The organism is Streptomyces coeruleofuscus (genome assembly GCF_039532725.1).
GTDB classification, from domain to species: domain Bacteria; phylum Actinomycetota; class Actinomycetes; order Streptomycetales; family Streptomycetaceae; genus Streptomyces; species Streptomyces coeruleofuscus.
Genome location: NZ_BAAASE010000006.1, coordinates 395,551 through 505,392 on the forward strand (window position 1 = coordinate 395,551; position 109,842 = coordinate 505,392).

Genomic DNA, 109,842 nt, shown 5'->3' on the forward strand with positions numbered 1-109,842 from the left:
AGGCCGACCGGCCGGAGTCGGGGTGGACGACCTCGCTGGCGGCGGCGATGTCCGCGGGAACCTTCGGCTCGGCGGCCTGCGCGGCCGGCACGGCGAAGGCGGAAAGGGCCAGGGCACCGGTGACGGCGGCCACAGTGGCTCGGATACGCATGCGTTCTCCAGGTGGAGAGGGGCCCCGGCGCTCGTCGTCGGCTCCTGGGGCCCAAGTGATCGTGGAGTCTGTTGACTCACGTGATCAGATGCGCGAGCGATGGGCTTGGTTGTACGGCGAGTGAAAAATTTGTGCGGGAGTTTTCACCGAACAGCCAAACGCCATCGCACACTTCAGTCGAACCACCGATCCCGCGCCAGCTCCTCCGTCCGCGACGGATCCTCCAGCAGTGCCGCCACCTCGAACCGCCGCGGCCACTGCCCCGCCGCCCACGCGAGCCCCGCTGCCACGCCCTCCAGCGTGGCGGCGTGCAGGACACCGTCGTCGGTGAGCCGCCAGTCGATCTCCACGCCGTCCACGACGAGTTCCCCGTGCTCGATGTAGGAGGAGGGGGTGCGGGGGCCGAGCAGGACCCGGACCGAGTCAGGGACGTCGTGTTCGGTGCCCTCGGAGCCGACCCGCCCCGTGACCGACTCGCTCAGGCGCCGTACCTGGAAGAGTTCGGCGAGCTCGGCGGCCCGGGACGGGCGGACCGGGAGCAGCGGGACGCCTTCCGTGAACGGCAGCAGATCGGGTGAGTCGCACACCACGGCGTCGGCCGCGTCCACGACCTCCACCCGGCCGTCGATGACGGCACGCAGCTCGTCCGGCAGGGTCACCTGCTCCGGGTCCAGTTCGGCCAGGGCCCCGTACAGCGCGTGGAGTTGGGCGTCCGCCACCTCGCGCTCCGGGTCGGCGAGCCGGTCGAGCAGTTCGGCGGCACCGCCGGGCTCGTCCAGCAGCGCGGCGACGGACGTCCGTACCCCCAGCGCCCGCAGCACCTGCTCGTCCTCGAACCCGGTCGCGTCGGCCTCCTCGTAGAGACCGCGCAGCAGCGGGTCGCCGCCGGCGGCCCGCAGCCCGGCCGGGCGGCGCCCGTCGAGCACCGGGTTCCCGCGCAGCCACCACGCCGTGTACGGCCGTACGACCTCGTGCGTGCCGTCCGGCAGCAGGACGCGCACGGGCTGCACGATCGCGTCCCGCAGGGGCGGCTGCGACAGCAGGGACAGGGCCTGGGGCCACTTGTCCTCGTCGACCAGGTCCAGATCCCGTACGGCGACGATCTCGGTGGCGACCGGCGGCACCGGGCTGTCCGGGAAACGGTCGAGGACGTCCTCCGCCCACACGTCGACCGCGTCCAGCAGGCCGGGGTCGTCGGGCTCGGCGAAGTCGCCCTCGCGCGGCTCCAGTTCGTCGGGGTCGAGGACGACGTCGGTGGCGCGGACGAGCGCGAAGTTCAGCAGCACCCCGCAGGCCGCCAGCGGCTGCTCGCCCCACTTCGAGGCCAGCTCGGCGTCCACCGCGGCCAGTTCGCCCTCGCGCATGACCTGGGCGAACGGGCCACCCGGGAAGACGAGTTCGCAGGCCGGGGCCGGTTCGCCGTCCTCGTCGGGCAGGGCGAGCGCACCGAGCCAGGGCTCGTCACCGGGCTCCAGACCGGCGTCCCGCACCAACGCGAGCACGGTGTCGGCCAGTTCCTCCGCGTCGAGGGTGTCCTCCTCCCACAGCGCGCCGCCCTCGTCGTCGAGCGACGCGGCGACGGCGGCCCTGACCTGCGGGGTGGTGAGCACGGCCCGAGGGGTCGCGGGCAGGGCGCCCAGCTTCTCCAGGATGGGGTGCGCGGCCTCCGGATGGGCGACCTTCAGTCCGAGCCGGGCCAGGGTCTCCGGGTCGGTACCGGTGGCGTCGGGACTGGGCAGCAGGACCTGCCGGGGCCCGATCGTCGTACGGCCGTCCGCGAGCGGCACCGGCAGGCCCGACAGCCGGTCCGGGTCGACCCCGGCCAGGCTGTCGTAGAGCCGCCGCCACCAGCCGGGGTCCTTCTCCAGCCCGGCCAGCCGGTCGATCGCGTCGGTCAGCGGCACGCGGGCGACGCCCAGGGTGCGCAACTCCGCCCGGCGTTCCAGCCCGGCGGGCAGCAGGGTGGGCAGCACCTCGGCGAGCACCCGCACCGTGTCCGCGCCCGCGCCCTCGACGACCTCGGCGTCCCGGGGGCGCAGCGACTCGGGCGACTCCTCGTCGTCGTGCCCGCTGGGCTCGGCGGCGGGCGGCAGGAAGGAGGTGCGCGGCAGCCGCTCCAGGATCGCCCGGCGCAGGGCGCCGTCCAGCTCCCCCTTGCCGAGCGGCCCGGGCACGAGGTCGATCAGACCGGCCGTCACCGGCCGCCAGGCGCCGAGGAGTTCGGCGTAGGAGTCGGCCGCGCGCTCGATCAGGAAGTCGGTCAGCGGGCCGGGGGCGGCGTGCCGGCGGGTGGAGTCCAGCGGGAAGGAGGCGATGAGCAGGGCCGGGACGCCGAGCGGCTCGTCGCTGGGCGTGGGGGCGTGCACGACCGGGCTGGTGCGGGGCCGGGCCGGGCTGCCGTCGGAGTCCACGGGCACGGCCCAGGTGACCGACCAGTGCGGGCGCAGCCGCTCCTCGACGGGCCGGCCGGTGAGCAGCTCGGGGTTGAGGGGGCCGTGGGCGGCGCAGGTGCGCCAGTAGGTGACGCCGTCGCCGGAGTCGTCGATGACGGTGAAGGGGCCGTCGGTGCGGCGGGAGATCGTCCGGGGGCTCTCGCCGTTGATCTCGACGACGACCTCTTCGAGACCGGCGAGGGTGAGCAGCAGCGCGTCGTCGACCGCCCGCAGCAGCCGCTCGGCGAGATCGGCGGCGGCCGCGTCCCTCAGCGGCAGAATGACGGCGGTGTCGTACGGGTCCGGGGCGGTGCCCTCCGCGGCGAACGGCAGCCGCAGCAGCGGTACGTGACCGTCGCGCCGCCGGATCTCGTCCCCGAGGCCGGGGCTGTGCCGGGCGGTCTCGGCGGCCAGCTCCCGCGCCTCGGCCAGTGACCACCGAACGCCGCCGTGCCGGCCGACGACGGCGGGCTCGTCGGTGACGGCGAGGACGGCGGCGAATCCGACGCCGAACCGCCCGACGGCCTGCTCGTGAGTCTCCCGCTTCGCCGACGCGCGCAGGGTGGACAGCGACTCGACCCCGGCCGCGTCCAGCGGCGCGCCGGTGTTGGCGGCGACGAGCACGCCGTCACGGAGGGTGAGCCGCAGCCGCCCGGGCGCACCGGCCCGGGCCGCCGCGTCGGCGGCGTTCTGCGCGAGTTCGACGACGAGCCGGTCCCGGTAGCCACCGAGGACCAGGTCCTCCTCGGCGTTGGCGTCCTCCCGGAACCGGGCGGGGCTGGTGGCCCAGGCGTCGATGACGCCGCGCCGCAGGCGTGCCGTACCGAACGGGTCGGCACCCTCGGCGGCGGGCCGCACGAACTTGCTGCTCACGTTCCTTCTCCTCATCGACGAGAGGACGAAGGTACCGCCTGGGGAGCGGGGGTGTGCGCGCCGTCCGGCTCCGGCCGGCCCTCGGACGCGTACGTCACGAAATCCCCCCATGCGGCGGGAGCGACGGCGAGCGGCCGGGCGGGGACTCGGCTACGAGTGGCCCAGCTCCTCCGTGTCCTCGTCCGCCGCCACCGGCACCGAGCCCGAGTCCGGGGCCGGGCGCAGCGGGAACGGGTCCACCCGGGTCTCGTCGATGACCGGCGGGGCCGGCTGCGGCGGCTTCGGCATGACCGCGGCCTCGGAGTGGCCGCCGCAGCCGTAGGCCAGGGAGACGACGCGGCCGTCGGCCGGGGAGAACTCGTTGCCGCAGACGCCGAAGGCCTGGCCCAGGGAACCGCCGATACGGAGCAGGAAGCCGCAGCTCACGCAGGCGGCGGGGGCCGCCTGTGCCATCGGGGTCTTGGGGCCGAAGGCTTCCTCCCAGCGGTCGGCGGCGATGTGCAGGCCGTAGCGGGACAGCACCCGGGCACGGCGCACGCCGAGTTCCTCGGCCACCGCCGCGATCGATCCGCGGGCGGGGACGGCCAAGGGGCCCGCCGTGACCTCCGCGTCCTCGGCCTCGGCCAGGGCGGCCATGTCCTCGGAGACGACGGAGTTCGGCGGCGGCTCGTCCTCGCCGGTCCAGCCGGGCTCCAGGCGCAGGTCCTCCGCGTCCGTGGGCAGCAGATCGCCCGGACCCATGTCGCCGGGCCGCAGCCGCTCGCTCCACGGCACCCACTCCGGCGCGAGCACCGCGTCCGGGCCGGGCAGCAGCACCGCCTCGTCCACCGTGACGATCTTCGCCCGGGAGGCCCGGGCCACCGTCACGGCCCAGCGCCAGCCCCGGTACCCCAGCTCCTTGCACTCGAAGAAGTGCGTGACAACGCGATCTCCTTCGGAGACCAGCTCCACGTGCTCGCCGACGATTCCTGGTGCCGCGGCCTCCTCGGCTGCGGCGCGGGCGAGGTCGACGGCCTCGGCGCACAGACGGTCAGGGGTGCGGCTTCGCGTTGTCGCTGCGCTCACAGGTATCGCTTCTCTCCATACGCCGTCTCACGAGTGCGCCACTCCCAGCGCCGGGGGCGGACGGAGCGGACCAGGGGACCGCGTCGACGTCCTTCATCCATTTTGCGGGATGGCTGAGATACGCACGCTACCCTTCCGCCCCACTTCGCGTACACCGACGGTCCTGACCGACGGCTCCGGCCACCGTCTCACCCGGGCGCCGGCAACCCGGACAGTCACCCCACAGGCCCTATACGGGCGGTAATGGCACTACCCATAGCCATCTCGGGGCACTATGACGACGTGGCAGCCGCGAGGACGCCCCAGGGCGACACCGGGACCGGTGGGTCGAAAGGGGTCAAGGGAAGCAGCCGACTGAGCGGGCCGGGCCGCTTGCGCGGCTCCTTCCGCACGGTCGGCCGTGCTCTGCACCTGCCCTTCACCGGCACCGCACGCGGCATCCGCAAGGCCACCCACGCGCACGGCGCCGGCGAGTCCGGCCTCGGCAAGCTGATCGAGCTGCACGGCGTGAACGGCGCCGGAGACGTGATGATCACCGTCGCCCTCGCGTCGACCGTGTTCTTCTCCGTGCCGACCGACGAGGCCCGCGGCCGGGTCGCGCTGTACCTCGCCATCACCATGGCGCCCTTCACCCTCCTCGCGCCGGTGATCGGCCCGCTCCTCGACCGCATCCCGCACGGCCGCCGGGCCGCGATGGCCGGGGCGATGCTGGCCCGGGCGCTGCTCGCGCTCATCCTGTCCGGCGCGGTCGTCAGCGGCAGCATCCAGCTGTACCCGGCGGCGCTCGGCGTCCTCGTCGCCTCGAAGGCGTACGGGGTGGTCAGAAGCGCCGTCGTGCCCCGGCTGCTGCCGCCCGGCTTCTCCCTGGTCAAGGCCAACTCGCGCGTCACCCTCGGCGGGCTCCTGGCCACCGGCATCGCCGCGCCGATCGGCGCGGGACTCCAGCAGGTCGGGCCGCGCTGGCCCCTCTACGGCGCCTTCGTGATCTTCGTGGCAGGGACGTTCCTGTCGTTCACGCTGCCGCCGAAGGTCGACTCCGCCAAGGGCGAGGACACCGCCCTGCTGGCCGCGGACGAGGAGCACCTGCACGGGCCGCACCGCCGTCCCGTCAAGCGCCCCGGGCTGCGCACGGTCGGCCCGGCCGTCACCCACGCCCTGGCCGCCAACGCCTCCATCCGCTGCCTCACCGGCTTCCTGATCTTCTTCCTCGCCTTCCTGCTGCGCGAGCACCCGATCTCCGGCCAGAGCGCCGCCGTGTCCCTGGGGATAGTGGGCGTGTCGGCGGGCGCCGGCAACGCGCTCGGTACGGCCGTGGGGGCGTGGCTCCGGTCCCGGGCGCCGGAGATCATCATCGTGACGGTCGTGGCGTGTGTACTGGGCGCGGCGATCACGGCCGCGCTGTTCTTCAGCGCGGTCCTGGTGGCCGGCCTGGCCGCGATCGCCGGCTTCGCGCAGGCCCTGGCCAAGCTGTCGCTCGACGCGCTGATCCAGCGGGACGTGCCCGAACTGGTCCGTACGTCGGCCTTCGCCCGCTCCGAGACGCTGCTCCAGGTGTCCTGGGTGCTGGGCGGGGCGGTCGGCATCGTGATGCCGCTCAACGGCACGCTCGGGCTGGCGGTGGGCGCCGCGATCGTCGGCACGGGCTGGCTGACGACCGTACGGGGGCTGATCGGCTCGGCCCGGCGCGGTGGTGCGACGCGGCCGCGCGTGGCGTAGCCGTACGGGCACGCCGTACCCCGCGTGGGCGGTCCTACCCGTGCGCCCGATAGCCTTCGCCCATGACCACGTTGCAATCCGCTGTGCGACGCCGCCGCGCCGTCGCCGCCGCCGGCGTCGTATCCGCCGGACTGCTCGTCCTCTCCGCCTGTGACAAGCCGACGCCGATGGCCACGGTCACCGTGGGCAGCGACTCGGTGAACTCCGAGGCCACCTGTGGCGGCGAGGGCGACGCCCTGAAGTCGTCCGACCTCACGCAGTGCCTGAAGGACAAGGGCGTCAAGACCATCTCCGTCGACCCGGACGAGACCGTGCGGTTCGGTGTCGACCCGGAGATCGCCGACAAGGGCTGGACGATCCTGATGAACGGTCAGCCGCTGACCGACTCCAGCACCAAGACGTACCGCACCATTCCGGGCAGCGTGTTCTTCAACGCCCAGTACGGGGCGCAGGGCAACTCGACGCTGGTGTCCATCAAGGAGGGCGACAAGGACACGTCGGGGCTGTGGAACTTCAAGCTGGAGAAGGACGCGTAATCGCTGCCGCTGGGCTGGGCAGGGTGCTTGTTGCCACCGCGGTTTCTGTGGAGAGGGACGCGGTGGCTCGGGCCTTTGGGGCGCTGTCCCTGGAGTCCGATGAAACGGCACTCGGCGTTGTGGGCCGTGCCCACCCGTTCCGCCCCAGCGGAACGACTGCCCACGGCGGTAGCGGCGCGACTGCCCATGGCGGTAGCGGCGCGACTGCCCACGGCGGTATCGATGTGATTGCCGCCGGTGTGGGGCCCGCCCTCGCCGCTGCCTCCACCGCCTCCGCCCTCACCGCCGCCGTCCTCCAGGGCGACCCCTACGGTCTCGTCGTCTCCGCCGGGATCGGTGGGGGGTTTCAGCCGGAGGCGAGTGTGGGATCGCTCGTCGTCGCCGATGAGATCGTCGCGGCCGATCTGGGGGCCGAGACCGATGACGGGTTCGTGTCGGTCACGGAGCTCGGGTTCGGGACCGTGCGGCACCACCCGCCCGAGGACCTCGTACGGCTGGTAGGCAACGCCGTCGGGGCCCGCACCGGGGCCGTGCTCACCGTGTCCACCGTGACCGGGACCGCCGCGCGGGCCCGCGCGCTCCGCGAGCGCCACCCCACCGCCCTCGCCGAGGCCATGGAGGGCTTCGGCGTGGCCGAGGCCGCCGCCGCGCACGGGGTGCCCGTGCTGGAGGTCCGGGCGATCTCCAATCCCGTCGGGCCGCGCGACCGCGCCGCCTGGCGCATCCCCGACGCCCTGGCGGCCCTCACCGAGGGTTTCGGGAAGATCGTGCCCGTACTGGAGGGTTGGAACCGGCATGACCAGTGAGCAGCTGAAGATCGCCTACTCCCCCTGCCCGAACGACACCTTCGTCTTCGACGCCCTGGCCCACGGCCGCGTCCCCGGCGCCCCCGCCTTCGACGTGACCTTCGCCGACATCGACATCACCAACGGCATGGCCGAGCGCGGCGAGTTCGACGTGCTGAAGGTGTCGTACGCCGTGCTGCCGTACGTCCTCGACGAGTACGCCCTCCTGCCGTGCGGCGGTGCGCTGGGGCGGGGGTGCGGGCCGCTGGTGCTGACGCGGGAGGCGGACGTCGATCTCGCCGGTCGTACGGTCGCCGTGCCCAGTGAGAAGTCCACCGCCTATCTGCTGTTCCGGCTGTGGGCCGCGGACACGCTGGGCGACGGGGTCGGCGAGATCGTCGTCATGCCGTTCCACGAGATCATGCCGGCCGTGCGGGACGGCAAGGTCGACGCGGGGCTCGTCATCCACGAGGCGCGCTTCACGTACCGCGACTACGGCCTGCACAAGCTCGCCGACATGGGCGAGCACTGGGAGAACACCACCGGGCTGCCCATCCCGCTGGGCGCGATCATCGCCAAGCGGTCGCTGGGCGAGCAGAAGCTGCGGCTGCTCGCCGACTCCATCCGGACGTCCGTGCGCGCCGCCTGGGACGACCCCGAGGCGTCCCGCCCGTACGTCATGGAGCACGCCCAGGAGATGGACCCGGCCGTCGCCGACCAGCACATCGGGCTGTACGTCAACGAGTTCACCGCCGACCTCGGCGAGGACGGCTACGCCGCCGTACGAGGGCTGCTGACACGCGCGGCGGCCGAGGGGCTGGTGCCGCCCCTCGGCCCGAACGCGCTGCGTTTCCCGTAAGCGGTCTACACGTCCAACTGGTCGGCGACCGCGCGCAGCAGGCCCGCGATCTTCTTGCCGGCGGTCTTCTCGGGGTAGCGGCCCCGCTCCAGCATCGGCGTGATGTTCTCCAGGAGAGTCGTCAGGTCCTGGACGATCGAAGCCAGCTCGTCCGGCTTCTTGCGGGTCGCGGCGGCGACCGAGGGGGTCGGATCCAGAATCGTCAGGGACAGCGCCTGGTCGCCGCGCTGTCCGGCGACGACCCCGAACTCCACCCGCTGTCCCGGCTTGAGCGTCTCGACTCCGGCGGGGAGGACCGAGGAATGGACGAAGACGTCACCGCCGTCGTCGCGGGAGAGAAAGCCGAAGCCCTTCTCACTGTTGAACCACTTGACCTTGCCGGTAGGCACGTCTGTCCTCGTCCTCGTACTCGTCGGAAAACTGCTTCTGAAACGGCTCTGGATAGCACTCGGGCGGGTCGTACGACCCGCCGGTACCAAGGCTAATGCTCTTCAGGCCGGTGACAAGACGTCACCGGGTTGTTCCTTCGCGCTGGGAACTACCCTGGTCGGGTGCGTGACAAAACCCAAACGAATTCCGCCGCTCCCGGTGACCGTCTGGTCCGTGCCGGTGGCATCGTCTTCTTCATCGGCGCCGTGGCCACACTGGTCACGGTCGCCCCGCTGTTGCTGGGGACGACACCCTTTCCGACCTATATGTTCGGCCTGAGCATGCTCATGGCGGTCGGATTCCTGATGGCCGGTGCGGGAGTGCTGCGTTCCGTGGCGGCGGGCCGGCGTCAGGCGCGTGCGGGACGGTAGTCCGAAAGCCACCCGGGGAATTCCGTCAGGTCGGTGAGGACGATGTCCGCGCCCGCCGCGCGCAGTTCCTCCGGGGGGCAGGGGCCGGTGGCCACCGCGACCGACAGCGCGCCGGCCGTCCGGGCGCCGCGTACGTCCCCGACGTGGTCGCCGACGTAGACGCCCGCGTCGTACTCGCGCAGCGCCTCCGCCTTCTGTTCGGCCCACAGGTCGCCGATGACCGCGTCGGGCTCGATGCCGAGGTGGGCGAGGTGCAGTTTGGCGTTGGGCTCGTACTTGGCGGTGACGACTATCGCGCGTCCGCCGGTCTCCCGTACGGCCGCGATGGCCTCCCGGGCGCCGGGGAGCGCGGGCGTCTCGGCGATGGCGACGGTCGGGTAGATCTCCCGGTAGACGTCCGCCACGGTCTCGACCTCGCCGGCCGGGAACCAGTTGATCAGCTCCTCGGCCAGCGGCGGCCCGAGCCGCGTGACCGCCAGGTCGGCGTCGATGTACGTCCCCGTCCGCTCGGACAGTTCCTGGTAGCAGGCGCGGATGCCGGGGCGGGAGTCGATGAGGGTCATGTCGAGGTCGAAGCCGACGGTGATTGCCATATGGGCCATTGTGCCCAGGCGGTGTGAACGGCAGACGTCACGCTGTGACCGGCCATGTCCGACAGGGCCTAACGAGAGCGCTGTGAGCGCCAGACCAGGAACAGCGCCGACGCCACCGCCGCGCCCCTGACCACCCACGGCCAGGTCTCCGCCACCGCGTCGTTCATGTGGCCCTCGGTGATCGGGGTGCCCCAGCGGTCGTTCATCCTGCCCCACAGCCAGAGAATGCCGGCCGCGACGGAGAGGCTGGGGAGGATCACGACCGCCCACTTCGTCTCGGCCGGGCTCAGGCGGCGGGAGGCGTAGGCGATGAGCCAGCCGAGGACCAGCACGAACCAGTTGCCGAGTACGGCGCCCGCGACGAGGAGACCGGCGGCGATCAGGAGGAGCGGGTTGCTCCAGCCGCCCGCGGGCAGACCGGGGAGACGCCGGCGACTCGCCTTGCCGGCCGTCTCCTCCGGCACCCCGGCGTCCTCGACGACCGGCACCGGCTCCCCGTCGGCCGCCGCCTTCGCCGGCTCCGGCTTCCTCGGCTTCGGCGGCTTCAGCAGGTCCGGCAGTTCCACGCCGCCCACGAAGCCCGGCACGTCGTCGCCCGCCCCGAAGGGGCTGCTCTCCACCCGCCACCAGTCCGGCTGGACCGCGCTGTCCCCGAGCTCGTGCCCGGCGGCCAGGTGCGGCGGGGCCGCGCCCTCGACGGCGGGACGTGGCCCCTCGGCGGGCCGGGCCGGGCGGGGACGCGGTACGACGCGCCGCATGACCCCCTTCGGCCGCTCGTCCGGCTCGTCCCGCTCGCGGGCCTCGCGCTGTACGGGCACGGCGGCGGGGGCGCTGTCCGTCGTACCGCCGCCGCCCGTGCCGTCCGCGGCCGACGCCACGACCTCGTCGGGGCTGCCGAGGCGGGACAGGATGCGGCGGACGGCGGCGGGCGAGTCGACGGTGGCCTTCGCGCGGCGCCGGTCGATCTCGTTGCGCAGGTCCGCGACCAGACGCATGCGGGTGGCCGACGACAACTGCCGCTGCTGGGCCACGTCTCCGACGCGGCTCAGATACTCGTAAACGACCTGGTCGCTCTCAATCCCCACGAAGTCCCCTCCGGGGCGTGTGCGTTGGCTGACGCCGTCGCTCGACGGTACCGCGAGTACGAGCGGGTGACCCACATGCCCGTCCGGCACCGGCCCCGTCCGCCCGCGCACAGTCGGCCCGGCCTCCGGAGGCGACCCGCTACCGTGGACCGGATGAGCACCGAGGACAGGCCTGCGGCCCCCCGTTCCCTCGCGGAAGCACTCCGCGGGCGGGACGACGTCTCGCTGGGCGCGCTCCTGCGCAGCCGTCCGGATCTCATCACGCCCGTCCCCACCGATCTCACGCAGCTCGCGACCCGCGCCGGGACCCGGGCCTCGGTCGTGCGGGCCCTGGAGCGGCTGGACCGGTTCACGCTCCAGACGGCGGAGGCGCTGGCCGTGGCGGCGGATCCGGCGACGTACGACGCACTGCTCGGGCTCATGGCCGGGGACGACGCCGACCCGGCCGTCGTCCAGGCCCTGCCGCACGCCCTGGGCGTCCTGCGCGAGCAGGCCCTGGTCTGGGGCGGCGACGACCGGCTGCGGCTGGTCCGCACGGCCCGTGAGCTGCTGGCGCCCTCGCCGCAGCACCCCTCCCCGACGGGGCTCGGCCCGACGGTCCAGGAGGCCACCGCCGGGATGTCCCCGGGGCGCATCCAGGAGATCGTCACGGCAGCCGGGCTGCCCTCGACCCACGACTCGGTCTCCGCGGTGACCTCCCTGACCGGGCTGTTCACGAACCGGCGCCGGATGGCCGCGCTGCTCGCCGAGGCCCCGGCCGACTCCCTCGACGTGCTGGAGCGGCTGGTGTGGGGGCCGCCGTACGGGCAGGTCACGGCCGATCCGGCGCCCCGGCTGCGCTGGCTGCTGGACCGGGGGCTGCTGCTGCCGACGGCGCCCGGGACGGTCGTGCTGCCGCGCGAGGTCGCCCTGCACCTGCGGCGGGGGCTCGCGCACCAAACGCCCGAGCCGGTGCCGCCGGCGGTCGAGGCCGCCGCCGTGCACCATCCACAGGTTGTGGACAGCACCGCGGCCGGGCAGGCGTACACCGCCCTCGCGACCGTGGAGGAGCTGCTGAAGGACTGGGACGAGGGCGGGCCGGCGGTGCTGCGGGCCGGCGGGCTGAGCGTGCGGGACCTGAAGCGGACCGCCGTCGCCCTCGACGTGCCCGAGCCGGTCGCCGCGTTCTGGGTGGAACTGGCGTACGCGGCGGGCCTGATCGCCCCGGACGGCGAGGCCGACGAGCGGTACGCGGCCACCCCGGCGTACGACGAGTGGCTGGAGCTGCCCGCCCCCGAGCGCTGGTCCCGGCTGGTCACGGCGTGGCTCCCGGCGACCCGCACGCCCGGGCTGGTGGGCGGGCGGGACGCGAAGGACCGCACGTTGTCGGCGCTCGGGCCGGGTCTGGACCGCTCGGCGGCGCCGGAGGTACGGCACCGGGTGCTGGCGCTGCTGGCCGGGCTGCCCGAGGGCACCGCGCCGGCCGCCGAGTCGGTGCTGGCCCGGCTGCGCTGGGAGCGGCCGCTGCGCGGCGCCGTGGGGGTCCCCCCGCGCGAGCGAAGCCGAGCGTGGGGGAGGGAGGACGACCCGCGCAGCCGTCTCGCCGAGTGGGCCCTGTCCGAGGCGGAAATGCTGGGCGTGACGGGCAGGGGTGCGCTGTCGGCCCACGGCAGGGCCCTGCTGGGCGCGCCCGCGGCTCCCGCGAAGAGCCTGGAAGCGGAGTCCTCCGGGCCGGGCGACAAGCTCCCGGTCCACCACCGCCCCACGCAGGTCCCCACCCTCTCCCCCGCCGAACAGGACGTCGCCTCCGCCGCCGCGGCCCGGCTGCTCACCCCCCTCCTGCCCGAGCCGCTGGACCACGTGCTGCTCCAGGCCGACCTGACGGCGGTGGCGCCCGGCCCCTTGCGGCGCCCGCTCGCCGACATGCTGGGCGTGCTGGCGGACGTCGAGTCCAAGGGCGGGGCCACCGTCTACCGGTTCACGCCCGGCTCCGTGCGGCGCGCCCTCGACGCCGGGCAGAGCGCCTCGGACCTGCACGCCTTCCTCGCCGCGCACTCCCGCACACCGGTGCCGCAGCCGCTCACGTACCTGATCGACGACGTCGCCCGCAGGCACGGGCACCTGCGCGTCGGCGCGGCCTCGGCGTACGTCCGCTGCGACGACGACGCGGTGCTCAACGAGATCATCGCCGACAAGCGGGCCGCCGGGCTCGGGCTGCGCCGGCTCGCCCCGACCGTGCTGGCCGCGCAGACCGACCCGGCGGGGCTGCTGGAGGGCCTGCGGGCGATGGGCTTCGCGCCGGCCGCAGAGTCCGCCGAGGGCGACGTCCTGATCACTCGCGCGCACGCCCACCGCACCCCGCCCCGCACCGCGCCCGAGCCGGTGCCGGAGGGCCCGCCGGTCCCCGACGACACCCTCCTCGCGGCGGCCCTGCGCGCCATCCGGGCCGGCGACCTCGCCTCCACCACCCCGCGCAAGCCCGGCACGGCTCCGGAGGTCAGCGGCGAACTGCCCCGCACCGGTTCCGCCGAGACCCTCGCCACCGTGCAGGCCGCCGTCCTGACCGGCGAGGCCCTGTGGATCGGATACGTCAACGCCGAGGGCGCCGCCAGCCAGCGCGTCATCGCCCCGATCCGCGTCGAGGGCGGCTTCGTCACGGCGTACGACCACACGGCGGACGAGGTCCGTACGTACCCGCTGCACCGGATCACCGGGGTCGCGGAGCTCGCCGACGACGCGGGCTGACGGGCCGTTCCGCCTGGGCGTCGTCTCACCCGTTCGGGTGCACGCCGACGTTCATGCACGCCACGCCGGGGATGTCCCACCCTTGGGCGACTTCGCCGGGCGCGCCGCATTCCGCCGTTCGGCCGGGGGCAGCCACCGGGTGTCCGTGTGAGCCTTGTGGAAAGGAAGTCCCAGCATGCGCGCTGTCCGTCGAGTCGCCGCCGTTCTGGCCGCCGCCGCCCTGATGACGTTCGGTGGGCTGGCCACCCCGGCCGCCGCTGTGAGCATCGATGTGGCCGGCCTCGTCCTCGAGACACCGCAGATCTGATCCGCCTCCCGCGCACCCATCGGGCCGGTCCCGGCGTCCCCGGGCCGGCCCGCGGTGGGGTGTTCCTCGTCTCTCAGCAAGCGAAAGGCCCCGTCGTCCCCATGCGTGAAAAACTGCCCGCCGTCGCCCTCTCCACCGTCGCCCTGGTGGGCGTGCTCGCGCCCTCCGCCGCGGCGGCCCCGCCCGCCCCGCCGCTGCCCCTGCCCGCCGCGGGCACCGAGCCCCTGGTCAACGAGGCGATCGGCATCGAAGGACCGCTGATCCAGAACGTCAGTCTGCCCACGCTGAAGTAGCGCGGCGCGTCCGGTAGCTGTCGCCGTCCAGCCGCACGACGTCGGCGTGATGGGCGAGGCGGTCCACCAGCGCCGGGGCGGAGGCACCGAAGACCTCGTCCCAGCGGCCGGGCGGGCGGTCGCCGGTCACGATCAGCGAGGCACGCTCGTAACGGTGCGCGACCAGGCGGAAGAACAGTCCGGCGGTCGCCGCGTCGAGGGGCGTGTAGCCGACCTCGTCGACGATGAGCAGGGGGTACTCGTCGAGGGCGGCCAGCTCCGCGTCGAGCCGTCCGGCGGCCCGGGCGTCGGAGAGCCGGGCGGCCCACTCGGCGGCGGTCGCGAAGAGCACCCGGTGCCCGGCCTGGCAGGCGCGCATGCCGAGGCCGATGGCGAGGTGGGTCTTGCCGGTGCCGGGCGGGCCGACGAGGACCACGTTGCGCCGGGCGGCGACGAACTCCGCCTTGCCGAGCCGGGCCAAGGCCTCCCGGTCGAAGCCCCGGGGGTGCTGCTGGTCGAAGTCCTCCAGCAGCTTGCGGGCCGGGAAGCCGGCCGCGCGGACCCGGGCCTCGGCGTCCGCGTCCGGGCCCGGCTGCCGGGGAACCACAGGCGTGGCCGCCGGTCCCTCCTGTTCCGGCTCCCCGTGCCGCTGCTCCCCGTGATCGCGTTCCACCTGGGCCGGCGTCGCCCGCCCGGGCGCGGCCTGCGGGCGCTCGGCATGTGCGCGATCCCCGTGCGCGGCCATCGGGCCCGACATGTAGGCGAGGATCGCCGCCGAGAAGATGAACGCCATGTGGATCACCGTCCCCCACAGCAGGGCGTGCCGGGAGGTGTGGTGGACGTCCACGAACATCTGGAGCAGGTGGACGGAGGAGATGCCCACGATCGCCGTGGCGAGCTTGACCTTCAGTACGTTGGAGTTGACGTGCGAGAGCCATTCGGGCTGGTCACGGTGGCCCTGGAGGCCGATGCGCGAGACGAAGGTCTCGTAGCCGCCGACGATCACCATGATGAGCAGGTTGGCGATCATGACGACGTCGACCAGCTTGAGCACCGCGAGCATCACGTACGTCTCGGTGGCGTGCCCGCTCACGCACATCAGGATTAAGGTCCGGAGCTCCTTGAAGAATTTGTAGACGTAGACGCCCTGGGCGGCCACCAGCCCGAAGTAGAGCGGGGCCTGGAGCCAGCGGGTGGCGAACAGGGCGTATCCGAGCGTGGTGGTCGTGGGGTTCCGCACGGTTCGCCATTCTTCGGGGCCGCCGTGGAAAAACTGAATTCACACCACACGTTGGGATGAAAAGGCATTCAGTAGGACCGGAGACGGTCCGGTCCCGCGCAGATCACACCCTCGGGACGGCGACGATCAGGCACACTGGACGTTTGGCCGAGTCGTTCGAGCCGTCCGAGCCGTCCGGCCGTGGGAAAGGGTGCCACGCGTGAATGGTCCGCTGATCGTCCAGTCCGACAAGACCCTGCTCCTGGAAGTCGACCACGAGCAGGCCGACGACTGCCGTCGGGCCATCGCCCCGTTCGCGGAGCTGGAGCGGGCGCCGGAGCACATCCACACCTACCGCGTGACGCCGCTGGGCCTGTGGAACGCCCGGGCGGCGGGTCACGACGCCGAGCAGGTCGTGGACGCGCTGGTGCAGTACAGCCGCTATCCGGTGCCGCACGCGCTGCTGGTCGACATCGCCGAGACGATGGACCGCTACGGGCGGCTCACGCTGTCCAAGCACCCGGCGCACGGGCTGGTCCTGACCACCACCGACCGTCCGGTGCTGGAGGAGATCCTGCGGTCGAAGCGGGTCGCGCCGCTGGTCGGCGCCCGCATCGACCCGGACACGGTCGCCGTGCACCCCTCCGAGCGCGGGCAGATCAAGCAGACGCTGCTGAAGCTGGGCTGGCCGGCCGAGGACCTCGCCGGATACGTCGACGGCGAGGCGCACGCGATCGAGCTGGCCGAGGACGGCTGGGCGCTGCGGCCGTACCAGAAGCAGGCGGTGGAGAACTTCTGGCACGGCGGGTCGGGCGTGGTCGTGCTGCCCTGTGGTGCGGGCAAGACGCTGGTCGGCGCGGGGTCGATGGCGCAGGCGAAGTCCACGACCCTGATCCTCGTCACGAACACGGTCTCCGCCCGGCAGTGGAAGCACGAGCTGGTGCGGCGGACGTCGCTCACCGAGGACGAGATCGGCGAGTACAGCGGGACGAAGAAGGAGATCCGGCCCGTCACGATCGCCACGTACCAGGTGCTGACGACCAAGCGGAAGGGCGTCTATCCGCACCTGGAGCTGTTCGACTCCCGGGACTGGGGCCTGATCGTCTACGACGAGGTGCACCTGCTGCCGGCCCCGGTGTTCAAGTTCACGGCGGATCTCCAGGCGCGGCGGCGGCTGGGTCTCACGGCCACGCTGGTGCGTGAGGACGGGCGCGAGTCGGACGTCTTCTCCCTGATCGGGCCCAAGCGGTTCGACGCGCCGTGGAAGGAGATCGAGGCGCAGGGCTACATCGCGCCCGCCGACTGTGTGGAGGTCCGGGTCAATCTGACGGACGCGGAGCGGCTCGCGTACGCCACGGCCGAGGCGGAGGAGAAGTACCGCTTCTGTGCGACGACCGACACCAAGCGGAAGGTCACGGAGGCGATCGTCCGCCGCTTCGCCGGGCAGCAGATCCTCGTCATCGGCCAGTACATCGACCAGCTCGACGAACTGGGTGAGCACCTCGGGGCGCCCGTGATCAAGGGCGAGACGTCGAACGCGCAGCGGGAGAAGTTGTTCGACGCGTTCCGGGAGGGCGAGATCAGCGTGCTCGTCGTGTCGAAGGTCGCGAACTTCTCGATCGACCTGCCGGAGGCGACGGTCGCGATCCAGGTGTCCGGCACGTTCGGGTCGCGCCAGGAGGAGGCCCAGCGGCTGGGCCGGGTGCTCCGGCCGAAGTCCGACGGTCACCAGGCGCACTTCTACTCGGTGGTCGCGAGGGACACCATCGACCAGGACTTCGCCGCGCACCGCCAGCGCTTCCTGGCGGAGCAGGGGTACGCGTACCGGATCATGGACGCGGACGAGTTGCTCGCGGAGAGCTGAGGCCGGCGGGCCACGCCCCGGTCACTTCCGGCGGACCACGCCCACTTCCTCGCCGTACTGGCCGAGGATGACCACGTCGAAGGCGGCGCCGGCGAACACCCTGACGGCGCGCAGGGCATCGCCGAGGCGATGACGGTGGTGGCTGCCTGCCACGGCGGTGGCGCCGGGCGGGCGGCCCGGTGCCGAAGCGGGGGAGAAGGTTGCTGCGCTCATGTCTCCATGGTGCGTTTCCGGTCGTAAAGTCCGCGTCGGTCTGAGGGCCGAACCCGCGTACTCCGCTCGTACGCCTGCGGACCGACCCGTGCCCCTGAGGGAGGAGGCCCTCGTCCCCTAGGGGACGAGGAACAAGGGACGGGAGACAGGGGACGGGAAACAGGGGACGGGAAAACCATTGGCGGTCGGCTCCTCCGCTCCTTTAAGATCTCCGCTCTTGCCCGCCTCCCTCCCGGAGCGCCGCCGACCGGACGGAAACCGGCCGGCATCTCACCGCATCCCTTCAGCAGGTCCTCCGGAGGCACCCCCTTGTCCACGCCCGTCGACGACCCGCTCTCCCGTGAGCGCTCCCACCTCTCCGCGTCCCGTTCCGCCCTGCGTGCCATGCGCGAGGACGTAGAGGCCCTCGACATCACCGACGTCACCGCGAACTGGGTCAACGCGGAGGTGCTGGCCCGCCAGATCGAGGAGCGCATCAAGGCCCTGGCCGACCTCAGCGACACCCCGTTGTTCTTCGGGCGGCTCGACTACCTGCGCGCACCGGGCGCCGAGCAGGCCGAGGGCGCGGAAGGAGAGCGCTTCTATATCGGGCGGCGGCACGTGCACGACCACGACGGTGACCCGATGGTCATCGACTGGCGCGCCCCCGTATCCCAGCCGTTCTACCGGGCCTCCAAGAAGGACCCGATGGACATCGCGCTGCGCCGCCGCTTCGGCTACACGGGCGGCGACCTCACGGCGTACGAGGACGAGCACCTGTCGGACCCCGGCGAGGCGGCGCGCACCAGCAAACTGCTCCAGCAGGAGATCGAGCGGCCCCGCGTCGGCCCGATGCGGGACATCGTCGCGACGATCCAGCCCGAGCAGGACGAGATCGTCCGGTCGGGGCTCTCCGGCACGGTGTGCGTGCAGGGCGGCCCGGGCACCGGGAAGACCGCCGTCGGCCTGCACCGGGTCGCCTACCTCCTCTACGCCCACCGCGAGCGCCTCGCCCGCACCGGCACGCTCGTCATCGGACCGAACCGTTCCTTCCTGCACTACATCGAGCAGGTGCTGCCCGCTCTCGGCGAGTTGACGGTCCAGCAGGCCACCGTCGAGGACCTGGTGGCGCACGTGGGGATCAAGGGGACGGACGACGCGACGGCCGCGGTCGTCAAGGGCGACGCCCGCATGGCGCGGGTGCTGCGCAGGGCCCTCTACTCGCACGTCACGATGCCCACCGAGCCGGTCGTGGTCGTGCGCGGCTCCCGCCGGTGGCGTGTGGCGGCGTACGAACTGGAGGAGCTCGTCCGCGAGTTGCTCGACCGCGACATCCGCTACGGCGCCGCCCGCGAGGCCCTGCCGCAGCGCATCGCGCACGCCGTGCTGGTGCAGATGGAGCGGTCGGGGGAGGCGCCGGACGACCGGGTGCAGGACGCGGTGGCCCGCAACAGCGCGGTCAAGGCGGCCGTCAAGGCGGTCTGGCCGGCGGTCGACCCGGCGAAGCTGGTGCTGCGCCTGCTGTCGGACGCGGACTTCCTCGCCGAGCACGCGGCGGGGATCCTCGACGAGGAGGAGCAGAAGGCGGTGCTGTGGGCGAAACCGGCGCGCAGCGTCAAGTCCGCCCAGTGGTCGGCCGCCGACGCCGTTCTCATCGACGAGGCCACCGACCTGATCCAGCGCACGCACTCCCTCGGCCATGTCGTCCTCGACGAGGCGCAGGACCTCTCCCCCATGCAGTACCGGGCGGTCGGCCGCCGCTGCACGACCGGCAGCGCGACCGTCCTCGGCGACCTGGCGCAGGGCACGACGCCGTGGGCGACCCGGGCATGGGAGGAGGCGCTGACCCACCTGGGCAAGCCGGAGGCGGTGATCGAGGAGCTGACGGCCGGTTTCCGCGTGCCGACGGACGTCATCACGTACGCCTCCCGGCTGCTCCCGCACATCGCCCCGGGGCTCACCCCGGTCGTGTCGATCCGGGAGAACCCGGGCCACTTCGAGGTCCGGCCGGTCGCGGGGACGACGGACGTGGTCGACGCCTGCCGCGCATCCCTGCGCCACGAGGGTTCGACGGGCCTGATCGCGGCGGACGCCCGGGTCCCGGAGCTGGCGGCGGCCCTGACGAAGGCCGGGATCGCGTACCTCGGCCCCGGCGAGGAGACGACCCGGGAGACCCGCCTGACCCTGGTCCCGGCGTCGCTCGCGAAGGGTCTGGAGTACGACTACGTCGTCCTGGACGAGCCCCGTGCGGTGGTCGACGGCGAGCCGGACGAACGGACGGGCTTGCGACGCCTGTACGTGGCGCTGACGCGAGCGGTGTCGGGGCTGACGGTGACGCACGCGGCGCCGCTGCCGCCGCAACTGGCCTAGCTGCGGGCAGTCGTGCCAGAGCAGTTGCGGGGCACTCGTGCCGAGTAGCTCGGGCATTCGTGCCGACGTAGCTGCGGGCAATCGTGCTGCTAGGGGCGGCACGGGTGGGCGCAGCGGCACCTCGTAGCGCCGAGCCGCGCACCCACCCGCCCCCAGCCGCAACACCCTGTGCCTGTCAAGAAGCGTCCACCGCAGCCCGCCACTCGGCGACGGCCTCCGCCGACACCGGCTCCCCCCAGCCCCCCGGCCGCACCGCCCCACCGATGTGAAACGCGTCCACCCCCACCCCCCGCAACACCGGCACGTGCTCCAGCCGCAAGCCGCCCCCCACCAGCAACCGCTGCTCATACCCCGGCTCTCCGGACCGCCCCGCCTCGGCGAGCAGCACGGGAAGCCCGTCGTCAACCCCGTCCGCCGACCCGGCCGTCAGGTACGTGTCCAACCCCGGCATCCCGTCCAGCTGCTTGCGCAGGGCATCCCGGTCGGCGGCCCGGTCGATCGCCCGGTGGAAGGTCCAGGGGCAGCCGTCCAGCACCCCCACAACCCGCTCCACAGCCGCCAGATCCACCCCACCCCCCGCGTCGAGGAACCCCAGCACGAACTCCTCGGCCCCGGCCTCACGCAGCCCGGCGGTCACGCCGACCAGCCGGTCGACGTCCCCGGCCGCGAAGCCGTCGGCGAGCCGCAGCATCACCCGCAGCGAGATGTCGACGGCACGGCGGATCCCGGCGACGGTCGCGGCCGACGGGGTGAGCCCGTCGGCCGCCATGTCGGTGACCAGTTCGAGGCGGTCCGCGCCTCCGGCCTGGGCGGCGACCGCGTCCTCGACGCCGAGTGCGATCACCTCCAGGACTGCACGCTTGCTCATGGGGCCCCTTCGTCGGCATGGCGTCGGCGTTCGACAACAGGTCTAGTCCAATCAAGACTACGCTGCCCGCTCACGCCCGATTCCAAGCCCTTGGGGGCCATGGCTCACCCGAAGATGTTCAGGTCCTTCGCCTCCACCCCGACCAGCTCGAACGCGGGCGCCCCGTCGACCGGCCGTCCCGTGTACAGCCGCACCAGCGTCGGCCCGTCCCCGATGAAGCGCCCCGGGGGCCGCTCCCCGCCGCTCTCGCCCAGCCGCAGCGGTTCGTCCAGGTCGTCGAGGTCGGCGTGCAGCGGCACGTGCCCCCGCTCGCGGGTGAGCCGGGCGAGCAGCGCGAGCGCGTCCGGCAGCCCTGCCCCGCCGTACGCCCCGGGCTCGCCGAGGGCCTCGCGCACGTCCCCGGCGTGCACCCACTCCCCCAGCGCGAGACCGTCCAGCTGCCCGTCCGACCCTGCGATGACCGGCCCGGCCCCGGTCATCCCGCGCTCCAGCTCGTCGACCACCCGCGCGTTGCTCCAGCCGTCCCGCTCGGCGATGTCCCGGTCGTTCGACTCGGGCGAGAACACGCCCTCCTCGAACCGGTTCTCCACCACCCGCGTGAGCGCGGCCGAGCAGTGCGCCAGCACCGACCGCACCGACCAGCCCGGACACGCCCTCACGGGCAGCGCGAAGTCCTCCTCGGCCCTGTCCCGCAACAGCGGGATCAGCGCGTCACGCTCGATCGCGAGCAGCCGCCCGGGCTGCTCGGGGTCCCGTACGTCGTGCACATCAGCAGGAGTCGTCATGGGACCCACGCTAGGTGCCGCGCCCCGTCCAGCGGGAGAATGCCCTCATGGCCGATCTCGACGCCCTCCGCGCCCGCTTCGTCCGCACCCTGGAAGCGGCCCGGGGCCCGGCCGGCGGCCCGGACCCGGACCCGTACGCCGACGACCTGCTCGGCCGCTGGCAGGAGCCCCAGCGCCGCTACCACACGGTCGCGCACCTCACGGCGGTCCTGGACCGCATCGACGTGCTGGAGAAGTACGCGCACGACCCGGACGTGGTCCGGCTGGCCGCCTGGTTCCACGACGCCGTCTACCTCCCCGACCGCTCCGAGAACGAGGAACGCTCCGCCCGCCTGGCCGAGCGCGCCCTCCCCGAGGCCGGCGTGTCCGCCGCCAGGACCGCCGAGGTGGCCCGCCTGGTCCGCCTCACCGTCGGCCACGACCCCGCCGACGACGACCCCGACGGCCAGGTGCTGTGCGACGCCGACCTGGCGATCCTCGCCTCGCCCCCGTCGGCGTACGCCGCCTACACCGCGGCCGTCCGCGAGGAGTACCACTTCGTCCCGAACGACGCCTTCCGCACGGGCCGCGCGGCGATCCTGCGCCAACTCCTCGACCTGCCGAAGCTGTTCAGGACGCCGTACGGAGCGTCGGAGTGGGAGGCGACGGCCCGCTACAACCTCACCGCCGAGCTGGAAATGCTGTCGCTTCCACCCGAGGTCCCCTCGTAACCTGCCCGGCATGTGGACAACGGGTGCGGAACAGGTGGAACAGGCCGTCGCCGAGTGCGTGGGCCTGCTGGGGGCGGTCACCGACCGGGACTGGGAGGCGGTGCGCGCCGGGCGGCTGGAGTGGAGCTGCCGGGAGACGGCGGCGCACATCGCCGGGGACCTCATCGCGTACGCGGGGCAGCTGGCGGGGCGCGAGCAGGAGGCGTACACGCCGTTCGAGATCTCGCTGGAGGAGGGGACGGACAACGCGGGCGCGCTGCGCGTGATCCGCACGATGGGCACCCTGTTCGCCGCCGCGATCCGCACCACCCCGCGCGAGGTGCGGGCCTTCCATCCGTATCCGTTCCGCAGCGCGAACCGTGAGGGGTTCGCCGCGATGGGCACGGCCGAGGTGCTGCTGCACACCCACGACATGGCCGAGGGGCTGGGCGTGTCGTACGAACCGGCCCCCGAGCTGTGCGACTTCGTCCTCACCCGGATCTTCCCGCACGTGCAGCCCGGCCCCACCCCGTGGCGGACCCTGCTGTGGGCCACGGGCCGGGGTGACCTGCCCGGCCGCGAGCCGGTCACCGAGTGGCGCTGGTCCAACAACCTGGTGCTGCCGACCGAGCGGCTGACCCTTCAGGGCGTCACCCCGGCGGCGGCCGGCGATCTGGGCACGGTCGGCGACGGCGGCTTCGAGTGGCTCGGAGGCGAACCGGCCGAGGGCACCCGGGTGGGCGCCGGGCTGGTGTTCAAGCAGTACGAGGACGGCGTCCACCGGCCCGAGTGGGGCATGTACGTCCTGGTCCGGCGCGAGGACGGCCGCGCGCTCGGCGCCATGGGCTTCCACGGCGTCCCGGACGAGTCGGGGCGGGTGGAGATCGGCTACGACCTGGTCGAGGCGGCCCGTGGCCACGGCTACGCCACCGAGGCGCTGCGCGCGCTGTCGGCGTACGCGCTGTCCCGGGACGAGGTACGGACCGTCGTCGCGAACGTCGAGCGGGACAACACGCCCTCGCACAACGTCCTCGCCCGCGCCGGGTTCAAGGCCGTCGCGGAGGACGCCGAGCAGGTCTCCTACGAACTGCGCGAACCCGGCGACTGAGCCCGCCCCTTGGGCCGCCGCAGCCCCGCCCCGTGCAGCAGCCGCACCACCTCGCGGCTGCTGACCTCCACGGCCCCGGCGGCCACGGCGTCCTCGTACGACTGGGCGGGGATGTCGTAGTGGTCGCGCTCGAAGGCGCGCCGGGGCACGCCGAGGCGTTCGGCGAAGGTGTGCAGCTCCTCGTAGGAGACGTCGCTGATCAGGTGGGACCACATGCGGCCGTGACCGGGCCAGGTCGGCGGGTCGATGTAGACGGTCACGAGGGCGCCGCTCCGCCGAGGGCATCGCCCAGCGATCCCAGCGCCGCGACCTTGACGCCCGCCTCGCTGCACACCCAGTGCGGGTCGGGCCCCAACTCCGGTTGCACCTCCAGCGCATGCGGGTCGCCGGTGCCGCACACCGGGCACAGCGGCCAGCGGCCGTAGCGCTCCAGCAGGGCGTCCTGCACGTCCTGCGCGACCAGACCGGCGACGTACTGCGCGCCCTCCGGCCACTGTTCGACCCACCACCGCCGCTGCACGACGGACTCCTCGACCAGCGACACGACGTCCGCCTCCGCGACGCGTCCCGCGACGAGGTCGGCCAGCACGAGGGCGCGCGCGGCGTGCAGCGCCTGCTCCAGGGGGCTGATGGGGTCCATGCCCCCATTGTGCGCACTCTTGACCGTGGCGCCGAGCCGAAAATATCTTTCAGAGGTGACCTCAAGAGTGAAGGAAAGTTTCGGCACCCCGCCGGCCCCCGCCGCCCTCGCGGCCAAGGTCCGCACGCTGGGCCCGTCGATGACGCGTTCCATGCAGCGCGTCGCCGAGGCCGTCGCGGGCGACCCGGCCGGCTGCGCGGCCCTCACGGTCACCGGCCTCGCCGAACTCACCGGCACCAGCGAGGCCACCGTCGTACGCACCGCCCGGCTGCTGGGCTATCCGGGTTACCGGGACCTGCGCCTGGCCCTCGCCGGCCTCGCCGCACAGCAGCAGTCCGGCCGCGCCCCGGCCATAACGACGGACATCGCGGTCGACGACCCGATCGCCGACGTCGTCGCGAAGCTCGCCTACGACGAGCAGCAGACCCTCGCCGACACCGCCGCCGGCCTCGACACCGTCCAGCTGGGCGCGGCCGTCACCGCGCTGACCGGTGCCCGCCGCACGGACGTGTACGGCGTCGGGGCGTCCGGGCTGGTCGCCCAGGACCTCACGCAGAAGCTGCTGCGCATAGGGCTGGTGGCGCATGCGCACAGCGATCCGCACCTGGCCGTCACCAACGCCGTGCAACTGCGCGCGGGCGACGTCGCGATCGCCATCACGCACTCCGGGTCGACGGGGGACGTCATCGAGCCGCTGCGGGTCGCCTTCGAGCGCGGGGCGACGACGGTGGCGATCACCGGCCGTCCCGACGGCCCGGTCTCCCAGTACGCCGACCACGTCCTCACCACGTCCACCGCGCGAGAGAGCGAGCTGCGTCCCGCGGCGATGTCGTCCCGGACCGGTCAGCTTCTTGTGGTGGACTGCCTGTTCGTGGGGGTGGCGCAGCGGACGTACGAGACGGCGGCGCCGGCGCTCTCGGCGTCGTACGAGGCGCTGGCCCACCGGCACCGTTCCTGAGCCGGCCCCGGCCGGCACCGGAAGCACGGAAAGACACAGAAAGAGCCGTCCCATGACCTCCACCTCCGACCCCCGTGATCTCAGAGCCGAGTTGGGGTCCCTGACCACCGAGGCGTTCCGGCCGGACCTCGCCGGCATCGACCGGCTGCCCACCCTCGACATCGCGCGGCTCATGAACGGCGAGGACGCCACCGTGGCCGGGGCGGTCGCGGCCCGGCTGCCGCAGATCGCCGCCGCGATCGACGCCCTGGCCGAGCGGATGGCCCGGGGCGGCCGCCTGGTCTACGCGGGTGCGGGCACGGCGGGCCGGCTGGGCGTCCTGGACGCCTCCGAGTGCCCGCCCACCTTCAACACCGACCCCTCCCGGGTCGTCGGGCTGATCGCGGGCGGCCCGCAGGCCGTGGTCACCTCGGTCGAGGGCGCGGAGGACTCCCGGGAACTGGCCCGTGCCGACCTGGAGCCCCTCGGCCTGACCCCGGACGACACGGTGGTCGGCATCTCCGCCTCCGGCCGCACGCCCTACGCCATCGGCGCGGTCGAGTACGCCCGCAGCCGCGGCTCCCTCACCATCGGCCTCGCCTGCAACGCCGACAGCCCGCTGGCAGCCGCCGCCGAGCACGGCGTGGAGATCGTCGTGGGTCCCGAACTGCTCACCGGCTCCACCCGCCTGAAGGCCGGCACGGCACAGAAGCTCGTCCTCAACATGCTCTCGACGATCACGATGATCCGCCTGGGCAAGACCTACGGAAACCTGATGGTCGACGTCCGCGCCTCCAACGACAAACTGCGCGCCCGCTCCCACCGCATCGTCGCCCTCGCCACCGGCGCCGGCGACGAGGAGATCGAACGGGCCCTGGCCGCCACCGACGGCGAGGTGAAGAACGCGATCCTGACCATCCTGGCCGACGTGGACGGCCCGACGGCGGCCCGCCTCCTGGCGGAATCCGACGGCCACTTGCGGGCGGCCCTGGACTCACGCACCTAGGAGTACCGCGCGACGTACTCGGCGAACGGCTCGATGCCGACTCCCGCGCGCAGCTCGTCGACGCGCTCGGGCTCGGCGCAGGGCCACGGGATCGGCGAGCCGTCGCCCCTGACACCGGCGATCTGGGTGCCGTAGACCTGCTCCCGTCCCTCGTTGACGAGGGTGCGGTCCCGCAGGAACGCCAGATCCCGAGACTCGGCCGCCCCCGCCCCCACCGCCTCCTCCAGCAACCGCAGCGCCCGCCGCTGCACGTCCAGCTGCCGGTCGGCGTGCTGGGCGATCAGCCAGGCGGCCCGGGCGGCGTCCTCACCGACGAGGTCGGCGGTGGGCCAGCCGACCTCGTCCATGATCTCGTTCAGCCGGTCCCCGTGCCGGGCGGTGAGCCGCCGCCAGGCGAGCTGCTCGGCCGGGTCGTCGCTGTGGGCGGCTCCGGTGACGGCCATCTCGTGATCGGCGGCGGCCATGGCGGTGAGTTCCTCGGCGAGTACGGCGAGGGTCATCTACAACTTCCTCTCATTGACGGGGAGTTGAGGAAACCCTAAAGCGGCATTCCGCCCAGAAAGATCATTCCGGAGAACGGTGACGCAGGCCCCCCGCCGCTGGGATACTGGATCTACCCCACTCAGCCGGACAGCCCGTCTCACCTCGCCTTCGGTTCCCGGTTGACCTGCCTCACCCGCGCCCGCAGCGCCTCCCGCACGGGCAGCGCACGCAGTACGTCGGTCAGCTGCTCGGCCGTTCGTACGTTGCACCGCCCCAGGTCGACCAGGGCGAACGGCTCGCCACTCGCGGCCGTGACCGGATCGACGCACAGGGACGGCAGCACGACACCCACTCCCGCGAGCGCGTCCCGCAGTGACTCCACGATTTCTTCGGTCGAGCGCACCTTTCCTACCTCCACGCTGAGTTTGTGATTCAGCACACAGCGTGGCCACCCCGTGCCTAACCTGGCCATACACGGCGCCCCAACAACGCCATGTGTCCGACAGGGAGTTACCCATGCCCGGATCCAGGGACCTCGACCCGTCCTCCTCCCCTCGTGCCCTCCTGGGCGCCGAACTCCGCCACGCCCGCGAGAAGGCGGGGCTCAGCCAGGAGGAACTGGGGCAGCGGCTGTTCGTGAGCGGGTCGTTCATCGGGCAGCTGGAGGCGGGGACGCGCAGGATGCAGCGGGAGTACGCGCGACTGCTGGACGAGGTGCTGGGGACGGGGGATTTCTTCCAGCGGAACTGCGGGGCGGCGGCGAAGTCGAAGTATCCGGAGCATTTTGCGGAGGCGGCGGAGGCGGAGGCGCAGGCGACGGCGATCCGGGAGTACGCACCGCTGCTGATTCCCGGCCCGCTTCAGACGCCCGCCTACACACGGGCCGTCTGCCGTGCCTACCAGCCGACGGCGCCGGAAGAACAGATCGAGGAACTGGTGGCCGCGCGGATGGAGCGCGTCGGGCTCCTCGACGATCCAACAGAGCCCCTGTTGTGGGCGGTGATTGACGAAGCCGCTCTGCGGCGTGTGACCGGCGGGAGCCAGGTGATGGCCGAAGCCCTGCGGCACATCGCCGATCTGGCCAAGCGAGGTCGGGCCATCGTGCAGGTGCTGCCCTTCAGCGCGGGCGCGCACGCGGCCATGCAGGGCGCCATCAAGCTGATGGACTTCGCGGACGCCCCTCCACTGGTCTACTTCGAAGGCGTCGGCACCGGGCGCCTGGAGGACGACCCGGCCACGGTGAAGGAGCAGCGATTCAGGTACGAACTCCTCATCGCCTCCGCATTTTCGCCTGGGGACTCTATGGCTCTGATCGAGGGCATGGCGCAGGATTACGCCCATGAGGCGCATACCTGAGCACCACCTGGACGCGGCCACCTGGGACAAGTCCACCTACAGCGGCGGCGACGGCGGCAACTGCCTGGAAGTCACCCGCGACTTCCCCACCGCCGTTCCCGTCCGCGACTCCAAGAACCCGACCGGCCCGAAGCTCGTGTTCCGGACCACCGCGTGGGCGGCGTTCGTCGCGAACCTCAAGGACGGCACCGCCTGAGCTTCGGGACCCGGGCTTCGAGCGCCCTTTTCAAGGAATGGATAGAGGGCCTCAACCCACCCTCCCACCCCGCGTGTTGACTTGACGCGTTCGGCTTGCCACGGACAGTGACAGGCCTCTAACGTTCGTGCACAAGCAACAGCCCCCGCCCGGTGCGCCAACACCTGCGGGGGCTTACCAACGAGATCGAAGCGACCGATCCCATGGCTGAACCCAACTTTAGTGCTGCCTCCCCGTCCGCGCACCCATCCGCGCATCCGATGGCGAGCCCGGGCTACGGCAAGCGCTCCGCCCCTGACCAACTCCCGCGCTCGAACCACGACTTCGCCCTGCTCCCACCCCGCGAAGCCGCCATCGCCGCCTACCTGGACCGGCTCCCCGACGGCGCCGACATCTCCGTAAAGACGCTGGCCAAGCACCTCCCGTACGGCCAGTGCGCCCTCGGCACCGCCCTCAACCGCATCCAGCAAGCAGGACACCTGCGCCGGGGCCGGGAGTGCGTGACGGCGAACGACGGCAGCTCCCGCTGGATCACCCGATCGTGGTGGTCCCGCACGGCCCGGGACGATGACTGGTGGGCGGCCTTCACACGGGGCGACGTACCGAAGCAGCGGCGTCCTACCCGCTCCCGTGCCCACATCCTCCTGGCCGCCCTCGGCCGCACGGCGCCCGTCCTGTCCCTCTCCCAGGCCGACTGCGCGACGCTCGCCCCGCTGGTGACGGAGTGGTTCAAGCGGGGCGCCTCGGAGGAGGACGTACTGCGTGCGCTCACGGCCGGCCTGCCGACGCCCGTCCACCACCCCGCCGCCCTGGTCCGCAACCGCCTGACCAGCAAACTCCCGCCTCCACCCGCCCCGCGACCGTCTCTGCGGGTGCTGGAGTGCGCGAACTGCGGTGCTCCGGGGCGTCCGGAGTCCCTGCCAGGGGGCCGTTGCAGCGCCTGCCGGGGCGAACGCGCCCCCGCGCAACCCCCTGCACCCCTGCCCGCCCCCACGGTCCACGACCGCGCGGCCCAGATCCGCGCCGCGATGTCCCAACGACGCCGAGAGAAGGCACGCACATGACGGCACCTACGGTCCGCCGCCACCAGCCCGGGGCACGATGGAGGGAAGGAGGCGACGCCATGACCCGAGACACGACCGACCGCCCGCAGATGGATGTCGAGGACTTCGACGAACTCGTCCGCAGGGCCCCGAGGGAGATCCGGAACAGGCTGGAGTTCCTGGGCGGGCGGCTGTGCATCCGGCACGGTCCGCTCGACGTGGACGAGTTCGAGGAGCTTGCCGCGGTGGCCCCCGAAACCGTGCGGCTGGAGTACGTCAATGGAAAGGTAGAGGTCAAAGCCATGCCGGACGGCAACCACACATCGATCTTCTTGTGGCTGTTGCGCCAGTGCATGCAGCACCGACCCGACCTGGATCTCGCACCGGAGCGGGGTGTCAAGGCAGAGGCTTACCGCAAGGGCCGGGCCCGCACGGATGGATTCCTCGCGCCAGTGGACCACTTCAAGGGCGACCGCGAGTGGTCCGACCCCGACGGTGCCCTCATGGCCGTGGAGATCACCTCCCACGGCCGCGACACCGACCAACGCGACCGCATCGACAAGCCCGTCGGATACGCGGCGGCCGACATCCCCGTCTACCTCCTCATCGACCGCGACAACAACACACTCACCGTCCACAGTGAACCGAAAGACGGCCGCTACCAGCAGATCTCCCGACACCCCTGGGGCGCCACCGTCGAACTCCCCGCCCCCGTGAACATCTCCCTGGACACCGAGAAACTCAAGGACTACGCCGACTGACGACAATGGACCCATGAACCACGCCCAGCTCACCGCCCTAGGCCGTGCCCTCCGTCTCGTCGGTGAGCACGGGGAGGCCCTCACCTCCGACACGCCGGACGGCAAACTGCACGAGGTCAAGGCGGATCTGAAGCGCGCCCTGGACCTGCTGGAAGAGAGCGTCTCGAACGCGGCGCCCAGCACGCGCTGCCCCGAGCATCCGAACGGCCCGGTCGACGAGGCCGCCCCCGACCTGTGCCTGCTGTGCGAGACCCGGCGCCGGGCCGCCCGCCGCGCGGAGTTCAACGGCCCCGCCCCGCAGCACCGGCCCACCGAGCCGGTCCAGTCCCGCTACGGCGTCAGTGGCGACCGCCCCCAGCCCCAGCAGCGCTGGCTGCCGGAGCTGTGGAACGGCCAGACCTGGCAGCTGTGCGGCACCCCGCGCCGGGACCGCCGGGAGGCCGAGCTGTTCATCGCCGCCCAGCGCAAGGCTCCCCGGGCCGCCATGGCGTACCGGCTGGTGCACGAGTTCACCGACTACGAGGTGCTGCGCGTGTGGGGTACGCCGGTCAAGGTCGACATCGAGCCGATGGGCAACCTGTGACTCACAGCAGGGGCAGGGCCGAGAAGTCATGGCCCTCCCAAAGGCGCCGCGACCTCTCCTCCGGGTACGCCCTCACCACCGGCTCCGCGTCCAGCACCTGCACCAGCCGCTCCGAGTCCTCGTACGCCGGCCAGCCCGGGTCCCCCGTCCTCGCGAACGCCGTCCAGGACTGACGGAAACGGGACGACAGCCCCTCGGCCTCGGCGGACGGCTGCGTGCCCGCGAACAGCAGCAGCCCGAGGTCCGCCCCGAACGTGCCGAAGAGCAGGGGAATGTCCAGGCCGTGGCAGGCGCCCAGCGCGCCGCCGTTGCCCGGAGCCGGCCAGGTCAGTTCGTAGACGTGCGCGCGGCCGCCGCCCGCGTGCTGCGCCTCGGCCAGGTGCAGGGAGGGCATGTTGAACAGCCAGTCCGTCTGGACGCGTTCGTAGAGTTCGCCGGCGGTGGCGTCGGGGAAGGCCGCGCGGTAGGCCTGTTCGCCGTCGGGGCCCGGGGCGAAGAGGCGGAGGGCCGCCGTCGCCCTCTCCTCGGAGATCTGGCCCAGCCGGCCCGCCATGGCGACGAAGAGGCGGTACTCGTCGCGGTTGTGGCCGACGAGCAGGTCGACGTCCTCGGCCGCACCGGCCGCCAGCGCCTGCCAGGGCATGACCGGAAGGACCTCGCCGTCGACGACCGGCGAGAAGGGCGTCACCGTCGGCGCCGCCTGGCCCCAGCGGTCGACGTACTGGAGCATCTTGCCGCTCAGCGACTCACCCGCCGAGGTCAGTTCGCGCGGGGCGACGGCCGCCAGGTCGGCGACCGTGGGGCGCAGTCCCATCTCCGCGGCGAGAGCGGCACCGATGTCACGGGCCAGGGCGTCCGAGAAGAACGTCCCCGGCACGCTCTGCGCGATCACCCGCCGGAACAGGCCCGCCGCCCTCGGCATGGCGAGCAGCGAGGCGATCGAACCCGCGCCCGCCGACTCGCCGAAGACCGTGACCTGGCCGGGGTCGCCGCCGAACGCCTCGATGTTGTCGCGTACCCACTCCAGCGCGGCCACCTGGTCGAGCAGGCCGCGGTTGGCGGGCGCGCCGTCGATGTGGGCGAAGCCCTCCATGCCGACGCGGTAGTTGAGGGACACGACCACGAGATCACCGTCGGCCGCGATGCGCCGGGCGTCGTAGCCGGGGCTGCCGGAGTGGCCGAGCTTGTAGGCGCCGCCGTAGATCCAGACCATCACCGGGCGGCGGGCGCCCGGGTCCGGTTCGGGGGTCCAGACGTTGACCGTGAGCCACTCGTCGCCCTCGGGCACGTCGAGCAGGCCCGGGCCGCCGAGGTTGCCGAGGTCCTGCGGGGGCGGCGGGCCGAAGGCGTACGCGTCCCGTATGCCGTCCCAGGCGTGGGCGGGGCGCGGTGCCATGAAACGCGCCTCGCCCACGGGGGGTGCGGCGAAGGGGATGCCGCGGAAGACGGCGAGGCCCTCCTCCCTGCGGCCGCGTACGGCGCCGGCGGCGGTGCGCACCACCGGTGCGGGCTGCCCGGCTGAGGCGCCGGTCGGGGGGTGGGACTCGGTCGTCGTCATCTCTGGGTCTCCTCACGGGGTGCCGGTGAACAGGCGCTCGGTCAGTGTCCTTGACTGACGCAAGCGAATCCAGGGCACCCCGTGCGGATCCCGTGGGGTCAGCTGAGCGTCTTCAGCGCCGCCGGGTCGTACGGCGCCAGCTCCTCGAAGCGGCCGGACAGGACCTTCTGCGCCCACTGCGGGTCCTGGAGCAGGGCGCGTCCGACGGCGACCATGTCGAACTCGTCGCGCTCGAAACGGTCCAGGAGGTTGTCGAGGTCGCCGATCTCGGCGCCCTCGCCCTGGAAGGCCTTGATGAAGTCGCCGTTCAGGCCGACCGAGCCGACGGTGATGGCGGGCTTGCCGGTGAGCTTCTTGGTCCAGCCGGCGAGGTTGAGGTCGGAGTCGTCGAACTCGGGCAGCCAGTAGCGGCGGGTGGAGGCGTGGAAGGCGTCCACCCCGGCCGCGGCGAGCGGGGCCAGGATGGCCTCCAGCTCCTCGGGCGTCTCGGCGAGGCGGGCGTCGTAGGCGTCCTGCTTCCACTGCGAGTAGCGGAAGATGACGGGGAAGTCCGCGGAGACGGTCTCGCGGACGGCCGCGACGATCTCCGCCGAGAACCGGGCGCGGGCGACCGGGTCGCCGCCGTAGGCGTCGGAGCGGCGGTTGGTGCCCTCCCAGAAGAACTGGTCGAGCAGGTAGCCGTGGGCGCCGTGGATCTCCACGCCGTCGAAGCCGATGCGCTCGGCGGCGGCCGCGGCCTCGGCGAACGCGCCGATGACGGCGTCGATGTCGGCCTGGGTCATGGCCTTGCCGGTGGGCTCGTCGGCGCCGATGCGCAGGCCGGAGGGGCCGACGGCCGGGGCGTCCGCGACCGGGGGCTCGCCCTGGTTGCGGACCATGCCGATGTGCCACAGCTGCGGCACGATCGTGCCGCCCGCGGCGTGCACCGCCTCGGCGACCTTCGCCCAGCCCGCGAGCTGCTCCTCACCGTGGAAACGGGGCACGCGGTCGCTCTGCCCGGCCGACTCGTGGCCGACGTAGGTGCCCTCGGTGACGATCAGGCCGACGCCGGCGGCGGCGCGGCGGGAGTAGTACGAGACGACGTCGTCGCCGGGGACGCCGCCCGGGGAGAACATGCGGGTCATCGGCGCCATCGCGATCCGGTTCGGGACGGTCAGGCCGCCCAGCGATACGGGCCGGGACAGGATTTCGGCGGCGCGGGAGGCGGCGGAGGCGTCGACGGTCACGTGGGGGCTCCTCTTTGGATACCGGACAGTATGTGCATACGCATAGGACGTACTGTCCAACCATCCGGACCCGCCCACCCCATCCCGTCCGCGCTGTGATCCAGGACACGCCCGAGGGCGGCACCTCCTGTCGGAACAGGAGGTGCCGCCCTCGGCAAGGACGTTGATCGACCGGGTCGATCAGAAGTCCATGTCACCGCCCGGCATGCCGCCGCCGGCGGGCGCGGCGGACTTCTCCGGCTTGTCGGCGATGACGGCCTCGGTGGTGAGGAACAGCGCGGCGATGGAGGCGGCGTTCTGCAGAGCGGAACGGGTCACCTTCGCCGGGTCGATGATGCCCTCGGCGATCATGTCGACGTACTCACCGGTCGCGGCGTTCAGGCCGTGGCCGACCTGGAGGTTGCGGACCTTCTCCACGACGACGCCGCCCTCGAGACCACCGTTGACGGCGATCTGCTTCAGCGGGGCCTCCAGGGCGAGCTTCACGGCGTTGGCGCCGGTCGCCTCGTCACCCTCGAGCTCCAGCTTCTCGAACACCTGGGAGGCCTGGAGCAGGGCCACGCCACCACCGGCGACGATGCCCTCCTCGACGGCCGCCTTGGCGTTGCGCACGGCGTCCTCGATGCGGTGCTTGCGCTCCTTGAGCTCCACCTCGGTGGCGGCACCGGCCTTGATGACGGCCACGCCGCCGGCCAGCTTCGCCAGGCGCTCCTGGAGCTTCTCGCGGTCGTAGTCCGAGTCGCTGTTCTCGATCTCGGCGCGGATCTGGTTGACCCGGCCCTGGACCTGGTCGGCGGAGCCGGCACCGTCGACGATGGTGGTCTCGTCCTTGGTGATGACGACCTTGCGGGCCTTGCCCAGGAGGTCGATCGTGGCGTTCTCCAGCTTGAGGCCGACCTCCTCGGAGATCACCTCGCCGCCGGTGAGGATGCCGATGTCCTGGAGCATCGCCTTGCGACGGTCACCGAAGCCCGGGGCCTTGACGGCGACGGACTTGAAGGTGCCGCGGATCTTGTTGACGACCAGGGTCGACAGGGCCTCGCCCTCGACGTCCTCGGCGATGATCAGCAGCGGCTTGCCCGACTGCATGACCTTCTCCAGGAGCGGGAGCAGGTCCTTGACGTTGGAGATCTTCGAGTTCGCGATCAGGATGTACGGGTCGTCGAGGACGGCCTCCATACGCTCCATGTCGGTCGCGAAGTACGCCGAGATGTAGCCCTTGTCGAAGCGCATACCCTCGGTGAGCTCCAGCTCCAGACCGAAGGTCTGGGACTCCTCGACGGTGATGACGCCTTCCTTGCCGACCTTGTCCATGGCCTCGGCGATGAGCTCGCCGATCTGGGTGTCGGCGGCGGAGATGGAGGCCGTGGAGGCGATCTGCTCCTTGGTCTCGACGTCCTTCGCCTGCTCCAGCAGGGCGGCGGAGACGGCCTCGACGGCGCGCTCGATACCGCGCTTCAGGGCCATCGGGTTGGCACCGGCGGCTACGTTGCGCAGGCCTTCCTTGACCAGGGCCTGGGCGAGAACGGTCGCGGTGGTCGTACCGTCACCGGCGACGTCGTCCGTCTTCTTGGCGACTTCCTTGACCAGCTCGGCGCCGATCTTCTCGTACGGGTCCTCGAGTTCGATCTCCTTGGCGATGGACACACCATCGTTGGTGATCGTGGGGGCGCCCCACTTCTTCTCGAGGACGACGTTGCGGCCCTTGGGGCCGAGCGTCACCTTGACGGCGTCCGCGAGCTGGTTCATGCCGCGCTCGAGGCCGCGCCGCGCCTCCTCGTCGAACGCGATGATCTTGGCCATGTGAAGTGGTCCCTCCAGGACTGGGGGTGATTACTTCGGACCGCGCCCGCGCCCGCGACGGACGGCTCGCTGACCCCGTGGTTCCTTCCCACCTGGCCTGCGGGCCTCACCGACCCGGTCCTTACGTTGTCACTCTCACCTTCAGAGTGCTAACGCAATGATTAGCACTCGGGCATGGCGAGTGCAAGCGACTCCCACGGTTCGAGCGGGCACTCAGCCCCCGGCGAACAGGGCGCGCCCGGCTCGGCCACAGGCCGCCGACAGCGCCACGGCGGATCGGGCGAGCCGGGAAAAGACCTGGTCCACGGCCCACCGCGGCGGTGAGGCCGACGCGAGCGGGCCGGGAAACGCTTGGACCGACGACCCACGGCGGCCGTAATGCCCGCGCGAGCCGGTCCGGGCGCGAGCTCATATCCGCGCACCCGGGCGGCGGACTCCGAGGCACCTTCGGGCGCGGCGGCCCTCGACGAGAGGTCGCCCGAAGAGCGCCCGCCACCCCGGCCACCGGCCCCGAACAGGTCGAAGGGCCCGCACCCCGGGGGGTGCGGGCCCTTCAGAGAAGACCGGTCGCTTGCGCTTGGTCGTGGTGCGCGTTCAGGCAGAGACGCGAACCATGTCGGCCTGCGGTCCCTTCTGGCCCTGCGAGATCTCGAACTCGACCCGCTGGCCCTCCTCCAGGGTGCGGTAGCCGTCCATCTGGATCGCGCTGTAGTGGACGAAAACATCCGCACCACCGTCGACCGCGATGAAGCCGTACCCCTTCTCCGCGTTGAACCACTTGACGGTGCCCTGAGCCATGCCTAACTCCCCTATTACTGGCCCTTGCACAGATCCACACTTCGCGGACCCGGGTCAGACCTCACCCCCCACGGTTGGGGGCGTGCGCCGGAACGCGTCGACCGCGGCTGAATGTATCTGTCCAACTGCCGTCTGCAACAGGTCAATCGGACGAGAATTCTGGACGCGCAGGATCCGGAATGTGGGGAGAATTCGCCCGACTTCAGGGCAAGTCGGGCCACACAAAAGGAACAAAAGCCGCGAAAGACGCACACACTTTGGCTACATCTTGTCGGGCGCGCGGCAGGAATTAAGGGCTCCCGATCAGGAGATCGGCGCTGCGTTCCCCAACTGTACCGCGCTCAATCACACAGAATTGCCCCCTCCGCTTCTCTCACGGAGGGGGCAATTCGATGAGCTCTCAGTAACCGCCGTTACCGAAGGTAATAATCAAGCCGGTCGACCGGTTCAGCCACCCGCGACGGCGGGAATGATCGACACCCCGGCACCGTCCGGCGTCGCCGTCTCCAGCCCCTGCTCGAACCGCACGTCGTCGTCGTTGACGTACACGTTGACGAACCGGCGCAGCTTGCCCTGGTCGTCCAGCACCCGGGCGGCGATCCCGGTGTGGTTCTTCTCCAAATCGGCGATGACCTCGCCGAGGGTCGCCCCCTCGGCGGCGACCTCGGCCTGGCCGCCGGTGTAGGTACGCAGGATGGTGGGGATGCGAACGGTGACGCTCATACTTCAAAACCTCCGGTGGGATTCAGGCCTCAAGGGCGCGGGGCTGTGTCGATGTGCGGCTCCGCCGCGTGGGCGCGACCAGCCCCACCGGCCCGCAGCAGACAACGATCAGACGAGCCCAGCCTCACGGAACGAGTCCAGGCTCGGCCGAATGGTCGCAGTGAGCCCGGTCCCGGCCACCGCGTCCAGCGTCTTCAGACCGTCGCCCGTGTTCAGCACAACGGTCGTCAACGACGGGTCGAGCACCCCGTTCTCGACCAGCTTCTTCGCCACGCCCACGGTCACACCACCGGCGGTCTCCGCGAAGATGCCCTCGGTCCGGGCGAGGATCTTGATCGCGTCGACGACCTGCTCGTCGTTCACGTCCTCCACCGCACCGCCCGTGCGGCGCGCGATGTCGAGCACGTACGGCCCGTCCGCCGGGTTGCCGATCGCCAGCGACTTGGCGATGGTGTCCGGCTTCTGGGGGCGTACGACGTCGTGGCCGGCCTTGTAGGCCGTCGACACCGGCGAGCAGCCCTCGGCCTGCGCGCCGAAGATCTTGTACGGCTTGTCCTCGACCAGTCCGAGCTTGATCAGCTCCTGAAGACCCTTGTCGATCTTCGTGAGCTGCGAGCCGGAGGCGATCGGCACGACGATCTGGTCGGGCAGCCGCCAGCCGAGCTGCTCGCAGATCTCGTACGCCAGGGTCTTGGAGCCCTCGGCGTAGTACGGCCGCAGGTTGACGTTGACGAAGCCCCAGCCCTCGCCCGCCGGGTCGCCGATCAGCTCGGAGCAGAAGCGGTTCACGTCGTCGTAGTTGCCCTCGATGCCGACGAGCTCGCCGCCGTAGACCGCGGCCATGACGACCTTGCCCTGCTCCAGGTCGTGCGGGATGAACACGCAGGAGCGGAAGCCGGCGCGGGCCGCCGCGGCACCCACGGCGCCGGCGAGGTTGCCGGTGGAGGAGCAGGACAGCGTGGTGAAGCCGAAGGCGCGGGCGGCCTCCAGGGCCTGGGCGACGACACGGTCCTTGAAGGAGTGCGTCGGGTTGCCGGAGTCGTCCTTGATGAAGAGCTTGCCGGCGTCGACACCCAGCTCGCGGGCGAGGTTGTCGGCCTTGACGAGCTGGGTCCAGCCCGGGTTGATGTTCGGCTTGGTCGCCACGTCGGCCGGGACCGGCAGCAGCGGGGCGTAGCGCCAGATGTTCGCGGGTCCCGCTTCGATCTTCTTGCGCAGTTCCTCGGTGTCGTAGGCCGAGAAGTCGTAGGCGATCTCCAGCGGACCGAAACACTCCTCGCACGCGAAGACCGGGCCGAGGGGTACGCGGTGACCGCACTCGCGGCAGCTCAGCGCCGCGGCGGGACCGAGGTCTACGGTGGAGTCAGTGGTGCTTGCAACAGTCTGCACAGCCATGTGAGGCGAGGCCCTTCCTCATCTTCCTCACGACGCATCTCGCCGTGAGACGGATTTGGCACCTTCCCGAGCCGGGACCTCGCGGAGCGGTCGACAGTGACCTACGAGTATCGGCTGGAGGGTTGCCGGGGCTTCATCGGGCCGTATCCCTCTGCCCCTCTGGATGAGCTGTATTCGGTTGTAAACAACGGCTGACCCCGGACATGCGATGGTCATCCGCGTTGTTCAAGACTGTAACCGACGACCAGGACAGTTGAGATAGTCGTCCGAACCGCGAGATGGCTCACAGTCCGTCCCGCCGAGAGTACGCAGAGGAGCCGCCACGGTGCTGGAAGAAGTCGAGCGCTGGCTGAGCACCCGTTCCTGGTCCGCGACCGATCGCCCGCTCCACCAGATCCTCGCCGCCAAGCAACGCACGGGCCGGACGGTCAGCGTCGTGCTGCCCGCGCTGAACGAGGAGGAGACGGTCGGCGACATCGCCGCCGTCATCCGCCACGACCTGATGCGGCAGGTGCCGCTCGTCGACGAGCTCGTCGTCGTCGACTCGGGGTCGACCGACCGTACGTCGGAGGTGGCCGCCGCCGCGGGCGCGACGGTGGTGCACCGCGACGAGATCCTCCCGCGCGTCCCGGCCGTGCCCGGCAAGGGCGAGGTGCTGTGGCGGTCCCTCCTGGTCACCAGCGGGGACATCGTCTGCTTCATCGACGCGGACCTGAGGGACTTCTCGTCCGACTTCGTCTCCGGGATCGTGGGCCCGCTGCTCACCGACCCGGACATCGACCTGGTGAAGGGCATGTACGACCGTCCGCTCGGCGGCGCGGCCGGGCAGGGCGGCCGGGTCACGGAGCTGATGGCCCGCCCGCTGCTCAACATGCACTGGCCGCAGCTCGCCGGCTTCGTGCAGCCGCTCGGCGGCGAGTACGCGGCCCGCCGTTCGCTGCTGGAACAGCTGCCGTTCCCCGTCGGGTACGGCGTCGAGCTGGGCATGCTGGTCGACGCCCTGCACCTGGTGGGCCTGGACGCCCTCGCCCAGGTGGACATCGGCGTGCGCAAGCACCGGCACCAGGACGGGCAGGCGCTGGGCCGGATGGCCGCCGCGATCTACCGCACGGCCCAGCTGCGGCTGGCCCGCGGGCACCTGATCCGGCCGTCCCTGACGCAGTTCGAGCGGGGCGGCGACGGCTTCGAGCCGCGCACCTACTCCGTGGACACCGAGGAACGTCCGCCGATGGTGGACATCGCCGAGTACCAGGCCCGGAGGGCGGCCTGACCGGGGCCGTTTTCGGCCGGGTGGGTCAGGTCCGTACGTTTGAGCGTTTCCGGCCCGGGCTAGGTTGAGGGCTATGGCTTCAACGTACGGTGCTGCACAGGTGCTGGTGGCCTCCAACCGTGGCCCGGTCTCCTACACGGTGGGCGACGACGGTTCGCTGGACGCCAAGCGGGGCGGTGGCGGGCTGGTCTCGGGGCTGTCCGCGATCGGCTCGGACGCGGACGCGCTGTGGGTGTGCTCGGCTCTGTCCGACGGCGACCGGGAGGCGGTCCGGCGGGGCGTCGGCGAGGACGGCGTGCGGATGCTGGACATCCCGGCCGACGTGCACGCGGACGCGTACAACGGCATCGCGAACTCGGTGCTGTGGTTCGTGCACCACATGATCTACCAGACGCCGCTGGAGCCGGTCTTCGACGCGGAGTTCCGGCGCCAGTGGACGTCGTACGAGACGTACAACCGGGCGTTCGCCGAGGCGCTGGCCGAGGAGGCGGCGCAGGGCGCGGCGGTGGTGGTGCAGGACTACCACCTGACGCTGGTGCCGGGGATGCTCCGCGAGCTGCGGCCGGACCTGAGGATCGGCCACTTCTCACACACGCCGTGGGCGCCGCCCGAGTACTTCCGGATGCTGCCGGACGACGTGGCCGGGCAGGTGCTGCGCGGCATGCTGGGCGCGGACCGGCTGGGCTTCCTCACACAGCGCTGGGCGGACGCGTTCACCGCGTGCGCCGAGCAGTTCGCCGGCGGGCTCGGTGGCACGCGGATCGGCGTGCACGGGCTGGGGGCCGACGCGGACTTCCTGCGGAAGCGGTCGCACGAGGCGGACGTAGAGGAGCGGATGGCCGCACTCCGGGAGGAGATCGGCGAAGGACGCCGCACCATCGTCCGGGTCGACCGCACCGAGCTGTCGAAGAACATCGTGCGCGGCCTGCTGGCCTACCGCCGGCTCCTCGAGACCCACGCCGAGTGGCGCGAGCGCGTGGTGCACGTGGCCTTCGCCTATCCCTCGCGGCAGGACCTCGCGGTCTACCGGGACTACACGGCCGAGGTGCGGCGGGTCTCGGAGGAGATCAACGCCGAGTACGGGACGCCGGGGTGGACCCCGGTCGTACTCAACCTCAAGGACGACTTCGCCCGCTCCCTGGCCGCCTACCGGCTGGCCGACGTGGCGCTCGTCAACCCCATCCGGGACGGCATGAACCTCGTCGCCAAGGAGGTCCCGGTCGTCTCCGACGCGGGCTGCGCGCTGGTGCTGTCGCGGGAGGCCGGGGCGTTCGAGGAGCTGGGCGAGGACGCACTCGTGGTGAACCCGTACGACGTGACGGGGACGGCGGCGGCCCTGCACGAGGCGCTCTCGATGCGCCCGGAGGAACGCGCCGAGCGCAGCAAGCGGCTGTCCGCGGCGGCGACCGCACTGCCGCCGGCGCAGTGGTTCCTGGACCAGCTCGACGCGCTGAGGGGCTGATCGCCGATGACCGGTCCCTCGGGCTCCCCGCTGCCGGCGCCCACCACGAAAGCCGGACGAGAAGGTCTGGACGTCCTCCTCGCCCGCCCGGGCAAGGCCCTGATCGGCCTCGACTTCGACGGGACACTCGCGCCGATCGTGGCCGACCCCGAGCGGGCCCGGGCCCACCCGGAAGCCGTACCCGCGCTGGCCGCGCTCGCGCCGAAGGTGGCCGCCGTGGCGGTGATCACCGGACGGCCGGCCGAGGTCGCGGTGCGCAACGGCGGCTTCGCCGACGTCCCGGGCCTGGAGCACCTCGTGGTCCTCGGCCACTACGGCGCCGAACGCTGGGACGCCCGCACCGGCGAGATCAGCGCCCCCGAACCGCATCCCGGCGTCGCCGCGGTCCGCACCGAGCTGCACGAGCTCCTCGACCGGTTCGGCGCGTCGCAGGGCACCTGGATCGAGGACAAGGGCCGGGCGGTGGCCGTGCACACCCGCCGGGCCGCCGATCCGCAGGCCGCGCTGGACTCCCTGCGCGAACCGCTCGCCGGGCTGGCGGGCCGCCACGGACTGATCGTGGAGCCCGGCCGGATGGTCCTCGAGCTGCGCCCGCCCGGCATGGACAAGGGCGCCGCCCTCACCGGATTCGCCCGGGAGATCGGCGCCGGGTCGGTCCTCTTCGCCGGCGACGACCTGGGCGACCTGCCCGCCTACTCGGCCGTCGACAAGCTCCGCTCGGACGGCACCCCGGGCCTGCTGGTGTGCAGCGGCAGCGACGAGGTGACCGAGCTGAGGGAACGGGCGGACGTGGTGGTGGACGGCCCGGAGGGTGTCGTGAGCCTGCTGCGCGCACTGGCGGACCGGCTCGGCTGACGCGTCCTAGCGCTCCGCCCGGCGCGTCTCCCGTATCCGCCGCAGCCGGTTCACCGTCACCGGGTCGTGGGCCAGGGCCCGGGGGTCGTCCAGCAGGGCGTTGAGGAGCTGGTAGTAGCGCACGGGGGCGAGGCCCAGCTCCTCCCGTATGGCCCGCTCCTTCGCGCCGGGCCCGGAAAAGCCGCGGCGTTCGAGCGCGAGGATGTCCCGCTCCCTGCGCCCGAGCCGCTCGTCACCCGTGTCCTCGTCCATGCCAGGCACCGTAGCGCCCGCCACCGACAGCGGGACTACTCCGCGCTCTCCGCCCGGGTCGCCGCCGCCTGGAGGTGGCCCAGGACGCCCGAGGGGCTGCCGGTGGGGGCGACGGCCTTGCCGATCTGCTTCTTGACCTGGGCGCTGACGTCGGCCCAGGAGGTCTTGCCGACCGGGTAGAGCTCGGAGGCCACCAGCTCCTCCAGGAACGGCTTGAGGTGCCGGTCCCGGCCGGAGGCGGCCATGGTCGCGGACGCGGAGCTGGTGACCGGCAGCAGGTCGTACTCGCGGGAGAACGCCAGCACGTTCTTCTCGCTGTAGACGAAGTCGAGGAAGTCGCCGACCTGGTCGCGGTGGCCGTTCTTCCGGAAGGCCGTCATCCAGTCGGCGACGCCGAGCGTGGACTTGCTCGGGCCCTCCTTGCCCGGCGTCGGCACCATGCCGTACTCGACACCCCGCTTGGCGGCGATCTTCATGAGGGACGGATGGCCGTTGAGCATGCCGACCTCGCCCTCTGCGAAGGCGGAGAACGCGGCGGCCCGGTTCAGCTCGCCGGGCGCGACCGGCCCGGTCAGGTCCTTGGCGACCAGTTCGTTCTTCAGCCAGGTGAAGGTGTCGATGTTCTCCGGGGAGTCGATGCCGTAGCTTCCGACGGTGTCGGCGTAGCCGCCCCCGCCGCTGAGCATCCACTGCATCGTCTCGGCCTGGGCCTCCTCCGGGCCGAGGGGCAGGGCGTAGGGGTACTTCACGCCCTCGTCCTTGAGCGCCTCGGCGTCGTCGGCCAGGTCGTCCCAGGTCTCGGGCGGGGTGATGCCGGCCTTGGCGAAGAGGGTCTTGTTGTAGAAGAGCACGCGCGTGGAGGAGGCGAACGGCATGCCGTACTGCACGCCCTTGACCTGTCCCGCGGAGGCCAGTTGCCCGACGAAGTCGGCCTGCACGGGTATGGAGAGCAGGTCGTCGGCCTTGTAGAGCTGGTTCTGCGCCGCGTAGTCGGCGTACGCGCCGATCTGCGCCATGTCCGGCGGGTCACCGGCGGCGACCATCTCCCTGACCTTTCGGTCGACGTCGTTCCAGGAGTAGACGCTGACGTCGATCTTCACCCCGGGGTTGTCGGCCTCGTACTCCTCGACGAGCTTGTCCCAGTACTTCTTGGAACTGTTGGCCGCACTGTCGCCGTAGTCGGCGGCGACCAGCTTCAGGGTCACGTCGGCGGAGCCGCCCGTCACGCCACAGCCGCCGAGGACCGCCGTCATGCCCAGCGCGGACACCACCGCGATCGTTCCTGCCATCCGCCGCCGCTGCACCGCTGTTCTTCCCCAACCCTGGCGTGACCGCCAACGAAAGCTTTCGATAATCGGAATAAGGTCTACACCACGTGAGTGGACTAGACCTCTTGCGGGTCCCCGGGTCACACTGTCCCCGTGAGACATGTCATCGCCCTCGACGTGGGCGGCACCGGAATGAAGGCCGCCCTGGCCGGACCGGGGGGCGAGCTGCTGCACCGCGCCCGCCGCCCCACCGGACGCGAGCGCGGACCGGACGCCGTGGTCGCGGGCATCCTCGGCTTCGCCGCCGAGCTGCGCGCGTACGGCGCCGAGCACTTCGGCACGCCCGCGGCCGCCGCCGGCGTGGCCGTCCCCGGCATCGTCGACGAGGCGCGGGGCGTCGCCGCCTACGCCGCGAACCTCGGCTGGCGCGACGTCCCCCTGCGCGACCTGCTGGCGGAGCGGCTGGGCGTCCCGGTCGCCCTCGGCCACGACGTGCGCACCGGCGGCCTCGCCGAGGGTCGGGTCGGCGCGGGCCGGGGCGCCGACCGGTTCCTGTTCGTGGCACTGGGCACCGGCATCGCGGGCGCCATCGGCGTCGACGGCCGGGTCGAGGCGGGCGCGCACGGCTTCGCGGGCGAGATCGGCCACATCGTCGTACGCCCCGGCGGGTCCGAGTGCCCCTGCGGGCAGCGCGGCTGCCTGGAGCGCTTCGCCTCGGCGGCGGCCGTGAGCGAGGCCTGGGCGACGGCCTCCGGCGACCCGGGCGCGGACGCGGCGGACTGCGCGAAGGCGGTCGAGTCGGGGGATCCGAGGGCTCGGGCGGTCTGGCAGGACGCCGTGGACGCATTGGCCGACGGCCTGGTCACGGCCCTGACTCTGCTGGATCCCCGCACCCTGATCATCGGCGGCGGGCTGGCGGAGGCGGGGGAGACGTTGTTCACGCCGCTACGGGAAGCCATCCGTCGCCGCATCACCTTCCAGAAACAGCCGTCACTCGTCCCCGCGGCTCTGGGCGACAGCGCCGGTTGTCTGGGGGCGGGCCTGCTGGCCTGGGATCTTCTGGCATCGACCGACCGTATGGAGGTAACGCCCTGATGGCAGCCCACCCAGGGGCGCGGGAAACTGCGCGACCAGCCACGAACCATCCGCACCCCGCAACGTCAGAAGTCCCCACGGTCCTCGCCGGCGCAACCGTGGTCCTCCCCACAGGACCGGTCGAAAACGGCCAGGTGACCATCGACGGCACCCGGATCACGGGAGCGGCCCCCGAAAACGCCCCGGTCATCGACGTGACCGGCCACTACGTACTCCCCGGCTTCGTCGACATCCACAACCACGGCGGCGGCGGAGCCTCCTTCACCTCCGGGTCGGTCGAGGACATCCTCAAGGGCATCCACACCCACCGCCTGCACGGCACGACCACCCTGGTCGCTTCGACCGTCACCGGCGACATGGACTTCCTCACCGAGCGCGCGGGCCTGCTGAGCGAGCTGGCCGAACAGGGCGAGATCGCCGGAATCCACTTCGAGGGACCGTTCATCTCCCCCTGCCGCAAGGGCGCGCACTCCGAGGAACTGCTGCGCGACCCGGACCCGGCGGAGGTCCGCAAGCTGATCGACGCGGCCCGGGGCAGGGCGAAGATGGTCACGCTGGCCACCGAGCTGCCCGGCGGCATCGACTCCGTACGCCTGCTGGCCGAACACGGCGTGATCGCGGCGATCGGCCACACCGACGCGACCTACGAGCAGACGGTCGAGGCGATCGACGCGGGCGCGACGGTCGCCACCCACCTCTTCAACGCGATGCCGCCGCTCGGCCACCGCTCCCCCGGCCCGATCGCCGCGCTCCTGGAGGACGACCGGATCACCATCGAGCTGATCGACGACGGCACGCATCTGCACCCCGCCGCACTCCAGCTTGCGTTCCACCGCGCGGGCGCGGACCGGGTGGCGTTCATCACGGACGCGATGGACGCGGCCGGTTTCGGCGACGGCCGCTACTGGCTCGGCCCGCTGGAGGTGGAGGTCGCCGACGGCGTGGCCCGCCTGGTGGCGGGCGGCTCGATCGCCGGCTCGACCCTCACCCTGGACCGCGCCTTCAAGCGGGCGGTCACGGTCGACGGCCTGTCCGTCGAGGACGCGGTGCAGGCACTCTCGGCGACGCCCGCCCGCCTGCTCGGCATGACCGACACGATCGGCTCACTGGAGCCCGGGAAGTACGCCGACCTGCTGCTGATGGACTCCGCATACGACCTCAAGGGCGTGATGCGCCGGGGTGAATGGGTGGTCGGTCCCCAACTGGGCTGATCCATCCCCCAGTCGGGAGACGGTGGCCGACTCCAGGACTGGGCCGACAGCCGTCTCTTTGGCATGATCAGGGAACGTTCACGGAAACAAGCGCGTCCGGGGGGAGGTCGGCCCAGGTGATCCTCACGGTCACGCTGAACACCGCTCTCGACATCACCTACCGCGTAGGTTCCCTCAGGCCGCACGCCTCCCACCGCGTCTCCGAGGTGACGGAACGCCCCGGCGGCAAGGGCGTCAACGTGGCCCGGGTCCTGGCCGCCCTAGGGCACGAGACGACGGTGACCGGTTTCACGGGCGGGGCGACGGGGCGGGTCGTGCAGGAGCTGCTCGCGGCGGTGCCGGGCATGGCGGACGCGCTGGTCCCGGTTTCGGGTGCCACCCGCCGCACGATCGCCGTGGTCGACGAGCAGACCGGCGACACGACGCAGCTCAACGAACCGGGCCCGGTGATCACGCCCACCGAGTGGTCGGCCTTCCAGGAGGCCTACGAGCACCTGCTCCCCTCCGCCTCGGCAGTGGCCCTGTGCGGCAGCCTGCCCCCCGGCGTGCCGGTCGGTGCGTACGCCGGCCTGGTCCGTACGGCCCGTACCACCGGAATCCCGGTCCTCCTGGACACGAGCGGCGAAGCCCTGCGCCGGGGCGTCGCGGCCCGCCCCGACATCATCAAGCCGAACGCCGACGAACTGGCGGAACTGACCGGCTCCCACGAGCCCCTGCGCGCCACACAGGACGCCCGCCGCCGGGGCGCGGGCGCGGTGGTCGCGTCCCTGGGCCCCCAGGGCCTCCTGGCAGTCACCCGAGACGGCCGCTGGCGAGCCACCCCACCGACCTCCGTCCGCGGCAACCCGACGGGCGCGGGCGACTCGGCGGTCGCGGGGCTGCTGTCGGGTCTGGTCGAACACCTCACGTGGCCGGATCGTCTGATCCGGGCGGTGGCCCTGTCGGCAGCGACGGTGGCAGCGCCGGTGGCCGGGGAGTTCGACCGGGGGGTGTACGAGGAGCTGCTGGGGCGGGTGGCGGTGACCGGCGAGGCGTCGGCGGCCTGACGAACACCCGCTCGAAATCGCTTAGTTGTACCGCCCTTGTCGCCTAGGATCACAAGCGACCAAGATCGACCTCTTGTTGGGGGAACTACCGTTGAACAAGATCGCAAGGCTTGCCATGGCCGGCATTGCCTCCGTGGGTCTCGTCGCCACCATGAACTCGGCGGCCACGGCCGCTCCGACAGCCGCCTCGGTCGTCACGGGCCCGGCGGTCGCGCAGGACTGGGGCGGTGGCTGGAGTGACGTCAGGGACGTCACCATCCGCGAGAAGCCCAGCACCACGTCCCGGAAGGTCGGCACCCTCAAGAAGGGGAAGATCGTGAAGTGCTGGGTCGCCGGGTGCAGCGCGGTGGACGGCGGCAACTACAAGTGCACCAGCAGCTCGCCCACCGAGAACCGCTGGCACGAGGTGAACTGGGGTGGCAAGAAGAGGTACGCGGCGACGCGTTGCCTGGAGTGGGGCCGGGTCGCGTGACCTGAGCCCGTCGCGCCAGAACGACGGCGGGTCCCCTCCCGCGTCGTGCAGGAGGACGACCGCCGTGGTGAAGCGCCGATCGTGTCAGCCCTTGGGCGGGGCCAGGGAGAACTGGTCGAGCACCGCATCGCACTTGTTGCCCTCGTTGCAGGCGAGCTCGATGGTGTTGGTGCCCTTGGTCAGGTTAACGATGGCCCAGGTGCTCTTCCAGCCCTGCTCCCAGTTGCCCTTGGGGGTGTTCCCGAAGTTGCGCATGTCCAGGGGCTGGGTGTTGGCCTTGCCGTTGACCACCACAGTCGCGTCGGCGTCGGTGCCGGGGACGCCGTAGTAAACGTTGAGCCGGTAGCTGCCGGCCTTCTCGATACCGTCGACCGTCCAGGTCACCTTGGCACCGACCTGGTTGAAGCCCGTCACATAGACCCCGCCGTCGGCCTTCGCGCCCTTGAAGTCGGACGCCGTCGTCATGCCGGGGCTGAGCCGCAGGGCCTTCGCGTCGGTCTCCGGGAGATCCTGCTTGGCCGCTCCGGCCTTGCTGGTCGAAGGGCTCGGCTTCGACTCCTCGGACTGGGTCGGAGTCGTGCCCGCCTGGTTGTCGGGCTCGTCCTTGTCCTTGTCGCCGCCCAGCATGGCCACGCCGATGCCGATGACGACCGCGGCGACCACGGCTATCGCGCCGATCAGGAGGCCCTTGGTGTTCGGGCCGCGGCCGCCCCGGCCACCGCCACCGCCCACCATCTGCTGCTGGGTGGTGGGGGCACCGCCGGGCAGCGTCTCCGGTGCCGCGTAGTGCGCGTTCGGCTGGTTGTAGCCGCCCTGCTGCTGCGGGACCTGCCCGTAGGGCGCCGTCTGCGCGTTCTGCGACTGCTGGCCGTACTGGCGTGTGCCGACCGCCCGCACCCGGTTGACCGAGTTCGGGTAGCCGTAGCCCCCGGACGGCGGCTGGGCCCCGTTGGCCTGCCCGTCGGCGTAGAGATAACCGAACGGGTCGTCGTCCTCGGGCGTGCTCGCGCCGTTGTTGCCGGGCGTCATCCCTTGGTCTCCTCAGTCAGGTGCGGTGCATGCGGTACGGGTCGTGAGAGAGCGAGCCTACCCGCTCCCAGTGACCCAAACGGGTGACTCAGACCGCATCCACTCGCTGACCTGGGGCTCAGCCCGCGCGTCTGTGTTGTTTGGGACGAGATCGTTTCTCGACGTACATCCGCTCGTCAGCGGATTTCAACACTTCGTCCGCCGTCATTCCACAGTGTGCCCATCCGATGCCGAAGCTGGCGCCGACCCGGACGGCCCGCCCCTCGGCGCGGATGGGCTGGATGATCTCGTTCCGCAGACGGACCGCGAGGTCCTGCGCGTCGGCGCGGCCGAGCCCGTCGGCGAGGATGACGAATTCGTCACCACCGAGCCGGGCGACGGTGTCGCCGTCGCGGACGCCGTTGCTCAGCCGGCGGGCGACCTCGATGAGAACCGCGTCACCCGCGTTGTGCCCGAACCGGTCGTTGATCGACTTGAAGCCGTCGAGGTCGCAGAAGAGGACGGCGAGGCCCTTGGTGCCGTCGTCGTGGTCGCCGTCCGGGGCGACGGTGTGCACATGGTGGTCGTAGGCGTCGAACGGCTCGGTGCTCGGCCCGAAGTCGAAGGCGTGGCCGATCGCGTCGAAGGCGGGGTGGCCGTAGGCCGCGTCGTGGGACTCGACGACGCCAGGGTGCGGGGTCGCCGCGCGCTGGCACAGCCGGGCGGACAGCCGGGAGCGCAGCTCGGCGGAGTTCGGCAGGCCCGTGAGCGAGTCGTGGGAGGCGCGGTGGGCGAGCTGGAGCTCGCGGCGCTTGCGCTCCTCGATGTCCTCGACGTGGGTGAGGAGGAAGCGCGGGCCGTCGGCGGCGTCCGCGACCACGCTGTTGCGCAGGCTGACCCAGACGTAGGTGCCGTCCCGCCGGCCGAGGCGGAGCTCGGCGCGGCCGCCCTCGGCGGAGGTGCGCAGGAGCGTGCCTATGTCCTCGGGGTGGACCAGGTCGGAGAACGAGTAGCGGCGCATCGCGGACGCGGGGCGGCCGAGCAGCCGGCACAGGGCGTCGTTCGTGCGCAGGATCCGGCCGTGCTGGTCGCCGCCCATCTCGGCGATGGCCATGCCGGACGGGGCGTACTCGAAGGCCTGCCTGAAGCTTTCCTCACTGGCCCGCAGCGCCTGCTGCTCGCGTTCCAGCCGGACGAGCGCCCGCTGCATGTTGGCGCGCAGCCGGGCGTTGCTGATCGCGATGGCGGCCTGGAAGGCGTACATCTGGAGCGCCTCACGGCCCCAGGCACCGGGGCGGCGGCCGTTGCGCGGCCGGTCCACGGACAGCACGCCGATCAGCTCGCCGCAGGCCGCGTTGCCCTGGGGGCCGGGCGCGTACATCGGCGCGAAGAGCCGGTCGGCCGGGTGCCACTCGTCCTCGAAGCGGGGGGCGGGGCCGTCGGTGTACCACTGCGGGACGTCGTCGTCGTCGAGGACCCAGCCCTCGGTGTGCGGTATGAACACCAGGTCGCCCCAGTGCTCGCCCATGCCGAGGCGGCGGTCCCAGGACTCGCGGGAGCCGACGCGGCCGGTGATGAGGGCCTCGGCGGCCGGGTTCCCGGCGAAGGCGGCGACGACGAGATCGCCGTCGGGCCGTACGAGGTTCACGCACGCCAGCTCGTACCCGAGGGCGGCGACCACGCCCTCCGCGACGGTCTGCAGGGTGTCCGCCAGGCTGCGGGCCGTGTTCATGTCGGCCATGACCTGGTGCAGTTGTCGCAGGGACGCAAGGCGGACGTAGGGCTCCGACTCGGTCTCCATGCTCGCCCTCCCCCCGAGACCTCGCAGCGAATCAAGGGTTCTCATCGGCGTATCGTCCTGGCAGCTTCCCAGCCACTGAATCACAGCGCGCTGCCCACTCGGTACACAGGGTCAACAATTCCTGCCCCTTGTGACTCAAGTCACAGGCAAACCTGAACAATTGAGTGGAGTTTCTGCGTTCTTCACGTGCGTCTACCGAACGCAAACTTTGTCAGATTGCGCACATATATTTCCCCGGGCGCCCGTCGGAGGTCCGTGGGGAGCCGTCGGGAATCCGTCGCGAGTCCTAAGACCGTGATCGGGCGGGAGGCCGATGCACGGCGCCCGGGACGGAGATTAGCGTTTCGGATGTGCCGAACAACCCCACCGCCACGTCCGCGATCATTCCGCCGCCCGCCTCCGGGCATGCTGAGGGGGTGAGCAACGACGAGTTCCGCGCCGCCATGTCCCGGCTGGCCTCGGGCGTGGTCCTGGTGACCGCGCAGGAGCCGCCGCTCGACCCGGACGACCCCTCGGCGCCGGGCAGCGAGGACGTGGGCATGACGGCCACGGCCTTCATGTCGGTGTCCCTGGACCCACCCCTGGTGCTGGTGAGCCTGCGCGAGGGCTCCCGCATGGACGAACTGCTCGAGGAGCAGGAGCTGTGGGCGGTCTCGGTCCTCTCCGAGAGCCAGCGGCACATCGCGGGCCGCTTCGCCATGAAGGGCCGCGTCAGCGACCGCCTGCTCTTCGCGGACATCCCCTACACGCGCGGCGAGTACACCGACGCGCCCCTGGTCGGCGGCGCCCTCGCCGTCCTGGAGTGCCGCACCGAGCAGCGGGTGCGCGCCGGCGATCACACCCTGGTCATCGGCCGCGTCCTGACGGCCCGCGTCCCGAGCGCCGACGGCGGGCCGCTGACGTACTTCCGGGGGCGGTACCGGCACCTGGGGTGAGGCGGAAAACCGGTGGTCCGGGGCGGGGCGAAAACCCGGTGGCTCGGGCCGATCGGCGTGCCTAGGGTGCGCGCATGACAACGACGGGCCCTCGTCTCGAAGAGATCACCGCCAAGAACCTCGACGCCGCGCTCGGCATCCGCGTCCGCCCCGACCAGGAACACGCGGTCTCCCCGGTCGTGAAGTCCCTCGCCGAGGCCTACGCGCATCCCGGCGTCGCCTGGCCCCGCCTGATCGTCGACGGCGACCGCCCGGTGGGCTTCCTCATGGCCTTCCTCGACATCGACTGGTACGAGGACGGCAGCGTGCTGCGCTCGGGCCTGTGGCGGCTGAACATCGCGGCCGGGGAGCAGGGCCGGGGGTACGGCCGTTTCGCCGTCGAGTCCGTCGCGGAGGAACTCCGCCGGCGCGGCACCGAGCAGTTCTACGTCACCTGGCATCCCGGCCCCGACGGCCCGGAGGACTTCTACCTGGGGCTCGGCTTCCAGACGAACGGGGAGACCAGCGGGGGCCAGACGGTAGGGGTGCTCGAGCTGGCCCAGGTGTAACCCCTAGCCCCAGTTCTGGCCGTTGCGGCCGCGCTTGGTCTCCGAGCGCTGCTTCTTCTCCCGCAGCCGCCGCTCGTTGATCCCCCGGGGGATCCGGGTCGGCCTGCGGGGCTTGGGCGGCGGCGCGGTGGCCTCGGCCAGGAGCGCGGCGAGGCGTACGGCGGCGGTCTCGCGGTTGCGCCACTGGGAGCGGTGCTCGGAGGAACGTACGGTGACGACTCCGTCGACCAGGCGCCCGGCCAGCCGCTCCAGGGCCCGCTGCTTCCACACCTCGGGCAGCGCCTCGGTCCTCGCCAGGTCGAAACTGAGCTCGACCTTCGAGTCACTGGTGTTGACGTGCTGTCCGCCAGGTCCCGAGGACCGCGAGAAACGCCACATGAGCTCGGCCTCGGGCAGGGAGACGGAGCCGCGGATGACGTGGGGACCAGACATGCCGTCCATGTTCCCGCTCCTGTCCCGTCCACGTCATCCGAATAATCGCGCGTAAAGAAAGTAAAGGAGCTGGAACCTCGCGTACCCCTCTCCACGTTCATGGGGGTAGCTGTAGCTTCTTTGCCGTACGTAAACGAGGGAAGGGACTCCCAACAATGGCTGTAAGCCTGTCCAAGGGTGGCAACGTCTCGCTCACCAAGGAGGCTCCGGGCCTGACCGCTGTCACCGTGGGCCTCGGCTGGGACGTCCGCACCACCACCGGCACGGACTTCGACCTCGACGCGTCCGCGATCGCGGTCAACACGCAGGGCAAGGTCTACTCGGACGCCCACTTCGTGTTCTTCAACAACAAGCAGACCCCGGACAACACGATCGTCCACACCGGCGACAACCGCACGGGTGAGGGCGCCGGCGACGACGAGGCGATCAACGTCAACCTCGCCGCCCTCCCGGCCGACGTCGACAAGATCGTCTTCCCGGTGTCCATCTACGACGCCGAGAACCGCTCGCAGAACTTCGGCCAGGTGCGCAACGCCTACATCCGCATCGTCAACCAGGCCGGCGGCGCCGAGATCGCCCGTTACGACCTGTCGGAGGACGCGGCCACGGAGACGGCCATGGTCTTCGGCGAGCTGTACCGCAACGGCGCGGAGTGGAAGTTCCGCGCGGTCGGCCAGGGCTACGCCTCGGGCCTGGTCGGCATCGCCCAGGACTTCGGCGTGAACGTCTGACGGACGCCCTCACCTGTGGCGGAAGCCCCCGGCGCCGGTCCATCGGCCCGGGGGTTTCCCCGTCCCCGTCCCCGTCCCCGTCCCGCCCCGCCCCGCCCCGCCCCGCCCGCGATACGTTCCCGGCGTGATCCTCGACCTCCTGCTCCCGCCTCCCCCCGGCCGGCCCCTCCCCGGACCCCTCCTCGCGGAACTCACGGCCCTCTACGCGTCCAACCACGCGTTCCACACCCTCACCGGCGACTTCCCCGACCCGCACGACATCCGCCCGGAGCAGGTGGCACACGCCCTGTCGGAGGAATGGGCCCAGCCCGGCACCGATGTCCTGCTCGCCCGCAGCTTCGGCCACCTGACCGGGATCGCGATCACCCTCGCCCACCACCCCGACCCGGCCGACCCGGACCCGTGGATCGGCCTCCTGCTGGTGGACGCCGGCCTGCACGGCCAGGGCCACGGCCGCCGCCTGGCCACCCTCGTGGAGGACCGTTTCCGCGCGGCGCACCGCACCGCCGCACGCCTCGCCGTCCTCGACAGCAACCAGAAGGCCATGGCCTTCTGGACCGCCCTCGGCTACGAGGTCATCGACCATCGCGAGGACCGGCAGCTGAAGCGCCCGTGTGCGGTGCTCCGCAAGGAACTCACGGCGACTTAGGGCGTGCTCAGGCCCGCTCCGGCTTCCCCTCCCCGTACAGCCAGTCCTCCCAGATGCCGTCGAAGTCCTCCCCGGGCGCCTGCTCCTCGACGTACGCCGTGAAGTCGGCCGTGTCGGCGTTGCCGTGGCGACGGTCCGCCGCCCATCCCCGGAGGATGTCGCCGAACGCCTCGTCACCGACGGTCCGGCGGATCTTGTGGAGGACCATGGCGCCGCGCTGGTAGACCGGGGCTCCGGAGATGTGCGCGGCGTCCACGGGTTTCGCGGGCGGGAAGGACCAGAGGTCCTGGTAGGTCTTCTCCCCGTGGTCGTACAGCGCGTCGAAGGTCTGCTGCGCCGTCTCGCCGCCGTGATCCTCCTCCCACAGCCACTCCGCGTACGTCGCGAAGCCCTCGTTGAGCCACATGTCCCGCCAGCTCTCGGGTGTGACGGAGTCGCCGTACCACTGGTGGGCGAGCTCGTGGACGAGGAAGGTGATGTCGGGGGCGCCGGGGAAGACGGGGCGGCTCTGGGTCTCCAGGGCGTAGCCGATGTCGGCCGCGCGGTCGACGATCGCGCCGGTGGAGGAGAAGGGGTACGGGCCGAATCGCCGCTCCGCCCAGCGCAGGACCTCGGGGATGCGCGCGAGCACCGCGCGGCTCCCCTCCTTCTCCACCGGGTCGACGGCCGTGTACACGGGCAGACCGTCCCGGGCGGTGGACCGGCTGATCCCGAAGTCGCCGATCGCGAGTGTGGCGAGGTAGCTCGCCATCGGCTCGGCGGTGCGCCACACGAACGTCGTACGGCCCCGCTCTGTCCTCTCGCTCCGCAACTCCCCGTTGGAGACGGCCCGCAGCCCCTGCGGCACGGTCACCGTCAGGTCGTACGACGCCTTGTCGGAGGGGTGGTGGTTGCCCGGGAACCACGCCATCGACCCCGTCGGCTCGCCGAGCGCGAGCGCCCCGTCCGAGGTGCGCAGCCAGCCCTCCTGCGAGCCGTCCGGGTCGGTGACGGTCTCGGGCGCCCCCGAGTAGCGGACCGTCACCCGGAACGTCTCGTCCCGGTCGATGTCCTCGCCCGGCCGGACGGTGAGCTCCTGCCCGGCACGGTTCCAGCGGGCGGTCTCGCCGCCGACGGTGACCTTTCCGACCTCCAGGCCGAGCAGGTCGAGGTTGAAGGCGGAGAGGGCCTTGGTGGCCCGGGCGGTGACGGTGGCCGTGCCGGTGAGGTGGTGCGCGTCCCGGTCGTAGTCGAGGCGCAGGCCGTAGTGGGTGACGTCGTAGCCGCCGTTGCCGGCCTTCGGGAAGTAGGGGTCGCGTACGCCGGAGCCGCCCGGGGTGCCGTGGACTCCGCCGCACGCGGTGAGGGCGAGGGCGAGGGGGACGGCGGTCAGTGCGGGGACAAGACGTACAGATCGGGCCACGATGGCGATCCTAGGGCCTGCCTGACAAACCCCCGTCGTCCGCCCGGAGGGCGGGCTCGGCGGCGTCTGGTGCGTGCGATCGCAAGGCGCCGGAGCGCCCTCGATGGGGGTCCCCCGCGCGAGGTTGTTCGAGCGTGGGGGAGGAGCCACGTGGGCGGTTCGGCAACGCGGCATGGGGGTCCCCCCTGTTCGAGCGCAGCCGAGACGTTGGGGGAGTGCGTGCCAGACGCCGCCGAGCAGGCGGGGGTTTCTCAGGCAGGCCCTGAGGACGCGTGACACCATCACATCCGTGCTCGACATCGGCTACGCCCTCTCCAACCGCTTCCCCGACCCGCCGCAGACCGACTACCGCCGTGCGGACGTCCGCGCCCTGCGGCACGACCTGTTCTGCGGCGACGTCTACCTGGCGGACACCAAGACCGACCACGAGGTGTCCACAGCCTGGGGATGGGTGCCGGTTCTCGACTTCGCGTGGGCGCTGTGCGACATCGTGGAGCGGATCGACCGGGACCCGGCGGGCTCCCGTGCGTCCCGGCCGCAGCGGGCGGAGCTCGACTTCACCGAGTCGACCGACCGGATGCTGTTCGAGCGCCGCTTCGGATGGGTGGACATCGAGGCGGACTGGATGCCCGCGGAGGAGCCCCCGCTCACCGTCTCCCACACCGAACTGCGCCGCGAGGCCCGGGACTTCCTGCACGACCTGATCGCCGATCTCACCGACCTGCACGACGACCTCGCCGAGAACCCGGCGATCTGGACGCTCCAGGCGCGTTTCCCCAGGATCCCCTGACGGGCGCCGACGACCGCGGTGACACCCTTGTCCGTGATCAGTACCTGACACGGGGAGAGCGGGAGCATGACGCAGGGGCGTGTGACCTACGGGCTGGACTACCGGGTGCACCCACCGGCCGTCGTCAGCGGCGACGGACCGGGGCAGGGCACCTCCGTCCGGCTGTGCCGTGACCCCGGCAGTCCCGCTCCCGACCGGCTCCGCTCGCTGCGGGCCTTCCATCTGCGCGCCGAGGACGGGACACCGGTCGCCCGCGTGGTCACGGAGCAGGCCCTGGGTTCCCGGCTGAGCGGGCGTCCGGCGGTGTACCACGTGCTGGATCCCCACGGCGCGCCGCTCGGGCGGATCATGCTGCGGCGCCGCCGCGCCTTCCGCTGGGGCCGCGAGCGCTGGACCGTCGAGCCGGTGGCCGGCCCCGCCCTCCAGGGGTACCGGGGCCGGCTGGTGTGGTGGGCGTTGTGGTGGCCGGTGGGTTTCCCGGTGTACCTGCTGTTGTTGATCTGGGCTCTTCTGGCGGGGGACGGCGACGGCTTCGGACCGCCGAGCAGCGTCATCTGGCGCGACACATCGCGCCGCGCCCATCTCGTCTTCGGCGCGATGGCCGAGGACTACCAGCTGCTGAGCCACGAGGTGGACCCGCGCCTGATCAACGCCCTGATCGCGCTGCACCAGTCCTACGAATGCCCGGAACGGGCGGGAACCTGGGGCTGGTACGGGAGGTGAGCGGGTGATCAGTCCTCCACCCTGATCCCCCACTGCGCCGCCAGCACCGGTGCCAGGTCCAGGAGCTGGGTCGTACTGATCACCGCTCCGGCCAGCCGGTCCAGCCCCCGGCTGATCTCCAGTGACACGGCTCCGCGCAGGTCGACGTCCTTGAGGGTCGCCGCGTGGAGGTCGGCGCCCGTCAGCGCGCAGTCCACGAACTCCACGCGCTCCAGGCGGGCGCCGCCGAAGTCCGGCTCGACGAGGACGCAGCCCTCGAAGACGACGTCTCTGAGCCGGGCCATGCGCAGGTTCAGATAGTCGATCTTGCCGCCGCGGATCAGCACCCGCTCCAGCACCGCCGCGTGCATCTGCGTGCCGCCGAGGCGGGCGTCGATCAGCTCGACGTCGCGCAGCGTCGCCTCGGCGAGGTTGGTGCCGACACCCCGGACACTCGTGAGTGTCGAGTCCAGGACGGAGGCGTGCCGCAGCCCGACCTCGTCCAGCGCGCACTCCGTCAGGGCGCAGTCCAGGAAGCGGGAGCCCGACCCGTCCTGCCCCGCGAGATCCACCTCCCGGAACTCCAGCCCGTCGTAGTCCCCGTCCGGCTCCAGCCCGCCGCCCGGGAACGGCTCCAGCGCCGGCAGCCGGATCTCCGGTCTCCGCGCGGCCTTCACCCGCGTACCGCCCGCACCCCTACCGCCCGCCGCGCTCCTCGCCATGCGCCCATGCTGCACCACACCACTGACAACAGCCCCTGACCTGCGAGGCAACGGGCGATGTCACATTCCGGGGCCCTCGGCCGGTCGTACTCCCAGAAGAGTGTCGTCGAGCGCAGGGAGACCCTCAGCCATGCACCGCATCACCGTCATCGGCGGCGGCTTCGCCGGACTGACCGCCGCCATCACCGCTGCCGAGGCGGGCGCCAAGGTCACCGTCCACGAAGCCCACCACACGCTCGGCGGCCGGGCCCGCACCGCCGAGGGCCCCTACCGCACGAACGAGGGCCCGCACGCCCTCTACAACGGCGGCCCGCACTGGGCCTGGCTCAAGCAGCGCGACCTCATCGGTCCGCTCGCCCCGATCCCGCCCCTGGAGGCCGCCCGGCTACGGCTGCGGCACCACGGCGTGCTCCGCCGCACCCCGCCCTTCCCGATGCTGAAGCTGCTGCGCCGGACCGCCGAACAGGCGCCCGTGGACGTCGACTTCCTGACCTGGGCGACCGGCGTCGCGGGCGAGGAGGGTGCCCGGGCCGCCGCCCACTACTCGGCCGTCGCCCTCTTCCACCACGACCCCGGCTCCCTGTCGGCCGCGTTCGTGCAGGAGCGCCTGCGCCGCGCCACCAAGCTGCCGCCCGAGGCGCACTACCCGCGCGGCGGCTGGTCCAGCCTCATCGACCGGATGGCCGCCCGCGCCTGGAACCTGGGCGTCCGGATGGAGACGCTGTCCCGGGTCGACACGCTCCCCACCGACACGCCGGTCGTCGTCGCCACCTCCCTCGACGCCGCCCGGCGCCTGCTCGGTGACGACTCCCTGACCTGGCCGAGCGGCCGTACCGTCCTCGTCGACCTCGCCGTACGGACGCGGCGCGGGGACGCGTTCGCGGTGTCCGACCTCGACGCGCCGGGCTGGCTCGAACGGTTCACCGCCCAGGACCGCGGCCTCGCCCCGGCCGGCGAGCAGCTCATCCAGGGTCAGATCCCCATCGCCCCGCACGAGTCCAAGGCCGACGGCACCGCCCGCGCCGAGCAGCTCCTCGACCTGGGCTTCCCGGGCTGGCGCGAGCGCGTCACCTGGAGGCGCCAGGCCGTCGCGAACGGCCGTACGGGCGCGGTCGACCTGCCCGGCACCAGCTGGCGCGACCGGCCCGCGGTGGACCGGGGCGACGGTGTCTACCTCGCCGGCGACCAGGTCGCGGCCCCGGGCGTGCTGTCGGAGGTCTCCTTCAACAGCGCCCTGACGGCGGTGTCGTTGGCGCTCGGCCGGCGGGAGCTTGACCTCAAGCAAGCTTGAGGTTGGAGGCTGGGCCCAGACCACCACGACATGAGGAGCCGCCATGCACGCCATCCGCCTGCACGCCTTCGGCCCGGCCGAGAACCTCACCTACGAGCAGGTCGAGGACCCCCGGCCGGGCCCCGGCCAGGTCCGTGTCGCCGTACGGGCGGCGGGCGTCCACCTCCTGGACACCGCCCTGCGCGAGGGCGCACAGGGACCGGCGCCCGAGCCGACTCCCCTGCCCACCGTCCCCGGCCGCGAGGTCGCCGGCGTCGTCGAGTCCCTGGGCGAGGGCGTGGCGGACCTGTGGCTCGGCAAGCGGGTCGTCGCCCACCTCGGCTTCGTCCCCGGCGGCTATGCCGAACTGGCCGTCACCGATGTCGAACGGCTGCACGAGATACCGCAGAACCTGGACTTCGCCGAGGCCGTCGCCATGATCGGCACGGGCCGTACGGCGATGGGGATCCTCCAGTTCGCCGATCTGGGCCCCGGCTCGGTGGCCGTCGTCCCGGCCGCGGCCGGCGGCATCGGCACGCTCCTCGTGCAGTACGCCAAGAACGCCGGCGCCACCGTCATCGGCCTCGCGGGCGGGCCGCAGAAGGTCGCCCGGGTACAGGCGGGCGGCGCCGACCTCGCCGTCGACTACAAGGACCCGGCCTGGCCCGCGAAGGTCCGCGCCCACCTCGGCGGCCGGGCCGCGACCGTGGTCTTCGACGGCGTAGGCGGCGACGTGGCCCGCGAGGCCGTCGACCTGCTCGGCCCCGGCGGCAAGCACGTCGTCTTCGGCTGGTCCGCCGAGGGCATCCAGGGCGGCGAGCCCTACCTCGTCGACGGCGTCTCCGAGCAGGTCCTCGGCCCCGTCATGCTCGGGAAGGCCGGCGGCCCCGACCCGGTGCGCACCCTCGAAGTGCGCGCCCTGACCGAGGCCGCCGCCGGCCGGCTCACCCCGGCCGTACAGCGCTTCCCGCTGCGCGACGCCGCGGCCGCGCACCGGGCGCTGGAGAGCCGGGGGACGATCGGAAAGGTCGTCCTGGAGCCGTGACACCTCCTCTTCGGAGGGGTCCGCCGGGACGGATCAGCGGGCGACCGCCTTCGTCGCCGCGCTGAGCGCCGAGCCGTCCTTGTGCCCGGTGCGGTGGGCGATCACCTTCACGGTGATCTTCTTGCCCTGCTGCGCCGCCTTCAGCACCAGCGAGGACTTGGTCGCCCCGCTGATCGCCTTGCCGCTCGCGTACCACTGGTACCCGTACGAGGTCGCGGCCGGGCTCCACGTCCCGGCGGACGCCTTCAGGGTCCGGCCGACCTTCGCCGTCCCGCTGATCACCGGCGGCTTGGTCGCCTTGGGCGCGTCGCCCTTGGTCACGGTCACCGCCGCCGAGGACGCGGACCCGCTGCGCCAGCCCGCCTTGACCGCCGTCACGGTCACGGAGAGCTTCTTGCCGGCCTGCGCCGCGGGGATCGTGTACGCCGACGCGGTCGCGCCGCCGATCGCCGTGCCGTCCGCCTTCCACTGGTACGTGTACGAGGACGGGGTCGCCGACCAGGTGCCCGGTGAGGCGGTGACCTTGGCGCCCACCTTGGGCGTGCCGGTCACCTTCGGGGCCGCCGTGTTCTCCAGCGCGGGCTGGGGGGTCACGGTGAAGGTGCCGCGCTGGAACTCCCAGCCGCGCGTGTACACGCTGATGTTCCAGGTGCCGGTCGCCGCGCCCGTCAGGTCGGCGGTCGCGGTCACCGTGCGGTTGTCCGCGGAGACGGAGTCCGCCGGCGCGTCGATCGTCTTTCCGGCCTGGCTGAGCCGGACCCTGACGTCCGGCCCGAGCGCGGTACCGGTGACGGTGAGCTTCACCTTGGTGCCCGAGGCCCCGGTGCCGGGGCTGACGGCGGTGACGTCCGTCTTCTCCGTGCCGCACAGCGTGGAGGTGCAGGTGAGCTTGGCGCTGTAGGCGGTGCTGGACGCCTTCTCGGGCAGGCCGAGCAGGAACAGCGACGGCGTACTCGCGGAGGACGAGCCCAGCACGTCGCAGTCGTAGCCCTCCGGAATGAAGTGCGTGCAGCCGTTCGTCCAGGTGGACGTGTTGTACAGCACGGGCACCGCCGTCGTGGCGGCGCCGGTCGTGTCCTTGATGTCGGTCTCGAACCGGTCGAACCCGGCGGTGGGCAGCGCCGCGCACATCGCGGTGCGCGACTCGTCCAGCGTGCCGGTGACCGGCCCGTACCCGAACGCCACGGACGGCACCTTGGCGCACTCGGGGGCGGGCCCGTCGGCGGTCGCGACGCGCAGGGCGTCCAGGCGGTACTCGGGAGCCGCCTTCAGCCGGGTCGGCGTCTGCACGAGGACCTGGTGGGTGGTCGAACCACTCACCGCGCAGGGCGAGTTGCGGAAGGAGCACTCCACGCGGCCGTCCCCGGCGACGACCGCGCTGTTGGCGGTGCCGAGCGCGTCCCGCACATTGACGTGCACGACGTCGGTCGCCGCGCCCGTGGTCACCTGGTGGCAGGTGATGGTGCCCGGCGCTCCGGACGCACTCTTCAGGGACGCCCCGCCGACCTTCACCGCGGCGGTCTTCGCGCAACCAGCGGCGGAGGCGCTCGCGGTGACGTCACGCCGGGTCAGGGAGTACGTGGCTGCCTCGTCCCGGCCGGTCACCAGCACCGTGTGGGCCTTGCCCGGGGTCAGGGAGCAGACCGACCAGCCGTCGGTCGTGGCGTAGCGCTCGCAGACCCGCTTGCCGTCGGCGTCCAGCACCGAGAACCCGGCCGGCGCGGTCCCCGAGGTCGCGGTCAGCTGGAGCAGCTCGGTGTTCGAGTGCGCGCCGGCCGGAATGCCCAGGCAGTGCGAGAAGACGCCGTCGCCCGTGGTCAGCGTGGCCTTCGCACCGCCCGCGGCGAAGCTGCCCGCGGGCAGGACGGGGCAGCCCTGGGCGACGTCGGTGCGGTGGAAGGCGACCGCGTACGGGCCCGTGGCCGTGTCGCCGCTGTCCTCGGTGTGCACCAGCGCGCGGAACGGCGCCTCACCGGTGAGCGCGCAGTCACCGCCCTGGAGCGCTTCTCCGTCGCACTGCGGGGTGCCGTCGCGGTCCAGGACCTCCACCTCGGGGGTCAGCCCGGCCGAGGTCTGCGAGGTGAGCGCGGCGATCCGGCCGCCCTTCGGCACGGGCGGGGTCAGGCAGTCGTACTGCCCGACGGTGCTCAGTTTCCCCTTGTACAGGCCGGTCCCGATCGCGACGCAGCCGGCGTCGGAGGCACGGTCGAACACCACCAGCCGGTCACGGGACGGCTCGAAGGCGTTGGTGCCGAGCACCGCGGTGTAGGTGCCCGCCTCGCGGATCCGGCACGGGTCGGTGCCGGACTCGCACACGGTCCTGCCGTCGGCGTCGTACACCCGGACCGCCCCGGCCGACCGGTCCTCGTCCACGTAGTGCACGGTGTACGGCCCGGCCTTCGCGGCGGAGAAGGTGTAGCAGGCGTCCGTGCCGAAGTCCCGCGGCTCGATCGGGCCGTAGGGCAGGACCGACGCGGTCGCGCAGCCCTGCGGGTCGTTCAGGCGGCGCACCTGGAGCGCGTACTCGGCGGGGAAGCCGCTCTCCGCACGGGAGACGCTCGACAGCACCCGGTAGGGGCCGTCCCCGGGCAGGACGCAGCTGTCCTCGCCGTCCTCCGGGAAGTGCTCGCAGATACGGGCGCCCGTCGCGTCGGTGATCCAGGCGACCGACTCGCCGTACACCTTGGTGCCGACCGTCAGCCGGATCCGCTCACCGGGCCGGCCCTCGAAGGCCTGGCAGTCCACGGCCAGCGGGCTCGCCGCGCTCCGGATCACCGCAGGCCGGTCCCAGCCGGTGCCGACCGGCTCGGCGCAGCCGCGGGTGCCCGAGCCGAGCGGGACGACGGTGAGCTCGGTCCGCTCGTCGTCGACCCAGCCGCTGTTGACGACCTTGATGGTGTACGTACCGGCCGCGGGCACCTGGCACCAGCCCTCGGCGCGGTACTCGTCGTCGAAGCAGTCGACCTCGGCGCCGTCGGCGTCGAGCATCTGCGCGTAGGCGTTGTCCTGGCTGTCGTCCAGGGTCACCAGATGCAGACCGGCCGAGCCGGCCGTCACCGTGAAGCAGGCGCTGCTCTGGGCCGGGACGGTGGCCTTGCCGACGGCGTCGCCCGGATCCCCGAACGGCGCGAGCGCGAGCGGCGCGCACTCCGGTTCGGCGGCGGCCAGGGCGGAGCCCGCCCCCGTCAGGCTCAGCAGTGAGGCGAACAGCGAGACGACGACGGCGGACGCACCGGCCCGCCCCCGTCTCACGCGCCATCTGTGTCTCGTTCTCGTTCTCGGGCAGGCGTCCGTGTCCGACATGGCAATCCCCCCTGGATCAGTGGTCGTTGGCGAGATGCTCGCACACAGGTACGACACAGCGCCCGCGAGAAATCCGAGACGCCGCCCCGGCCCGGCCCCGGCCGCCCGCCCCGGGTTAATTCACATGACCCGCCCGGCCCGCCCCACTACGGTGCCGAAAGTGATCGACATTCCCGGCGAACTGGCAGCATCACAGGAGAAGTACAACGGCGAGGCGGGCCGCGCCTTCATCGAGGAACTGCCGGACCTGACGGCCGGCTTCCTCGACCGCTGGGAACTCGAGCCCGACGGACCCCCCATGCACGGCGTGTCCGCCCTGGTCCTCCCGGTCGTCCGCGCCGACGGCGGCCCGGCGGTCCTCAAGCTCCAGATCCTCGACGAGGAGAGCGAAGGCGAACCGGTCGCGCTGCGCGCCTGGGACGGTGACGGAGCCGTCCGTCTCCTCGACCACGACGAGCCCACCGGCACGATGCTGCTGGAACGCCTCGACGAGACCCGCATGCTGTCCCACGTCCCGGACACCCATCAGGCCGTCGTCACCATCGCCGAACTCCTCGCCCACCTCACCTCCTTCCCCGCCCCGCCCGGCATGCGCCGCCTCGGCGACATCGCCCGGGCCATGCTGGACCGGACCCCACGGGCACTCGACCGCATCCCCGACCCCGAGGCCCGCCGCCTCGTCGCCGACTGCGCCGCCGCCGTACGCGAGGTCGTCGACGAACCGGGCGACCGGCTCCTCCACTGGGACCTCCACGACGAGAACGTCCTCGCCTCCGGCCGGGCCCCCTGGCTCGCCATCGACCCCAAGCCCCTCGCCGGCGACCCCGGCTTCGAGCTGTGGCCGGCCATCGACAACCGCTACGACCCCGACGACATCATCTGGCGCTTCGACGCCATGACGGACATCCTCGCCCTGGACCGCCCCCGCGCCCGCGCCTGGACCCTCGGCCGCCTCCTCCAGAACGCCCTGTGGGACGTGGAGGACGGCCGCCCCATCGACGACGCCCAGTTGGAGATCGCGCGTCGGGTCCGCAAGATCGGTCCGCTCCCCGGTCGCCGTAGTGAATCGCCGGTTCGTGCGGTGTTCCGGTCAGGAGGCCAGTACGCCACCGAAGACGGGAAGGTTGCGGATCACCGCCCACAGGAGCATCACGGCGAGCACTGCCCTCCCCCACCACACCGGGAGAACGCGTGGCCGGGACGCGCTGGTGACGACACGTAGCCACACCCCCACACCGACCGGCAGAAACGCGAGCAGCAAGGCGTTGTAGTCCGCTGCCGCCACCACGTGACCGTGCGTGAGCTCGTGCAGCGCACGCAAGCTCCCACAGCCTGGGCAGTCGAGTCCTGTGACGGCTCGGAACGGGCATGCGGGGAACGGACCTGGTTGGGCGGGGTCCGCAAGTGCCGTGGCGAGGGCGACCGCTGCCAGGAGAAGGGCACCCAGCCACGCTTCGAGGGCGGCCCGTCCGCGCGTAGGGCGGTACCCTGCGGTCACGGCGCGGGCATGTACTCGGTGGATGTGTCGGACGCGCTCAGGGCGATGATGAGGATCAACCAGAACAGGACGCCGACGCCAACGCTCACGAGGATGAGAATCCGGGCTCTCCGGGACGCCTGTGCGGCTCCCTGATAGTCGCCCGTCGTGGCTTTCGCCGAGACCTGTGAGGCGAAGACGATGGCGGCGATCCCTGTCGGCAGGAAACACAGCAGCGTGACGAGGATGGCCGGTGTCATGTAGGACTCGGGAACCGGCCCCTGTGGCGCATGAGTCTGGTCCCACGTCTGTGGCTGTGAGGGCGGTTCCTGGTGCGGTGAGAAGGAGGAATCCTGCCACTTCGTGCGATCCCCCCAGTCCTCATCGTCGGGCGGCGGCACTCGATGCTTGTCTGCCATGACTGATGTCCTCCTTTCGGATGCGCCGTCTCAGCTGGGAACCCACATGGCGGTGCGTGAATCCCAGGACCAGCGCTGATCGCGGACGTCCAGCCCGACGGCCTGTTCGTACGCCCCCACCGGAAGGTCCGGGGTGAAGGTGACCCGGCCGCCCGCCGGTACCTCGAAGACCACACCCTGCGGTGCCGGTGTCCCTTGCCGGGTCGCGAACAACCGGTCCGTGAAGGCCTTGAGTCCCTTATGGGCATCTTCGGCGACCTTCTGGAACAGGCTGCGCAGAAACGGATCCAGGACCGCCGTCATCACGAGCACCAGCACCACCTCGGCCGCTCCTCTGCGGGTCGGCACCAACATGCATTGGGTGTCGACTCCGGCGTCACGCAGCAGGTCCTGTCCCTCCTCCGCCGGATCGGAGGGCAAGGACGAAGGCCAGAGGATCTCCACAGCGGGGCCTGTCATGGTCCGCCTCCCTCTTCGGTCAGCCAGTCGGGCAGCTCCCAGCATTCGATCGAACCCTCGCGGGAGGCGGTCACGAGTCCCTTGTCGTCCTCGAGGAACGCGAGCCCCGCTGGTCGGCTCTCCAGCCTCGTCACGAGCGAGGGGGCGCCGGTGTGCACGTCGCGGACGGCCACCTCACCGCGTTGATGGGCGACCGCCATAACCGTGCACTCGTTGTCGAACGCCAGTTGGTACGCGGTGAGACCCGGTTGTGTGCGCCACAGGAGTTGCCCCTGCCAGGACCACAAGCGCACCCTGCCGTCCATACACCCGGTGGCGAGAAGATCTTCTGTGACAGCGAGGGCCTGGACGGGCTGGGGGTGGCGCCACGTCATGACGGCCAGTCCGCGTACGTTCAACTGCCGTACCACGCCGTCTCCGCAGGCCACGACCACGTATCGGTCTCCGGGAGCGAAGGCGAGGGGCCCGAGTGGGGCCTTCTGGCCTGACGGCCAGGTTTGGGTCTCCTTCGGTGAAGCGACGGTCAGGTCCCGCACTCGGGCGCCCCGTGGGTCGTAGACATGGACGTGGTTCTCAACGGTCAGCGCGAGCCAATGGCCGTCCGAGCTGAAGGCGAGGGCGGCACCGCGGTCTCCGACGGAGATGACGCGCACGGGCAACTCGGTCTGCAGGTCCCAGATGACAACGGTGCCGTCCTTGTGCCGACTCGCCACGTGCCGTCGCCAGGGACTCCAGGCAAGTCGCACCGGCTTCTCGCGCTGCACGGGCATGCACTGGGCGGCAAGTTCCCCGCGCGCCGCGTCGAAGACCCGGACGACGCCGTCATCACAGGCGACGGCCAGTAGGTTCGCGGGCCCGAGTGCCATGTGCGCGCAAGGTCCGACCTGGGCGACCAGCCGGGACGTCGCTGGTGCCTGCGGGGTCTCAGCGGGCGGCGCCGACGGCTGGTCCCTTGAACTGTCCTTCGCCCCTGAAGGCGTCAGCTGCGAGGCGAATATCTGTGCCGTCTCGGATGCGAGAAACAGCACCGGCGTGGCCCACTCCAGAGTGCCCAGACGGACCTTCACCTCTTCCCGGGCGAGTGTCACCGCCCGGTCGACCGGAACTCCTTCGGCGAGCCACTCGTAAAAGGCGGCGGCGAAGGTGAAGGCGGCCCGGTCGGTGATCTCGTACTGCATGGCCACCACGGCCGGTACCCCGGCTTCGACCAAGGAGGCGGCGGTGCTCGTGAAGACATTCTCGGATCCGCCCACCGCGGACTCGCAGGCGTTCAGTACGACGAGCCGCAGCTGAGGACTGCGCTCGATCAGCGAACGGAAATCACGCGCGTGAAAGCGCATCGCCGAACCGTCGTCGCCGGAGAGCTGTATGTATCCCTGGCCGCCCTCCTCGTCGAAGCCGCCGTGACAGACGCAGTGGAGCACGTGCCACGTGCCGCTGCCGAGCGCCCTCGTGAGATCCTTCCAACGGTCTCCGGGCAGCCAGTGCACGTCCACGTTATTGGAACTGTCATGTTGCAGGACGTGTTCGATCCGCTCCCTCTCCTGCTGCGCTTCCAGCGGGGGAAGGTCCTCCGGGAGTGCCGAAACACCGAGCACCCGAAGCGGCAGGGCCAGGGGCATCGGGGAGATCGGGTCCATGAGCCGCAAGTCCCGCACGACGGGTACGCGAAGAGCGAGAAAGTCATCGCGAGCCGGATCGGTCGGATCGACCATGTACTCCCACGGAATACGCGAAACCTGCGGACCGTCCGGGCGCAGCAATACGCGCAGCGACTTACCCTGCTCCTTGGCCCGGATCCGGCACCGGTCGAACTGCGCAAATATCTGGTTCTGCAAGATGGTCCCGGTCAAGAGCTTTCCGAACTCGCGAACCGATTTCTCCGGCGCTGAGGCGCCACGCACAATGCTCAGGCTGTAAGACTTCATCAGGGATTTCTGCACGCCCTGCAGTGCGGACTGCAGTTTTTCCCTGGAACACGGCGCCGGTACCCTCATGCTCGCTTCACCGAGTTCCGACGAGCATTCAACGAACCATTCGGTACCGGTTTCAATAACTTTGAGGCGAAACGGCAGACTTTCCATTCCTGCCACCTCCGATACCCACAACTCCAGTCCACACCCGATGCTTCGGTGCGTCCACTCGGCCGTCGGGAGGCCCGGCGGGCGACGGAACTGCGCACGGTGGCCTTGCTCGCCGTACACGAAAACCCCAGGCCAGATGACTTCTGACCTGGGGTTCCAGAGAGCCCCCTGTCGGATTCGAACCGACGACCTACGCATTACAAGTGCGTTGCTCTGGCCAGCTGAGCTAAGGAGGCACCGCGTACTACAACGCCGTACGCGAGGGCGGCACCACTGTACACAGAGCCCGTTACCCCGAGCCACGAAGTTCCCCGCCGCCCGGTCTCACTCCAGCTCGTACTCGAAGCGGTACGCCACGGTCGGCTCCCCGTGGTGCGCGGTGAACCCGCCCTTCCCCCGCAGTCCGGCCAGCTCCCCGCTCCCGGAGTCCGGCACCACCTCGAACGTGCAGTGCACCGCCCCGTCCTCGCCGAACCACCCCCGCTCCTCCACGGCGAAGCTCCCCTCCCGCCCGTCGAGCCGGCCGGTGATCAGTTCCATGCCGGCGAAGGAGCCGGTCTTCTCGGTGACGTAGACGATGGAGTACTCGCAGAGCGTCCCGGCTGCCTCGATGCCGCCGCTGAAGGTGTTCCGGACGGAGGCGTGCGCGAGCCGGGGGTTCGCGTCCTCCCCCGGGCCGATCACGCGCTCCTGCCAGTCGGCGAAGGTGAAGTGTCCGGTGGTGGTGTGTGTGCTGCCGGGCATGGGTGGTCCTCTCGAAGATCAGACGATGGCCGTGCGGGCCGTCTGGGACCACTCTGTTTCCTGTACCTGACATCTCCTGTCAGGTACAGGAAACGTACGCCGGAGAATGTCCCCCATGCGCGCCGACCGGCTCCTCTCCCTGCTCCTGCTGCTCCAGAACCGCGGTCGGATGACCGCACCCGAGCTCGCCGCCGAGCTGGAGGTGTCGGTGCGCACGGTCTACCGGGACGTCGAGGCACTGGGCGCGGCGGGTGTGCCGGTGTGTGCCGATCGCGGGCCGGAGGGCGGCTACCGGCTGGTGGACGGTTACCGGACGCGGCTGACCGGTCTGACCGACGCCGAGGCCGGGTCGTTGTTCCTCGCCGGTATGCCCGGTCCGGCGCGGGATCTGGGGCTGGGGGCGGTGCTGGCCAGTGCCCAGCTGAAGGTGCAGGCCGCGCTGCCGGCGGAGTTGGCCGGGCAGGCGCGGCGGGTGCAGGAGCGGTTCCATCTGGACGCGCCGGCGTGGTTCCGGGAGGCCGATCCGGTGCCGTGTCTGGAGCCGGTGGCGGCAGCCCTGTGGGAGCGGCGGGTGCTGCGGGTGCACTACCGGCGGTGGCGGGGAGAGGTGCGCCGGGAGGTGCGGCCGCTGGGGCTCGTCCTGAAGGGCGGCATCTGGTACCTGGTCGCTTTGGCGGAGGAGTCCGTGCGGACGTACCGGGTGTCCCGTCTGCTGGCCGTGGAGGAGACCGGGGAGCTCTTCGACCGTCCGGCCGGCTTCGACCTGGCCGCCTACTGGGAGGAGTCGTCCCGGCGGCTGGAGGCCGCCCTGCAGCAGGGTGTCGCCCGGTTGCGTCTCTCACCGCGGGGGCAGCGGCTGCTGCCGATGCAGTTCGGGGCGGCGGGTGCACGCGCCCTTCAGAGCGCGGGTGGGCCGGACGCGGACGGCTGGGTGGAGGTGGAACTTCCCGTGGAGGCGGAGGCCGTGGCGGTCGGGGATCTGCTCCGGCTGGGTCCGGAGGCGGAGGTCATCGGGCCGCCGGAGCTGCGGCAGGCCGTGGCGCGGGCGGTGGCGGCGCTGGCGGACCGGTACGGGCAGCCGTGAAGCGTCTTCGAAAATTTCCGCGAAGTTCACAGGCTCGGAGGTACTGACAGACCACGTGAACGCCAGGTACCGTCCTGAGCCAGTTCACACGCGTGGACTACACCACAACGGAACACCCGTCGTGGCACCGCCTTCCTACTCGGATCGTCCGGCACGTTCCTGCCGGTAGAAGGGGTTCACTCATCATGGCCACTGTCTCGTTCGACAAGGCGACCCGGATCTACCCGGGTTCCACCAAGCCCGCTGTTGACGCGCTGGAGATCGACATCGAGGACGGCGAGTTCCTCGTCCTCGTCGGCCCGTCCGGCTGCGGCAAGTCCACCTCGCTCCGGATGCTCGCGGGGCTCGAGGACGTCAACGCCGGCGCCATCCGCATCGGCGACCGCGACGTCACCCACCTGCCGCCGAAGGACCGGGACATCGCCATGGTGTTCCAGAACTACGCGCTCTACCCGCACATGACCGTCGCCGACAACATGGGCTTCGCGCTCAAGATCGCCGGCGTCAACAAGGCGGAGATCCGGCAGAAGGTCGAGGAGGCCGCGAAGATCCTCGACCTCACCGAGTACCTGGACCGCAAGCCGAAGGCCCTCTCCGGTGGTCAGCGCCAGCGTGTCGCCATGGGCCGCGCCATCGTGCGTGAGCCGCAGGTGTTCCTCATGGACGAGCCGCTGTCCAACCTGGACGCCAAGCTCCGTGTGTCCACGCGTACGCAGATCGCCTCGCTCCAGCGCCGTCTGGGCATCACCACCGTCTACGTCACCCACGACCAGGTCGAGGCCATGACGATGGGCGACCGCGTGGCGGTCCTCAAGGACGGTCTGCTCCAGCAGATCGACACCCCGCGCAACATGTACGACAAGCCCGCCAACCTCTTCGTGGCCGGCTTCATCGGCTCCCCCGCGATGAACCTCGTCGAGGTCCCGGTGACCGACGGCGGCGTGAAGTTCGGCAAGTCGGTCGTGCCGGTGCAGCGTGACGCGCTCGCCGCCACCACCGACAAGACCGTCACCGTCGGCGTCCGCCCCGAGCACTTCGACGTGGCCGGCCCGGACGCCGAGCTGGGCCTCGCGGTCACCGTCAACGTCGTCGAGGAGCTGGGCGCCGACGCCTACGTCTACGGCACCGCGAAGGTCGGCGACGACTCCAAGGACCTCGTCGTCCGCGTCAGCGGCCGTGACGTCCCGGAGAAGGGCAGCACGCTGCACATCGTCCCGCGCTCCGGCGAGACGCACGTGTTCTCCACCTCCACGGGCGAGCGCCTGTCCGACTGACCCGTCGGCAAACGCACAACCCCGGGTGAATCACCCACGTTGACGAAGAGGGCCCCGCAGCGCGCTGCGGGGCCCTTCTCGTTGTCGACAAATACCCCGGCAGACCGGACATTTCGAGCAGTGTGCGTCAACGCCTTACCCAAAAAAGTGCACTCTCTCATCCCCCGAACCGGTGACTAAATGTCTACAAACCATTACCCCGCGCTACCCTCACACGCGTGAAGCACTCCACTAACCAACAGACGCGGCGCGGCCGGGGCCCCGCCCGCCGGATCGGCCGCACCCTCGCTTTCGTCCTGCCCGTCGTCCTGGTCCTCTCCGGGACCCTCGCGGTCACCCGAGTCAACTGGTCGGGAAGCCCCTCCGACCCGGTGCTCACCGCCGCGGACACCAGCGCGTCCGCCGGCACGCCGCGGGCCGCCAAGCGCGCCCCGCAGGACATCCTGCGCGACAGGCTGCTGACCGAACTCCAGGAGGAGAACCCGGGCGTCGCCCTCACCCACCTCCAGCAGGCCGTCAACGGCCGCCCGAAGCTGGCGAAGCACTGCGCGTCCATCGCCCGCGCCCTCGGCCAGGCCGCCGTCCGGGTCTACGGCCCGACGCGCGCCCAGTCCTACGCCCGCCCGGTCTGCGACACCTCCTTCGCCACGGGCGTCGCGGCCGCGCACGGCTGAGCACACGGCCCTGCCGAACGAGAGGGGTGGGAAGCCGGCAGCGATCGATGCGGGAATCTTCGTCCGCCGCGGTACCGGGCGGGACGCCACGTACAGTTCGGTCTCATGAGCGATCCGAGCGCCGCGTCCCGCCCCGTTCAAGCCGTCGTTCTGGCCGGAGGCCAGGGCTCCCGGCTGCGTCCGTACACCGACGACCGGCCCAAGCCGATGGTCGAGATCCCCGGGACGGGGACTCCGATCATCGGCCATCAGCTGTCCTGGCTCGCCGAGGAGGGCGTGACGGACGTGGTGGTCTCCTGCGGCCACCTCGCCGAGGTGCTCCAGAAGTGGCTGGAGACGGCCGATCTGCCGGTCTCCGTCACCACGGTCGTGGAGTCCGAGCCCCTCGGCCGCGGCGGCGGCCTCAAGTACGCCGCCGCACATCTGCCTCGCCCGGACCAGCCCTGGTACGCCACGAACGGCGACATCTGGACCCGGTTCTCACTGCGTGACATGGCGGACTTCCACACCGAGCGGGACGCCCTCGCGACGCTGGCCCTGGCCCGGCCGCGCCTGCCGTGGGGCGCGGTGAAGACGGACGGCTTCGGCCGTATCACGGACTTCATCGAGGCCCCGCCGTCGACCTTCGAGATCAACGCGGGCGTGTATGTCTTCTCCCCCGAGTTCGCGGGGCTGCTGCCGGACCGCGGGGACCACGAGCGCACGACGTTTCCACGGCTGGCCCGCGAGCGGAAGCTGGCCGGCTTCACGATCCCCCAGGGGTCGTATTGGCGTGCGATCGATACGGCGAAGGATCTGACGGAGGCCGCGAAGGAACTGGCCGCGTTGGGGCGCTGAGAGCCGTTCAGCCCCCCCCCCTGACGGGAGTTGTACAGGGCCGGCGAGCGCGCGGTCAGAACCAGTGCAGGCAGTGCGGGGGACGGTCGGCACGGAAGAGCGCGTCGGCGAGGGTGGCCGCGCCCTGATGGTGGGCCCGGATGTGTCCGGCACGCACGAGCGTGCTCGGGGCGGTGCCGCCGAGGTAGACCGAGCCCAGGTCGCGCACGTCCAGGGACAGGTCGGGCTCCCGGTCCGTCGGGATGCAGTCGGCCTTGCCCTCCTGGACGGTCAGCAGGTAGCGGCCGTGTTCGCCGAGGAACGGGTCGTCGACGTCGAGGACGAGCTCGCCGTCCGTGAACCAGCCACGTGCGGTCAGCGCCTGCGGGATGTCGAGGAGCCGTACCCAGAGCCAGTCCATGTCGTCGCTCACCTGGCCGGCGCGGAAGTCCGCAAGCTGCCAGCGCAGCGGGTGCTCGGGCGGGACGTGCTTGAACACGACCTGGGTGACCAGGTCGTGTCCGAGTACGAACCGGGCCAGGGCCGTGAAGACGGCGTCGTCGGTGGTGATGGTCTCGTCGACCGTCAGGGTGTTGGATTCGCCGATCGAGTAGCTGGCGTACCCGTCCGGGTCGCCGTCGGCGTCCCGGTGCACGGCGACGTAGCGCGGCTCCGGCGAGATCGGGGGCTGCCCCGCGCGCAGGGCCCACCAGCGGTGCGGCCGGGACAGCGCGCCGGGCTGGGCGCGGCGATACCGGTCGTAGACCTCTTCCAGGATCTCGCCGCACTCGGCACGCCGCAGTACCTCGACCGAGCCGTCGTCCGGGCCGGCCGCTGGGGCGCCCGCCGCGGTGCGTGCCCGGGGAACGGCGAGGGCGGCCTGGCGGCGCGGCACTGTCAGCCGCTGCGTGTAGGTCGCCGGTCCGTAGCCGAACCTGCCGTAGATCGGCGCCTCGGAGGCCAGCAGCACGGAGAGGAAATCTCCCCGGGCCCGCAACGCGGTGAGCTGGTGCCGCATCATCGTGCTGAGCACGCCCTGGCGCCGGTGGGAGGGCAGGACGCCGACGGCGGTCACCCCGGCGACCGGGAGGATGGCCTCACCGGGCAGGGTGAGCTCGAAGGGGTGCTCGGCCGCGGTGCCGACGGGCCGCCCGTCCGCCGTCAGGGCGAGCAGGCAGCGGTCCGTTTCGAGCGCCGACCACCAGAGCCCGCCGCCGTCGACCGGGGTTTCCGGGAAGCGCCCGAACGCGGCATGGACGGTGTCGACGAAGACGTCGAGATCCTTGTCGGTCGTGGAACGGATCTCCATCGCGGCCGCTGCCTCCTCGGGATACCGGCACCACGACGCGTGGTGTCCCGCCACAGTGCAGCGTCACCCCGTGGCCCGGTCAAACGAATTACGGCTACGCCGAGGCCCGGCACCCCGACCTGCCGGCCGCCCAGCGCCGTGAGCACGCCCCGACTCCTCGCGCCGGTCGGACGTGTCGTCACATCCGACCGGCGCAAGGCCGGTGGGCACCGATCCGGTGCTCGTCTCCGGTCGGAGAACTAGCCCAGCAGACCGCCCACCAGGCCCGGTCGGCCCGTGGACGAGGAGCCGCCGTCGCCCGAGCCACCGCTCGAGCCGGAGCCGCCGGTCGCCGTGCCGCCGGAGGTCGGGCCGGAGGTGGTGCTCGGGGCCTGGCCGGCCGGGGAGGACCGCTGGGGCGGGGCCTGGCCCGCGCTGCCCTGGGTCTGGCTGGGCGAGCCGCCGGTGACGGTGCCGGTGTCCTGGGTGGCGCCCGGCCTGGTCGTGGTGCCCGCGCTGGGGCTGGCCGAGCCGGCCGTGGCGCCCTGGGTGGGAGAGGTGGAGGCCGACGGGGTCCGCTTGTCCTGCCGCTTGCCGGGGGCGTCCGGGAGCGGGGAGCCGGGCAGTTCGTTGCGCGGGGCCTCGCCGGGTCCGGGGACGACGACCCGGTCGGCGTCGCGGACGGCGCCGCCGAGCAGCGAGCCGACCAGCAGCGTGAGACCGACGGTGACGGCGGTGACGAGGACGCCGCGGCGCAGCACGTAGCGGCGCAGGTCCCAGATGTCGGCGCGGGGTCCGAGGCGGCGCCAGGCGCTGCCGGCCAGGCGACCGTCGACGGAGTAGACGGGAGCGCCGGCGATGATCAGCGGGGACCAGGCGGCGAGGTAGATGATGTCGGGGGTCTCGTAGGCGGGGACGCTCTTCCAGCTGACGGTGACCAGCAGCGCGGCCGACAGCAGGGCGCCGAAGGAGGCGGCGACGCGCTGCCAGCAGCCGAGGACCGTCAGGACGCCGACGATGACCTGGGCGAAGGCGATGGCCAGTCCGGTGCCGACCGGGTGCTCGAAGGCGAACTGGCGCAGCGGCTCGGCGACTTCCCAGGGGTGCAGGGTGTTGAGCCACTTGACCATGGAGCCGCGCTTGCCGCCGTCGAAGTAGACGGGGTCGCACAGCTTGCCCATGCCGGCGTAGACGGAGATGAAGCCGAGGAAGACGCGCAGCGGGAGCAGGACGACGCCGAGGTTCATCCGGCGGCCCGGGAAGTAGGCGTGCCGTGCCGGGTCGTCGCCGTGGCGCTTGACGCGCCGTGCGGTGTCGTCCGCCTCGGCGAGGTCGTCGAAATCCTCTTCCGTGTAGGCGGGTTCGTCGTAGGCGCTGCCGACCGTGCGCATGGGCGGCAGCAGCCGGGTGCCGTCGGCGGGCTCGTGGGTGCGCTGTCGGCCTACGACGGGGGTCTCGACCGTCTGGGTGAGGTCGTCCTGGTAGCCGTCACCCTCGTAGCCGGTGCCGCCGTAGCCGCCGTCCTGGTATCCGGCGCCGTAGCCCGGCCCCTGCGGGTCGGTGCCCACGCGGGAGATGACCTGGGTGGCCCCGGTGTCCTTGGCGGCCTCGTCGGGGTGGCGGACGCTCTCGTGCCGGACGGCCTGGAGGAGCCGGTGGGCGCCGGTGTCGTCGGGCGCGGACTTGCCGCTCCAGACGACGGGCCGGCGGCGGGTGGTGGCCCCGTCCGCCGCGCCCCCGGCGGTGACGACGGGGATGCGGGCGGTGTCCTCGCTGGCGGTCAGGTGCCGTGCGACCCGTGGGGACTGGACGTGACGCGTCGAGACGCCCAACTGCACGCGGAAACTCGCGTGATTGACGATGACCTGCGCCGGGTCGCTCGGCACCTTCACCATGCTCAGCGCGGGAGCGTCGTCGAGTCCCGACGAGCGGTCCCCCGTGGGTGTGCGGGGTGTTCTGGTGTCCACACTCATCTAACCGAGTGACGTCGGGATAGGACACTGCTTTGACTCGCCGGATCTGTCCGGACCCCGTCAAGCTTGCCCTTGTCGCCCCGATGCTCCCGGAATTAACCCGTACGGGTGAGGTGGGCGGACGCCTGTTCAGCTGCGCCGGCGAGCCGCCTCGTACAGCACGATCCCCGCCGCCACACCGGCGTTGAGCGACTCGGCGCCGCCCGGCATCGGGATCCGCACCCGGTGGTCGCAGGTCTCCCCGACCAGCCGGGAAAGCCCCTTGCCCTCACTGCCGACGACGATGACGACGGGCCCGCCCAGGGCTTCCAGCTCACCGAGTTCGACCTCGCCGTCGGCGGCCAGGCCGACGACCACGATGCCGGACTTCTTGTACGCCTCCAGCGCGCGCGTCAGGTTGGTGGCGCGGGCGACGGGCGTACGGGCGGCCGCACCGGCGGACGTCTTCCAGGCACCCGCCGTCATCCCGGCGGCCCGCCGCTCGGGTACGACGACGCCGTGCCCGCGGAAGGCGGAGACGGAGCGGACGACCGCGCCCAGGTTGCGCGGGTCGGTGACACCGTCGAGCGCGACGATCAGCGGGTCCTCGCCGTCGCCGAGGGCGGCGTCGGCGAGGTCCTGCGGGTGGGCGTACTCGTACGGCGGGACCTGGAGCACGAGCCCCTGGTGGTTCAGCCCGTTCGTCATCCGGTCGAGCTCGGGGCGGGGGGCCTCCATGAGGTTGATCCCGCCGCGCTCGGCGGCGAGCTGGAGTGCCTCACGGACGCGCTCGTCGTTGTCGATGAACTGCTGGACGTACAGCGTGGAGGCGGGCACGCCGTCGCGCAGCGCCTCGTAGACCGGGTTGCGGCCGACGACCAGCTCGGACGTGGACTTGCCGCCGCGGCCCCGGGGCGCGGGACGGCGCGCGGTCTGCCGCGCCTTGGCGCCGGCGACACGGTTCTTCTTGTGTCCCTTGCGCATCTCGGCGGGCGGAGTGGGGCCCTTGCCCTCCAAGCCCTTGCGCCGCTGGCCGCCACTGCCGACCTGCGCGCCCTTCTTGCCGGACATGCGGCGGTTGTTGGCTGCCATGACCTACCTGTCTGTGGGTGCGGTGACGTACGTCTATGAAGTGTGCCGCCCGGAGGCCCGGGCGGCACAATCGATCTTCCGGATCGCGGCCGGGTCAGCGCGGTCCGAGGCTCCAGCGCGGCCCTTGCGGGCTGTCCTCGATGACCAGACCGGACTGGCTCAGCTGGTCGCGGATGGCGTCCGCGGTGGTCCAGTCCTTGCGGGCCCGGGCGGCCTCGCGCTGGTCCAGGACGAGTCGTACGAGGCTGTCGACCACGCCGTGCAGGTCGGCGCCCCGGTCGCTCTCCCCGGCCCAGTGCGGGTCGAGCGGGTCGAGCCCGAGGACGCCGAGCATGGCACGGACCTCGGCGAGCCGGGCCACCGCGGCTTCCTTGTCGTCGGCGGCCAGCGCGCTGTTGCCCTGCCGGACGGTGGTGTGGATGACGGCGAGCGCCTGCGGCACACCCAGGTCGTCGTCCATCGCCTCGGCGAAGGCCAGCGGCACCTCTGTGGCCGGCTCGACCGTGCCGGCCTTCTCCACCACGCGCTGCACGAAGCCCTCGATCCGCGCGAACGCCGACTCGGCCTCGCGCAGCGCCTCCTCGCTGTACTCGATCATCGAGCGGTAGTGCGGGGTGCCGAGGTAGTAGCGCAGCACGATGGGCCGCCAGGCCTTGACCATCTCGCTGACCAGGACGCTGTTGCCGAGCGACTTCGACATCTTCTCGCCGCTCATGGTGACCCAGGCGTTGTGCACCCAGTACCGCGCGAAGTCGTCGCCGTAGGCCTTGGCCTGGGCGATCTCGTTCTCGTGGTGCGGGAAGACCAGGTCGAGGCCGCCGCCGTGGATGTCGAAGGCGGTGCCGAGGTACTTGTGCGCCATGGCCGAGCACTCCAGGTGCCAGCCCGGGCGGCCGCGGCCCCACGGCGTCTCCCAGCTGGGCTCCCCCGGCTTCGCCGCCTTCCACATGGCGAAGTCCCGCGGGTCGCGCTTGCCGGTCTCACCGGCGCCGGACGGCTGCTGGAGGTTGTCCAGCTCCTGGTTGGACAACCCCAGGTACTCCGGGAAGGAGCGCACGTCGAAGTAGACGTTGCCGTCGGCCTCGTAGGCGTGCCCGCGCTCGATGAGGCCGCGCATCATCTCGACCATCTCGGTGATGTGGCCGGTGGCACGCGGCTCGTAGGTCGGCGGCAGGCAGCCGAGGGCGTGGTAGCCGTCGTTGAACGCCCGCTCGTTCTCGTAGCCGATGGCCCACCAGGGGCGGCCCTGGTCGGCCGACTTGACGATGATCTTGTCGTCGATGTCGGTGACGTTGCGGATGAACGTGACGTCGTAGCCGCGGTACTCGAACCAGCGGCGCATGATGTCGAAGTTCAGACCGGACCGGATGTGCCCGATGTGCGGGGCCGCCTGCACGGTGGCGCCACACAGGTAGATCGAGACGCAACCCGGCTTGAGCGGGGAGAAGTCACGGATCTGCCGGGCGCTGGTGTCGTACAGGCGAATAGTCACGGGACCAGGGTAGTAGGCCGTGGGGGGTGTGTGGGGCAGTGCTTTCACTCGACTCGCACGACCAGTGCCGTCGCCACCGCCATGAGGCCCTCGTCACGTCCCGGGAAGCCCAGTCCGTCCGTCGTCGCGCCCGACACCGACACCGGCGCTCCCGCCGCCTCCGACAGGAGCTTCTGCGCCTCGTCCCGCCGTTTGCCGATCTTCGGCCTCGGGCCCACGACCTGTACGGCGATGTTGCCGATGCGGAAGCCCGCCCTGCGGACGATCCGGGCTGCCTCCGTCAGCAGCGTGACGCCGGACGCGCCGGACCACTCGGGGCGGCCCGTGCCGAAGTGCTGTCCCAGGTCGCCGAGGCCGGCCGCGGAGAACAGCGCGTTGCACGCGGCGTGGGCGACGACGTCCGCGTCGGAGTGGCCCGCCAGGCCCGGGCCCTCGCCCTCCCACTTCAGGCCGGCGCACCACAGCTCGCGGCCTTCCTCGAAGGCGTGGATGTCGGTGCCGATGCCGACCTGGGGCAGCGGCATCCCGGGCATCGCGTCAGAAGCCATCGTTGAGCCTCCTGCGGGCCAGGACCGCCTCCGCGAGCACCATGTCCAGGGGCCGGGTCACCTTGAACGCCTCCTCGTGGCCGGGCACCGCCACGACCGTGAGGCCGAGCTGCTCGACCATGCCGGCGTCGTCGGTGACGTCTCCGGTGACCGTCTCGTGCGCCCGCACCAGCGTCGCCCGGTCGAAGCCCTGCGGCGTCTGCACCGCCCGCAGCCGCGCGCGCTCCGGCGTGGCGACGACCGGCTCCGGCTCGCCGGGAGTCCCGGCCGGCTCGACCTGCTTGACGGTGTCGGCGAGCGGCAGCGCCGGGACCACGGCCGGGGCGCCCTCGCGTACGGCCTCGATGACCGCGTCGACGGTGTCCACCGGCACCAGCGGCCGGGCCGCGTCGTGCACCAGCACGATGTCGTGGCCGGGCGGCAGCGCGTCCAGGCCGAGCTTCACGGACTCCTTGCGGGTCTGCCCGCCCGGCACGACGAGGAAGTCGGTCCGCTCGGGCAGCGCGTGCGCGTCGAGCAGCGACCTGACCTCGGCGGCGCCGTCGGGCGGCGCCACGACGACGACCAGCGAGACGGCGCGGGAGGCGGCCATCGCGCGGACCGCGTGGATGAGCATGGGGGTGCCGCCCAGCGCGCGGAGCGCCTTGGGGGCGCCCGGGCCGAGCCGTACACCACGGCCGGCGGCCGGGATCACGGCCGCCGTACGGGCTGCCGAAGGGGTGGCCGACGGCGAAGGGCGCGAATCGTCAGACATCGGTTCCTGTCAGGTTTGTGTGTTGCCCTGGCGTGGGTATGGCCTGGAGGAGTGCCGGGCGCGACGCGCTCGACCGGACCCTTCCGTGACGCCGGTCGAGCCGGCTGCCCGGGCCCGGCACACCGAGCACCGGATCGTGAGTGATAACACATCCGGCGATGACGGCGCATTCGGCGTCCGAGTACGAACATGCCGCAGCGCCCGGCGACAAAGGAAACGTCATCGGGCACCGCGGCATTTCGATGTTGCTGAGTGCTGAGCGACAGGCTTCGCCTCAGGAGGCGAGAACCTCGTCGAGCAGGGCCTCGGCCTTGTCCTCGTTCGTGTTCTCCGCGAGAGCGAGTTCGCTCACCAGAATCTGGCGGGCCTTGGCGAGCATGCGCTTCTCACCAGCGGAGAGTCCGCGTTCGCGCTCACGACGCCACAGGTCGCGCACGACTTCCGCGACCTTGATGACATCGCCCGAGGCGAGCTTCTCCAGGTTTGCCTTGTAACGACGGGACCAGTTCGTGGGCTCCTCGGCGTACGGCGCGCGCAGCACCTCGAAGACCCGGTCCAGCCCGTCCTGACCGACCACATCACGCACGCCGACGAACTCCGCATTGTCCGCTGGCACACGCACTGTCAGGTCACCCTGGGCGACCTTCAGCACCAAGTAGGTCTTGTCCACGCCTTTGATCTGGCGAGTTTCGATAGCCTCGATCAGCGCGGCCCCGTGATGGGGATAGACCACGGTGTCGCCAACCTTGAACGTCATGTGACAGGTACCCCTTCCGTGGCTATCCAGGGTAACACGGAAACTGCGGGTTCTGAATGGCGTTTTCGCAGGTCAGGGCATATCTCGGGGCTTGACAAGTCCGACAGGGACGTGCTTCGGACAGGGAGTGGAGGAAGGTATTCGCAGGTCGGAGCGGCTCTCCGGGCCGAGCGAAACGCGTACGTTACACACATCCGGAGCCTCCCCCAAGCGGCCGAACATCCCCAAATGTCCGGTTCCGTATGATCGACTTCCGCTACTCCGTTCGGCGGCCCGAGCCGGGTTCCGGTCGAATCCGGAATTGATCACCGGGCGTCCGGGCGAGCCCCACGGTGATCAATTCCCAGGTGGTCCGCACATTCCTTCACGGAAATTTCGCGCTGCCGCCCGAGGCTCTTATGTGAATGCCGGACGAGCACCCCGCAATGTGACCCAGCCGTCACTTGTGGTTCAGCGAGGCCGCAGGTGCCGGGGGGTCGGGTGCGGCCGCGCGGGAACGGCTCGGTAACCTAAGGCCCGCTGACAGACACTTAGGGCGGCTTTATCGGCCGCTCCGCTCTCGAGTCAAGGAGTTGCCGCCGCCGTGAGCAGCAGCCTTCGACGCGGCGTCCTCGCCGCTGCCGCCATCGCGTTCTCCGTTGCCTCGCTCGCCGCGTGCGGTGCCGGCAACAACGCGCAGACCCTCGAGATCCAGCCGGACCACGCGGCGACGAGCGTCGGCAACATCAAGGTCCAGAACGCGATCGTGATCACGCAGCCCGACCTCGAGTCGACCGGCCCGGCCGCGATCTCCGCCACCTTCTTCAACTCCGGCAGCACCGCCGAGACGCTGGAGTCCATCACCCTCCCCGGCGCCGGCGAGAAGGCCGAGCTCAAGCCCGCCAAGGGCGGCAGCCTGAGCATCCCGGCCGGCGGCAGCCTGGTCCTGGGCGGCAAGGACAACGCCACGGCCGTGCTGCCGAGCGGCCGCGAGGCCGCCCAGGACGGCAACGCCCAGAAGGTCACCTTCACCTTCAGCGAGACCGGTGACGTGAGCCTGCGCGCGTTCGTCGTCCCCGCCGAGCACCACTTCACCGAGTGGGGCCCGACCGAGGTCCCGGCCGCGCCGGGCGGCTCGGCGTCCCCGTCCGGTTCGCCGTCGGGGAGCCCCTCCGGTTCGCCGGCCGGCACCGAGAGCCCCGCCGCGGGCGAGACGCCGGGCGGCCAGGAGTCGCCGGGCACGCCGACCGACGCGGCCTCCGCGAGCGCGTCGACGGGCGCGGGCGCCGGGCACTGAGCCCGCGCGAGGCAGTCGTACGAAAGGGCGGGACCTCCCAGGAGGTCCCGCCCTTCGCGTTCGCCTTACGCGGCCGGCTTACGGCTCGAACTTGTAGCCCAGGCCGCGGACCGTCACCAGGTAGCGCGGGGCGCCCGGGTCCGGCTCGATCTTGGCGCGCAGGCGCTTGACGTGGACGTCGAGGGTCTTGGTGTCACCGACGTAGTCGGCGCCCCAGACGCGGTCGATGAGCTGCATGCGGGTCAGCACGCGGCCGGCGTTGCGCAGCAGCATCTCCAGCAGGTCGAACTCCTTCAGCGGCAGGTCGATCTTGGTGCCGCCGACGGTGACCACGTGCCGGTCGACGTCCATACGGACCGGGCCGGCCTCCAGCGCGGCCGGAGTCACCTCCTCCGGCTCACCTCTGCGGCGCAGCACGGCCCGGATACGAGCGACGAGCTCGCGGGAGGAGAAGGGCTTGGTGACGTAGTCGTCGGCTCCTATCTCCAGGCCGACGACCTTGTCGATCTCGCTGTCCTTGGCGGTCACCATGATGACGGGGACGTTGGAACGGCCGCGCAGCTGGCGGCAGACCTCGGTGCCCGGCAGGCCGGGCAGCATCAGGTCGAGGAGGACGAGGTCGGCGCCGTTGCGCTCGAACTCGTCGAGTCCGTCGGGCCCGGTGGTCGCGACGGCGACCTCGAAGCCCTCCTTGCGGAGCATGTACGACAGGGCGTCGGAGAAGGACTCCTCGTCCTCGACGACGAGCACTCGGGTCACGGAAGGACCTCCGGGGCAGGAAGCGTTTCGTACGCGGTTGATTCGGGGGATGTGGGGGTGGACCGCCCGGCCTCTTCGTCGAGGCCCGCGCCTCCTGCGCGTTCTGTTCGGGCGGGCTGCTGATGTGCGCGGTCGCGGGCCGCACCGGCCTCCGGCAGCCGCAGGGTGAAGGTGGAGCCCTGGCCTTCGGCGCTCCACACGCTGACCTCCCCGCCGTGCGAGGCGGCCACGTGCTTCACGATCGCCAGCCCCAGTCCCGTACCACCGGTGGCACGGGAGCGGGCCGGGTCGACGCGGTAGAAGCGCTCGAAGATGCGCTCCTTGTCCTTGTCGGAGATGCCGATTCCCTGGTCGGTGACGGCGATCTCGATGTGTTCCCCGCCGGGCGCGTTCACCTTGCGGGCCGCTATGCCGACGCGGGTGCGGGCGGGCGAGTAGTTGACCGCGTTCTCGACGAGGTTGCCGAGGGCGGCGGCGAGCTGGCCGCGGTTGCCCCACACATGCAGGTCGGCGGTGCCGCCCGCGGCCATGGTGATCTCTTTGGTGCCGGCCTGGTGCCGGCAGCGGTCGATGGCCTCGGCGACGAGCTCGTCGACGCGGACCGGCTCGGCGTCCTCCAGCGGGTCGTCGTTCTGCACCCGGGACAGGTCGATGAGCTCCTGCACCAGGCTGGTGAGCCGGGTCGCCTCGATCTGCATGCGCCCGGCGAACCGCTCGACGGCCTCGGGGTCGTCGGAGGCGTCCATGACGGCCTCGGAGAGCAGGGAGAGGGCGCCGACGGGCGTCTTCAGCTCATGGCTCACGTTGGCGACGAAATCGCGCCGCACCGCCTCGATCCGGCGGGCCTCGGTGAGGTCCTCCACGAGCAGCAGCACCAGCCGGGAGCCGAGCGGCGCGACCCGCGCGGAGACGGCCAGGGCCTCCCCGCGTCCGGTCCCGCGCCGCGGCAGGTCCAGCTCCACCTGGCGTATCTCCCCGTCGCGCCGGGTGTCACGGGCCATCTGGAGCATCGGCTCGACGGCGAGCTTGCCGCCGCGGACCAGGCCGAGGGCGTACGCCGCCGAGCTGGCCTTGACCACGGCGTCCGCCTCGTCGAGCACGACGGCGGAGGACCTGAGGACCGACAGGACGGTGTCCACGCCCGGTGGCAGCACGGGATCCGTGTGCAGGGAGGTCCGAGTGGGGCGCTTCTGTTCGCGCTCGCTCCAGCGGAACGCCAGCATGGCGATGACGCCGGTGAGCACTCCGGCGATCGCAGCCGCTGCGGCGACCGCCGCGTTCACGTCCATGCACCCAGGTTAGGCATGGGTCGGGCACGGGCCACAGCCGTCGGGCTGCGAGCTCGAACACTCGTCGCCCAGAGTTCACCTTGGAGCCAGTATTGGTTCATTTGGGATGACGGAAACGGACGCGTACGGGCCGGAACGTGGGAGCGTGGGGTTCGGACCGTTGGTCATACGACGGTCGTACCGCCGGTTGTTCGGTGGGCCCCGGCCCATGAACCCCCGACACAGACGCACGAGAGGGAAGCCTGATGCGGGACGCGTACCACGAGGAACTGGACTCGATCGGCGACGGTCTGGTGGAGATGGCCCGGCTGGTCGGCTCGGCGATCGGGCGCGCCACCACCGCCATGCTCGACTCCGACCTGAAGCTGGCCGAGAACGTCATCGAGGCCGACCAGAAGGTCGACGAGCTCCAGCACGACCTGGAGGCCCGGGCGATAGCCCTGCTGGCGCGGCAGCAGCCGGTGGCGACGGACCTGCGCATCGTCGTCACGTCGCTGCGCATGTCGGCCGACCTGGAGCGCTCGGGCGACCTCGCCCAGCACGTGGCGAAGCTCGCGCGCCTGCGCTACCCGGACCGCGCGGTCCCGAGCGACCTGCACGCCACCATCCTGGAGATGGGCCAGCTCGCCCAGCGCCTGATGGCCAAGGCCGCCGAGGTGATCATCACCAAGGACGTCGACCTGGCGCTCCAGCTGGAGCAGGACGACGACGAGATGGACCTGCTGCACCGCACCCTCTTCCGGCACCTGATGGACGACCGCTGGAAGCACGGCATCGAGACGGCCGTGGACGTGACGCTGCTCGGCCGCTACTACGAGCGGTTCGCCGACCACGCGGTCTCGGTCGCCAAGCGGGTGGTGTACCTGGTGACGGGCGAGCACGCGGACGAGCTCCAGGCGGACTCGCAGCCGGAGATCCAGGCGGTGGCGGGGTCGGAGAGCGCCTGACGCCCGGTCCTGCTCCGGCGTGAGAGGGTCGGGCGGGGATCGGCCGGGGCGTGCGGGCGCCTCTGTGCGCCGTTGATGCGCCCAGCGGAACGGGCATCCAATGGGCACAGGCACCAGCCTTGAGGAGGGACCCATGGCCGAATCCCCCAGCACCACGCCCGACCCCACGCAGGAGCGCGAGACCGAGCAGCCCGTGGAGATCAGGAGCCTGCCCCTGGTCGCCGCGTGCGGCTGCGGCTCGGGCTGCGGCTGCGGGTGCCAGTCGGGCAGCCCCTGCCAGTGCGGCTGACGCCGGCACGTTCGTACGACCAGCAGGGCCCCGGTGGTTATCGCCGCCGGGGCCCTGCTGCGTTGTGGTCGCCTCCGTGCCCGTACGGGCGGACCATGGAGGTACGCCCGCTGTCCTGGCGTACCGCCGGGCACCGCGCCACTGGCGTACCGCCGGGCACCGCGTCTCTGGCGTACCGCCGGGCACCGCGAAGGAGGCACGACGTCATGGCCAAGTTCATGGATGTCCACCACAGCATGAAGGGCATCACGGAAGAGCAGCTGCGCGAGGCGCACAACGCGGACCTCGCCATCGAGAAGGACGAGAGCGTCCACTTCGAGGCGGCCTGGGCGGACCCGGAGTCGGGCGTCGTCTACTGCCTCTCGGAGGCCCCGTCGGCCGAGGCGGTCCAGCGCATCCACGAACGCGCGGGGCACAAGGCCGACGAGATCCATCCGGTGCCGTTGACCGTCAGGTGAAGTGAGCGGTGCGGTCGGTCGGCCGTTCGGCCGGCCTCAGGGAGCGCTCCGGCAGAACTCGGATCGGACAGCGGCGTCTTCCAGCCGCTGCTCGCCCCAGTCGCCGTTGCGGTTCATGGTCATGACCTGCCGGCCGTCCGCCGAGGCGAGGGTGCGGGTCGCGGAGCCGGGGATCATGCCGCCGTGCCCCCAGGCCCAGCAGCCCTCGGCGAGCTTGAAGTGCCGTAGGCCCAGGCCGTAGACGTCCTGTGGGCCGCCATGACCCTTGTCCCCGTCGACCGGGACGGCGTCGAGCAGCTGCCGCTGCTGTGCGGGCGGCAGCAGGTCACCGGCCAGCAGGCTGGACAGGAAGGTGTTCACGTCGCCCACGGTCGAGATCATCTGCCCTGCGGAGAAGGCGACCGTGGGACTGAACTCGGTGACGTCGCGCACCTTCGCCTGCGGCCCGTCCTCGAAGAGCGTCGAGTAGTGCCGCGCGTGGGGCGAGGGCAGTCCGGGCACGGTGCCCGGCACGCTCGTGCCGCGCAGACGGAGTGGCCGTATGACGAGGCGCTCGACCGCGTGCGCGTAGCTACGGCCCGTGGCCTTCTCTATGACCATGCCGGCGAGGACGTAGTTGGTGTCCGAGTAGTCCCACTCGCCGGGTCGGCCGGGCCTGCTGCCCTGTTCGGGCTGGAAGTTCGGCGGGTGGGCGAGCGCGATGTCCACCAGTTCCCGTGGGGACCACCTGGTGTGCCGGTTCCGGTCGAACTCGTCACCCGCGTACCTCGCCCGGAAGCCGGCGTCCATGTTGTAGTCGAAAATCCCGCTCGTGTGATTGAGCAGGTGCCGCACGGTGATGTGCCCCCGCCGGTACCCGTTGCCGCGCACCACTCCCGGCAGCCACTCGGCCACGCTGTCGTCCAGCGACAGCTTCCCTTCGGCTTCCAGCCTGAGCAGCACGGTGGCGGTGAAGGTCTTGGTCACACTGGCGATCCGGAACCTCTCGTGGGTGCTCCGAGCCCGCTCCGAGCCGAGCCTCCGTACACCGGCCCTGCCGTCCCACACTCCGTGCCGGTCGCGGACCTGGGCGATGACGCCGGGGGTGCCCTGCGCGACGATCTCGTTCAGTACGGACTGGGTCGTCGCATGGACGGCCTGGCCCTCCGGCTGTAATCGCGGTGGTGGGTGCTGGGACGGGCCGGCCCCCGCGGAGGCGGCGACGGCGAGGGTGGCCGTGCCGACGAGGGCGGCGAGGGCGACGAGGAGGAGGCGACGGGCTGACGGCTGCTGCCTGTGGTGGTGTCGGCGGTGACGGGTCATGGGAACAGCTCATCAAGCGCCGTATCGCCACACCATCGGGCACATCCCGGAAACGGATCAGGGAGCGGACGCGGAACGCTCCGGGACCTGCCCTAGGGCCCCGGCGGCAGGCTCATCCGGAGCAGCCGGCTCAGCGGACTGAGCGGGCTGAGCGGGCTGAGCCGGCTCATTGGGCTGAGCGGGCTGAGCCGACTCATCGGGCTCAGCGGGCTCCTCCTCGGGCACCCGCCGCATCAACGCCCCGTACCCCAGCCCGGCCACCGTCCCGACCAGCGCGCACAGCCCCCACAGCCACTCCGCCCCGAACCGGTCGATGACGAAGCCGGACATCAGCGGGGCGACCAGGCCGGCGACGGCCCAGGACATGGTGTACATCCCCTGGTAGCGCCCGCGTCCGTGGAGCGGGGACAGCCGTACGACGAGACCCGTCTGCGTCGGCGCGTTGACGATCTCGGCCAGCGTCCACACGCACACCGTGAGGGCGATGACTCCGACCGACCCCGCGAAGGCGGTGAGTCCGAAGCCGTACCCCGCGAGGAGTGAGGAGATGACGAGCAGCCGACGGGGGTCGCGGTGCTCGATGAACCGCGTGACCGGGATCTGGAGCACGACGATCAGGACGCCGTTGACCGCGATCGCCATGCCGTACTCGGCCGGTGTGAACCCGGCCTCGCCCATCGCCACCGGCAGCCCGATCGACCCCTGCTGGAAGATCAGCGCGACGAGGAAGGACAGCCCGACGACGCTCATGAAGCGCCCGTCGCGCAGTACGGTCCCGAGGCTGACGGAGCTGTCGGAGGCCGCGGCCGTCTTCTCGGAGGCGGCGGCCGTCGTCTCAGTAGCGGCGGCCGTCTTCACCGTCTCGGCGGGCCTGGACTCCGGCAGCCGCAGGAAGACGAGGATCGCGCAGACCATCGTCATCCCCGCCTCGATCAGGAACCCGGCGAGATAGCTGACCTCGGCGATGAACCCGGCCGCCATGGAGGACACGGCGAAGCCGAGGTTGATGGCCCAGTAGTTGAGGGAGAAGGCGCGGATGCGGTCCTCGGGCCGGACGATGTCGGCCATCATCGCCTGCACGGCGGGCCGGGACGCGTTGCTGGCCATGCCGACGAGGAACGCGACGGCGGCGATCGCGACCGGGTGGTGCATGAACCCGAGGAGCGCGACGGACACGGCGGTCGAGGCCTGCGCGATCAGCAGCGTCGGCCGCCGCCCCAGCCGGTCGGTCATCACGCCACCGCCCAGTGAGGAGATGACGCCGCCGAGCCCGTGCAGGGCGGCGACCAGGCCGGCGTACGTGGCGGAGTAGCCGCGGTCGAGTGTCAGGTACAGCGCCATGAAGGTGGCGACGAAGGCGCCGAGCCGGTTGACGAGGGTGCTGGTCCACAGCCACCAGAACTCGCGGGGCAGTCCGGAGACGGTCTCCCGGACTGCGCGTCTGGCACGCAGGGCGGACGGCATGGACGGCATGGGCTCCCCCAGGGCGGCGCAAGGCTTGAGTGACGCCGGGTGTAAGTGGCACAGGCGGCATCGACAAATTACAAAGCCGCGGTTGACGGAGGCCACTCAATTAACAGAACCCGTCAAACGTCCGCCTGCCGGGCAGCCACGCGAACGGGCGAATGCGTGGATTACGCTCTGGGGCATGGCCGACGCACCGTACAAGCTGATCCTCCTCCGCCACGGCGAGAGCGAGTGGAACGAGAAGAACCTGTTCACCGGCTGGGTGGACGTCAACCTCACCGCGAAGGGCGAGAAGGAGGCGACGCGCGGCGGCGAGCTGCTGAAGGACGCCGGCCTGCTCCCCGACGTCGTGCACACGTCCCTCCAGAAGCGCGCCATCCGCACCGCGCAGCTCGCCCTGGAGTCCGCCGACCGCCTCTGGATCCCGGTCCACCGCAGCTGGCGCCTGAACGAGCGCCACTACGGCGCCCTCCAGGGCAAGGACAAGGCCCAGACGCTCGCCGAGTTCGGCGAGGAGCAGTTCATGCTGTGGCGCCGCTCCTACGACACCCCGCCGCCGGCGCTGGACCGCGACGCCGAGTACTCCCAGTTCTCCGACCCGCGCTACGCGACCCTCCCGCCGGAGCTGCGCCCCCAGACGGAGTGCCTCAAGGACGTCGTCGTCCGCATGCTCCCGTACTGGTTCGACGCGATCGTCCCCGACCTGCTCACCGGCCGCACGGTCCTGGTCGCCGCCCACGGCAACAGCCTGCGCGCCCTGGTCAAGCACCTGGACGGCATCTCCGACGCGGACATCGCGGGCCTCAACATCCCGACGGGCATCCCGCTGTCCTACGAACTCGACGCCGACTTCAAGCCGGTGAACCCGGGCGGGACGTACCTGGACCCCGACGCGGCTGCGGCGGCCATCGAGGCGGTCAAGAACCAGGGCAAGAAGAAGTAAGCCGAGCTGATCAAGGCCCCTACCGGCGGTTTCTCCGCTGGCAGGGGCCTTGTTGCTGCGGTGGGGAGGTCTCTGGGACGTCAGCTGCTTGATCGGGCCGTGCTCAGCGCTTGAGGCAGTTCGGCTCTGGCTGTTCCCTCGCTTCAGCTTGTGCTCCCGCCTCACGCAGGACCGTGACGGCTGCCTCAGCGTCTTCCTGAGGCACGCCGACGAGGATCACGGCTGGGATCTGCGTTGCCAGGACCTTGCTGCGCCACGTGGAGGCCACGGCTTTACGAGTGCGCTTTTGGCTCGACGGCATGAGGTGCGCGTACACGCGCAGTGCCAGGCCGGGGTCCGAGTGGCCGAGGTACTCGGCGAGGCCTTGATGTTCTCTCCGGCGTCCAGGAGCACCGAGGCGTATATGCGCCGGAGGGCCTGCATGCCGTTCTCGTGAGACTCGGCGTACGACGGTGGAGTAGCTGCGGGACTTGGTGGAGAAGTGGCCGCGGCAGCCGAGCATGTGGGCCCAGGTGCGCAGGCTGATCGTGAGCGAGCTGAGCGCGAACGCGATCCTCCACCCAGCGAGCGGCGACGGTAGGCAACTTCCACCTGGCCCTCGCGCTCTCCCCAAAGGTGGTCGCCCTGTCGGTCACCGACGAGAAAGGGACGGGCACCGCCCCGAGGTCGAGCAGCCGAGCGAAGACGCCGTACACGGCCGCGACTTGGGCATGGTCGGCGTCATCGCACACCAGGTCGTCGTCCACGGCAGCCACAGCGGCTACACCGTCACCGCCGAACTCTTCACGGACACCCAGCCGGGAGGACACCCGTCTGATGGACAAGCCCCAGCGGGGCTTCTGGTGCGAGTGCTGGACGCAAGACGTCAATGACGGGGCAGGGGCGCCGGCACTCCGGGCATCCTTCGACGCCTACTCGGCACCACAGGCAGACAAACAGGCCTGGAAGGCGGCGGCCAGGCGAGTGTGGCTGTCCCCGCAGCGCAAGTTGACCAGGATCGGCAGAGCCTGACGTCCTGTCGACAGGCGCCACCAGCGTGATTGCAGCTGGGCGCGTCGTGCGAAGAGGTTCCGGGCCAGCAGGTGCAGTGCTTATGCGTACAACCCGACAGCATCAACTGCGCTTGCCTGACGACAGATTGGAAGAAACCGCAGCTCAATTCCATTGACATCAGAACAATGGAACATTGTAAGCTACATCCTCCGGAACTGCCGTCGCCTCCTGGAGGAAGTATGAGAAGCAGGGCGAAGCTCAGCATGATATCGGTCAGCGTGTTGCTGTTCCTGGGGATGGCTGCAGGGCCAGCCCAGGCCGCTGATCACTACACCTCGTGCTTCACCACTGGAGCCAGTGGCTCTATGGCCATCAGCGGCTGGGACACAGGGGGGAGGAGTGTACCTAGCCTCGTCCTCAAGGTATACGACGAAGAGTCTGACGGGCATCATGTCAGAATTCGAGCCATTGCCGGATACGCTGACACAGAGACCTACTTCCGGTGGCACGCCAATTACGACGGCTATGGCACCTACAAGACGATCGATACCTATATCCCTGCAGGTGCACAGATCTACAGCGTCGGCGTTCAAGTTGCCACCTTTGAAGGAGATAGGCTTCTGAACTCCTGCACACGTTGGGTCTGAGTCACAAAATGGACCAAGAGGCCGAGACGGCTTGAAAAGCAGCGTAAGAGCCCGACGCCTCTCTCTTCATCTCGGGCTTTCACTTGTCCGTCCGGATCATGGGCGGGGAGTCGGTCGATCCCCGCCCCGGCACCACCACCGACTGACGAGCGAAGCCCGGGTAGATCGCCCTCGGCCGGCGTTCCTCGACCAGCGTTCCCCGTTGTCGATGACGACCCAGATGTCGGCGTCGTCGTTCTCGTCGTAGTGCGACTTCGGGCGTTCGATATTCAGTGGCGGAACCGCCCGCCGCCCTCCACCATCCCTCCATGGCCTCGGATGAGCACACCAGTGAACCAGCCGTGACTCGTTGGACGCGGGCGACCGTCTATCCCGACATGTGGGTGGATCCGGACGACGACCCGCGCGAGACCGAGGTGGGCGAAGTCGTCGATGAGCGCAGCGCGTTGCTGGAGAGCCTGCGTCACTATCGCCTCACGCTGGAGATGAAGTGCGCGGGGCTGGACGCGGAGCAGATGGCCCGGCGGTCGGCGGCGCCGTCCACGATGTCGTTGCTCGGGCTGGTGCGGCACCTGACCGAGGACGAGCGGCACTTCCGGCGGGTGATGGCCGGGGAGGACGCGCCGAAGCTGTACCGCACCGAGGAGGACCGGGACGGTGACTTCAACGGTGCGGTCGCGGACCCGGAGGTCGTGGAGGCGGCGTGGCGGCAGTGGCGGACCGACGTGGAACTCACCGACCGGTATCTGGCCGGTGTCACCGACCTCTCCACCCTGAACGCCGGGTACTCCGACTACGGGGCCGAGCCCGGCGGGCAGCTCCAGCTCCGTGACGTCCTGGTGGCGCATGTCGGGGAGTACGCGCGCCACTGCGGGCACGCCGATCTCCTGCGCGAGCTGATCGACGGCCGGGTCGGGCAATGACGACGATGCCGGCGCCGTGGAAGTGGCCCGGCTGTCGGCCATTACCCCTCGGGTAATCGACCGGGCCCGGCCGTCCCCGGCAGGATCGGAGGCGTTCCCACGAAGCCCGTCCGGGGTCCGGGCGGCCGCAGTCGCGAGGAGAGTGTCATGTCAGTCAAGTCCAGCCCGGTGGAGCCGACTTCCGTTGCCGAGTCCACCCGGGCCGTCGTGCAGGAGTTCCTCGCCGCGCGGCTGGCCGGGGACACCGAGCGGCTGGTCGAGCTGTTCGCCGACGAGGTGGACTGGGTGCTCGCCGACAATCCGGGTGTCCCGTGGATCCGGCCTCGGTCCACCGCCGCCGAATGCGCCGCGCAGTTCGACGAGTTGATGGAGCACACCGTGCCCGAGGACGCCCGCGCCTCCCTCGACGCGTTCCTCGTCGACGGCGCCGACGCCGTGCTCACGGGGCACCTGTCGGGGACCGTACGGGCGACGGGGAAGTCCTTCGAGGGGCCGTTCGCGCTGCGCCTCACCGTCGAGGACGGCCGGATCACCCGGCACCACCTCTACGAGAACAGCCTGTCGATCGCCGAGGCCTGTACTCCGTGAGTGCTGCGGCTGCTCAGTTCTGGCGGGCCCGCCGCCAGTACTGACGCTTCTCCTCGTCCCGTACGACCACGCCGAGCCGCAGCAGCTCGCGGCGCAGCTCACGGGCGTCCTTGGCGTCGTCGTCGCTCTTCAGGGCCTTCGCGCGGGCCCGCAGGAGGGCGTCCGCGCCCTCCGGGAGGCCCGGGGTGCCGGGGACCCAGCGGCGGAACTCGGCGCGGTACGGGTCCTCCTCCGCCCAGCGGTAGCCGTGCTCGGCGAGGGTGCCGGCCAGACGCTGCCAGGACAGGCCGGAGTGCTCCCGGGCCAGTTCCATGCCGTCCGGGGCCAGCACCACGAGGTGTTTGCCGTCCCTGCACAGCACCGCGATCTCCTCGCGCGTGAACTCCTGCGTGCTGTCCCTGATGGTCAGCGCCAGGTGGGTGTCGGAGACGCGGACCGACAGCGACTCGTGCGCGGCGGCGAGGCCCAGCAGCAGACCGCCGAGTGCGCCCACCGCGACCGTGCCGAGGGTGAGGGCGGGTTCCGGGACCGAGGTGAGCAGTTCGGCCGGGCCTTCCAGCGGTGCCCACGGCAGCTTCAGCAGCAAACGGGCGAGGAGCGGGAGCACGGCACCGATTCCGGCGCCGCAGGCCACGCAGAAGAGAATGATCACCCAGGCCGACTCGGCCAGTTCCGTGTCCTTGCCCGCGCCCGACTGCGGCACCCGCTTCTTCCCCGTCTGAACGTTCCTCGCGTCCTCCATGAGGCGAGTCTCGTCGGGCGGGGCGTGCGCTGTCGTCAGCCGTTGGTCTACGCGTCCGCGACTTTGGTCGCGGGCGGGACCACGTCCCGCCTCATGGTCACCTCCAGCGTCACGACCAGGTCCGCCTCACGACCAGGTCCGCCTCACGGGTGCATCCGCGCCCCCTTCACCACCTTGTCCACCGCGTTCTTCGGGCCGTAGACCGCGAGGCCGACCAGGTCCAGGTCCGCCGTCGGCACCGACCGTACGGCCGCGCGGTTGTCGCGGTCGTTGCCCGTGGTGAAGAGGTCCGAGGTGAAGACCGCACGGGGCAGGGAGCGGGAGAGGGCGCGGGTGTGGGCCGTGGTCAGGGTCTCCTTCGTGGCCTCGAAGACCAGGACCGGCTGGCGGAACATCGGCAGGTAGGGCACGCCGTCCGCGTCCTCGTACGGTTCGCCGATCACCTCGGGGAGCTGCGTTCCCAGACCGCTGACCAGGAACGACGTCACGTTGAGGCGCTGCCAGGGCTCCAGGTCGGCGCGCAGCAGTACGGCGATCTTCGTGTCGAAGCGGATCGGCTCCGGAGCCGGTTCGGTGTGCGTGTTCATGATGCGAGCGTGCCCGGCGGCCCTGGCCGGGGTCTTGTACGTTCTTTGCATGGCTTCCCAGCCCGCCCGGATCGTCTCCGCCTGGCGGCCCGCCGTGCCCGGTGTCGTCGAGGTCTTCCACGCCCGCTTCACCGAGTACGCGTACCCGATGCACGTCCACGACGCCTGGACGCTGCTGATCGTCGACACCGGCGCCGTACGGTACGACCTCGACCGGCACGAGCACGGCACCCCGCACGACACCGTGTCCCTGCTGCCGCCGCATGTTCCGCACAACGGCTCCCCCGTCACCCCGGACGGTTTCCGCAAGCGGGTGCTGTATCTCGACGGGACGTATCTCGGGGACGAGTTGATCGGGGCCGCCGTCGACCGGCCCGATCTGCGCGATCCGCTGCTGCGCAGGCGCGTGGGGCAGGTGCACGGCGCGCTGCTGCGGCCCGGTGAGGAGCTGGAGGCCGAGAGCAGGCTGATGTTCGTCGGGGAGCGGCTGCGCGACCATCTGCGGGGAGAGACCGACAAGGCCCGTCCCGCCGATCCCGTCCTCGCGCGGCGGCTGCGGGAGCTGCTGGACGAGCGGGTCGTCGAGGGCATCGGGCTGCGTGAGGCCGCGGGGCTCGTGGGGGCCCATCCCGCCCATCTCGTACGGGCGTTCAGCGCGGCCTACGGCATCGCCCCGCACCAGTACCTGACGTCCCTGCGCGTCGGACGCGCCCGGCGGCTGCTCCTCGAAGGGCGCTCACCGGGTGACGTGGCCGCGGCGACCGGGTTCTACGACCAGTCCCACCTCACCCGGCACTTCCGGAAGCTGGTGGGTGTCCCACCCGGGCGTTACCGGACGGGTTAGCGCTCCGGGCGCTGTGTCAGGTGCGCGAACGCGTCCAGGTTGCGTGTCGACTCCCCGCGGGACACCCGCCACTCGTACTCCTTGCGGATCGCCGAGGCGAAGCCGAGCTCCAGGAGGGTGTTGAAGCTGCCGTCGGCGGCCTCCAGGACCTGGCCGAGCAGGCGGTCGATCTCGTCGGCCGTGACGGCGGACAGGGAGAGCCGGCCGGTGACGTAGACGTCGCCGTGCTGGTCGACGGCGTAACTCACGCCGTAGAGCTTGAGGTTGCGTTCCAGGAGCCAGCGGTGGACGCCCTGCTCGTTCTCGTCGGGGTGGCGGATGACGAAGGCGTTGAGCGAGAGGGAGTGGCGGCCGACGATCAGGGAGACCGTCGTCTTGAGCTTCCGGGTGCCGGGGAGCTGCGCCACGTAGGTGCCGGGTTCGGGGCTCTCCCACTCCAGGTCGGCGTCCTTCAGCACTCCCTCGATGACCTGTGCCGCACGCTGTTCCAGATCGGTTTCACCCATGCTGCGAGCGTACGCGACGGCGGTGTGCCTGCATCGCGGCCGTGTAGACGTCCGCGGTGGTGGCGGCCGCGGTGTCCCAGCCGAAGGACTGGGCGTGGCGGGCGGCCTGCCCGCCCAGCCGGGGCGACAGCCGCGGGTCGTCGGCGAAGTCGCGCAGCACGCGCGCGTAGTCGGCGGGATCGTGGCCGCGTACCAGGAAGCCGGTGTGGCCGTCGCGCACCGCGACCGGCAGGCCGCCGACCGCTGCCGCCAGCACCGGCGTGCCCGCCGCCTGCGCCTCTATGGCGACCAGGCCGAACGACTCACTGTAGGAGGGCATGACCAGGAGGGAAGCGGCGCGGAACCAGTCCGCGAGCTGGTCCTGGCCGACCGGCGGGTGGAACCGTACGACGTCCGCGATGCCGAGGCGTGCGGCCAGCTTCTGGAGGCCCTCGGGCTTGGCCAGGCCGCTGCCGCTGGGCCCGCCGACGACGGGGACGAGGATGCGCGAACGCAGCTCGGGGCGCTCGTCGAGGAGGACGGCGACGGCGCGCAGCAGCACGTCGGGGGCCTTCAGCGGCTGGATGCGGCCCGCGAAGAGCGGGATCAGCGCGTCCTGGGGCAGGCCGAGACGGGCCCGGGCGGCGGCGCGGCCGTCGGCGGGCGAGAAGCGGCTGAGGTTCACGCCCGGGTGGACCACGGCGACCTTGTCGGTGTCGGCCGCGTAGTGCCGTACGAGTTCGTCGGCCTCTTCGGTGGTGTTGGCGATGAGGCGGTCGGCGGCGCCGACGATCTGGGTCTCGCCGATGACGCGGGCGGCCGGTTCCGGGGTGTCGCCGTCGGCCAGGTTGGCGTTCTTGACCTTGGCCATGGTGTGCATGGCGTGCACCAGGGGGACACCCCAGCGCTGCGCGGCCAGCCAGCCGACGTGGCCGGAGAGCCAGTAGTGGGAGTGGACCAGGTCGTAGTAGCCGGGGCGGTGGCCGGCCCAGGCCTGCATCACGCCGTGCGTGAAGGCACACAGCTGGGCGGGGAGGTCCTCCTTGTTGAGGCCCTCGTAGGGGCCGGCGTCGACGTGCCGGACGAGGACGCCGGGGGCCAGCTCGACGGTCGGCGGGAGGGCGGCCGAGGTCGCGCGCGTGAAGATCTCGACCTCGATGTTGATCGCGGCGAGGCGCTGCGCGAGCTCCACGATGTAGACGTTCATGCCGCCGGCGTCGCCGGTGCCCGGCTGGTGGAGCGGGGAGGTGTGCACGGAGAGCATGGCGATCCGGCGGGGCCTGCGGTGCAGCCGGAGGCGCGCGGGCGCGGACGCGGAGCGCCGCCCGAGCCTGCCGATGTACTGGCTCACGTGGCGTTCCTCCTCGCTCCGGGCATGCCATTGCAGGGCGCACGTGCCCTCCAGGGGGTGGAACACCGGAGGGGATGGCTCCATTTCCCGATTCGCGAGTTTTACCGAATCATTACCGCTCATCGCTCAACCGTTCGAGGGGGGTGGGCTCCCCCACGGCCCGCGTCCCTGGCCGGGGACGGTGACGGGCAGGTGAACCCGATCGGAATTCGCAGGTCACTCGCGCTGTCTCCGGCATGAAAAGGCCCTGAAAAGGGTGCTGAGGCCGGTACTGCGGACAACCCGGCGCCTGCCCGGTCGGTCACCACGTGCGAAAGGACCAACGACTGCCTCACGGAGGTTCGCAATGCCCTCTCGCCTCGTCAGCCGCCGACTGTTACGCGCCTCATCGGTTCTGACACCGTTTATCGGCATGGCTCTGGCCCTTCCGGTCGCGCTGGCCGGTCCGGCCGGTGCCGCGGAGCCGACGGCCACCGCCGCGGTGAACGAGTACGGCTGGCAGCTCACCTACACGGCCGCGCCCGGGCAGGCCAACAAGGTGGCCATCACGCAGTCGTTCACCAGCGACCGCTCACAGTTCACCTATGTGATCGACGACGTCGTCCCGGTCGACGCCGGGAGCCGTTGCGGCCATCCCGACCGCGCGGACCGCACCAGGATCTCCTGCACGGTCGAGGCCCCGGAGAGCCAGTCCCCGGTCAGCTCCATGGAGATGGACCTCGCCGACGGCGACGACACCGCCTCCTTCCACAACGCCAGCGACCAGGTCTACTACTTCAACAGGATCGAGCTGGGCGACGGCAACGACAGGTGGACCGGCGCCACCGGCGACCGAGTCGACGGCAGTTCGGCCCTGGGCGGGGCGGGCGACGACATCATCAGGGTGGGCGCGCTGGGTTACGCCGGCGGCGGTGACGGCGACGACACCCTCCACGCCGGCATCGACGGCGAGATCGTGGACGGCGGCGCGGGCGACGACGTCCTCCGAGGCGGAGCGGGCGACCAGGTCATGCGAGCCGACGACGGTGACGACTCGGTCCACGGCGGGGCCGGCGACGACGAGATGTACGGCGGCAGGGGCAACGACATCCTGCACGGGAACGGCGGCGCCGACCGGATCTGGGGGAACAGCGGCGACGACGAGCTGTACGGCGGGCCGGGCGCGGACACGCTCTCCGGGGGCCCGGGCAGGAACATCGTCCGCCAGGACTGACAGCGACGGCATCGTGCGCCAGGACTGACCTTCTCACCGTCCGGGGAACCGCGCGGTTCCCCGGACGGCCCACCGATGAGTTTCCGCCTCCGCCGGTGTCGGAAGTACCGGTGGCGACGAGCGAGAAGAGAGTGGTGCGCGATGAAGCTGGTGGTGCAGGAGTTCCTGTCGCTCGACGGTGTCTCCCAGGGGCCGGGTGCCCCGGATGAGGACACCAGCGACGGTTTCGAGCGGGGCGGCTGGTTCGTGCCGCATCTGGACGAGGAGTTCGAGCGGCTGGCCGGCGGCTGGCTCGGTGAGGCGGACGCCTTGCTGTTCGGGCGGCGTACGTACCAGAACTTCGCCCGGGACTGGCCGGCGATGACCGACCATCCCCTCGCCGGGATCATGAACGGCCTGCCGAAGTACGTCGCCTCCCGGAGCCTGACCACGGCCGACTGGGATCCGACCACGATCCTGTCCGGCGACGTCCCCGCCCAGGTGGCGGAGGTGAAGCGGCAACCGGGCCGGGAGCTCCAGATCCACGGCAGCGCCCGGCTCGCCCAGTCCCTGCTGGCCGCCGGGCTGATCGACACGCTGCGGCTCGTGATCGCCCCGGTCGTGGTCGGCCAGGGCCGCCGCCTCTTCCCGGACGGCGGCGCACCGGCCGGGCTGCGGCTGGCCGAGCACCGGACGACGCCGGGGGGCCTGTCGGTGCATGTGTTCGAGACGGCGGGGGCTCCGGGGTTCGGGACGTACGGGGGCGGGGGTGAGGGTGGCGCCGGGTATTAGGGGCCGCTCAGCACCGAGGGCCGTACATCCTCAACGAGCCGCTTAACCTCGTACGCATGACTTCCCGCGCAGCCACCCGCCCCTTGGGAACAGTGACGCGCGGGACGACCAACCCCAACCGCCTGCGCCGCATGGACCGCTGGATCGCGGCCACGCACGGCGCCGAGCTGCGCCGTGCCGCCGACCCGGTGGCGGTCGACCTCGGGTACGGTGCCGCCCCCTGGACGGCCGTCGAGCTGCTGCACCGCCTCCGTACGGTCGCGCCACGCGCGCGTGTGGTGGGCGTCGAGATCGAACCGGCGAGGGTCGCGGCGGCGCTGCCGTACGAGCGGGCGGGGCTCGTCTTCCGGCACGGCGGTTTCGAGATCCCGATCCCGCAGCGGCCCCTGCTGGTCCGCGCGGCGAACGTGCTGCGGCAGTACGACGAGGGGGAGGTCGCCGCCGTCTGGCACCGGCTGTGCGGACGGCTGGCGCCCGCCGATCCGGCGACCGGTGCGCGCGGCGGACTGCTGGTCGAGGGCACCTGCGACGAGATCGGACGCCGGCACGTCTGGGTCGCGCTCGGGCCGGAGGGACCGCGCGCGGTCACCTTCGCGACCCGGCTCGGCTCCCTGGAGCGCCCCTCGGACCTGGCGGAACGCCTGCCGAAGGCGCTCATCCACCGCAACGTCCCGGGCGAGCCCGTGCACGCCTTCCTGCGCGACTTCGACCGCGCCTGGGCCGCCGCCGCGCCCTACGCCTCCTACGGCGCCCGCCAGCGCTGGATCCGGGCGGTACGGGCCCTGACCTCCGACTGGCCGGTGACGGACGGCCCGGTGCGGTGGCGGCAGGGGGAAGTGACGGTGCGGTGGGAGGCGTTGGCGCCACGGCGCTGACCTCCCGGGCCGCGCGGCGGAAACTCCTCGGCGCTTCCCGCGGGGAACGATCTCTTTGAGTCGTTCGTCACACAGGCGGGGAGATCGTCATGCCGGAGGCATATCGGGGAGGGGAGCGCGGGAAGAACTACCCCTGTCGCTTCGCGCGCCGACATGGCAGCATCCCCAGGCGAGCCGGACGTTACTGACGGTTAATCAGTTTGGGGGCTGAGGTATGGGTACGGGCAAGCGTGGCCTGATCGCGACGGCCGTGGCCGTGGTCTGCGCGGTCACCGTGCTGGCGGCACCGGGCACGGCGTTCGCGAGCCCAAGTCCCACCCCCACCCCGAGCGCGAGCCCGACGCTCGCGCCCGGCAAGGACCTCGAGGCCATACGCAAGAAGCTCGACAAGCTCTACCGCGCCGCGGCCCGTGCCACCGACGAGTACAACGCCGCCGAGGAGAAGGCGGACAAGCAGTCCGCCGAGATCGTCAAGCTGGCCAAGAAGATCGTCGAGGGCAAGGAGAAGCTGGCGAAGCTGAAGGACCGCGCGGGCGCTTCGGCCGCCGCCCAGTACCGCGGCGGTGGACTGCCGCCCGAGGCCCATCTGATGCTGAGCGACGATCCGCAGGACTTCCTCGACGGGGCGGGCCGGGTGCGCCAGGGCCAGCACGCGGCCAAGGGCCTGATCGGCGAACTGGCCCGCACCCAGGAGGACTTGGAGCAGTACGCCAAGGACGCCTCCGCCCAGTGGAAGAAACTGGAGGCGGGCCGCAAGGCCAAGGCGTCCGCGCAGAAGAAGATCGAGCAGCAGATCGCGCAGGCGGAGAAGCTCGAGTCCGAGCTCCAGAAGGAGGAGCAGGAGCGCCTCGCCGAGCTGGAGAAGGAGGCGGCCGGCAAGGCACAGACCGCCTGGCTCGACTCCGGCATCCTCGACGAGATCAGCGGAAAGGCCTCAGAGCAGGGCAAGAAGGCCGTCGCGTACGCCACGGCCCAGATCGGCAAGCCGTACCAGTGGGGCGCCGAGGGCCCGAAGACCTACGACTGCTCGGGGCTGACCTCACAGGCCTGGCTGTCCGCCGGACAGGGCATTCCGCGCACCTCGCAGGAGCAGTGGAAGCGGCTGCGGCACATCGACATCGAGGACATGCGGCCCGGCGACCTCATCATCTACTTCGACGACGCCAGCCATGTCGCGATGTACGTCGGCGACGGGGCGATCGTGCACGCGCCGCGGCCCGGGCGGACGGTGACCCTCGCGGGGGCGGGGACGATGCCCATCCTCGGGGTGGTACGGCCGGGCACCGACGCCGAGGCCGACACGGACTGAGCGGACGCCGAGGCCGGCACGGACCGGACGACACCGACTGAACGGGCGCCGACACCGGCCGGACAGGCGCCGACCGGGCACCGGATACCGGACAACAGGTCACGACACCCCTGCCGGTGACCTGGGACACGTGACCCAGTCCACCCCGAAGCCGCCGCCCGACCGCGTGCTGACGTGACGTTCGTCATCCCCACAGCATGCCGGAGGTGTCCAACTGGGGGGCATATCGCGGCATATGACACTGGCCGATGGCGCAGCGGCGTGGCTCACACCATTCCAATGCGGCGCCGACACCCGCTATGGTCCCCGTCGGTGGGTCGAGGTCCCTCGCCCCCGCCGTGCCCTCGGGGGGAGGGAAGGAACCCAAGACGATGCCCGTACCCATACCGCGGCAGAGAGCGATCCCGGCCGCGGAGAGTGGTCAGGCGCAGGCCGAGTCCCCGTGCGACCGCCCCGCCGAGCAGTCCGGCAAGGACGCCTCGGCGACGGCCCCGCGCACGCCGGACACCGCAGGGAACACCACGGACAAGGTGGAGAACAACACCGCCCACACCAACCTGACCCTGCTGCTGATCGAGGACGATCCGGCCGGTTCGCCGATCGTGCCCGACATGCTCGACCAGGCGGGCAAGCCGATCCGCGTCCGCACGGCCCGCAACCTCACCGAGGCCGGGCGGCTGCTGACCGACGACGTCCACTGCATCCTGCTGGACCTCGCGCTGCCCGCGCCCGGCCGCGGCGACACCGACGACGAGCTCGCCGTGCTCAAGCACGTGCTGGAGCTCGCGCCCCGGCACGCCGTCCTGGCGCTGACCGCCTCGGGCGACGCCGAGCGCGGCGCGGAGGCGGTGCGCGTGGGTGCCCAGGACTACCTCTTCCGGGACGAGCTGGACGGCCGGCTGCTGAGCCGGGCGATCCGCTACGCCGTGGAGCGCAAACGCTCCGAGTCGGCCGAGCGCCGGCTCGCCGAGGGTCGGCTGCGCGCCCAGGAGAACCGCCGCCTGGAGCGAGGTCTGCTGCCGACCCCGCTGCTGGACGGCTCCCCGCTCCGGTTCGCCGCCCGCTACCGCCCGGGCCGCTCGCGCGCCCTGCTCGGCGGCGACTTCTACGACGTCGTGCGCACGCCGGACGGCACCGTGCACGCCATGATCGGTGACGTCTGCGGTCACGGTCCGGACGAGGCCGCCCTGGGCGTGGAGCTGCGGATCGCGTGGCGCGCGCTGACGCTGGCGGGCCTGTGCGGGGACCAGCTCCTGGGCACGCTCCAGCAGGTGCTGGAGCACGAGCGGGCCGACGACGAGATCTTCGCGACCCTGTGCACGGTCGACATCGCGCCGGACGGCCGCCGCGCCGGCCTGTGCCTGGCGGGCCACCCGTCGCCCCTGCTGGCCAGCCCGGGCACACCGGCCCGCCTGCTGCCGTACGACAACAACGGGCCGGCCCTCGGGCTGCTGCCGGGTGCCCGGTGGCCGCGTATGCAGGTGGAGCTGGGTGCCGAGTGGAGCCTGATGCTCTACACCGACGGTCTGATCGAGGGCCATGTCGGTGAGGGCCGGGAGCGGCTCGGCCAGGACGGCATGACGGCGATGGTGCGTCGCCAGATCGCCGAGGGACTGCGGGGCGAGCAGCTGCTGCGGGCAGCGGTGAACGAGGTGCGCGACCTCAACGGTGGCGAGCTGACGGACGACGTGGCGGTACTGCTGCTGGACCGGGTGCCGTAGCCCCGGCTCCACCGGGCTCCAGGACTGCCGGGGGTCTTACCGGCCGCCGTTCCAGGGGCCGTACGGGCCGTCGCTGCTGGAGCCGCGCTGGCTGCGGCCGCCGCCGGGGAGCGCCCGGATGGCGGGGCGCACGTCGACCATGTACACGATCGTCGCGATGAGCCCGATGATCGGCAGGAACGACAGGATCGGGAAGAGCAGGTTCACCACGAAGGCGAGCCCGAGGATGATCAGCCAGAACGGCTTGGTCTTCTTGTCGGCGGCGCGGTAGGCGTCCTCCCGCCGAACGGCCGCGTCGATCAACGCGAAGCCGCTGAAAACGATCAGGGCCATGCTCAGAAGCCACATCAACCCTGCGAAGCCCTGCATCAGCACAACGTCCACCACCTGACTCGGCTCGTCCCTACGCGGTCACCGTACCCGTACAACGGGCCGGACACCCCCGGGGTGCCCGGCCCGTTGCCGTCGCTCTGCGGCCTCCGCGGTCCTACTTGGCCGGCGGCGTGCTCTTCTTGGCGGTGGTGGTCTTGCGGGCCGGGGCCTTCTTGGCGGGAGCCTTCTTCTCCGGGGCGGCCGCGGTCGTGCTGCCGGCGGGCTTCACCGGCTCCGCCTTGACCTCGACCGGCTCGGCCTTCGGCTCGACGGCGATGGCGAGCTCCTCCACGCCCTCGGCGACGTCCTCGATGCCCTCGGCGGCCTCGCCGCGCCAGGTGCGCACGGCCTGCTCGCCGTGCTCGGCGACCTTCTCGTAGGTCTCCCGGGCCTTGACGGCGTACTCGGCGGCCACGCCGACGCTGCGCAGCGCGACGTCCTGGGCGGTCTCGCCGATCTTCTTCAGGTCGGCGTCGATCGTGCTGCCGAGCTTCTTGATGTCGACGTCGATGGAGCCGATGAACTCCGTGACCTTGTTCTGGAGGGTCTGCTGCGTCTCCTTGACGCGGGCGGTGGCCTCCTTGGCCCGGACGGTGGCCTTCTCCTGGACCGCCTTGGTGTCGGTGTTGCGTACGGCCTCGATCCGCGCGGGGGCCTCGGAGCGCAGCTGCTCCACCAGGGCCGGCACCTTCTTGGCCTGCTGAAGGGCGAGGTCGGCGGTGCCTGCGGCGAAGTAGAGCGGCGTCGGGTCGCTGAGGGTCTTGCGCAGGTCGTCGGTGATGGCCATGGTGATGGTCCTCCCGGATTCTTTTCGCTTGAGGGTTCGGCTGAGGGTTGTGTGATCCGCGGCGGTCGGCCGGTGCCCTGGTCCGGCTCAGCCGGCCGTCTGCTGCGGGTCGGTGTCACTGCCGCCGGTGTCCTTGCGGGACCGGCGGGCGGCGGACGTACCGCCGGTGCCCTTGCGGGCACGACGGGCGGGCGACGGTGACGTACCGCTGTCGTCCTTGAGTGTGCGGCGGGTCGCCGACGGGGACGCGGACGCCCCGCCGTCGGTGTCGCGGGTACGGCGCTCGGCGGGCCTGCCGCCGTCGGCCGTGCGGGTCCGTCGTATCCCGGTGCCGCCGTCGGGAGCGTCCCCGTCCCTGTCCGCCTCGTCTTGCGCGACCACGAGGTCGACGACCGCGGAGCCGTCGCCGGTCCCGAACCCGTTCTCCTTGCGGAAGGACTCGTAGATCTGCAACAGCACCTGCTTCTGCCGCTCGTGCAGCGCCGGGTCCGCGAGGATGACGGCGCGCGTCTCCACCTCGTCCCGGTCCCGCTCGGCGTCGAGGATGCCGGCCCGGACGTACAGCGTCTCGGCGGAGATCCGCAGGGCCTTGGCGACCTGCTGCAGAACCTCCGCGCTCGGCTTGCGCAGCCCGCGCTCGATCTGGCTCAGGTACGGATTGGACACCCCGGCGGCGTCGGCGAGCTGCCGAAGCGACAGCTGCGCGTTGCGCCGCTGTTCGCGCAGGTAGTCACCGAGATTGCCGACGTTGAGCGATGCCATGACTCCACAGTGCCGCACCGCGCTAACTATTGCAAGCACCTGCTTGCAATAGTGCGCCACGCCACGCGCCCGGGGGTGCGTGCCGTCAAGTACCCGTCCCCGCGGCCCGCACAGCGCTAGCGTGAGGTCCCGTGATCGTATGGATCAACGGCACCCACGGCGCGGGCAAGACGACGACCAGTGCACTCGTGCAGCGGCTGATCCCGGGCTCACGGGTGTTCGACGCCGAGAAGGTCGGCGAGACACTCATGGACATCAGGCCGGGGCTGCCCGAGACGGACAACTTCCAGCACTGGCCGCCGTGGCGGCCGCTCGTGGTCGAGACCGCCCGCCGCGTACTCGACTACACCGGCGGCACTCTGGTGATGCCCATGACCGTCCTGGTCGAGCAGTACTGGCGCGAGATCAGCGCGGGCCTCGCCCAACACGAGATCCCCGTACGGCACTTCATCCTCCACGCCGACCAGGACACCCTCCGCGGACGCATCCTGGGGGACACCGTTCTCGGCCCCTCCTCGTTCCGTCTCGCCTACCTCGAGCCCTACGCCGAGGCGGCCCGCACGTGGCTGCACGCCGAGGCCGAGGTCGTCGACACCACACACCTCACGCCCGCCCAGGCCGCCCAGCGGATCGCGGAGGACGTCAAGGGCTGAGGCCCGCCCGCCACTCGAACAGTCCACGGGGAGCTGGCGTGATCGCGTATCAGGACCAGCTCCGACACCAGCGTCGCCGACTGGGACACCGCCCTCCTGCTGGCCGAGCTAGGCCTCGGACACGCCGTCGTGCCCGTCCTGCCCGGCTGGGAGGTACCCGGTGACGGTCCCCTCCGACTCGTCCCCGTCCCCGATCTGCCCCCGCTGCCGGTCGGCTGGGCCGTCCGCCGCCGGGACGCCCTCACCCCGCTCGCCCGGGTCTTCGCCGACACCGTCGCCCGCGGCTGTGCGGAGAAGGCCGCCGGCGCGCGGCCCGAGTAGCGGCGGGCCCGGCCCCATGCCCTCTGCCCCTCACCCCCCGACGATGCAGAAGGGATGCCCCGCCGGATCCGTCAGCACCCGCCATCTGCTCTCGTTCGGCTGCCGCTCCGGCCTGCCCGCTCCCAGCGCCAGCAGTCGAGCTTCGGCCTCCTCCAGGTCCGCGACCCTGAAGCAGCAGTGCAGTTGCTGGGGCACGTCCTGGCCGGGCCAGCTCGGAGCCCGGTAGTCGTCGACCCGCTGGAAGCCGAGGGAGAGGTCGTCCCCACCGCCCAGAGAGGCGAATTCGGCGTTCGACCTCGGGTGCGGTTCGAGGCCGGTGGCCGCCTGGTAGAACGCCGCCAGCGCGAGCGGATCGGGGCAGTCCAGGGTTATCGCGCTCAACTTCATCCGTACGGACACGCAGCCTCCAGGCCGGTCATCGGGTGGACACTCTCGCGATCACCCTAGAAGTGACCGAGAAGTGACCGGTCGCCAAACCGTTCGACGAGCCGTGCCCGGCCCGGCCATGATCCGTGGTCGTGACGACTTCGCAGCAGTCCCTGGTCCGTGCCGCCGCCCGTAACAACGCCGAGTGGTGCGCGGCGATGTGCCGGGCCCACGGCGTGGCGGGTGAGTTCGGGGGCGAGGCGTGGGCCGCCGCGGAGCGGGCGCCGCTCTACTATCCCGACGCGGTGACGCTGGAGCCGGGCGCCGGCCCGGACGCGCTCGTGGCACGGATCGACACGGGCTCGCCCGGTGCCTCGGTCAAGGACAGCTTCGCCGATCTCGACCTGACGGGGGCCGGGTTCAAGGTGCTGTTCGAGGCGCAGTGGATCCACCGTCCGGCCGGAGCGGCCGCGCCCGCCGGGCCGCCCGAGCCGGCGGATCTCGCGTGGGACGTGGCGGGCGATCCGGAGACGCTGCGCGCCTGGGCACGGGCCTGGGACGGCGGCGCCGGGAACGCGGGCCTGTTCCGGGACGGGCTGCTCGCCGACCCGGAGACCTTCGTGATCGTGGGACGGTCCGGCGACGGGCGGGTCGTCGCCGGAGCGGTGGCCGGCCGCAGCGAACACGTGGTCGGCGTCTCCAACGTCTTCGGGCGGGACGGCGGGCCCGAAGCCGCCTGGCCGGTCGTGCTGCACGCGCTCGGCCGGCTCTTCCCCACCCTGCCCGTGGTCGGTTACGAGAGCGGTGACGACCTCGAGACCGCCGTCCGGTACGGCTTCGAGCCGGTCGGCCCGCTGCGGGTGTGGCTGCACGGCGGGTGACGGCGGGGCCCGCCTGTCGCTACCGCGGCTTGTACGCCAGGAACGTGCCGATCTGCCTCTTGGTCCCCTCGTCCGGCTCCTGCACCACACGCGTCGTGACGACCAGTCCGGCCCGGTGGAGCAGTTCGGCGATCCGGTCCGGCGGCAGCAGGTACGACTCGTAGGACACCGGATGGTCGCCGTAGGCGTGCGACGGGCGCAGGTGCTCGCCGCTGCCCACCGGGCCGGCCAGCATGAGCCGGCCACCGGGCGCCAGGGTGCGGTGGAACTCGGCGTACACGGTCGGCAGCCACTGCGGCGGGGTGTGGTGGGTGGCGTAGTACGCCAGGATGCCGCCGAGTTCGCCGCTGCCGATCTCCAGCGCGGTCATCGAGCCGACGGTGAAGCGGAGATCCGGGTACGCCGCCCGGGCCAGTTCGACCATCTCCGGCGACACGTCCACGCCGAACACCGGTACTCCGAGCGCGGCCAGGTGGGCCGTCACCTTGCCCGGGCCGCAGCCCAGGTCGGCCACCGGCCCGGGATGCGGCGGCCGTACGAGCTCGGCGAAGGCGGCCAGCATCGCGCGCGACACCGGGTCCAGCTCGGCCGGCTCCTTGACGAGCCGGGCGTAGTCGGCGGCGACGGCGTCGTAGGACTCTCGGACGGCGGTGACGTGGGACGGTTCGGTCATGCCGTGAAGCTAGACGACGGCGCCGACGGTGATGGGCCGTCACGCCGGGCGAGTCCACGCCGGTACCCCGCACGTACGCCGACGCCAGTACGCCGGTTTACTCCCGCCGTAAGACGCCTTCGCCGCCCCCTCCCGGCACGGTGGCAGCGTGAAGCCGAAGCAGAAGCCCCACCCGATTCCGAAACTCGGCCGCCCGGCGCGCCGGGCCGTTCTCGTCGTCCACGTCACGGCCTCCGCGAGCTGGCTCGGGCTCACGCTCGGGCTGCTCGCGCTCGGGACCACCGCGGCCGGCACCGGGTCCGCCGTGACCGTGGAGGCGTCCGTCCGGGCCATGAAGCTCTTCGCCGACTGGCTCCTGCTCCCCATCGCGTTCCTCACGCTGCTCAGCGGACTGGTGCTGTCCCTGGGCACACCGTGGGGACTCGTCCGGTACCGCTGGGTCTGCACGAAGTTCTGGCTGACCCTCGCCACGACCACCGCCACGGTGTTCGCCCTGCGCCCCGGGGTGAACTCCGCGGTCACCGCCGTCGCCGCGGGCGGGCCCCTGCCCGACGCCGGTGACGTCCTGTTCGGGCCGGTCGTCTCGCTGTCCGCATACGTCTTCATGACCGTGATCTCCGTCCTGAAGCCCTGGGGGCCGACCAGGCGGGGCAGGAGGCTGCGGGAGCCCGCTCGGCCTGCTCTGCAAGACGCGTGAGATGCCTTAGGCACACGACGCCTGAGGCACGCCTAAGGACGCAGAGATTTGCCTAATACACTTAGGTAGATGCACACTCCCTTATGGCAGAAGGGAGTGGCCATATGGCACGCGTAGGACTGACACCGGAACGCCTGACCCAGGCGGGTGCCGAACTGGCCGACGAGGTCGGCTTTGACCAGGTGACCGTCTCGGCGCTCGCCCGCCGGTTCGACGTCAAGGTCGCGAGCCTGTACTCGCACGTGAAGAACTCCCAGGACCTCAGAACCCGGATCGCGCTGCTCGCGCTCACGGAACTCGCCGACCGGGCCGCCGACGCCCTGGCCGGGCGGTCCGGCAAGGAAGCCCTGGCCGCCCTCGCGAACGTCTACCGCGACTACGCCCGGGAGCACCCGGGCCGTTACGCCGCGGCCCAGCTGCGGCTCGACCCGCAGACGGCGGCCGCGAGCGCCGGCGTCCGGCACGCGCAGATGACCCGGGCCCTGCTGCGCGGCTACGACCTGACGGAACCGGACCAGACCCACGCGGTCCGGCTGCTGGGCAGCGTCTTCCACGGCTACGTCAGCCTGGAGATGGGCGGCGGGTTCAGCCACAGCGCCCCCGACACCGACGACACCTGGACCCGGATCCTCGACGCCCTCGACACGCTGCTGCGGAACTGGCCCGCGCCCCCCACCGACCCCCGAGGCTGACACCATGCACACCGAGCACGACTGGATCACCACCCCCCTCACGGCGGACCTGCTGCGCGGCGCCCTCGACCTGGAGCGCACCGAACACGGGCTGCTCCCGCACCGGCTGCCCGCCCGGGCCCGCGCGCAGAACACCAACGCCCAGCTGGCCATGGCCGAGGCCCAGCCGTCCGGCGTACGGCTGGCGTTCCGTACCGCCGCGACCGCCGTCGAGCTGGACACGCTGCGCACCAAGCGCGACTACGCCGGCTTCCCGCCCCGGCCGGACGGCCTGTACGACCTGCTCGTCGACGGGCGCCCGGCCGGCCAGGCCGCGGGGACGGGCGGCAACGTCCTCACGATCGACATGGCCACCTGGGACGGCGAGGTCACGCCGGGCCCGGTCGGCACCGTGCGCTTCACCGGCCTGCCCGCGCGCGAGAAGGACGTCGAGATCTGGCTGCCGCACAACGAGACCACCGAGCTCGTCGCCCTGCGCACCGACGCGCCCGTGGCACCCGTGCCGGACCGGGGCCGCCGGGTGTGGCTGCACCACGGCAGTTCGATCAGCCACGGCTCCGACGCCGCGAGCCCGACCGCCATCTGGCCCGCGATCGCCGCGTTGCTCGGCGGGGTGGAACTGGTCAACCTCGGTCTGGGCGGCAGCGCGCTGCTCGACCCGTTCACCGCGCGCGCCATGCGGGACACCCCGGCCGACCTGATCAGCGTCAAGATCGGCATCAACATCGTCAACGCGGACGCGATGCGGCTGCGCGCGTTCGGCCCGGCCGTGCACGGTTTCCTCGACACGATCCGCGAGGGACACCCCGACACCCCGCTGCTGGTCGTCTCCTCCGTCCACTGCGCCATCCACGAGGACACGCCCGGCCCCACGGCCCCGGACCTCAGCGGGCTCGGCGAGGGCCTGCTGCGGTTCGCCGCCATGGGCGACCCGGCGGAGGTGGCCGCGGGGAAGCTGACGCTCACCGTCATCCGGGAGGAACTGTCCCGCATCGTGCGGCAGCGCGCCGCGGACGACCCGAACATCCACTACCTCGACGGCCTCGATCTCTACGGCGAGTCCGACGCGGCCGAACACCCCCTCCCCGACGAGGTCCACCCGGACGCGGCCACCCACCGCCACATCGGCGAACGCTTCCACGAACTGGCCTTCACCGGAGGCGGCCCCTTCGCCCCGGGCTCATGACCCGGCGCGGCGGCGTCCACACCCTGTGGACGCCGCTCGGATCGGACTCCCCGAGGAGCGGATCACCGAGAAGGAGATCCGCCCGGCCGACGGATCACGCATCCGCACCTCACGGTGCCGGAGCACCCGACAGGCCTAGCCGCGGCGGCATCGCGGCTAGAACGGCAAGGCCCTCCCCCGCACCACCTCCAGCCGTGACACCGCCCGCGTCAGCACCACGTAGAGCCGGTGCAGCCCCCGTTCCTCCGCCTCGGCGATCGCCGCCGGTTCGACGGCCACGACATGGTCGTATTCGAGGCCCTTGACGACGCTCGCCGGCACCAGGGACACCCGCGCGCCGAGTTCCTCCGGGCCCGCCGCCCCGATGCCGGCCGCGTCCAGGGCCGCCCGCATCCGGGGCACGTCCGCGTCCGCCGCGACGACCCCGACCGAGCCCTCCCGCCCCAGTGCGTCCCGTACGGCCTCCACGACCGCTCCGGGCACGCCGTCCGGGGACGTCTCCCGCATCCGCAACTCCCCGTCGCCGCGCAGCGAACGGGCCGCCGGTACGTCCACGTCCAGGCGCTCCAGCAGCCGGTTGGCCAGGCCGACGACCGCCCGCGGCACGCGGAAGCCGGTGGTCAGCTCGACCACGGCCGCGTCCGGTTTCCCCAGGTGCGCCAGGACGGTGTGCCACGACCGCGCCGCCCACGGCGTCGTCCCCTGCGCCAGGTCGCCCAGGACCGTCAGCGAGCCGAAGGGCGCCCGGCGGGCGATGGCCCGGCATTCCATCGGGGACAGGTCCTGCGCCTCGTCGACGACGACATGCCCGTAGCCCTCCGGGTGCTCGATCAGCCCGGCGACCTCGTCGAGGAGCACCAGATCGGCGGCCGACCAGCGCGCCGACTTCCACGACCGGGGCGGCTTCCGCCACAGCAGCGCCCGCTGCTCGCCGGGGTCCAGCAGCCCGTCGGCGGCCTCCGCCAACACCCCGGGGCCGCCGAGCAGTTCGGCCAGGACCTCCTCGGGCCGCACCCGGGGCCAGACGGCGTCGACGTACGCGGACAACGGCCGCGCCCGCTCGACCCGGCGCACCCAGGCGTTGGTCTGCGGCCCGGCCCGTCGCTCGGCCTGCTCGCGCACCGACCGCACGATCCGGGACCGCACCCGCTCCCGGCCGACCCCGTACGGCGGTTCCTCCTCCCGCACCCGGGCCACGATCCGCGCCAGCTCCGCCGCCGGCACCCGCCACCGGTACGCCCCGTCGGGCACGGCGAGCCCGTCATCGTCACCGCCGCCGGCGCGCACGCGCGCGTACAGCGCCCGCCGCAGCACCTCGGCCATCCGGGCGTCGTGCTTGACGGCGGCGGTCGCGGGTTCGTCGCGGCCGGCGACCGGATGCCGTGCGATCTCCTCGGCCAGGGTCGACTGCCGCACTCCGGTCTCGCCGAGGGACGGCAGGACCTCCGCGATGTACGACAGGAAGGTGCGGTTGGGCCCGAGGATCAGCAGACCGCCGCGCCGGATGCGCTGCGGGTGCGTGTAGAGCAGATACGCGGCCCGGTGCAGCCCGACGGCGGTCTTGCCGGTGCCGGGCGCCCCCTGCACGCAGACCGACGCCGCCAGGTCGCCGCGTACGAGGTCGTCCTGCTCGGGCTGGATGGTCGCGGCGATGTCCCGCATGGGCCCGACGCGGGGCCGTTCGATCTC

At 71.6% G+C, this 109,842-nt stretch carries 111 protein-coding genes, 1 tRNA gene, 4 pseudogenes and 1 riboswitch (2 of these 117 cut by a window edge); of the genes and pseudogenes, 60 read left to right on the plus strand and 56 right to left on the minus strand.

All coding sequences use genetic code 11. The annotated features are described in order from the left end of the window. From ABFX81_RS25265 to ABFX81_RS25275, 3 genes are all read right to left on the minus strand, one after another. Positions 1-151: the 5' portion of a hypothetical protein gene (locus tag ABFX81_RS25265; RefSeq protein WP_086844398.1), read on the minus strand. It extends 758 nt beyond the left edge of the window; only the first 151 of its 909 coding nucleotides appear in the window; its start codon is at positions 149-151; the stop codon falls past the left edge of the window. 173 nt (positions 152-324) lie between these two features. Next, positions 325-3,471 (minus strand): sacsin N-terminal ATP-binding-like domain-containing protein, encoded by a 3,147-nt coding sequence (locus ABFX81_RS25270; protein ID WP_086844395.1) that lies wholly within the window; start codon positions 3,469-3,471, stop codon positions 325-327. A gap of 135 nt (positions 3,472-3,606) precedes the next feature. Further along, on the minus strand, positions 3,607-4,521 hold the full coding sequence (locus ABFX81_RS25275; RefSeq protein WP_086844393.1) for a DUF3027 domain-containing protein: 915 nt from the start codon (positions 4,519-4,521) through the stop codon (positions 3,607-3,609). A gap of 282 nt (positions 4,522-4,803) precedes the next feature. On the opposite strand from ABFX81_RS25275, the gene ABFX81_RS25280 reads away from it, so the two are divergent. The 4 genes from ABFX81_RS25280 (at position 4,804) to ABFX81_RS25295 (ending at position 8,417) form a co-directional block, all read left to right on the plus strand. Then, a complete protein-coding gene (locus tag ABFX81_RS25280; protein ID WP_086844391.1) occupies positions 4,804-6,237 on the plus strand; it encodes an MFS transporter in 1,434 nt (477 codons plus the stop codon). 62 nt (positions 6,238-6,299) lie between these two features. Beyond that, complete coding sequence (locus ABFX81_RS25285) at positions 6,300-6,773, plus strand: DUF2771 domain-containing protein (RefSeq protein ID WP_346138693.1); 474 nt, start codon at positions 6,300-6,302, stop codon at positions 6,771-6,773. Then, positions 6,743-7,579, plus strand: coding sequence for a futalosine hydrolase (locus ABFX81_RS25290; protein ID WP_428837212.1), 837 nt, complete (start codon positions 6,743-6,745; stop codon positions 7,577-7,579). Before ABFX81_RS25285 ends, ABFX81_RS25290 begins: the two co-directional genes overlap by 31 nt. Next, positions 7,569-8,417: an MqnA/MqnD/SBP family protein gene (locus ABFX81_RS25295; protein WP_086844385.1), complete on the plus strand. Its 849-nt coding sequence runs from the start codon at positions 7,569-7,571 to the stop codon at positions 8,415-8,417. The genes ABFX81_RS25290 and ABFX81_RS25295 overlap by 11 nt, the downstream gene beginning before the upstream one ends. A 5-nt stretch (positions 8,418-8,422) precedes the next feature. Here ABFX81_RS25295 and ABFX81_RS25300 read toward each other — a convergent pair whose 3' ends face one another. Further along, entirely contained in the window at positions 8,423-8,806 is a 384-nt protein-coding gene (locus ABFX81_RS25300; protein ID WP_010035896.1) for a cold-shock protein, read from the minus strand. Positions 8,807-8,968: 162 nt separating this feature from the next. Between ABFX81_RS25300 and ABFX81_RS25305 the strand changes: the two genes are divergently transcribed. Then, positions 8,969-9,217 carry a hypothetical protein gene (locus tag ABFX81_RS25305; protein WP_086601337.1) on the plus strand — a complete coding sequence of 83 codons (249 nt, stop codon included), beginning with the start codon at positions 8,969-8,971 and terminating at the stop codon, positions 9,215-9,217. On the opposite strand, the gene ABFX81_RS25310 is transcribed toward ABFX81_RS25305, so the two are convergent. Together ABFX81_RS25310 and ABFX81_RS25315 are read right to left on the minus strand one after the other, a co-directional pair. After that, complete coding sequence (locus ABFX81_RS25310) at positions 9,196-9,819, minus strand: haloacid dehalogenase-like hydrolase (protein ID WP_086844383.1); 624 nt, start codon at positions 9,817-9,819, stop codon at positions 9,196-9,198. The genes ABFX81_RS25305 and ABFX81_RS25310 overlap by 22 nt on opposite strands. 59 nt (positions 9,820-9,878) lie before the next feature. Next, positions 9,879-10,895 carry a hypothetical protein gene (locus ABFX81_RS25315; RefSeq protein ID WP_346138694.1) on the minus strand — a complete coding sequence of 339 codons (1,017 nt, stop codon included), beginning with the start codon at positions 10,893-10,895 and terminating at the stop codon, positions 9,879-9,881. Between the two features lie 153 nt (positions 10,896-11,048). On the opposite strand from ABFX81_RS25315, the gene ABFX81_RS25320 reads away from it, so the two are divergent. The 3 genes from ABFX81_RS25320 (at position 11,049) to ABFX81_RS25330 (ending at position 14,219) form a co-directional block, all read left to right on the plus strand. After that, entirely contained in the window at positions 11,049-13,619 is a 2,571-nt protein-coding gene (locus tag ABFX81_RS25320; protein ID WP_346138695.1) for a helicase-associated domain-containing protein, read from the plus strand. A 175-nt stretch (positions 13,620-13,794) separates the two neighbouring features. Beyond that, a complete protein-coding gene (locus ABFX81_RS25325) occupies positions 13,795-13,926 on the plus strand; it encodes a hypothetical protein (RefSeq protein ID WP_346138696.1) in 132 nt (43 codons plus the stop codon). 101 nt (positions 13,927-14,027) lie between these two features. Next, complete coding sequence (locus ABFX81_RS25330; protein ID WP_086848795.1) at positions 14,028-14,219, plus strand: hypothetical protein; 192 nt, start codon at positions 14,028-14,030, stop codon at positions 14,217-14,219. On the opposite strand, the gene istB is transcribed toward ABFX81_RS25330, so the two are convergent. Beyond that, positions 14,197-15,438 carry an IS21-like element helper ATPase IstB gene (gene istB / locus ABFX81_RS25335; protein WP_346138697.1) on the minus strand — a complete coding sequence of 414 codons (1,242 nt, stop codon included), beginning with the start codon at positions 15,436-15,438 and terminating at the stop codon, positions 14,197-14,199. The genes ABFX81_RS25330 and istB overlap by 23 nt on opposite strands. Positions 15,439-15,637: 199 nt before the next feature. Here istB and ABFX81_RS25340 point away from each other — a divergent pair, with 199 nt between their 5' ends. After that, complete coding sequence (locus tag ABFX81_RS25340; RefSeq protein ID WP_086848791.1) at positions 15,638-17,281, plus strand: DNA repair helicase XPB; 1,644 nt, start codon at positions 15,638-15,640, stop codon at positions 17,279-17,281. Between the two features lie 21 nt (positions 17,282-17,302). On the opposite strand, the gene ABFX81_RS25345 is transcribed toward ABFX81_RS25340, so the two are convergent. After that, positions 17,303-17,494, minus strand: coding sequence for a hypothetical protein (locus tag ABFX81_RS25345; protein WP_086848789.1), 192 nt, complete (start codon positions 17,492-17,494; stop codon positions 17,303-17,305). Positions 17,495-17,803: 309 nt separating this feature from the next. On the opposite strand from ABFX81_RS25345, the gene ABFX81_RS25350 reads away from it, so the two are divergent. Next, positions 17,804-19,843 carry a UvrD-helicase domain-containing protein gene (locus ABFX81_RS25350; protein ID WP_086853531.1) on the plus strand — a complete coding sequence of 680 codons (2,040 nt, stop codon included), beginning with the start codon at positions 17,804-17,806 and terminating at the stop codon, positions 19,841-19,843. Between the two features lie 175 nt (positions 19,844-20,018). Here the strand turns inward: ABFX81_RS25350 and ABFX81_RS25355 are convergent, their stop codons facing one another. Further along, the gene (locus ABFX81_RS25355; protein ID WP_346138698.1) at positions 20,019-20,711 is read right to left on the minus strand and encodes a copper homeostasis protein CutC; all 693 of its coding nucleotides are present in this window, start codon (positions 20,709-20,711) and stop codon (positions 20,019-20,021) included. Positions 20,712-20,815: 104 nt separating this feature from the next. Next, positions 20,816-21,496: a maleylpyruvate isomerase family mycothiol-dependent enzyme gene (locus ABFX81_RS25360; protein ID WP_346138699.1), complete on the minus strand. Its 681-nt coding sequence runs from the start codon at positions 21,494-21,496 to the stop codon at positions 20,816-20,818. Between the two features lie 47 nt (positions 21,497-21,543). Between ABFX81_RS25360 and ABFX81_RS25365 the strand changes: the two genes are divergently transcribed. Continuing rightward, positions 21,544-22,206, plus strand: coding sequence for a hypothetical protein (locus ABFX81_RS25365; RefSeq protein ID WP_086848217.1), 663 nt, complete (start codon positions 21,544-21,546; stop codon positions 22,204-22,206). A 34-nt stretch (positions 22,207-22,240) separates the two neighbouring features. Then, entirely contained in the window at positions 22,241-23,293 is a 1,053-nt protein-coding gene (locus ABFX81_RS25370) for a GNAT family N-acetyltransferase (protein WP_086848215.1), read from the plus strand. Here ABFX81_RS25370 and ABFX81_RS25375 read toward each other — a convergent pair. Both ABFX81_RS25375 and ABFX81_RS25380 read right to left on the minus strand, forming a co-directional pair. Continuing rightward, entirely contained in the window at positions 23,266-23,553 is a 288-nt protein-coding gene (locus ABFX81_RS25375) for a DUF4031 domain-containing protein (protein WP_086848213.1), read from the minus strand. The two genes, ABFX81_RS25370 and ABFX81_RS25375, sit on opposite strands and share 28 nt — an antisense overlap. Further along, positions 23,550-23,933: a hypothetical protein gene (locus ABFX81_RS25380; RefSeq protein ID WP_086848211.1), complete on the minus strand. Its 384-nt coding sequence runs from the start codon at positions 23,931-23,933 to the stop codon at positions 23,550-23,552. The genes ABFX81_RS25375 and ABFX81_RS25380 overlap by 4 nt, the downstream gene beginning before the upstream one ends. Positions 23,934-23,988: 55 nt before the next feature. Between ABFX81_RS25380 and ABFX81_RS25385 the strand changes: the two genes are divergently transcribed. Beyond that, a complete protein-coding gene (locus ABFX81_RS25385) occupies positions 23,989-24,891 on the plus strand; it encodes a MurR/RpiR family transcriptional regulator (RefSeq protein WP_086848209.1) in 903 nt (300 codons plus the stop codon). Positions 24,892-24,943: 52 nt separating this feature from the next. Continuing rightward, positions 24,944-25,876: an N-acetylmuramic acid 6-phosphate etherase gene (gene murQ, locus ABFX81_RS25390; RefSeq protein WP_086848207.1), complete on the plus strand. Its 933-nt coding sequence runs from the start codon at positions 24,944-24,946 to the stop codon at positions 25,874-25,876. On the opposite strand, the gene ABFX81_RS25395 is transcribed toward murQ, so the two are convergent. Beyond that, complete coding sequence (locus tag ABFX81_RS25395; RefSeq protein ID WP_086848205.1) at positions 25,873-26,376, minus strand: DUF6624 domain-containing protein; 504 nt, start codon at positions 26,374-26,376, stop codon at positions 25,873-25,875. The genes murQ and ABFX81_RS25395 overlap by 4 nt on opposite strands. Positions 26,377-26,516: 140 nt before the next feature. Beyond that, the gene (locus tag ABFX81_RS25400) at positions 26,517-26,777 is read right to left on the minus strand and encodes a hypothetical protein (RefSeq protein ID WP_346138700.1); all 261 of its coding nucleotides are present in this window, start codon (positions 26,775-26,777) and stop codon (positions 26,517-26,519) included. Between the two features lie 98 nt (positions 26,778-26,875). Between ABFX81_RS25400 and ABFX81_RS25405 the strand changes: the two genes are divergently transcribed. The 5 genes from ABFX81_RS25405 (at position 26,876) to ABFX81_RS25425 (ending at position 30,298) form a co-directional block, all read left to right on the plus strand. Beyond that, positions 26,876-27,715, plus strand: a complete 840-nt coding sequence (locus ABFX81_RS25405; protein ID WP_086848201.1) for a Scr1 family TA system antitoxin-like transcriptional regulator — start codon at positions 26,876-26,878, stop codon at positions 27,713-27,715. Continuing rightward, positions 27,699-27,911, plus strand: coding sequence for a DUF397 domain-containing protein (locus ABFX81_RS25410; protein ID WP_086848199.1), 213 nt, complete (start codon positions 27,699-27,701; stop codon positions 27,909-27,911). The genes ABFX81_RS25405 and ABFX81_RS25410 overlap by 17 nt, the downstream gene beginning before the upstream one ends. Before the next feature lie 260 nt (positions 27,912-28,171). Next, positions 28,172-28,975 carry a hypothetical protein gene (locus tag ABFX81_RS25415; protein ID WP_346138701.1) on the plus strand — a complete coding sequence of 268 codons (804 nt, stop codon included), beginning with the start codon at positions 28,172-28,174 and terminating at the stop codon, positions 28,973-28,975. 59 nt (positions 28,976-29,034) lie between these two features. Beyond that, positions 29,035-29,715 carry a Uma2 family endonuclease gene (locus ABFX81_RS25420; RefSeq protein WP_346138702.1) on the plus strand — a complete coding sequence of 227 codons (681 nt, stop codon included), beginning with the start codon at positions 29,035-29,037 and terminating at the stop codon, positions 29,713-29,715. A gap of 13 nt (positions 29,716-29,728) precedes the next feature. Beyond that, positions 29,729-30,298, plus strand: coding sequence for a hypothetical protein (locus ABFX81_RS25425; protein ID WP_086851168.1), 570 nt, complete (start codon positions 29,729-29,731; stop codon positions 30,296-30,298). 1 nt (position 30,299) lies between these two features. On the opposite strand, the gene ABFX81_RS25430 is transcribed toward ABFX81_RS25425, so the two are convergent. The 6 genes from ABFX81_RS25430 to thrC all read right to left on the minus strand — a co-directional run bounded on the left by ABFX81_RS25430 (position 30,300) and on the right by thrC (position 37,801). Next, complete coding sequence (locus tag ABFX81_RS25430; protein WP_086851166.1) at positions 30,300-31,856, minus strand: carboxylesterase family protein; 1,557 nt, start codon at positions 31,854-31,856, stop codon at positions 30,300-30,302. A 98-nt stretch (positions 31,857-31,954) separates the two neighbouring features. After that, the gene (locus ABFX81_RS25435) at positions 31,955-33,082 is read right to left on the minus strand and encodes an oxidoreductase (protein WP_086851164.1); all 1,128 of its coding nucleotides are present in this window, start codon (positions 33,080-33,082) and stop codon (positions 31,955-31,957) included. 180 nt (positions 33,083-33,262) lie between these two features. Further along, the gene (groL, locus tag ABFX81_RS25440; protein WP_086851161.1) at positions 33,263-34,885 is read right to left on the minus strand and encodes a chaperonin GroEL; all 1,623 of its coding nucleotides are present in this window, start codon (positions 34,883-34,885) and stop codon (positions 33,263-33,265) included. A gap of 594 nt (positions 34,886-35,479) precedes the next feature. Then, on the minus strand, positions 35,480-35,683 hold the full coding sequence (locus ABFX81_RS25445) for a cold-shock protein (protein ID WP_010035953.1): 204 nt from the start codon (positions 35,681-35,683) through the stop codon (positions 35,480-35,482). 447 nt (positions 35,684-36,130) lie between these two features. Beyond that, complete coding sequence (locus ABFX81_RS25450; protein WP_010035955.1) at positions 36,131-36,406, minus strand: ubiquitin-like small modifier protein 1; 276 nt, start codon at positions 36,404-36,406, stop codon at positions 36,131-36,133. Positions 36,407-36,514: 108 nt separating this feature from the next. Continuing rightward, the gene (gene thrC, locus ABFX81_RS25455) at positions 36,515-37,801 is read right to left on the minus strand and encodes a threonine synthase (protein WP_086851159.1); all 1,287 of its coding nucleotides are present in this window, start codon (positions 37,799-37,801) and stop codon (positions 36,515-36,517) included. Between the two features lie 15 nt (positions 37,802-37,816). Beyond that, positions 37,817-37,971, minus strand: a riboswitch (SAM riboswitch). 155 nt (positions 37,972-38,126) lie between these two features. Between thrC and ABFX81_RS25460 the strand changes: the two genes are divergently transcribed. The 3 genes from ABFX81_RS25460 (at position 38,127) to otsB (ending at position 41,388) form a co-directional block, all read left to right on the plus strand. Beyond that, entirely contained in the window at positions 38,127-39,071 is a 945-nt protein-coding gene (locus ABFX81_RS25460) for a glucosyl-3-phosphoglycerate synthase (protein WP_086851157.1), read from the plus strand. 73 nt (positions 39,072-39,144) lie between these two features. Next, positions 39,145-40,533, plus strand: coding sequence for a trehalose-6-phosphate synthase (locus ABFX81_RS25465; protein ID WP_086851155.1), 1,389 nt, complete (start codon positions 39,145-39,147; stop codon positions 40,531-40,533). A 6-nt stretch (positions 40,534-40,539) separates the two neighbouring features. Beyond that, positions 40,540-41,388, plus strand: a complete 849-nt coding sequence (gene otsB / locus ABFX81_RS25470) for a trehalose-phosphatase (RefSeq protein WP_086851153.1) — start codon at positions 40,540-40,542, stop codon at positions 41,386-41,388. A 6-nt stretch (positions 41,389-41,394) separates the two neighbouring features. On the opposite strand, the gene ABFX81_RS25475 is transcribed toward otsB, so the two are convergent. After that, positions 41,395-41,640, minus strand: a complete 246-nt coding sequence (locus ABFX81_RS25475; protein ID WP_086602669.1) for a DUF3263 domain-containing protein — start codon at positions 41,638-41,640, stop codon at positions 41,395-41,397. Between the two features lie 35 nt (positions 41,641-41,675). Beyond that, positions 41,676-42,929, minus strand: coding sequence for an extracellular solute-binding protein (locus tag ABFX81_RS25480; protein ID WP_086851169.1), 1,254 nt, complete (start codon positions 42,927-42,929; stop codon positions 41,676-41,678). 132 nt (positions 42,930-43,061) lie between these two features. Here ABFX81_RS25480 and ABFX81_RS25485 point away from each other — a divergent pair, with 132 nt between their 5' ends. The 4 genes from ABFX81_RS25485 to ABFX81_RS25500 all read left to right on the plus strand — a co-directional run bounded on the left by ABFX81_RS25485 (position 43,062) and on the right by ABFX81_RS25500 (position 46,732). After that, positions 43,062-44,003: an ROK family protein gene (locus ABFX81_RS25485; protein ID WP_086851151.1), complete on the plus strand. Its 942-nt coding sequence runs from the start codon at positions 43,062-43,064 to the stop codon at positions 44,001-44,003. Then, complete coding sequence (gene nagA, locus ABFX81_RS25490; RefSeq protein WP_487222177.1) at positions 44,000-45,214, plus strand: N-acetylglucosamine-6-phosphate deacetylase; 1,215 nt, start codon at positions 44,000-44,002, stop codon at positions 45,212-45,214. The genes ABFX81_RS25485 and nagA overlap by 4 nt, the downstream gene beginning before the upstream one ends. A 116-nt stretch (positions 45,215-45,330) precedes the next feature. After that, positions 45,331-46,260, plus strand: a complete 930-nt coding sequence (locus tag ABFX81_RS25495) for a hexose kinase (RefSeq protein WP_086851148.1) — start codon at positions 45,331-45,333, stop codon at positions 46,258-46,260. Positions 46,261-46,375: 115 nt separating this feature from the next. Next, positions 46,376-46,732, plus strand: coding sequence for a hypothetical protein (locus ABFX81_RS25500; RefSeq protein WP_086851146.1), 357 nt, complete (start codon positions 46,376-46,378; stop codon positions 46,730-46,732). A gap of 84 nt (positions 46,733-46,816) precedes the next feature. Here the strand turns inward: ABFX81_RS25500 and ABFX81_RS25505 are convergent, their stop codons facing one another. Together ABFX81_RS25505 and cdgB are read right to left on the minus strand one after the other, a co-directional pair. Beyond that, positions 46,817-47,761, minus strand: coding sequence for a carbohydrate-binding protein (locus tag ABFX81_RS25505; RefSeq protein ID WP_086851143.1), 945 nt, complete (start codon positions 47,759-47,761; stop codon positions 46,817-46,819). 118 nt (positions 47,762-47,879) lie between these two features. Next, entirely contained in the window at positions 47,880-49,541 is a 1,662-nt protein-coding gene (gene cdgB, locus ABFX81_RS25510; protein WP_086851141.1) for a diguanylate cyclase CdgB, read from the minus strand. A 350-nt stretch (positions 49,542-49,891) separates the two neighbouring features. Here cdgB and ABFX81_RS25515 point away from each other — a divergent pair, with 350 nt between their 5' ends. Beyond that, the gene (locus tag ABFX81_RS25515; protein ID WP_086851139.1) at positions 49,892-50,476 is read left to right on the plus strand and encodes a flavin reductase; all 585 of its coding nucleotides are present in this window, start codon (positions 49,892-49,894) and stop codon (positions 50,474-50,476) included. Between the two features lie 74 nt (positions 50,477-50,550). Next, entirely contained in the window at positions 50,551-51,024 is a 474-nt protein-coding gene (locus ABFX81_RS25520) for a GNAT family N-acetyltransferase (protein ID WP_086851137.1), read from the plus strand. Between the two features lie 3 nt (positions 51,025-51,027). Here the strand turns inward: ABFX81_RS25520 and arfB are convergent, their stop codons facing one another. After that, the gene (gene arfB / locus ABFX81_RS25525; protein ID WP_086851135.1) at positions 51,028-51,465 is read right to left on the minus strand and encodes an alternative ribosome rescue aminoacyl-tRNA hydrolase ArfB; all 438 of its coding nucleotides are present in this window, start codon (positions 51,463-51,465) and stop codon (positions 51,028-51,030) included. Positions 51,466-51,611: 146 nt separating this feature from the next. On the opposite strand from arfB, the gene ABFX81_RS25530 reads away from it, so the two are divergent. Together ABFX81_RS25530 and ABFX81_RS25535 are read left to right on the plus strand one after the other, a co-directional pair. Beyond that, positions 51,612-52,187 carry a TerD family protein gene (locus ABFX81_RS25530; RefSeq protein ID WP_086851133.1) on the plus strand — a complete coding sequence of 192 codons (576 nt, stop codon included), beginning with the start codon at positions 51,612-51,614 and terminating at the stop codon, positions 52,185-52,187. A gap of 124 nt (positions 52,188-52,311) precedes the next feature. Next, a complete protein-coding gene (locus ABFX81_RS25535; protein WP_346138704.1) occupies positions 52,312-52,836 on the plus strand; it encodes a GNAT family N-acetyltransferase in 525 nt (174 codons plus the stop codon). 7 nt (positions 52,837-52,843) lie between these two features. Here the strand turns inward: ABFX81_RS25535 and ABFX81_RS25540 are convergent, their stop codons facing one another. Beyond that, entirely contained in the window at positions 52,844-54,238 is a 1,395-nt protein-coding gene (locus tag ABFX81_RS25540; protein ID WP_086840677.1) for a M1 family aminopeptidase, read from the minus strand. Positions 54,239-54,527: 289 nt separating this feature from the next. On the opposite strand from ABFX81_RS25540, the gene ABFX81_RS25545 reads away from it, so the two are divergent. Continuing rightward, positions 54,528-55,028: a hypothetical protein gene (locus ABFX81_RS25545; RefSeq protein ID WP_086840675.1), complete on the plus strand. Its 501-nt coding sequence runs from the start codon at positions 54,528-54,530 to the stop codon at positions 55,026-55,028. A 66-nt stretch (positions 55,029-55,094) separates the two neighbouring features. After that, positions 55,095-55,751: a hypothetical protein gene (locus ABFX81_RS25550; RefSeq protein WP_086840673.1), complete on the plus strand. Its 657-nt coding sequence runs from the start codon at positions 55,095-55,097 to the stop codon at positions 55,749-55,751. Positions 55,752-55,759: 8 nt separating this feature from the next. Here the strand turns inward: ABFX81_RS25550 and ABFX81_RS25555 are convergent, their stop codons facing one another. After that, the gene (locus tag ABFX81_RS25555; RefSeq protein ID WP_346138705.1) at positions 55,760-56,452 is read right to left on the minus strand and encodes a pentapeptide repeat-containing protein; all 693 of its coding nucleotides are present in this window, start codon (positions 56,450-56,452) and stop codon (positions 55,760-55,762) included. 130 nt (positions 56,453-56,582) lie between these two features. Between ABFX81_RS25555 and ABFX81_RS25560 the strand changes: the two genes are divergently transcribed. Together ABFX81_RS25560 and ABFX81_RS25565 are read left to right on the plus strand one after the other, a co-directional pair. Further along, positions 56,583-57,743, plus strand: coding sequence for an FAD-dependent oxidoreductase (locus ABFX81_RS25560; RefSeq protein WP_086840669.1), 1,161 nt, complete (start codon positions 56,583-56,585; stop codon positions 57,741-57,743). A 43-nt stretch (positions 57,744-57,786) separates the two neighbouring features. Beyond that, on the plus strand, positions 57,787-58,767 hold the full coding sequence (locus tag ABFX81_RS25565; protein WP_086840667.1) for a zinc-binding dehydrogenase: 981 nt from the start codon (positions 57,787-57,789) through the stop codon (positions 58,765-58,767). 33 nt (positions 58,768-58,800) lie between these two features. Here the strand turns inward: ABFX81_RS25565 and ABFX81_RS25570 are convergent, their stop codons facing one another. Further along, the gene (locus ABFX81_RS25570) at positions 58,801-62,070 is read right to left on the minus strand and encodes a Tat pathway signal protein (RefSeq protein ID WP_428837213.1); all 3,270 of its coding nucleotides are present in this window, start codon (positions 62,068-62,070) and stop codon (positions 58,801-58,803) included. A 124-nt stretch (positions 62,071-62,194) separates the two neighbouring features. On the opposite strand from ABFX81_RS25570, the pseudogene ABFX81_RS25575 reads away from it, so the two are divergent. Then, a pseudogene (locus tag ABFX81_RS25575) lies at positions 62,195-63,103 on the plus strand (aminoglycoside phosphotransferase family protein); the annotation flags it as partial. Positions 63,104-63,160: 57 nt separating this feature from the next. Here ABFX81_RS25575 and ABFX81_RS25580 read toward each other — a convergent pair. From ABFX81_RS25580 to ABFX81_RS25605, 6 genes are all read right to left on the minus strand, one after another. Further along, the gene (locus ABFX81_RS25580) at positions 63,161-63,568 is read right to left on the minus strand and encodes a DUF2752 domain-containing protein (RefSeq protein WP_346138707.1); all 408 of its coding nucleotides are present in this window, start codon (positions 63,566-63,568) and stop codon (positions 63,161-63,163) included. Next, positions 63,565-63,966, minus strand: coding sequence for a CD225/dispanin family protein (locus ABFX81_RS25585; RefSeq protein WP_086845407.1), 402 nt, complete (start codon positions 63,964-63,966; stop codon positions 63,565-63,567). Before ABFX81_RS25585 ends, ABFX81_RS25580 begins: the two co-directional genes overlap by 4 nt. Before the next feature lie 30 nt (positions 63,967-63,996). Next, a complete protein-coding gene (locus tag ABFX81_RS25590) occupies positions 63,997-64,425 on the minus strand; it encodes a hypothetical protein (protein WP_346138708.1) in 429 nt (142 codons plus the stop codon). After that, positions 64,422-66,509 carry a CHAT domain-containing protein gene (locus ABFX81_RS25595; protein WP_346138709.1) on the minus strand — a complete coding sequence of 696 codons (2,088 nt, stop codon included), beginning with the start codon at positions 66,507-66,509 and terminating at the stop codon, positions 64,422-64,424. Before ABFX81_RS25595 ends, ABFX81_RS25590 begins: the two co-directional genes overlap by 4 nt. A gap of 162 nt (positions 66,510-66,671) precedes the next feature. Further along, positions 66,672-66,745: transfer RNA gene (locus ABFX81_RS25600), tRNA-Thr, on the minus strand. 88 nt (positions 66,746-66,833) lie between these two features. After that, a complete protein-coding gene (locus ABFX81_RS25605) occupies positions 66,834-67,253 on the minus strand; it encodes a DUF3224 domain-containing protein (RefSeq protein ID WP_086845414.1) in 420 nt (139 codons plus the stop codon). Between the two features lie 115 nt (positions 67,254-67,368). On the opposite strand from ABFX81_RS25605, the gene ABFX81_RS25610 reads away from it, so the two are divergent. The 4 genes from ABFX81_RS25610 to ABFX81_RS25625 all read left to right on the plus strand — a co-directional run bounded on the left by ABFX81_RS25610 (position 67,369) and on the right by ABFX81_RS25625 (position 71,122). Beyond that, positions 67,369-68,337 (plus strand): helix-turn-helix transcriptional regulator, encoded by a 969-nt coding sequence (locus ABFX81_RS25610; RefSeq protein WP_346138710.1) that lies wholly within the window; start codon positions 67,369-67,371, stop codon positions 68,335-68,337. 185 nt (positions 68,338-68,522) lie between these two features. After that, positions 68,523-69,611 (plus strand): ABC transporter ATP-binding protein, encoded by a 1,089-nt coding sequence (locus tag ABFX81_RS25615; RefSeq protein ID WP_086845418.1) that lies wholly within the window; start codon positions 68,523-68,525, stop codon positions 69,609-69,611. A 218-nt stretch (positions 69,612-69,829) separates the two neighbouring features. Further along, positions 69,830-70,285 carry a hypothetical protein gene (locus ABFX81_RS25620; RefSeq protein WP_086845420.1) on the plus strand — a complete coding sequence of 152 codons (456 nt, stop codon included), beginning with the start codon at positions 69,830-69,832 and terminating at the stop codon, positions 70,283-70,285. A 105-nt stretch (positions 70,286-70,390) separates the two neighbouring features. After that, positions 70,391-71,122, plus strand: a complete 732-nt coding sequence (locus ABFX81_RS25625) for a sugar phosphate nucleotidyltransferase (protein WP_086845421.1) — start codon at positions 70,391-70,393, stop codon at positions 71,120-71,122. A 55-nt stretch (positions 71,123-71,177) separates the two neighbouring features. Here the strand turns inward: ABFX81_RS25625 and ABFX81_RS25630 are convergent, their stop codons facing one another. From ABFX81_RS25630 to ABFX81_RS25660, 7 genes are all read right to left on the minus strand, one after another. Then, positions 71,178-72,410, minus strand: coding sequence for a GNAT family N-acetyltransferase (locus ABFX81_RS25630; RefSeq protein WP_086845423.1), 1,233 nt, complete (start codon positions 72,408-72,410; stop codon positions 71,178-71,180). A 239-nt stretch (positions 72,411-72,649) separates the two neighbouring features. Continuing rightward, on the minus strand, positions 72,650-74,362 hold the full coding sequence (locus tag ABFX81_RS25635) for a DoxX family membrane protein (protein WP_086845425.1): 1,713 nt from the start codon (positions 74,360-74,362) through the stop codon (positions 72,650-72,652). Between the two features lie 129 nt (positions 74,363-74,491). Continuing rightward, positions 74,492-75,433 (minus strand): 23S rRNA (guanosine(2251)-2'-O)-methyltransferase RlmB, encoded by a 942-nt coding sequence (gene rlmB / locus ABFX81_RS25640; protein WP_086845427.1) that lies wholly within the window; start codon positions 75,431-75,433, stop codon positions 74,492-74,494. 94 nt (positions 75,434-75,527) lie between these two features. After that, on the minus strand, positions 75,528-76,925 hold the full coding sequence (gene cysS, locus ABFX81_RS25645; RefSeq protein ID WP_086845429.1) for a cysteine--tRNA ligase: 1,398 nt from the start codon (positions 76,923-76,925) through the stop codon (positions 75,528-75,530). Between the two features lie 44 nt (positions 76,926-76,969). Continuing rightward, complete coding sequence (ispF, locus tag ABFX81_RS25650; RefSeq protein WP_086845431.1) at positions 76,970-77,473, minus strand: 2-C-methyl-D-erythritol 2,4-cyclodiphosphate synthase; 504 nt, start codon at positions 77,471-77,473, stop codon at positions 76,970-76,972. After that, complete coding sequence (ispD, locus tag ABFX81_RS25655; protein ID WP_086845433.1) at positions 77,463-78,227, minus strand: 2-C-methyl-D-erythritol 4-phosphate cytidylyltransferase; 765 nt, start codon at positions 78,225-78,227, stop codon at positions 77,463-77,465. Before ispD ends, ispF begins: the two co-directional genes overlap by 11 nt. Before the next feature lie 274 nt (positions 78,228-78,501). Next, positions 78,502-78,984, minus strand: a complete 483-nt coding sequence (locus ABFX81_RS25660; RefSeq protein ID WP_003953493.1) for a CarD family transcriptional regulator — start codon at positions 78,982-78,984, stop codon at positions 78,502-78,504. 583 nt (positions 78,985-79,567) lie between these two features. Between ABFX81_RS25660 and ABFX81_RS25665 the strand changes: the two genes are divergently transcribed. Further along, complete coding sequence (locus tag ABFX81_RS25665) at positions 79,568-80,260, plus strand: copper chaperone PCu(A)C domain-containing protein (protein ID WP_086845436.1); 693 nt, start codon at positions 79,568-79,570, stop codon at positions 80,258-80,260. Between the two features lie 78 nt (positions 80,261-80,338). Here the strand turns inward: ABFX81_RS25665 and phoP are convergent, their stop codons facing one another. Both phoP and phoR read right to left on the minus strand, forming a co-directional pair. Continuing rightward, on the minus strand, positions 80,339-81,019 hold the full coding sequence (gene phoP, locus ABFX81_RS25670; protein WP_030243122.1) for a two-component system response regulator PhoP: 681 nt from the start codon (positions 81,017-81,019) through the stop codon (positions 80,339-80,341). Beyond that, positions 81,016-82,308, minus strand: coding sequence for a two-component system sensor histidine kinase PhoR (gene phoR / locus ABFX81_RS25675; RefSeq protein ID WP_086845437.1), 1,293 nt, complete (start codon positions 82,306-82,308; stop codon positions 81,016-81,018). The genes phoP and phoR overlap by 4 nt, the downstream gene beginning before the upstream one ends. 245 nt (positions 82,309-82,553) lie before the next feature. On the opposite strand from phoR, the gene phoU reads away from it, so the two are divergent. From phoU to ABFX81_RS25690, 3 genes are all read left to right on the plus strand, one after another. Next, a complete protein-coding gene (phoU, locus tag ABFX81_RS25680; protein WP_086845439.1) occupies positions 82,554-83,255 on the plus strand; it encodes a phosphate signaling complex protein PhoU in 702 nt (233 codons plus the stop codon). Between the two features lie 133 nt (positions 83,256-83,388). Beyond that, a complete protein-coding gene (locus ABFX81_RS25685; RefSeq protein ID WP_167407414.1) occupies positions 83,389-83,544 on the plus strand; it encodes a hypothetical protein in 156 nt (51 codons plus the stop codon). 206 nt (positions 83,545-83,750) lie between these two features. After that, complete coding sequence (locus ABFX81_RS25690) at positions 83,751-84,002, plus strand: SCO4226 family nickel-binding protein (protein ID WP_086845441.1); 252 nt, start codon at positions 83,751-83,753, stop codon at positions 84,000-84,002. A 36-nt stretch (positions 84,003-84,038) separates the two neighbouring features. On the opposite strand, the gene ABFX81_RS25695 is transcribed toward ABFX81_RS25690, so the two are convergent. Both ABFX81_RS25695 and ABFX81_RS25700 read right to left on the minus strand, forming a co-directional pair. After that, positions 84,039-85,304 (minus strand): serine hydrolase domain-containing protein, encoded by a 1,266-nt coding sequence (locus ABFX81_RS25695; RefSeq protein WP_346138711.1) that lies wholly within the window; start codon positions 85,302-85,304, stop codon positions 84,039-84,041. Positions 85,305-85,361: 57 nt separating this feature from the next. After that, the gene (locus ABFX81_RS25700) at positions 85,362-86,768 is read right to left on the minus strand and encodes an MFS transporter (RefSeq protein WP_086845462.1); all 1,407 of its coding nucleotides are present in this window, start codon (positions 86,766-86,768) and stop codon (positions 85,362-85,364) included. A gap of 184 nt (positions 86,769-86,952) precedes the next feature. Between ABFX81_RS25700 and ABFX81_RS25705 the strand changes: the two genes are divergently transcribed. Beyond that, the gene (locus ABFX81_RS25705; RefSeq protein WP_020271854.1) at positions 86,953-87,714 is read left to right on the plus strand and encodes a phosphoglyceromutase; all 762 of its coding nucleotides are present in this window, start codon (positions 86,953-86,955) and stop codon (positions 87,712-87,714) included. Between the two features lie 103 nt (positions 87,715-87,817). Here the strand turns inward: ABFX81_RS25705 and ABFX81_RS25710 are convergent. Beyond that, a pseudogene (locus tag ABFX81_RS25710) lies at positions 87,818-88,161 on the minus strand (hypothetical protein); the annotation flags it as partial. Positions 88,162-88,214: 53 nt separating this feature from the next. Between ABFX81_RS25710 and ABFX81_RS25715 the strand changes: the two are divergent. The 4 genes and pseudogenes from ABFX81_RS25715 (at position 88,215) to ABFX81_RS25735 (ending at position 90,865) form a co-directional block, all read left to right on the plus strand. Then, a pseudogene (locus ABFX81_RS25715) lies at positions 88,215-88,586 on the plus strand (ATP-binding protein). 360 nt (positions 88,587-88,946) lie between these two features. Next, on the plus strand, positions 88,947-89,354 hold the full coding sequence (locus ABFX81_RS25725; RefSeq protein WP_346138712.1) for a hypothetical protein: 408 nt from the start codon (positions 88,947-88,949) through the stop codon (positions 89,352-89,354). 308 nt (positions 89,355-89,662) lie between these two features. Then, entirely contained in the window at positions 89,663-90,277 is a 615-nt protein-coding gene (locus ABFX81_RS25730) for a mycothiol transferase (RefSeq protein ID WP_086845445.1), read from the plus strand. 147 nt (positions 90,278-90,424) lie between these two features. After that, positions 90,425-90,865: a nuclear transport factor 2 family protein gene (locus tag ABFX81_RS25735; RefSeq protein WP_086845447.1), complete on the plus strand. Its 441-nt coding sequence runs from the start codon at positions 90,425-90,427 to the stop codon at positions 90,863-90,865. 13 nt (positions 90,866-90,878) lie between these two features. On the opposite strand, the gene ABFX81_RS25740 is transcribed toward ABFX81_RS25735, so the two are convergent. Together ABFX81_RS25740 and ABFX81_RS25745 are read right to left on the minus strand one after the other, a co-directional pair. Beyond that, positions 90,879-91,607: a YqeB family protein gene (locus tag ABFX81_RS25740; protein ID WP_086845449.1), complete on the minus strand. Its 729-nt coding sequence runs from the start codon at positions 91,605-91,607 to the stop codon at positions 90,879-90,881. A gap of 143 nt (positions 91,608-91,750) precedes the next feature. After that, positions 91,751-92,194 carry a DUF2000 family protein gene (locus tag ABFX81_RS25745; RefSeq protein ID WP_086845450.1) on the minus strand — a complete coding sequence of 148 codons (444 nt, stop codon included), beginning with the start codon at positions 92,192-92,194 and terminating at the stop codon, positions 91,751-91,753. A 49-nt stretch (positions 92,195-92,243) separates the two neighbouring features. Between ABFX81_RS25745 and ABFX81_RS25750 the strand changes: the two genes are divergently transcribed. Beyond that, the gene (locus ABFX81_RS25750; protein ID WP_086845452.1) at positions 92,244-93,038 is read left to right on the plus strand and encodes an AraC family ligand binding domain-containing protein; all 795 of its coding nucleotides are present in this window, start codon (positions 92,244-92,246) and stop codon (positions 93,036-93,038) included. Here the strand turns inward: ABFX81_RS25750 and ABFX81_RS25755 are convergent. Both ABFX81_RS25755 and mshA read right to left on the minus strand, forming a co-directional pair. Further along, complete coding sequence (locus ABFX81_RS25755) at positions 93,035-93,544, minus strand: YbjN domain-containing protein (RefSeq protein ID WP_086845454.1); 510 nt, start codon at positions 93,542-93,544, stop codon at positions 93,035-93,037. The two genes, ABFX81_RS25750 and ABFX81_RS25755, sit on opposite strands and share 4 nt — an antisense overlap. Further along, positions 93,537-94,874, minus strand: coding sequence for a D-inositol-3-phosphate glycosyltransferase (gene mshA, locus ABFX81_RS25760; protein ID WP_346138713.1), 1,338 nt, complete (start codon positions 94,872-94,874; stop codon positions 93,537-93,539). The genes ABFX81_RS25755 and mshA overlap by 8 nt, the downstream gene beginning before the upstream one ends. Positions 94,875-95,286: 412 nt before the next feature. Between mshA and ABFX81_RS25765 the strand changes: the two genes are divergently transcribed. The 5 genes from ABFX81_RS25765 (at position 95,287) to ABFX81_RS25785 (ending at position 100,763) form a co-directional block, all read left to right on the plus strand. Continuing rightward, on the plus strand, positions 95,287-96,087 hold the full coding sequence (locus ABFX81_RS25765) for a calcium-binding protein (RefSeq protein WP_086845456.1): 801 nt from the start codon (positions 95,287-95,289) through the stop codon (positions 96,085-96,087). A gap of 141 nt (positions 96,088-96,228) precedes the next feature. After that, positions 96,229-96,858 carry a dihydrofolate reductase family protein gene (locus ABFX81_RS25770; RefSeq protein WP_346138714.1) on the plus strand — a complete coding sequence of 210 codons (630 nt, stop codon included), beginning with the start codon at positions 96,229-96,231 and terminating at the stop codon, positions 96,856-96,858. A gap of 56 nt (positions 96,859-96,914) precedes the next feature. Further along, complete coding sequence (locus ABFX81_RS25775; protein ID WP_346138715.1) at positions 96,915-97,733, plus strand: class I SAM-dependent methyltransferase; 819 nt, start codon at positions 96,915-96,917, stop codon at positions 97,731-97,733. 214 nt (positions 97,734-97,947) lie between these two features. Continuing rightward, complete coding sequence (locus ABFX81_RS25780) at positions 97,948-99,042, plus strand: NlpC/P60 family protein (protein ID WP_086854214.1); 1,095 nt, start codon at positions 97,948-97,950, stop codon at positions 99,040-99,042. A 371-nt stretch (positions 99,043-99,413) separates the two neighbouring features. Beyond that, the gene (locus ABFX81_RS25785; RefSeq protein ID WP_086854215.1) at positions 99,414-100,763 is read left to right on the plus strand and encodes a SpoIIE family protein phosphatase; all 1,350 of its coding nucleotides are present in this window, start codon (positions 99,414-99,416) and stop codon (positions 100,761-100,763) included. Positions 100,764-100,799: 36 nt separating this feature from the next. On the opposite strand, the gene ABFX81_RS25790 is transcribed toward ABFX81_RS25785, so the two are convergent. The 3 genes from ABFX81_RS25790 to ABFX81_RS25800 all read right to left on the minus strand — a co-directional run bounded on the left by ABFX81_RS25790 (position 100,800) and on the right by ABFX81_RS25800 (position 102,684). After that, positions 100,800-101,132, minus strand: a complete 333-nt coding sequence (locus tag ABFX81_RS25790) for a DUF2516 family protein (RefSeq protein WP_030243067.1) — start codon at positions 101,130-101,132, stop codon at positions 100,800-100,802. Between the two features lie 118 nt (positions 101,133-101,250). Further along, complete coding sequence (locus ABFX81_RS25795) at positions 101,251-101,922, minus strand: hypothetical protein (protein WP_086854216.1); 672 nt, start codon at positions 101,920-101,922, stop codon at positions 101,251-101,253. A gap of 87 nt (positions 101,923-102,009) precedes the next feature. After that, positions 102,010-102,684, minus strand: coding sequence for a helix-turn-helix domain-containing protein (locus tag ABFX81_RS25800; RefSeq protein WP_086854217.1), 675 nt, complete (start codon positions 102,682-102,684; stop codon positions 102,010-102,012). 131 nt (positions 102,685-102,815) lie between these two features. Between ABFX81_RS25800 and ABFX81_RS25805 the strand changes: the two genes are divergently transcribed. Both ABFX81_RS25805 and ABFX81_RS25810 read left to right on the plus strand, forming a co-directional pair. Then, entirely contained in the window at positions 102,816-103,337 is a 522-nt protein-coding gene (locus ABFX81_RS25805) for a nucleoside/nucleotide kinase family protein (protein WP_086854218.1), read from the plus strand. 48 nt (positions 103,338-103,385) lie between these two features. Beyond that, positions 103,386-103,658, plus strand: a pseudogene (locus ABFX81_RS25810) (LysR substrate-binding domain-containing protein); the annotation flags it as partial. Between the two features lie 30 nt (positions 103,659-103,688). On the opposite strand, the gene ABFX81_RS25815 reads toward ABFX81_RS25810, so the two are convergent. Next, positions 103,689-104,045 (minus strand): VOC family protein, encoded by a 357-nt coding sequence (locus ABFX81_RS25815; RefSeq protein WP_381039031.1) that lies wholly within the window; start codon positions 104,043-104,045, stop codon positions 103,689-103,691. 131 nt (positions 104,046-104,176) lie between these two features. Here ABFX81_RS25815 and ABFX81_RS25820 point away from each other — a divergent pair, with 131 nt between their 5' ends. Then, complete coding sequence (locus tag ABFX81_RS25820; protein ID WP_346138717.1) at positions 104,177-104,905, plus strand: hypothetical protein; 729 nt, start codon at positions 104,177-104,179, stop codon at positions 104,903-104,905. Between the two features lie 19 nt (positions 104,906-104,924). Here the strand turns inward: ABFX81_RS25820 and ABFX81_RS25825 are convergent, their stop codons facing one another. Beyond that, complete coding sequence (locus ABFX81_RS25825; RefSeq protein ID WP_346138718.1) at positions 104,925-105,578, minus strand: class I SAM-dependent methyltransferase; 654 nt, start codon at positions 105,576-105,578, stop codon at positions 104,925-104,927. Between the two features lie 148 nt (positions 105,579-105,726). Here ABFX81_RS25825 and ABFX81_RS25830 point away from each other — a divergent pair, with 148 nt between their 5' ends. The 3 genes from ABFX81_RS25830 to ABFX81_RS25840 all read left to right on the plus strand — a co-directional run bounded on the left by ABFX81_RS25830 (position 105,727) and on the right by ABFX81_RS25840 (position 108,153). Beyond that, positions 105,727-106,275 carry a DUF2269 domain-containing protein gene (locus ABFX81_RS25830; protein ID WP_346138719.1) on the plus strand — a complete coding sequence of 183 codons (549 nt, stop codon included), beginning with the start codon at positions 105,727-105,729 and terminating at the stop codon, positions 106,273-106,275. 104 nt (positions 106,276-106,379) lie between these two features. Continuing rightward, positions 106,380-106,967, plus strand: coding sequence for a TetR/AcrR family transcriptional regulator (locus tag ABFX81_RS25835; protein ID WP_346138720.1), 588 nt, complete (start codon positions 106,380-106,382; stop codon positions 106,965-106,967). A 4-nt stretch (positions 106,968-106,971) separates the two neighbouring features. Continuing rightward, positions 106,972-108,153 carry a GDSL-type esterase/lipase family protein gene (locus tag ABFX81_RS25840; protein WP_346138721.1) on the plus strand — a complete coding sequence of 394 codons (1,182 nt, stop codon included), beginning with the start codon at positions 106,972-106,974 and terminating at the stop codon, positions 108,151-108,153. Between the two features lie 156 nt (positions 108,154-108,309). Here ABFX81_RS25840 and ABFX81_RS25845 read toward each other — a convergent pair whose 3' ends face one another. After that, positions 108,310-109,842 carry the 3' portion of a helicase domain-containing protein gene (locus ABFX81_RS25845; protein WP_086849242.1) on the minus strand. The gene runs 489 nt beyond the window's last position, so only the last 1,533 of its 2,022 coding nucleotides appear in the window; its start codon lies off the right edge, out of view; its stop codon occupies positions 108,310-108,312.

Bases quoted from the DNA above. Each gene is read 5' to 3' on its own strand.
- ABFX81_RS25270 (WP_086844395.1), bottom strand. From the start codon at position 3,471: ATGAGGAGAAGGAACGTGAGCAGCAAGTTCGTGCGGCCCGCCGCCGAG.
- ABFX81_RS25285 (WP_346138693.1), top strand. From the start codon at position 6,300: ATGACCACGTTGCAATCCGCTGTGCGACGCCGCCGCGCCGTCGCCGCC.
- ABFX81_RS25295 (WP_086844385.1), top strand. From the start codon at position 7,569: ATGACCAGTGAGCAGCTGAAGATCGCCTACTCCCCCTGCCCGAACGAC.
- ABFX81_RS25310 (WP_086844383.1), bottom strand. From the start codon at position 9,819: ATGGCCCATATGGCAATCACCGTCGGCTTCGACCTCGACATGACCCTC.
- ABFX81_RS25320 (WP_346138695.1), top strand. From the start codon at position 11,049: ATGAGCACCGAGGACAGGCCTGCGGCCCCCCGTTCCCTCGCGGAAGCA.
- ABFX81_RS25325 (WP_346138696.1), top strand. From the start codon at position 13,795: ATGCGCGCTGTCCGTCGAGTCGCCGCCGTTCTGGCCGCCGCCGCCCTG.
- ABFX81_RS25330 (WP_086848795.1), top strand. From the start codon at position 14,028: ATGCGTGAAAAACTGCCCGCCGTCGCCCTCTCCACCGTCGCCCTGGTG.
- ABFX81_RS25345 (WP_086848789.1), bottom strand. From the start codon at position 17,494: ATGAGCGCAGCAACCTTCTCCCCCGCTTCGGCACCGGGCCGCCCGCCC.
- ABFX81_RS25355 (WP_346138698.1), bottom strand. From the start codon at position 20,711: ATGAGCAAGCGTGCAGTCCTGGAGGTGATCGCACTCGGCGTCGAGGAC.
- ABFX81_RS25360 (WP_346138699.1), bottom strand. From the start codon at position 21,496: ATGACGACTCCTGCTGATGTGCACGACGTACGGGACCCCGAGCAGCCC.
- ABFX81_RS25365 (WP_086848217.1), top strand. From the start codon at position 21,544: ATGGCCGATCTCGACGCCCTCCGCGCCCGCTTCGTCCGCACCCTGGAA.
- ABFX81_RS25380 (WP_086848211.1), bottom strand. From the start codon at position 23,933: ATGGACCCCATCAGCCCCCTGGAGCAGGCGCTGCACGCCGCGCGCGCC.
- murQ (WP_086848207.1), top strand. From the start codon at position 24,944: ATGACCTCCACCTCCGACCCCCGTGATCTCAGAGCCGAGTTGGGGTCC.
- ABFX81_RS25395 (WP_086848205.1), bottom strand. From the start codon at position 26,376: ATGACCCTCGCCGTACTCGCCGAGGAACTCACCGCCATGGCCGCCGCC.
- ABFX81_RS25405 (WP_086848201.1), top strand. From the start codon at position 26,876: ATGCCCGGATCCAGGGACCTCGACCCGTCCTCCTCCCCTCGTGCCCTC.
- ABFX81_RS25410 (WP_086848199.1), top strand. From the start codon at position 27,699: ATGAGGCGCATACCTGAGCACCACCTGGACGCGGCCACCTGGGACAAG.
- ABFX81_RS25415 (WP_346138701.1), top strand. From the start codon at position 28,172: ATGGCGAGCCCGGGCTACGGCAAGCGCTCCGCCCCTGACCAACTCCCG.
- ABFX81_RS25420 (WP_346138702.1), top strand. From the start codon at position 29,035: ATGACCCGAGACACGACCGACCGCCCGCAGATGGATGTCGAGGACTTC.
- ABFX81_RS25425 (WP_086851168.1), top strand. From the start codon at position 29,729: ATGAACCACGCCCAGCTCACCGCCCTAGGCCGTGCCCTCCGTCTCGTC.
- ABFX81_RS25430 (WP_086851166.1), bottom strand. From the start codon at position 31,856: ATGACGACGACCGAGTCCCACCCCCCGACCGGCGCCTCAGCCGGGCAG.
- groL (WP_086851161.1), bottom strand. From the start codon at position 34,885: ATGGCCAAGATCATCGCGTTCGACGAGGAGGCGCGGCGCGGCCTCGAG.
- ABFX81_RS25445 (WP_010035953.1), bottom strand. From the start codon at position 35,683: ATGGCTCAGGGCACCGTCAAGTGGTTCAACGCGGAGAAGGGGTACGGC.
- ABFX81_RS25450 (WP_010035955.1), bottom strand. From the start codon at position 36,406: ATGAGCGTCACCGTTCGCATCCCCACCATCCTGCGTACCTACACCGGC.
- thrC (WP_086851159.1), bottom strand. From the start codon at position 37,801: ATGGCTGTGCAGACTGTTGCAAGCACCACTGACTCCACCGTAGACCTC.
- ABFX81_RS25465 (WP_086851155.1), top strand. From the start codon at position 39,145: ATGGCTTCAACGTACGGTGCTGCACAGGTGCTGGTGGCCTCCAACCGT.
- otsB (WP_086851153.1), top strand. From the start codon at position 40,540: ATGACCGGTCCCTCGGGCTCCCCGCTGCCGGCGCCCACCACGAAAGCC.
- ABFX81_RS25475 (WP_086602669.1), bottom strand. From the start codon at position 41,640: ATGGACGAGGACACGGGTGACGAGCGGCTCGGGCGCAGGGAGCGGGAC.
- ABFX81_RS25480 (WP_086851169.1), bottom strand. From the start codon at position 42,929: ATGGCAGGAACGATCGCGGTGGTGTCCGCGCTGGGCATGACGGCGGTC.
- ABFX81_RS25500 (WP_086851146.1), top strand. From the start codon at position 46,376: ATGGCCGGCATTGCCTCCGTGGGTCTCGTCGCCACCATGAACTCGGCG.
- ABFX81_RS25505 (WP_086851143.1), bottom strand. From the start codon at position 47,761: ATGACGCCCGGCAACAACGGCGCGAGCACGCCCGAGGACGACGACCCG.
- cdgB (WP_086851141.1), bottom strand. From the start codon at position 49,541: ATGGAGACCGAGTCGGAGCCCTACGTCCGCCTTGCGTCCCTGCGACAA.
- ABFX81_RS25520 (WP_086851137.1), top strand. From the start codon at position 50,551: ATGACAACGACGGGCCCTCGTCTCGAAGAGATCACCGCCAAGAACCTC.
- arfB (WP_086851135.1), bottom strand. From the start codon at position 51,465: ATGGACGGCATGTCTGGTCCCCACGTCATCCGCGGCTCCGTCTCCCTG.
- ABFX81_RS25530 (WP_086851133.1), top strand. From the start codon at position 51,612: ATGGCTGTAAGCCTGTCCAAGGGTGGCAACGTCTCGCTCACCAAGGAG.
- ABFX81_RS25550 (WP_086840673.1), top strand. From the start codon at position 55,095: ATGACGCAGGGGCGTGTGACCTACGGGCTGGACTACCGGGTGCACCCA.
- ABFX81_RS25555 (WP_346138705.1), bottom strand. From the start codon at position 56,452: ATGGCGAGGAGCGCGGCGGGCGGTAGGGGTGCGGGCGGTACGCGGGTG.
- ABFX81_RS25560 (WP_086840669.1), top strand. From the start codon at position 56,583: ATGCACCGCATCACCGTCATCGGCGGCGGCTTCGCCGGACTGACCGCC.
- ABFX81_RS25565 (WP_086840667.1), top strand. From the start codon at position 57,787: ATGCACGCCATCCGCCTGCACGCCTTCGGCCCGGCCGAGAACCTCACC.
- ABFX81_RS25570 (WP_428837213.1), bottom strand. From the start codon at position 62,070: ATGTCGGACACGGACGCCTGCCCGAGAACGAGAACGAGACACAGATGG.
- ABFX81_RS25585 (WP_086845407.1), bottom strand. From the start codon at position 63,966: ATGGCAGACAAGCATCGAGTGCCGCCGCCCGACGATGAGGACTGGGGG.
- ABFX81_RS25590 (WP_346138708.1), bottom strand. From the start codon at position 64,425: ATGACAGGCCCCGCTGTGGAGATCCTCTGGCCTTCGTCCTTGCCCTCC.
- ABFX81_RS25595 (WP_346138709.1), bottom strand. From the start codon at position 66,509: ATGGAAAGTCTGCCGTTTCGCCTCAAAGTTATTGAAACCGGTACCGAA.
- ABFX81_RS25605 (WP_086845414.1), bottom strand. From the start codon at position 67,253: ATGCCCGGCAGCACACACACCACCACCGGACACTTCACCTTCGCCGAC.
- ABFX81_RS25610 (WP_346138710.1), top strand. From the start codon at position 67,369: ATGCGCGCCGACCGGCTCCTCTCCCTGCTCCTGCTGCTCCAGAACCGC.
- ABFX81_RS25615 (WP_086845418.1), top strand. From the start codon at position 68,523: ATGGCCACTGTCTCGTTCGACAAGGCGACCCGGATCTACCCGGGTTCC.
- ABFX81_RS25625 (WP_086845421.1), top strand. From the start codon at position 70,391: ATGAGCGATCCGAGCGCCGCGTCCCGCCCCGTTCAAGCCGTCGTTCTG.
- ABFX81_RS25630 (WP_086845423.1), bottom strand. From the start codon at position 72,410: ATGGAGATCCGTTCCACGACCGACAAGGATCTCGACGTCTTCGTCGAC.
- ABFX81_RS25635 (WP_086845425.1), bottom strand. From the start codon at position 74,362: ATGAGTGTGGACACCAGAACACCCCGCACACCCACGGGGGACCGCTCG.
- rlmB (WP_086845427.1), bottom strand. From the start codon at position 75,433: ATGGCAGCCAACAACCGCCGCATGTCCGGCAAGAAGGGCGCGCAGGTC.
- ispF (WP_086845431.1), bottom strand. From the start codon at position 77,473: ATGGCTTCTGACGCGATGCCCGGGATGCCGCTGCCCCAGGTCGGCATC.
- ispD (WP_086845433.1), bottom strand. From the start codon at position 78,227: ATGTCTGACGATTCGCGCCCTTCGCCGTCGGCCACCCCTTCGGCAGCC.
- ABFX81_RS25660 (WP_003953493.1), bottom strand. From the start codon at position 78,984: ATGACGTTCAAGGTTGGCGACACCGTGGTCTATCCCCATCACGGGGCC.
- phoR (WP_086845437.1), bottom strand. From the start codon at position 82,308: ATGGACGTGAACGCGGCGGTCGCCGCAGCGGCTGCGATCGCCGGAGTG.
- phoU (WP_086845439.1), top strand. From the start codon at position 82,554: ATGCGGGACGCGTACCACGAGGAACTGGACTCGATCGGCGACGGTCTG.
- ABFX81_RS25685 (WP_167407414.1), top strand. From the start codon at position 83,389: ATGGCCGAATCCCCCAGCACCACGCCCGACCCCACGCAGGAGCGCGAG.
- ABFX81_RS25690 (WP_086845441.1), top strand. From the start codon at position 83,751: ATGGCCAAGTTCATGGATGTCCACCACAGCATGAAGGGCATCACGGAA.
- ABFX81_RS25695 (WP_346138711.1), bottom strand. From the start codon at position 85,304: ATGACCCGTCACCGCCGACACCACCACAGGCAGCAGCCGTCAGCCCGT.
- ABFX81_RS25700 (WP_086845462.1), bottom strand. From the start codon at position 86,768: ATGCCGTCCGCCCTGCGTGCCAGACGCGCAGTCCGGGAGACCGTCTCC.
- ABFX81_RS25705 (WP_020271854.1), top strand. From the start codon at position 86,953: ATGGCCGACGCACCGTACAAGCTGATCCTCCTCCGCCACGGCGAGAGC.
- ABFX81_RS25725 (WP_346138712.1), top strand. From the start codon at position 88,947: ATGAGAAGCAGGGCGAAGCTCAGCATGATATCGGTCAGCGTGTTGCTG.
- ABFX81_RS25730 (WP_086845445.1), top strand. From the start codon at position 89,663: ATGGCCTCGGATGAGCACACCAGTGAACCAGCCGTGACTCGTTGGACG.
- ABFX81_RS25735 (WP_086845447.1), top strand. From the start codon at position 90,425: ATGTCAGTCAAGTCCAGCCCGGTGGAGCCGACTTCCGTTGCCGAGTCC.
- ABFX81_RS25740 (WP_086845449.1), bottom strand. From the start codon at position 91,607: ATGGAGGACGCGAGGAACGTTCAGACGGGGAAGAAGCGGGTGCCGCAG.
- ABFX81_RS25745 (WP_086845450.1), bottom strand. From the start codon at position 92,194: ATGAACACGCACACCGAACCGGCTCCGGAGCCGATCCGCTTCGACACG.
- ABFX81_RS25750 (WP_086845452.1), top strand. From the start codon at position 92,244: ATGGCTTCCCAGCCCGCCCGGATCGTCTCCGCCTGGCGGCCCGCCGTG.
- ABFX81_RS25755 (WP_086845454.1), bottom strand. From the start codon at position 93,544: ATGGGTGAAACCGATCTGGAACAGCGTGCGGCACAGGTCATCGAGGGA.
- ABFX81_RS25765 (WP_086845456.1), top strand. From the start codon at position 95,287: ATGGCTCTGGCCCTTCCGGTCGCGCTGGCCGGTCCGGCCGGTGCCGCG.
- ABFX81_RS25770 (WP_346138714.1), top strand. From the start codon at position 96,229: ATGAAGCTGGTGGTGCAGGAGTTCCTGTCGCTCGACGGTGTCTCCCAG.
- ABFX81_RS25775 (WP_346138715.1), top strand. From the start codon at position 96,915: ATGACTTCCCGCGCAGCCACCCGCCCCTTGGGAACAGTGACGCGCGGG.
- ABFX81_RS25780 (WP_086854214.1), top strand. From the start codon at position 97,948: ATGGGTACGGGCAAGCGTGGCCTGATCGCGACGGCCGTGGCCGTGGTC.
- ABFX81_RS25785 (WP_086854215.1), top strand. From the start codon at position 99,414: ATGCCCGTACCCATACCGCGGCAGAGAGCGATCCCGGCCGCGGAGAGT.
- ABFX81_RS25790 (WP_030243067.1), bottom strand. From the start codon at position 101,132: ATGCAGGGCTTCGCAGGGTTGATGTGGCTTCTGAGCATGGCCCTGATC.
- ABFX81_RS25795 (WP_086854216.1), bottom strand. From the start codon at position 101,922: ATGGCCATCACCGACGACCTGCGCAAGACCCTCAGCGACCCGACGCCG.
- ABFX81_RS25800 (WP_086854217.1), bottom strand. From the start codon at position 102,684: ATGGCATCGCTCAACGTCGGCAATCTCGGTGACTACCTGCGCGAACAG.
- ABFX81_RS25815 (WP_381039031.1), bottom strand. From the start codon at position 104,045: ATGAAGTTGAGCGCGATAACCCTGGACTGCCCCGATCCGCTCGCGCTG.
- ABFX81_RS25825 (WP_346138718.1), bottom strand. From the start codon at position 105,578: ATGACCGAACCGTCCCACGTCACCGCCGTCCGAGAGTCCTACGACGCC.
- ABFX81_RS25835 (WP_346138720.1), top strand. From the start codon at position 106,380: ATGGCACGCGTAGGACTGACACCGGAACGCCTGACCCAGGCGGGTGCC.
- ABFX81_RS25840 (WP_346138721.1), top strand. From the start codon at position 106,972: ATGCACACCGAGCACGACTGGATCACCACCCCCCTCACGGCGGACCTG.